70 protein-coding genes and 3 pseudogenes are annotated in these 81,010 nt (G+C 60.6%); 33 read left to right on the top strand and 40 right to left on the bottom strand.

The window, feature by feature from the left end:
- Positions 1-271: 271 nt before the first annotated feature.
- On the bottom strand, positions 272-871 hold the full coding sequence (gene pmtA, locus AC1DYF_RS28550) for a phospholipid N-methyltransferase PmtA (protein WP_477880749.1): 600 nt from the start codon (positions 869-871) through the stop codon (positions 272-274).
- 472 nt (positions 872-1,343) lie between these two features.
- Here pmtA and AC1DYF_RS28545 point away from each other — a divergent pair, with 472 nt between their 5' ends.
- A complete protein-coding gene (locus AC1DYF_RS28545; RefSeq protein WP_477880737.1) occupies positions 1,344-4,319 on the top strand; it encodes a hypothetical protein in 2,976 nt (991 codons plus the stop codon).
- Between the two features lie 228 nt (positions 4,320-4,547).
- Here the strand turns inward: AC1DYF_RS28545 and AC1DYF_RS28540 are convergent, their stop codons facing one another.
- Entirely contained in the window at positions 4,548-5,279 is a 732-nt protein-coding gene (locus tag AC1DYF_RS28540; RefSeq protein WP_477880735.1) for a FadR/GntR family transcriptional regulator, read from the bottom strand.
- 48 nt (positions 5,280-5,327) lie between these two features.
- Positions 5,328-8,378: a D-2-hydroxyglutarate dehydrogenase YdiJ gene (ydiJ, locus tag AC1DYF_RS28535; RefSeq protein ID WP_477880733.1), complete on the bottom strand. Its 3,051-nt coding sequence runs from the start codon at positions 8,376-8,378 to the stop codon at positions 5,328-5,330.
- Positions 8,379-8,474: 96 nt separating this feature from the next.
- On the opposite strand from ydiJ, the gene AC1DYF_RS28530 reads away from it, so the two are divergent.
- Together AC1DYF_RS28530 and AC1DYF_RS28525 are read left to right on the top strand one after the other, a co-directional pair.
- The gene (locus tag AC1DYF_RS28530) at positions 8,475-9,224 is read left to right on the top strand and encodes an SDR family NAD(P)-dependent oxidoreductase (RefSeq protein ID WP_477880731.1); all 750 of its coding nucleotides are present in this window, start codon (positions 8,475-8,477) and stop codon (positions 9,222-9,224) included.
- Positions 9,217-9,963 (top strand): SDR family oxidoreductase, encoded by a 747-nt coding sequence (locus AC1DYF_RS28525; RefSeq protein ID WP_477880729.1) that lies wholly within the window; start codon positions 9,217-9,219, stop codon positions 9,961-9,963. Before AC1DYF_RS28530 ends, AC1DYF_RS28525 begins: the two co-directional genes overlap by 8 nt.
- A 162-nt stretch (positions 9,964-10,125) precedes the next feature.
- Here AC1DYF_RS28525 and AC1DYF_RS28520 read toward each other — a convergent pair whose 3' ends face one another.
- The 5 genes from AC1DYF_RS28520 to AC1DYF_RS28500 form a co-directional block, all read right to left on the bottom strand.
- Positions 10,126-10,860: an ABC transporter ATP-binding protein gene (locus AC1DYF_RS28520; protein WP_477880727.1), complete on the bottom strand. Its 735-nt coding sequence runs from the start codon at positions 10,858-10,860 to the stop codon at positions 10,126-10,128.
- Complete coding sequence (locus AC1DYF_RS28515; RefSeq protein ID WP_477880725.1) at positions 10,857-11,675, bottom strand: ABC transporter ATP-binding protein; 819 nt, start codon at positions 11,673-11,675, stop codon at positions 10,857-10,859. The genes AC1DYF_RS28520 and AC1DYF_RS28515 overlap by 4 nt, the downstream gene beginning before the upstream one ends.
- A complete protein-coding gene (livM, locus tag AC1DYF_RS28510) occupies positions 11,672-12,976 on the bottom strand; it encodes a high-affinity branched-chain amino acid ABC transporter permease LivM (protein WP_477880723.1) in 1,305 nt (434 codons plus the stop codon). Before livM ends, AC1DYF_RS28515 begins: the two co-directional genes overlap by 4 nt.
- A 13-nt stretch (positions 12,977-12,989) precedes the next feature.
- Positions 12,990-13,901, bottom strand: coding sequence for an ABC transporter permease subunit (locus tag AC1DYF_RS28505; RefSeq protein ID WP_477880747.1), 912 nt, complete (start codon positions 13,899-13,901; stop codon positions 12,990-12,992).
- Between the two features lie 82 nt (positions 13,902-13,983).
- The gene (locus AC1DYF_RS28500; RefSeq protein WP_477880721.1) at positions 13,984-15,099 is read right to left on the bottom strand and encodes a branched-chain amino acid ABC transporter substrate-binding protein; all 1,116 of its coding nucleotides are present in this window, start codon (positions 15,097-15,099) and stop codon (positions 13,984-13,986) included.
- Positions 15,100-15,411: 312 nt separating this feature from the next.
- On the opposite strand from AC1DYF_RS28500, the gene AC1DYF_RS28495 reads away from it, so the two are divergent.
- The 6 genes from AC1DYF_RS28495 to AC1DYF_RS28470 are packed head-to-tail and all read left to right on the top strand — an operon-like array spanning position 15,412 to position 24,114.
- Entirely contained in the window at positions 15,412-17,496 is a 2,085-nt protein-coding gene (locus AC1DYF_RS28495; RefSeq protein WP_477880719.1) for a hydantoinase/oxoprolinase family protein, read from the top strand.
- Positions 17,497-17,519: 23 nt separating this feature from the next.
- Complete coding sequence (locus AC1DYF_RS28490) at positions 17,520-19,175, top strand: hydantoinase B/oxoprolinase family protein (protein WP_477880745.1); 1,656 nt, start codon at positions 17,520-17,522, stop codon at positions 19,173-19,175.
- Positions 19,172-20,383, top strand: coding sequence for a pyridoxal phosphate-dependent aminotransferase (locus tag AC1DYF_RS28485; protein WP_477880717.1), 1,212 nt, complete (start codon positions 19,172-19,174; stop codon positions 20,381-20,383). The genes AC1DYF_RS28490 and AC1DYF_RS28485 overlap by 4 nt, the downstream gene beginning before the upstream one ends.
- 11 nt (positions 20,384-20,394) lie before the next feature.
- Positions 20,395-21,207, top strand: coding sequence for an NAD-dependent epimerase/dehydratase family protein (locus AC1DYF_RS28480; RefSeq protein ID WP_477880715.1), 813 nt, complete (start codon positions 20,395-20,397; stop codon positions 21,205-21,207).
- A 9-nt stretch (positions 21,208-21,216) separates the two neighbouring features.
- Complete coding sequence (locus AC1DYF_RS28475) at positions 21,217-22,410, top strand: NAD(P)/FAD-dependent oxidoreductase (protein WP_477880713.1); 1,194 nt, start codon at positions 21,217-21,219, stop codon at positions 22,408-22,410.
- Positions 22,411-22,428: 18 nt separating this feature from the next.
- Positions 22,429-24,114: a thiamine pyrophosphate-binding protein gene (locus AC1DYF_RS28470; protein WP_477880711.1), complete on the top strand. Its 1,686-nt coding sequence runs from the start codon at positions 22,429-22,431 to the stop codon at positions 24,112-24,114.
- Between the two features lie 263 nt (positions 24,115-24,377).
- Here the strand turns inward: AC1DYF_RS28470 and AC1DYF_RS28465 are convergent.
- The 8 genes and pseudogenes from AC1DYF_RS28465 to AC1DYF_RS28430 all read right to left on the bottom strand — a co-directional run.
- Positions 24,378-24,542: pseudogene (locus AC1DYF_RS28465) on the bottom strand (M24 family metallopeptidase); the annotation flags it as partial.
- A gap of 33 nt (positions 24,543-24,575) precedes the next feature.
- Positions 24,576-24,983, bottom strand: coding sequence for a cupin domain-containing protein (locus tag AC1DYF_RS28460; protein ID WP_477880709.1), 408 nt, complete (start codon positions 24,981-24,983; stop codon positions 24,576-24,578).
- A 23-nt stretch (positions 24,984-25,006) separates the two neighbouring features.
- Positions 25,007-25,242, bottom strand: a pseudogene (locus tag AC1DYF_RS28455) (phosphoenolpyruvate hydrolase family protein); the annotation flags it as partial.
- Between the two features lie 55 nt (positions 25,243-25,297).
- Positions 25,298-26,275, bottom strand: a complete 978-nt coding sequence (locus tag AC1DYF_RS28450; RefSeq protein ID WP_477880743.1) for an ABC transporter permease — start codon at positions 26,273-26,275, stop codon at positions 25,298-25,300.
- Positions 26,275-27,822, bottom strand: coding sequence for a sugar ABC transporter ATP-binding protein (locus tag AC1DYF_RS28445; RefSeq protein ID WP_477880707.1), 1,548 nt, complete (start codon positions 27,820-27,822; stop codon positions 26,275-26,277). The genes AC1DYF_RS28450 and AC1DYF_RS28445 overlap by 1 nt, the downstream gene beginning before the upstream one ends.
- A gap of 91 nt (positions 27,823-27,913) precedes the next feature.
- Complete coding sequence (locus AC1DYF_RS28440; protein ID WP_477880741.1) at positions 27,914-28,861, bottom strand: sugar-binding protein; 948 nt, start codon at positions 28,859-28,861, stop codon at positions 27,914-27,916.
- A gap of 140 nt (positions 28,862-29,001) precedes the next feature.
- Positions 29,002-29,994, bottom strand: coding sequence for a substrate-binding domain-containing protein (locus AC1DYF_RS28435; RefSeq protein ID WP_477880705.1), 993 nt, complete (start codon positions 29,992-29,994; stop codon positions 29,002-29,004).
- A gap of 58 nt (positions 29,995-30,052) precedes the next feature.
- Positions 30,053-31,033, bottom strand: a complete 981-nt coding sequence (locus AC1DYF_RS28430) for an NAD-dependent epimerase/dehydratase family protein (protein ID WP_477880703.1) — start codon at positions 31,031-31,033, stop codon at positions 30,053-30,055.
- Between the two features lie 138 nt (positions 31,034-31,171).
- Between AC1DYF_RS28430 and AC1DYF_RS28425 the strand changes: the two genes are divergently transcribed.
- The 12 genes from AC1DYF_RS28425 to AC1DYF_RS28370 all read left to right on the top strand — a co-directional run bounded on the left by AC1DYF_RS28425 (position 31,172) and on the right by AC1DYF_RS28370 (position 42,539).
- Positions 31,172-31,912 carry an ATP-binding cassette domain-containing protein gene (locus AC1DYF_RS28425; protein WP_477880701.1) on the top strand — a complete coding sequence of 247 codons (741 nt, stop codon included), beginning with the start codon at positions 31,172-31,174 and terminating at the stop codon, positions 31,910-31,912.
- A 12-nt stretch (positions 31,913-31,924) separates the two neighbouring features.
- Positions 31,925-32,923, top strand: a complete 999-nt coding sequence (locus tag AC1DYF_RS28420; RefSeq protein WP_477880699.1) for an ABC transporter permease — start codon at positions 31,925-31,927, stop codon at positions 32,921-32,923.
- A 19-nt stretch (positions 32,924-32,942) separates the two neighbouring features.
- Complete coding sequence (locus AC1DYF_RS28415; RefSeq protein WP_477880697.1) at positions 32,943-33,731, top strand: FadR/GntR family transcriptional regulator; 789 nt, start codon at positions 32,943-32,945, stop codon at positions 33,729-33,731.
- Positions 33,732-34,043: 312 nt separating this feature from the next.
- On the top strand, positions 34,044-35,252 hold the full coding sequence (locus AC1DYF_RS28410; RefSeq protein ID WP_477880695.1) for an urea ABC transporter substrate-binding protein: 1,209 nt from the start codon (positions 34,044-34,046) through the stop codon (positions 35,250-35,252).
- Positions 35,253-35,296: 44 nt separating this feature from the next.
- A complete protein-coding gene (locus AC1DYF_RS28405; RefSeq protein ID WP_477880693.1) occupies positions 35,297-36,163 on the top strand; it encodes an ABC transporter permease subunit in 867 nt (288 codons plus the stop codon).
- Between the two features lie 11 nt (positions 36,164-36,174).
- On the top strand, positions 36,175-37,992 hold the full coding sequence (locus tag AC1DYF_RS28400; RefSeq protein WP_477880691.1) for an ABC transporter permease subunit: 1,818 nt from the start codon (positions 36,175-36,177) through the stop codon (positions 37,990-37,992).
- Positions 37,985-38,683, top strand: coding sequence for an ABC transporter ATP-binding protein (locus AC1DYF_RS28395; protein WP_477880689.1), 699 nt, complete (start codon positions 37,985-37,987; stop codon positions 38,681-38,683). Before AC1DYF_RS28400 ends, AC1DYF_RS28395 begins: the two co-directional genes overlap by 8 nt.
- Position 38,684: 1 nt before the next feature.
- Positions 38,685-38,825, top strand: a complete 141-nt coding sequence (locus tag AC1DYF_RS28390; protein ID WP_477880687.1) for a hypothetical protein — start codon at positions 38,685-38,687, stop codon at positions 38,823-38,825.
- Entirely contained in the window at positions 38,822-40,183 is a 1,362-nt protein-coding gene (locus AC1DYF_RS28385) for an amidase (RefSeq protein WP_477880685.1), read from the top strand. Before AC1DYF_RS28390 ends, AC1DYF_RS28385 begins: the two co-directional genes overlap by 4 nt.
- The gene (locus AC1DYF_RS28380) at positions 40,150-41,322 is read left to right on the top strand and encodes a transporter substrate-binding domain-containing protein (RefSeq protein ID WP_477880739.1); all 1,173 of its coding nucleotides are present in this window, start codon (positions 40,150-40,152) and stop codon (positions 41,320-41,322) included. The genes AC1DYF_RS28385 and AC1DYF_RS28380 overlap by 34 nt, the downstream gene beginning before the upstream one ends.
- A 14-nt stretch (positions 41,323-41,336) precedes the next feature.
- Positions 41,337-41,918 carry an ANTAR domain-containing response regulator gene (locus AC1DYF_RS28375; RefSeq protein ID WP_477880683.1) on the top strand — a complete coding sequence of 194 codons (582 nt, stop codon included), beginning with the start codon at positions 41,337-41,339 and terminating at the stop codon, positions 41,916-41,918.
- A 144-nt stretch (positions 41,919-42,062) separates the two neighbouring features.
- Positions 42,063-42,539 (top strand): hypothetical protein, encoded by a 477-nt coding sequence (locus tag AC1DYF_RS28370; protein WP_477880681.1) that lies wholly within the window; start codon positions 42,063-42,065, stop codon positions 42,537-42,539.
- On the opposite strand, the pseudogene AC1DYF_RS28365 reads toward AC1DYF_RS28370, so the two are convergent.
- From AC1DYF_RS28365 to AC1DYF_RS28355, 3 genes and pseudogenes are all read right to left on the bottom strand, one after another.
- Positions 42,481-43,065, bottom strand: a pseudogene (locus tag AC1DYF_RS28365) (thiamine pyrophosphate-dependent enzyme); the annotation flags it as partial. The gene AC1DYF_RS28370 and the pseudogene AC1DYF_RS28365 overlap by 59 nt on opposite strands.
- A gap of 208 nt (positions 43,066-43,273) precedes the next feature.
- Positions 43,274-45,349 carry a carboxy terminal-processing peptidase gene (locus AC1DYF_RS28360; protein ID WP_477880679.1) on the bottom strand — a complete coding sequence of 692 codons (2,076 nt, stop codon included), beginning with the start codon at positions 45,347-45,349 and terminating at the stop codon, positions 43,274-43,276.
- A 16-nt stretch (positions 45,350-45,365) separates the two neighbouring features.
- Entirely contained in the window at positions 45,366-45,782 is a 417-nt protein-coding gene (locus AC1DYF_RS28355) for a hypothetical protein (RefSeq protein ID WP_477880677.1), read from the bottom strand.
- 138 nt (positions 45,783-45,920) lie between these two features.
- On the opposite strand from AC1DYF_RS28355, the gene AC1DYF_RS28350 reads away from it, so the two are divergent.
- A complete protein-coding gene (locus AC1DYF_RS28350) occupies positions 45,921-47,858 on the top strand; it encodes a methyl-accepting chemotaxis protein (RefSeq protein WP_477880675.1) in 1,938 nt (645 codons plus the stop codon).
- A 51-nt stretch (positions 47,859-47,909) separates the two neighbouring features.
- On the opposite strand, the gene AC1DYF_RS28345 is transcribed toward AC1DYF_RS28350, so the two are convergent.
- Together AC1DYF_RS28345 and AC1DYF_RS28340 are read right to left on the bottom strand one after the other, a co-directional pair.
- On the bottom strand, positions 47,910-49,808 hold the full coding sequence (locus tag AC1DYF_RS28345) for an ABC transporter ATP-binding protein (RefSeq protein ID WP_477880673.1): 1,899 nt from the start codon (positions 49,806-49,808) through the stop codon (positions 47,910-47,912).
- Between the two features lie 21 nt (positions 49,809-49,829).
- Positions 49,830-51,683, bottom strand: coding sequence for an ABC transporter ATP-binding protein (locus AC1DYF_RS28340; protein ID WP_477880671.1), 1,854 nt, complete (start codon positions 51,681-51,683; stop codon positions 49,830-49,832).
- Positions 51,684-52,057: 374 nt separating this feature from the next.
- Here AC1DYF_RS28340 and AC1DYF_RS28335 point away from each other — a divergent pair, with 374 nt between their 5' ends.
- From AC1DYF_RS28335 to AC1DYF_RS28325, 3 genes are all read left to right on the top strand, one after another.
- On the top strand, positions 52,058-52,192 hold the full coding sequence (locus AC1DYF_RS28335) for a hypothetical protein (RefSeq protein WP_477880669.1): 135 nt from the start codon (positions 52,058-52,060) through the stop codon (positions 52,190-52,192).
- Complete coding sequence (locus AC1DYF_RS28330) at positions 52,179-53,012, top strand: hypothetical protein (RefSeq protein ID WP_477880667.1); 834 nt, start codon at positions 52,179-52,181, stop codon at positions 53,010-53,012. The genes AC1DYF_RS28335 and AC1DYF_RS28330 overlap by 14 nt, the downstream gene beginning before the upstream one ends.
- 325 nt (positions 53,013-53,337) lie before the next feature.
- Entirely contained in the window at positions 53,338-54,222 is an 885-nt protein-coding gene (locus AC1DYF_RS28325) for an MBL fold metallo-hydrolase (RefSeq protein ID WP_477880665.1), read from the top strand.
- A gap of 101 nt (positions 54,223-54,323) precedes the next feature.
- On the opposite strand, the gene AC1DYF_RS28320 is transcribed toward AC1DYF_RS28325, so the two are convergent.
- The 14 genes from AC1DYF_RS28320 to AC1DYF_RS28255 all read right to left on the bottom strand — a co-directional run bounded on the left by AC1DYF_RS28320 (position 54,324) and on the right by AC1DYF_RS28255 (position 68,290).
- Positions 54,324-54,635, bottom strand: coding sequence for an addiction module antidote protein (locus AC1DYF_RS28320; protein ID WP_477880663.1), 312 nt, complete (start codon positions 54,633-54,635; stop codon positions 54,324-54,326).
- A complete protein-coding gene (locus AC1DYF_RS28315) occupies positions 54,632-54,970 on the bottom strand; it encodes a type II toxin-antitoxin system RelE/ParE family toxin (protein ID WP_477880661.1) in 339 nt (112 codons plus the stop codon). The genes AC1DYF_RS28320 and AC1DYF_RS28315 overlap by 4 nt, the downstream gene beginning before the upstream one ends.
- Positions 54,971-55,101: 131 nt before the next feature.
- Entirely contained in the window at positions 55,102-55,872 is a 771-nt protein-coding gene (locus tag AC1DYF_RS28310; RefSeq protein ID WP_477880659.1) for an enoyl-CoA hydratase/isomerase family protein, read from the bottom strand.
- 11 nt (positions 55,873-55,883) lie between these two features.
- On the bottom strand, positions 55,884-57,020 hold the full coding sequence (locus AC1DYF_RS28305) for an ABC transporter substrate-binding protein (RefSeq protein WP_477880657.1): 1,137 nt from the start codon (positions 57,018-57,020) through the stop codon (positions 55,884-55,886).
- A 2-nt stretch (positions 57,021-57,022) separates the two neighbouring features.
- On the bottom strand, positions 57,023-58,216 hold the full coding sequence (locus tag AC1DYF_RS28300) for a CaiB/BaiF CoA transferase family protein (RefSeq protein WP_477880655.1): 1,194 nt from the start codon (positions 58,214-58,216) through the stop codon (positions 57,023-57,025).
- 24 nt (positions 58,217-58,240) lie between these two features.
- Complete coding sequence (locus AC1DYF_RS28295; protein ID WP_477880653.1) at positions 58,241-58,996, bottom strand: SDR family NAD(P)-dependent oxidoreductase; 756 nt, start codon at positions 58,994-58,996, stop codon at positions 58,241-58,243.
- Entirely contained in the window at positions 58,993-60,174 is a 1,182-nt protein-coding gene (locus AC1DYF_RS28290) for an aldose 1-epimerase family protein (protein ID WP_477880651.1), read from the bottom strand. Before AC1DYF_RS28290 ends, AC1DYF_RS28295 begins: the two co-directional genes overlap by 4 nt.
- 301 nt (positions 60,175-60,475) lie before the next feature.
- Positions 60,476-61,390: a sugar phosphate isomerase/epimerase family protein gene (locus AC1DYF_RS28285; RefSeq protein WP_477880649.1), complete on the bottom strand. Its 915-nt coding sequence runs from the start codon at positions 61,388-61,390 to the stop codon at positions 60,476-60,478.
- A gap of 26 nt (positions 61,391-61,416) precedes the next feature.
- A complete protein-coding gene (locus AC1DYF_RS28280) occupies positions 61,417-62,505 on the bottom strand; it encodes a Gfo/Idh/MocA family protein (RefSeq protein ID WP_477880647.1) in 1,089 nt (362 codons plus the stop codon).
- Positions 62,506-62,518: 13 nt separating this feature from the next.
- Positions 62,519-63,577, bottom strand: a complete 1,059-nt coding sequence (locus AC1DYF_RS28275; RefSeq protein WP_477880645.1) for an ABC transporter ATP-binding protein — start codon at positions 63,575-63,577, stop codon at positions 62,519-62,521.
- A gap of 2 nt (positions 63,578-63,579) precedes the next feature.
- Positions 63,580-64,668: an ABC transporter ATP-binding protein gene (locus AC1DYF_RS28270; protein ID WP_477880643.1), complete on the bottom strand. Its 1,089-nt coding sequence runs from the start codon at positions 64,666-64,668 to the stop codon at positions 63,580-63,582.
- Positions 64,665-65,606, bottom strand: a complete 942-nt coding sequence (locus AC1DYF_RS28265) for a carbohydrate ABC transporter permease (RefSeq protein WP_477880642.1) — start codon at positions 65,604-65,606, stop codon at positions 64,665-64,667. The genes AC1DYF_RS28270 and AC1DYF_RS28265 overlap by 4 nt, the downstream gene beginning before the upstream one ends.
- Positions 65,603-66,463 carry a carbohydrate ABC transporter permease gene (locus AC1DYF_RS28260; protein ID WP_477880640.1) on the bottom strand — a complete coding sequence of 287 codons (861 nt, stop codon included), beginning with the start codon at positions 66,461-66,463 and terminating at the stop codon, positions 65,603-65,605. Before AC1DYF_RS28260 ends, AC1DYF_RS28265 begins: the two co-directional genes overlap by 4 nt.
- A gap of 216 nt (positions 66,464-66,679) precedes the next feature.
- The gene (locus AC1DYF_RS28255; protein ID WP_477880638.1) at positions 66,680-68,290 is read right to left on the bottom strand and encodes an extracellular solute-binding protein; all 1,611 of its coding nucleotides are present in this window, start codon (positions 68,288-68,290) and stop codon (positions 66,680-66,682) included.
- 476 nt (positions 68,291-68,766) lie between these two features.
- Between AC1DYF_RS28255 and AC1DYF_RS28250 the strand changes: the two genes are divergently transcribed.
- Positions 68,767-69,774: a LacI family DNA-binding transcriptional regulator gene (locus AC1DYF_RS28250; RefSeq protein ID WP_477880636.1), complete on the top strand. Its 1,008-nt coding sequence runs from the start codon at positions 68,767-68,769 to the stop codon at positions 69,772-69,774.
- 52 nt (positions 69,775-69,826) lie between these two features.
- On the opposite strand, the gene AC1DYF_RS28245 is transcribed toward AC1DYF_RS28250, so the two are convergent.
- Together AC1DYF_RS28245 and AC1DYF_RS28240 are read right to left on the bottom strand one after the other, a co-directional pair.
- A complete protein-coding gene (locus AC1DYF_RS28245; protein ID WP_477880634.1) occupies positions 69,827-70,879 on the bottom strand; it encodes an ankyrin repeat domain-containing protein in 1,053 nt (350 codons plus the stop codon).
- Positions 70,880-70,972: 93 nt separating this feature from the next.
- A complete protein-coding gene (locus AC1DYF_RS28240) occupies positions 70,973-71,665 on the bottom strand; it encodes a GntR family transcriptional regulator (RefSeq protein WP_477880632.1) in 693 nt (230 codons plus the stop codon).
- 82 nt (positions 71,666-71,747) lie between these two features.
- Between AC1DYF_RS28240 and AC1DYF_RS28235 the strand changes: the two genes are divergently transcribed.
- The 6 genes from AC1DYF_RS28235 (at position 71,748) to AC1DYF_RS28210 (ending at position 77,626) form a co-directional block, all read left to right on the top strand.
- Positions 71,748-72,887: a mandelate racemase/muconate lactonizing enzyme family protein gene (locus AC1DYF_RS28235; protein WP_477880630.1), complete on the top strand. Its 1,140-nt coding sequence runs from the start codon at positions 71,748-71,750 to the stop codon at positions 72,885-72,887.
- Positions 72,888-72,941: 54 nt separating this feature from the next.
- A complete protein-coding gene (locus AC1DYF_RS28230) occupies positions 72,942-74,198 on the top strand; it encodes an ABC transporter substrate-binding protein (RefSeq protein ID WP_477880628.1) in 1,257 nt (418 codons plus the stop codon).
- A 303-nt stretch (positions 74,199-74,501) separates the two neighbouring features.
- Positions 74,502-75,377, top strand: coding sequence for a carbohydrate ABC transporter permease (locus tag AC1DYF_RS28225; protein WP_477880626.1), 876 nt, complete (start codon positions 74,502-74,504; stop codon positions 75,375-75,377).
- Between the two features lie 7 nt (positions 75,378-75,384).
- Positions 75,385-76,218 (top strand): carbohydrate ABC transporter permease, encoded by an 834-nt coding sequence (locus AC1DYF_RS28220; protein ID WP_477880624.1) that lies wholly within the window; start codon positions 75,385-75,387, stop codon positions 76,216-76,218.
- Between the two features lie 5 nt (positions 76,219-76,223).
- Entirely contained in the window at positions 76,224-77,285 is a 1,062-nt protein-coding gene (locus tag AC1DYF_RS28215) for an ABC transporter ATP-binding protein (RefSeq protein WP_477880622.1), read from the top strand.
- 95 nt (positions 77,286-77,380) lie between these two features.
- Entirely contained in the window at positions 77,381-77,626 is a 246-nt protein-coding gene (locus AC1DYF_RS28210; RefSeq protein WP_477880620.1) for a WGR domain-containing protein, read from the top strand.
- 16 nt (positions 77,627-77,642) lie between these two features.
- On the opposite strand, the gene AC1DYF_RS28205 is transcribed toward AC1DYF_RS28210, so the two are convergent.
- On the bottom strand, positions 77,643-78,221 hold the full coding sequence (locus AC1DYF_RS28205; protein WP_477880618.1) for a histidine phosphatase family protein: 579 nt from the start codon (positions 78,219-78,221) through the stop codon (positions 77,643-77,645).
- A gap of 48 nt (positions 78,222-78,269) precedes the next feature.
- Positions 78,270-79,295, bottom strand: a complete 1,026-nt coding sequence (locus tag AC1DYF_RS28200) for a class I fructose-bisphosphate aldolase (RefSeq protein WP_477880616.1) — start codon at positions 79,293-79,295, stop codon at positions 78,270-78,272.
- A 175-nt stretch (positions 79,296-79,470) separates the two neighbouring features.
- Here AC1DYF_RS28200 and zwf point away from each other — a divergent pair, with 175 nt between their 5' ends.
- Positions 79,471-80,847 (top strand): glucose-6-phosphate dehydrogenase, encoded by a 1,377-nt coding sequence (zwf, locus tag AC1DYF_RS28195; RefSeq protein WP_477880614.1) that lies wholly within the window; start codon positions 79,471-79,473, stop codon positions 80,845-80,847.
- On the opposite strand, the gene AC1DYF_RS28190 is transcribed toward zwf, so the two are convergent.
- Positions 80,831-81,010, bottom strand: a 180-nt coding sequence (locus AC1DYF_RS28190; protein WP_477880612.1) for a hypothetical protein, incomplete at its 5' end; no start/stop codon positions are given. The two genes, zwf and AC1DYF_RS28190, sit on opposite strands and share 17 nt — an antisense overlap.

Genomic DNA, 81,010 nt, shown 5'->3' with positions numbered 1-81,010 from the left:
TTTGTCTTAAGGCACGGGAGAGTAGGTCGCTGCCAGGTCTGCAAAACGCAACGTCAATCGATACCTCAAACACACAAAACCGCCAACAAGCGGATACGATGAAAGGTCGCACAAAGCGGCCTATTCGTGTTACGGCAATTCTGCCATATAAAGCCTGACCCCGACGCCTGCGTTGCGGCAGGAACAGCCATCAGACACAGCGTGGCCGGCGCGGGCAGACAATTATTTCAACTTTCGCGCGAATCCGAACCCTGTTCAGGCAACACTTCCCTTATACCACGGCTCGCCGATACGTCCAAAGCTGAGCCGGCGGGATGTTGCGGACGACGAAATCGTAATGCGAGACCACATAGCGGTCGGGCATCTTGACGACCGGCGAAAGCGGCCCATAGGTGATCTGAATGACGGGTCGTCCGGGTGGCACCCGGGCAAGCAGGTCCTCCAGCAGGGCAACGCGCCGTTCCATTGGAAAACTTAACATCGGAACCGCACTGACGACGCAGTCGAATTGCTCGGCGCTACGGTCGTCAAGAACTTCATCCAGTTGGAATGCATTGCCCAACCGGAAGTCCACGCCGGCAAAGCGTCGCGTGAGGGCGTCGTAGAAATCACTGGAATACTCGACCGAAACCAACTGGCTCGGTTCAATGCCTCTCTCGAGGATTGCTTTGGTGATGACGCCCATGCCCGCACCGAGTTCCAGAACCGGCATTCCTGATCGTGGATTGATCACGCTTGCCATACGACGCGCGGCATGGATCGAAGTCGGGATGAGGGCGCCAACGCCTTTCTTGTCTTTTTGCCAGCCTTTGAAGAATTGCAGTTCTTCTTCAAACCTCTTGCCGAGTCGCTCCTTCAGTCGGAAAACCATTTCCACTCCCTGCTTCCGTTGTATTAGCAAAGTGCGTTTTGTCTAACTGTTGCGACATCTACAAGCCCATTAACGACCGATAAGTTCCCGTCGAGTCAGCCATTTCGGGGACAGGCGGCGAGGAAGCCGGTGAGTTCATGATCTGGCGCTGACCTAAAATCGATCATCGATAAAATTTGAATCATTCCCATAATCGGTTTTTGCTTCCTTTCATGTAAGATTTTCATCAGTTTAATCGATGCGGTCATCTTATATGTCTAGCAATAATTCGTCGGCGTCCGCTTTTCTTTCTTCGCTTGGTGTCAATACACACGGCGGCGACTATCTCGACGCTTACGACAATTCCAGCCTCATTATCGAATCGTTAAAATATATCGGTGTCTCCAAGGTAAGAGATGCATATTCAACTTACGGCCAGGCTTCACCGGTCCTTAATGCTTTGGCAGCAGCAGGAATCACATTCGATTTTCGTGTGAGGTCTGGGATTGCCGTGGGCGGCAAGGCGGCGCTTACGCAGTATATAACAGACCTCAAGGCCTTCGTGGCTGAGCATCCGGGCTCGATCGTGTCCATCGAGGGACTCAACGAGGTCAATGTCGATGCAAGCCTCACCTATAAAGGCCTGACCGGAACTGCCGCCGGGGCGGCGTTTCAGAAGGATCTCTATCAGGCGATCAAGGCCGATCCGGTGTTGGGACACATTGGCGTCATCAATCTGTCGATCGCCAACAACAGCGCATCGGCCTACGCGACGGTCGGGAATCTCGGCGCTTACTCAGACTATGCCAATGCCCATGCCTATACGACAACGACGGGTTCGACAGATTCGCAAATCGAGACGACGCTCGGCCTGGCGCAGAAGGCATCGTCAGGCGATCCTCTGGTCATCACGGAAACCGGCATTACCACGGACAAAACAGCGAGCTATGTCGGCGCCAGCGAGACCGCACAGGCAAAGATTGTCCTCAACGACCTTTTCGAGGCGTATGAAGACGGCTCGGTGTCGACCTATCTCTACGAGCTGATCGACACACCCTCCGCGGCCGCCGCGCGCGGCGAGAAGGAAGCACATTTCGGCCTCTTCAATGCCGACGGCTCTCCCAAACTCGCCGCAATCGCGCTTCACAATCTGACCACGATCCTGTCCTCCGGGGACAGCGGTGCGACCACAACGAACACCTTCAACTATACGCTGACCGGCGCTCCGTCGCAGACGCATTCAATGGTGCTGGCAAAGTCGGGCGGAGTCGAAGACCTGGTTGTCTGGGCCGACAAGGAGGTCTGGAACGACACCACGGACACCGACATAACCAATCCGGCCGTCAACGTCACCGTGACGCTCGACCATGTCGAACCTCTTGTCTACGTCTACGATCCACTGTCCGGTCTGACGCCGATCGCCGTCTACAAAAATGTCAGCTCCTTCAAGATCCCGGTAAGCGACCATCCGCTCGTCGTGGAATTCGGCGCCAGGCTCCCGGTGCAGCCACAAACCGAGACGGTTTCGTCGAACCTGACGATGACATCGGAGCATTTCGTTGCGCAGATGGCCGACCTGAAGGCCGCATCCGGGCTGCAGTCGGTCACGCTTTCCGACACCCATACACTGGCCGTTTCCTCGGTGGAGACGATGAACTACCTGATCGCGCACTACGGTACGCTTCTCGGCAAGATTTCCGGTGGCAATAATTTTTCCGTCACCTACGGTCAGGCCACATGGACGAAGGTGCAGAATTTCGATGCTGCGGGCAATCTGACCCTTCACACTGATTATGGCCTGACAAACGGCGTGATCATGAGCAAGGTCGTTTTTCATACCGACGGCTCGACCGATTATTACAACTACAACATCACCGGCCAGACCTATACGTCGAGGCACCAGGCAAATGATGCCAACGGCAATATCACGCTGATCGAGCGTTTCCACGCCGACGGCACCTACGACTGTCGCGAGACACACGGCTCCGATGGCAGCAGAGATATTGCGAACTATAACAGCGTCGGCAAGATGGTGACCGATGTCAAGATCGCCAGCGACGGCACCAATACCGCCATCTATTACGACACCACAACCGGTTTCGCGACGCGCCAGGCGGTCAAGGAAACCGATGGCGACGCGCTGACCACGGTCTATACCAATGGCATCAAGTCGAGCTATGTCCAGGCCAGCCATCTCGGCTGGACCGAGACCAGCACCTACGACACCTCGACCGGCAAGATGCTGACCGACTACACCGCTTACAGCAATGGCAGCGCGGTGATGAAGAAGTATAGTGCCGGCGTCCTTGTCGGCCAGAATTCGCGCAACGCCGATGGGTCGACCGACGCCTACGCCTATAACATTACCGGCCAGACCTATACATCGATCCACCAGGCCAATGATGCCAAGGGCAATGTCCGGCTGGTCGAACGCTTTCACGCCAATGGCACCTATGATTACCGTGATGTGCGCGGCACCGATGGCAGCCGGGATACAGCCCTCTACAGTTCCGCGGGCAAGATGACGAACGACGTCAAGGTTGCGGTTGACGGCACCAATACCACGATCGCCTACGATCCTTCGACCGGCAATGCTCTGTGGCAGAAGATCATCCAGACCAGCGGCGATGTGCTGACCACGGTTTATGCCAGCGGCATCAAGTCGAGCTATGWCCAGGCGAACCATCTCGGCTGGACCGAGACAACGACCTACGACACCGCGACCGGCAAGGCCTTGACCGACTATACCGCCTATGCCGATGGCAGCGCGGTGATGAAGAAGTATGCCGGCAGCGCTCTTATCGGTCAGAACGTTGTCAACGCCGACCATTCGACCGACAACTATGTCTACAACGTCACCGGCCAGACCTATACCTCGATCCACCAGGCCAACGACGCCAGCGGCAATGTCAGGCTGATCGAGCGGTTCCACACCGACGGCACTTACGACTACCGTGAAACGCGCGCCACGGATGGCAGCAAGGTCATCGACAACTATACGAGCAGCGGATCGATCCTCAATCACACGGCGATCGCCGCCAACGGCGCGCGCACTGTCGATTACTATCTTCAGGACGGCACCGGGACCATGCGTGAGGACAGGCTCAGCAGCAGCAGCGTCGTGCTGACGAGCGACACGCGCCTGGCCGCCGGCACCCACACCATCACTGACTATGCGGATGCGCAAACCCTGAGCGGCGGCACGCTGAACGATACGTTCTATTTCCGCAACATGACGAATGCGACTCTCGACTATCAGGGCGGCAACGACACGGTCTACAATCTCGACCTGACGACATCGACACACGGCCACATTGACATCCACCCTGCATTTGCGACGCAGTTCTCCGGCCTGCATATGGCGCAGGTCGGGTCGGACGTGGTCATCACCTTCGACAGCCACGACAGCATCACGCTCAAGGCCACGCAGCTCGCCAGCGTCACGGCGGACGACTTCATCTTCGGGTGATCGGCGCCGATGACATGGCAATCTTGGCCAATATTGCCTTCGTTGCATTTGAAAATGGAACCTGTACTTCTACATTCAAATGATGATATGTCAAAGCTGATTAGAACTGCGGTGCGACCAGCCCGTTAGAAACGCGACACTGGCTCGTCGGATCAGCCCCCGGTCCGGCCGGCTGGGCCAGGTTGAAAGGGAAGAGCAGGGGCGGGGCTTCTGTTCAAGACTCCCGTGTCAGTCAGCCGTCTCCATGATCTGCGGTTCGTCGAGCATCGTGCGATATCGGCTGAGACTCTCCTCAAGATGCGCGGCAAGGGCGTTCTTCGCAGCTTTCGGATCGCCTTGAGTGATGGCGGCGAAGATGGCGGCGTGCTCCTTGTTGATCTTCTTGAGATAGCTCTGATAGGTGCGCGCCGACTGGCGGTGCTTCATGACGAGGTCGAAACTGATCTCACTGAAAACGGCCTGCAGGAACTGTGGGAAATGCGGATTGCGCGTCGCCCTCGCGATCGCGAGATGAAACTCGAAATCGGCCCTGGCCTCAACTTCGGCGTCGTCGCTTTCGAGATTGTCCACGTAATCGAAGGCCCGGGCGATGTCCGCGAGGGCGTCCGGCGTCCGTCTGGTGGCCGCGAGCGCCACCGACTGCATTTCCACGCCCAGGCGGAGCTCCAGGATTTCCATGGCCGAACGGATGTCTTCGATCCGGCTGATTTCGAAATTCAGCGTCTTGGAATCCCGCTCGGTGACGTAGACGCCGTCGCCTTGCCGCGACGTCACCCGACCCGCGACTCTCAGCGACGTAAGGGCTTCGCGGATCACGGTGCGGCTCACACCGAACTCCTCGCATAACTGGGCGCTCGATGGTATCTTCTCTCCCGGCGGGTAGGTGCCGGCATCGATGCGGCTGGTGAGCTGGGCGACGACGATTTCGGCCAGATTGCCGCGCTGAGTGATTACCGCCACCGAGTTCTCCTATGCCTGACCAACATGTCATTCATCACATATCACATATCATGCTGCATTGTCACCGGTTGCAGACCCGCAGTCGACTAGGAGGTCATTGAGAAACTCGATCGGGTGGCGAAGGCGGCGGCCCTCGATCTTCTGCACTTGGGACTGGCACGAAAATCCCGTGGCCAGTGGCTCTATGTCATTGTCACGACTCGTCTGCGCCCTCCAACTCATATCGTAAATTCGCTCGGACAGCTCACGGTTTCTGACCTCGTGTCCGAATGTTCCCGCCATTCCACAGCATCCCAGCGCGGGGATCGTCAGATTCACGCCAAAGTCCTTGAACACCTCGGTCCATTCCTGTGCCGAAGACACTGCGTTCGTTCGCTCCGTGCAGTGCAGAAGGAGCCGCGCCTGACGGGTCGCTGGCGGTGGCGTGCCGGGCGACCCGACCCCAAGCGACTTCAGCCATTCCTGCGGGAGAAGCACCGTCGGTACCATCGTCGCGACCTCCTTGTATTCCGAACGGAAGGCGAGCGTCATCGAAGGATCGAGGCCGACGAGTGTGGTTCCGGTCGCGGCCAGGGCGGCTAGCTCTGCAGCAGTCGATCTGGCCGTGCTCTCGAACCTCCCGAGATAGCCATGCACATGCAGGGCCTTCCCGTTGGAGACCGACGCCCGGACGAAAGGATGGAGGCCTCGTTTTTGGGCGAGGGAGGCGGCGGCGAGGACGAGGTCCGGATTGTAGTAGGCGGTGAACGCGTCGACGACAAAGACCACGGAATCTTTTGCCTGGTGCGCGGGCAGGCGTTTCAGTGTACTAGGTGTGGCGGGTTGGACTCCCCGGGTCCTCAGTTCGCGCCAGAGATTGACGCCCGGCATCTCGGGAAGCGCCGTCAGACCAAGCAATCGTGTCGCGGTCTGTCCGAGCCGCGACCGCACAGCCACATTGTAGATCGGACGAACTCGGGCGATCCAGGGCAGGGCCTGCTCGATCATCGCGACGATGGGGTCCTTGAGAGGCCTCAGATAACGCGAATGGTAGAGTTCCAGGAATTTGGAGCGGAAATCCGGCACGTTGACCTTGACCGGACATTCGCCCGCGCAGGCCTTGCAGGCGAGGCAGTTGTCGACCGCCTGCCGGACCTCGTGCGAGAAATCCCGTCGGTTGGACGGGTCGAGCGAGCGCCACACCCGGCTCGGCAAGGCAAGCAGGCCGTTGCCCGATCTGATCCGCCGCCGCGCATCCAGAGGATTGATGCCTGCCGTGCCGAGAAGCCGGAGCCATTCCTTGAACAGCATGGCCCGGCCCTTCGGGGAAAAGCGGCGGTCACGGGTCCCCTTGTAAGACGGGCACATCGGGCTATCGGCGTCGAAGTCGAAACAAGCGCCGTTGCCGTTGCAGAACGAGGCGTTGCCATAGGATGCCCGCGCGTCCGCGGGAATCGACCGATCCAGCTGCCCGCGAAGCGCGGGATCGTCGATACGTGTCAGCGGCTTATCCCCGGCGCTCGCGATCTTGCCCGGGTTCAGTTGATCATGGGGATCGAACGCGCGCTTGATGTCGCGGAGGCTTTCATACAACGCGCCGAAATATTCCGGGACATATTCTGATCGGACGCCCTTACCATGTTCACCCCAGAGCACTCCGCCATACTTCCGGGTCAGGGCGACGACGCCATCGCTCACGCGCCGGACCAAGGCCTCGTGTTCCGGCCTGGTCAGGTCAAGGGCGGGCCTCACGTGAAGCACGCCCGCATCCACATGGCCGAACATTCCGTAGGTCAGTCCCTCGGCGTCCAGGAGGGCACGGAATTCCCTGATGTAGGGGGCGAGGTTTTGCGGTGGGACGGCGGTGTCCTCCACGAACGCCACCGGCCGCACAGGCCCGTCGACATTGCCGAGCAACCCGACCGCACGCTTGCGCATCGTCCAGATGGCCTCGACATCCCCGCTATTGTCGGCGATTGTATGACCGCGCCTTCCGGAGCCACTCGCCACTTCGAGCGACGCTGTGATCACCGCCAGCTTCGACGCCAGTTCATCAGGGTCATCGGCGAGGACTTCGACGATGTTGATGCCGTTCGTGTGGCCATCGTCGGGGAAGAAGCGATCGATAGAGGCCCAGACGATGTCGTTCTTGGCGAGGTACAGGACCTTTTCGTCTATCGTCTCCACCGACGCCACTCCGAGCGCGGCGAGAACCCGGGCGTCCTCCAGGGCGGCGTTGAAGTCGTCATATCGGATGTTGATCACCGCCGCTTCCGCCGGGATCGGAAGCAGATTGAGTTCGGCTTCGGCAATGAAGGCGAGCGTCCCCTCGCACCCGCAGATGATCGAGGTCAGATCGAATTGTCCGTCATCACGAATGATATGGGCGAGGTCGTAGCCCGTCATGTAGCGGTTCAGCTTAGGGAAGGTTCTTTCGATCAGGTCCTTCTTGTCGCGCTGGATGTTCCGAACGACGCGGTGGATGTCGCCGATCCTGTCAGTCCTGGCTGCGACGCGTGACAGTTCCTCGCCGTCCATGGGTCGCGCCCACCAGTCAGTGCCGTCAGCAAGCGCGATGCGCAGGCTGAGCACGTGGTTGCTCGTCTTGCCGTAGACGCACGACCCCTGGCCACAGGCGTCGGTGCTGACCATGCCGCCGATCGTCGCCCGATTTGAGGTCGACAGCTCCGGCGCGAAGAACAGCCCGTGCTTCCGAATTTCTTTGTTCAATTGATCCTTGACGACGCCCGCCTCAACCCTTGCGGTCCTCTTTTCCGGATCGATCGACAGGATGCGTGTCATATGCCGGGAGCAGTCGACGACGAAACCGCGGGTGAGGGATTGGCCGTTCGTCCCAGTGCCGCCGCCGCGCGCGGTGGCTACGACATGTTCGAAGCCCGGTTCGCCCAGGATTGCCGCGAGAAGGCGAAGGTCGTCGCCGTCTTTGGGGAAGATCACGCCGGCGGGCTCTATCTCGTAGATAGAGTTGTCTGTGGAGGCGACGAGCCCACTTCCGTGTTCGGTTTCGATGTCTCCGCGGAAGCCGCGCTCGACCAGACGCTCGAGGAAGCCAGGCTGGGGCGATTCGACAGCCCTGTCGAGCTTCAGGCGCGGGATCATGCTTCTCTCCAAAAAACGCTTGTCGCTTCGAAAATATAGCATATAAGTGATAACATACAAATAAGACGAAGCAACTGAAATGCGCGAGGTGGAATCATGCAGCAGCAGACCGTGATTATCGTCGGGGGAGCGTCGGGACTCGGCCTCACCACCGCCAAACTGATGGTGGAGCGTGGCGCGGCGAAGATTGGCCTCGTCGACCGGAACGCCGAGCTCCTGTCAAGCGCGTCGGAAACCTTGCTGTCCATGGGCGCGGAGGTGGCGACAGCCGTCGCCGACATAGCACGGGCGGAGACAGCGCATCGCGGGTTCGCCGAAATCGCGGACAAGCTGGGCCGGATCAACACGCTGGTGAACAGCGCCGCCATCTATCCGCGTCGTCCGATCCTTGAGATCACCGATGAGGAGTGGGACATCGAGAACGCCATAAACGTCAAAGGCACATACCACATGATGGTGGCCGCGGTCCGGCACATGCGTGGCTTCGTCAACCGCCCAGAGGTCACCGGCCGTATCGTCAACGTTACGTCTGTGGACGCCTTCAAGGCGCATCCGCAGAACGCCCATTACGCCGCCACCAAGGCCGCCGTCGTCAGCTTGACCAAGTCGTTCGCCCAGGAATGCGCGGCTGACGGCATTCTCGTCAATTCCGTCGCCCCGGCAGGCTTCGCCACCGACAGGGCCAAAGAACTGGGCTTCCTGCCCGAGCTGGCGAAGGCGAGCGCTTTGGGCCGCGCCGCCGAACCAGTAGAGATGGCCGAGTGGATCGTCATGATGGCGAGCAGCCGCAACACCTACGCCACTGGCGAGAACGTGGTCGTCAGCGGAGGCTACATCTATGTCTGAGCGGTCGGTCTACAAGACCGCGATAGTCACGGGTGCGACCAGCGGCATAGGCCGCGCGACCGTCCTGAAGCTGCGGGAAATGGGTCTCGAAGTCTACGCGGTCGGCAGGAACGCCGCTGCCCTCGAAGACTTGGCTTCTTCGTCGGGCGCGAAGTCCGTGCAGGCGGATGTCCGCGACACCGCGGCTTTCGCTGCACGGTTCGCGGATGTCGAAGTCGACATCCTGGTCAACAATGCCGGAATTCTGTCGACACGGGCGCTCTTCCACGAGATCGATCCCAACGAGATCGACGCGATGATCGACGTCAACCTCAAAGCCCCGATGCACCTCACACGCGCCGTGCTTCCGGGGATGGTCGCGCGCAAGCGGGGACATCTGATCTTCATCGGATCGAGCGGCGGCCAGGCGCCATATCCGTCGATGAGCGCCTACGGGGCTTCGAAGGCGGGTCTCAGCCTGTTCTGCGACAACTTGCGATGCGATCTGCTCGGTACCTCGGTGCGGGTGACGGAGGTGGTGCCGGGACGTGTGCAGACAGACCTCTATCGAACGGCGATCGCCGACAACCAGGCGCAGGCCGTGCTTTACGACGGCTACAGGCCGATCCAACCCGAGCACATCGCGGCCGTCATCGGAAGCGCAATCGAATTGCCGGCCTTCGTCGACGTCGCCCGCGTCGAGGTCTTCCCGACCGACCAGGCCACAGGCGGCGGCACCATGGTCAAGTTCCAGCAATAGGCAGCGAGGCTGCGGTTATGCAAACGTCGTCCATCTATTCGGGTCCCGTATTCGAAATGGCCGGACGCCGGTGGCGATAGGCCTTGAATCGATTGCCGATCGCGAAACCTTCAACACGTTCCTGAACCGAAGGGTGGCCGCGCGCCATCTGTTTCATCCACCTCAATGCAGGCCGAGATAGGCCTTGCGGACGTCTTCGTTGTCACGGAGTTCGGCGCTGTCGCCGGAGAGGTGTATCCTGCCGTTGACCATGACGTAGGCCCGATGTGACAATTTGAGAGCGTGGTTGGCGTTCTGCTCGACGAGGAAGATCGTCTTGCCCAGGTCTGCGATCTCCTTGAGGACTTCGAACACCCGTTTCACGACGAGAGGCGCGAGACCAAGGGAGGGTTCATCGAACAGGATCAGTTCCGGCCTCGCCATCATCGCGCGCGCGATCGCGAGCATTTGCTGCTCGCCGCCCGACATGGTTCCGGCGGTCTGGTTCCGACGCTCCTTCAACCGTGGAAATAGCTCGAACATTGCCGTGCGATCCTCGTCGAAATAGGACATCCCTATGGGCGTCGTGCCCATCATCATGTTCTCCTCGACCGACATGTCCTGGTAGATTTGACGTCCTTCCGGCACCAGCGCGATGCCGCGTCGGGATATCCTGTTCGTCTGCAGTCTGGATATGTCCTCGCCGCGATGCAGGATTCGTCCCGCCGAGGTCCTGGGCGCGCCGAAAATAGTCGATAGCAGCGTGGTTTTGCCCGCCCCGTTCGCGCCGATGAGGCTGACGATCTCACCCTTGCGAATGATGACGTCGACGGATTTCAGCGCTTCGACGGGGCCGTAGTGGGCGTGGACGCCCGAAAACTCAAGAAGCGGGGTGTCACTGTTCAATTCCATGCTCATGCCGCAACCTCTTCCTCACTGACGCCAAGATACGCTGCGATAACCGCAGGGTCATTGCCCACCGCCTCCGGAGTGCCGCTGGCGATGACCTCACCGTGGTCGAGAACGACGATGTGGTTCGAAATCCGCATGACAAGCCCCATATCGTGCTCGATCACCAGCACTGTGAGGTCGTGATCGGCGCAGAGCCGCTTGATGACGTCGGAGAGCTCGCGGGTCTCGGATGGATTGAGGCCCGCAGCCGGTTCATCGAGACAGATCAACTTGGGTGAGGTGCACATTGCCCGCGCTATCTCGAGACGGCGCTGGCGGCCATACGGCAACTCCCCAGCCAATCGGTTGGCGTCCTCAGAGAGACCCATCTGCCGAAGCCAGTAATAGGCGCGGTCGACCGCCTCGCGCTCCGACTTCCTGAACGCGGGCGTCTGGAACACGCCGCTGATGAGATTATTCCGGGTGGCAAGATGCTGCGCCACCAACAGGTTCTCGACGACAGACATCTCCTTGAACAGGCGTATGTTCTGGAATGTCCGGGCGATCCCGGCGCGTGTCACGAGATGCGAGCCTCCCGTCATCGGCTTGGACACCAATCCACCGATCTCGCGCGGGCCTTCATCTGCGTTGAGTACGATGCGCCCCTCGCTGACGCGGTAGAATCCGGTAATGCAGTTGAATATCGTCGTCCTCCCGGCCCCGTTCGGGCCGATGAGAGCCGTGACTTCCGCCTTTTTCACCGTGAAGCTGACATCGCGGTTGGCGACAATCCCGCCAAAACGCATGGTGACGTTTTGAACTTCCAGCAGAGCATCGTTCATCGTCCGGCCTCCGGTTGTGCCTGGAGTGCTGCGACTTCCGTCGTGGTGGCGTCGGACGGGTAGAAGGCGGGGCGCGTTACGCGGACCAGACCCCGCGGCTTCCAGATCATCATCAGCACCATCAGGATGCCGAAGACGAGGACCCGATATTCTGCGAAGTCTCGCAAGACCTCGGGAAGGATGGTCAGGACAAGCGCCGCGAGAATCACACCCAATGTCGATCCAAGGCCGCCCAACACGACGATGGCGAGGATCAGGGCGGATTCGAAGAACGTGAAGGACGTCGGATTGACGAAGCCCTGCTGGGCGGCGAAGAACACGCCGGCCAGCCCGCCTGTGGAGGCACCCAGCATGAAGGCCGAAAGTTTCGTGAAGACGTGGTTCACCCCCAGAGAGCGGCAGGCGATTTCATCCTCCCGCAGCGCTTCCCACATCCTGCCGATCGGCATCACGCGCAGGCGCTCCACAGTGTAGATCACGCCGCAGACGACGAGGAAAAGGACGATGTAGAGAAACCAGAATTTGTAGTCGGCATTGTATTCCACGCCGAAATACTTGTGGAGCGGTATTCCGCCTTGCTTGGCAGTGCGTGTGAACTCCAGCCCGAAGATGGTGGGCGCGGGAACCGGAGCGCCGTTGGGGCCACCTGTCACGTCAAGCCAGTTGTTGAGAATAAGACGGATGATTTCCCCGAAGCCCAAAGTCACGATGGCAAGATAATCGCCGTGCATCTTGAGGACCGGGAATGCCAGCACCATACCGAAAAATCCGGCAAGGATCGGCGCAATCACCAGTGCGCTCCAGAAGCCGAGGCCGAGATACTGGGAACCGAGCGCCAACAGATAGGCTCCGACCGCGTAGAATGCCACGTAGCCGAGATCGAGCAGACCCGCCAGGCCGACCACGATGTTCAGCCCGAGGCCGAGGAGACAATAGATCAGGGCGAGGATTGCGACGCCGAGGAAATACTTGTCCAACATGAACGGCAGAACCAGCCCCGCCAGGAACAGCAAGATCAAAAGAGGGGTGCGCGAACCCCGCGTTGCGGTGTTGACGGTCACGCCGCCGCCGCTCCGGAAAACCCGATGAACGAACACACGGCCCATCGCGGTCATGCCGACCGCTGAAAGTGCTATCCGGCCTGCAGTCACGGCCGCGGCAAGAAGGACGGCGCGCCCGAGTTCGTTATGGAAGCTGAATCCGTCCAGGACGAGGCCAGAGACGGGTCCGAACAAGACCAGGGAAACGGCGAAGGTGAGCAGCGCTTCCTTGGCGAGGGTGAAGATTTTGGTCGTTTGCATCGTGTGTTCCCCCTCAGACTTTTTGCACTTCGGGTTTGCCGAGAAGGCCGTAAGGGCGGAAGAACAGAAGGGTGATAAGCAGGGCGAAGGCGAAGACGTCCTTATAGTCCGTGCTCACATAGCCGGCGAAAAGCGCTTCGGTGAGGCCGAGAAGGACGCCGCCGAGAACCGCGCCGGGCAGGGAGCCGATGCCTCCCAGAACCGCAGCTGTGAAGGCCTTTATGCCCATCACGAAGCCGATGAAGAAGTTGAACGAGCCGTAATTGAAGGTCACGAGGGTGCCGCCGACGGCCGCGGTGGACGCGCCGATGACGAAAACCGTCGAGATGATCCTGTCGGTGTTGACACCGAGCACGGCGGAAATCCTGAGGTTCTGCTGTGTCGCGCGGCATTCGCGGCCGATGCGGGTGTAGTTGATGACATATGTCAGAAGTGCCATTGCCGCGAACGCGGCGATGAGGATGACCGTCTGCATATAAGTGATCTGCGCGAAGTGCTGCGCGTCGCCGAACCGGAACGCTCCCTGGATGAGGGTGGGGACGCCCTGGTCGCGTGCGCCCTGGGCGATCTGCACATAGCTTTGGAGCATCAGGGAGATGCCGATGGCGGAGATGAGGGGGGCTAGCTTTGTCGACCCGCGAAGCGGCCGGTATGCGACCCGTTCGATCGCCCAGCCGTAGAACCCCGTGATGACGCAGGTGATGACGAGAACCGAGATCAGGGCGAACGGCACCGACTGTACGCCAAAGAAACCGAGCACGGCGAGTGTGATCGCGGCGACGTAGGCCGAAACCATGTAGACGTCGCCATGGGCGAAATTGATCATCCGGATGACACCGTAGACCATCGTGTATCCGACGGCGATCAAGCCGTAGATCGTGCCGAGCGTGATGCCATTGAATAGCTGTTGGACGAGTATGTACATGTCCATGGCGAACCCCTTTTTTTGTTTTTTTGGGCAGTGAAGCAACGGCCGGACATATTTGTCCGGCCGTTGCGTTGGTGCCTTAGTTCGTCAGGACAGGGGTGCCCTTGTCGTCGAACTTGTAGAAGACGAACTTGAAGTCTTTGATGTCGCCCTTGGCATCCCAGGTGATCTTGCCGATTGCGGAGTCGACCGTGTTGCTGCGGAGCCAATTGGTCTGTGCCTTGAGATCGTCTCCGGCCTTCAGCGCGGCGATGACCGCCTGGGCGTTGGCGTAGCCGTAGAGGACATAGTTCGCCGGCGTGATGTTGTCCTTCTTCAGCACGTCCTGGACGTCCTTGGTCGTCGGATCAAGAAGCGGATCGGGCGTCGCCGAGTAGTAGACGTTCTTGAGGTTTGCGGGACCGCCCGCCGCGGCGACGATTTCAGCCTGCGCGAACGCGTCGCCCGTGACGAACGCCACGTCGAGACCCTGTTCCTTGAGCTGACGCACAAGCGGACCGCCCTCGGGGATGAGGCCGCCGAAGTAAACGACATTTGCCCCGGAGCTCTTGATCTTGGTGACGATGGCGTTGAAGTCGCGTTCGCCGCGGGTCAGGCCCTCGTAGAGTACGGGGTTGACGCCCCGCGCCTCGATGGTCTTTTTCAGAGCGTCTACGAGGCCCTGTCCATAGGTGTCCTTGTCGTGGATCAGCGCGATCTTGTCACGCTTCAGCGTGTCGAGGATGAACGCGCCGGCGACGACGGCCTGCTGGTCGTCTCGGCCGCAGCCGCGGAAAAGGTTGTCGAAACCACGGTCGGTCACCGTCGGATTGGTGGATGACGGCGTCATCTCGAGTATGCCCGCGTCATTGTAGACTTCAGATGCTGGGATTGTGTTTGAAGAGCAGAAGTGCCCGATGACCGCCTGGACTTTGTCCTGGTCGACGAAATGATTGGCAACCGCCACGGCCTGCTTGGGTTCGCAGGCGTCGTCGCCCTTGACCAGCTCGATCTGCTTGCCGTTGATGCCGCCGGCGGCGTTGACCTGTTTCACGTAGGCGGAGACGCCACTGAAAATCTGTTCGCCGAACGTGGCGTTCGCGCCCGTGAACGGCCCCGCGACGCCGATCTTGATCGTGTCGGCGGCGAAAGCCGGGGCGAGAAGAACCGACGACGCGACCACGCTGGCCGCGAGAAGCTTGAGAATCTGTTTCACTGAGAATTTCCCTCTGGTTTGAAGTCAATCTGGATTGGCTGCCGCGGTTCGATCCGCGTTCATGTTGTTGCGTCCGCCGGACGTGGTGCTCGATCGACGCCCCTCCTTTGCTCGCCCGAAGTTTCGAAAAATCCCTGCCCGTTTTCAGTTGACACATGTATGATAAGTGACATATACCAAGCTCGTCAAGCGGAATTATTGTTTCAGGCTTCCCGGGCCGATTGGCGAGGGAACTCGCAGGCTTGCGCCCGCGCGCTGGAAATCCGCTTCAAGGAATGTGAAGCTGCCGACGGACCAAGAGTGGGGAATCAAATGGCAAACAGGGCATCACGGAATTGCCGCGCCGGGGTCGACATCGGAGGGACCTTTACGGATGTCGCCCTCGAGTTGGACGGCGTGCTCCATTCGACCAAGGTGCTGACGGACTACGCGGCTCCGGAGCGGGCGATTCTTAGGGGTGTGCAGGCGGTCGCCGACCTCGCCGGGATCGGGCTTGGCGAAATCCAGCAATTGATCCACGGCACGACGCTCGCGACGAACGCCCTCATCGAGCGGCGAGGGGCCAAGACCGCGTTGGTCACCACCGAAGGCTTCCGAGACGTCCTCGAAATGCGGACCGAAAACCGCTTTGAACAGTACGACCTCAACATCTCGCTGCCCCCGGCGCTCATCGAACGCGCGGATCGCTTTGTCGTCCGCGAGCGCGTCGACGCGTCGGGCAAAGTGTTGCTCCCGCTCGACGAGGCATCCGTCGGCGCGGTTGTCGACGCGATCCGGAAGGGCGGTTACGAGAGCGTCGCAATCGGGTTCATCCATGCCTACGCCAATGGCCGCCACGAGGCGTCGGTCCGCGACGCGTTGCTGGCCCGCATGCCCGGCCTCTCGGTGTCGATCTCCTCGGAAGTCTCGCCGCAGATGCGCGAGTTCGAACGCTTCAACACCGTCTGCGCCAATGCCTATGTCAAGCCGGCCATCAAGTCGTATCTCGACCGCCTGGTGGTTTCGCTCAAGGACATCGGCGTCGTCTGCCCGGTCTTCATGATCCATTCCGGCGGCGGCATCGTCTCGGTGGAGAGCGCTTCCGAATTCCCGGTGCGCCTTGTCGAGTCCGGTCCGGCGGGTGGCGCGATCTTCGCGGCCGACGTGGCGCGTCATCACGGACTCGACTCGGTGGTTTCATTCGACATGGGCGGCACCACGGCGAAAATCTGCCTCATCGAGAACCATGTCCCGAAGACGGCGAAGACCTTCGAAGTCGCCCGCACCTACCGTTTCCGCAAGGGAAGCGGCATGCCGATCTCAATTCCCGTTGTCGAAATGGTGGAGATCGGTGCTGGCGGTGGTTCGATTGCCGGCGTCGACTCAATGAGACAGATCAGGGTTGGGCCACACAGCGCGGCCTCGGAACCAGGCCCGGCCTGTTATCAGCGCGGCGGCACCAAGCCGACGGTCACCGACGCTGATCTCATCCTCGGCAAGCTCGATCCCGATAATTTCGCCGGCGGCGCGATCAAGCTCTCGGTCGAGGCCAGCCGTAAGGCGATGGTCGATGAGATCGGGTCGGAGATCGGTCTTGACGATATCGGCGCAGCCTATGGCACCTGCGAACTCGTCGACGAGAACATGGCCAATGCCGGACGCGTTCACACCGTTGAGAACGGCAAGAACATTGCCGACTTCACCATGATCACCTTCGGTGGGGCGGGTCCGCTGCACGCCGCGCGCCTCTGCGAGAAGATGGGCATCTCCACCTTTCTCGTGCCGCCGGGCGCCGGCGTCGGTTCCGCCATCGGCTTTCTCAAGGCACCGTTCGGCTACGAGGCTGTCCGCAGTTCGGTATTCAATCTTTCGCGTTTCGATTGGGCTGCCGCCAACCGCCTGCTGGAAGACATGACGACGGAGGCGCTCGGCTTCGTCGAAGGCGGCCTCGATGACAAGGAACCCGTTCTCGAGCGCACGCTGTTCATGCGCTATGCCGGACAGGGTTGGGACATTCCGGTCGCGCTGTCGTTCGCCAAATTCGACGGCGGCGGCGCGGCATCGTTGACCGAGACTTTCGAGCAGGCCTATGGCCGCTTCTTCGGCCGGGCGATCGAGGGCCTCGAAATCGAGATCGTCAGCTGGTCGGTGAAGGCAAGCTCGCCGCTCCCTCCGGTCGAACGTGTCGGCTCGGTCGATGCGGGAAGCCATGTTATGCCGAGCTCCCGCAGGCAATTGTTCGATGCGGCTTCGGGCGCGTTCCTGGATGCGGGTATCCACAGGCGCGACGATCTGGCGGTGGGGGATGTCGTCCGCGGCCCGGCGGTCATCGTCGAGCGCGAGACGTCCACCGTCATCACCGCGGCATTCAAGGCGATCGTCCAGCGCGACGACTGCCTTCTCGTAACCCGTCTCTGAGGATTGATCCCGTGAACCAGTCAATGATCGACATCCATATGCAGGTTATGTGGAACCGGCTCGTTTCCGTGGTCGAGGAGCAGGCCCAGACGCTGATCCGCACGGCGTTCTCGACGAGCGTCCGCGAGGCGGGAGACCTCTCCGCAGGCATCTTCGACCTTGAGGGCAGAATGCTGGCACAGGCGGTGACGGGCACGCCGGGCCATGTGAATGCAATGGCGGAATCCGTCGCCCACTTCATCAACGACATCGGCCGCGACAACATCTTCGAAGGCGATGTCTACATCACGAACGACCCCTGGAAGGGGACGGGGCACCTCCACGACATCACGATCGTCACCCCATCATTCCATCACGGCAAGCATGTCGGATATTTCGCCTCGACCGCACATGTCGTCGACGTCGGCGGCCGCGGTTTTGGCCCGGATGCCCGCGAAGTCTATGAAGAGGGCCTCTTCATTCCGATCATGAAGTTCTTCGAACGGGGCGAGGTCAACAAGACCCTCATTCAGTTCGTGAGGAATAACGTCCGTGAGAACGACAAGGTCGTGGGCGACCTCTATGCGCTCGCGGCGTGTAACGAGACAGGGCACCGGCGTCTGGTCGACATGCTGACCGAGTTCAATCTCGCCGATCTCGACATGATCGGCGGCTTCATCCTCAAGCACAGCCGCGAGGCCACGCTCGAACGCCTGCGCAACTTGCCGCACGGCAGCTGGACCTACTCGCTGGACCTCGACGGCTACGATGAGCCTGTCCACCTTGCCGCCAAGCTGACCATCGGCCCGGAGGGCGTTCTCGTCGATTTCGACGGCACTTCGGGGATGAGCAAGTTCGGCATCAACGTGCCGCTCGTCTACGCCAAGGCGTACGCCTGTTACGGCATCAAATGCGTCGTCGCCCCGGAAATCCCCAACAACGCGGCGTCGCTGGCACCTTTCGAGGTGGCTGCGCCGGAAGGCTGCATCCTGAACGCCAAACGCCCGGCGCCTGTTGCAGTCCGCCATGTGCTCGGCCATTTCGTGCCGGACCTCGTGCTCGGTGCGCTTCACCAGGCATTGCCCGGCAAAGTGCCCGCGGAAGGCGCGAGCGCGCTGTGGAACTTGCATATGAGCGTCCGTCCGGTGGCCGACCAGATCGGCGGCAAGGGCGCGGAAATCCTGATGTTCAACTCGGGCGGCAGCGGCGCGCGTCCGGCTCTGGACGGTTTGAACGCCACCGCGTTTCCGAGTGGCGTCCACACCATGCCGATCGAAGCCGCCGAAAACGTCGGCCCGGTCATCGTCTGGCGCAAGGAGCTGCGCGAGGGCTCCGGTGGCGCGGGCGAACTGCGCGGCGGCCTCGGGCAGACGATCGAGATTTCGGCGGCCGAGGGATACACTTTCCGTTTCTCCGCCATGTTCGATCGCCTTGAGCATCCGGCACGGGGCAGGGATGGCGGGCAAGACGGCGCGGCCGGCTCGGTTTCGCTCGACGACGGAACGAAACTTCGCGGCAAAGGCCTGCAGTTCGTGCCCGAAGGGCGCAAGCTGGTTCTGCAATTGCCTGGCGGGGGTGGCTTCGGCGATCCCCAACGTCGTCCGGCGGCACGGGTCGAGAACGACCGTCGCCATGGATACATCACCGATGAACAATACGCCGCATATGGCAAGGCAGGAGCCAGGGGAGACTCCCAATGAACATGATGGTTTTTGAAAGCTCGAGAGCGGCGACGATCAAGTCTTCGCCGTCCATGGCCGTCTCCATGGCTGCCAAGGCGATGCGCGCCAAGGGCGAGCATGTCGTCGACCTGTCCCTGGGCGAACCGGATTTCGACACGCCTGACCACATCGTGGATGCGGCCGTCGATGCGATGCGGCGCGGGATTACCCGCTACACCGCTCCGGATGGGATGCCCGAACTGCGCGAGGCAATCGTTCGCAAGTTCAAGCGCGAGAACGGGCTTGACTATGCCATGGACGAGATTTCCATCGGCAACGGCGCGAAGCAGATTCTGTTCAACGCGTTTCTCGGCACGCTCGAATCCGGTGACGAGGTGGTCGTGCCGGCACCCTACTGGGTATCGTACACCGACATCGTCATCCTCCACGGCGGCATTCCCAAGATCGTGCCGTGCGGCGTCGAACAAGACTTCAAGATCACACCGGAGCAGCTTGAGGCGGCGATTACGCCGAAGACGCGGTGGTTCCTGTTCAACTCGCYGTCCAACCCGACGGGCGCGATCTACACAGCAACGGAACTGAAGGCATTGGGCGAGGTGCTGTCCCGCCATCCCCGCGTCGCGGTCATGTCCGACGAAATCTATGAACATATCGTCTGCGGCGACGTCCCCTTCACATCGGTGGGCGTGGCCTGCCCAGAGCTTCGGGACCGCACGCTCATCATCAACGGCGTCTCCAAGGCCTATGCCATGACCGGATGGCGGCTTGGTTACGCAGCTGGTCCGAAGGCACTGACCAAGGTCCTGAACAAGCTCCAGTCCCAGAGCACGACGTGCGCCTCGTCAATCACGCAATACGCCGCGGCGGCCGCGCTGGACGGTCCGCAGGACTTCGTGACCAACGCGGTCGCCGAGTACAAAGCTCGAGGCGAACTCGTCGCCAAAGGTTTCGGGGCGATCCCGGGTCTCGAGGTGAGGGCACCGGAAGGGGCGTTCTACCTTTTCCCGAAATGCGCCCCCTATATCGGCCGCACCGCGCCCGATGGCACTCCAATCAGGAACGACACCGATCTGGCGTCCTATCTGCTCAAGACGGGTAAGGTGGCGACCGTTCCGGGCGCGGCTTTCGGCGTGGAGCCTTACATCCGGCTCTCCTTCGCCACCTCTCGGGAAAATCTGCAGATCGCGATCGACCGCATCGCCGACGCATTGAGCCAGCTTCGCTGAGGGATATCGACATGAGTGACTACAATCGAGTTCTTCTGACCGGTGCTGCAGGCGCGTTGGGCACGCAGTTGCGCAAGTCCGGAACCCGCCTCGGCAAGATCGTCCGCCTGTCGGCGCGAAACGCTTGCCAAGACCTCGCTCCACATGAGGAGGACATGTCCGCCGACCTCACCGATTTCGACGCCGTCTCCGCGGCGGTCAAAGGGTGCGACGCCATTGTGCACATGGGCGGCCAAGGCCTGGAAGCCGCGTGGAAGACCATTCTCGACGCCAATATCGCTGGCAGCTACAACATCTACGAAGCCGCGCGCCAGCATGGCGTCAAGCGCATCGTCTATGCCAGCTCCGTTCACGCGATCGGTTTCTACGAGCGTACGGAAACCATCGATGGAAACGCGCCGACGCGCCCTGATAGCCTCTATGGCGTGTCAAAGACCTTCGTGGAGAACCTTGCGCGCTACTACTTCGACAAATTCGGCATCGAAACCGTGTCGCTTCGCATCGGCTCGTCTTTCCCCGAGCCGACCGACCGCAGGCATCTCATCACCTGGCTTTCGTATCGCGATTGCCGCCAGCTCGTTGAGAAGAGCCTGTCGGCGGAGCGCGTCGGCTTCATGGTGGCCTATGGCATGTCGAACAACAGCCAGGCGTTCTGGGACAATCGCACTGCGGCCTCCCTCGGCTACAAGCCTGAAGACAGTGCCGACGACTTCGCCGAAAAGATCTTCGCCGACACGAAGCAGGGCGATCCCAACGATCCCGCCGTTCGCTACCAGGGGGGCAGCTTCGCCGCGGCCGGCCACTTCGAAGACGAGAAGAAGTGAGGCTCGGCGATGCAGGCTTCGAAATCCTCCTATGATGTCGTGATTGTCGGCGGCGCCGTCGTCGGCAGCTCGACCGCCTATTTCCTTGCGACCAACCCGGACTTCAAGGGTTCGGTTCTGGTGATCGAAAAGGACTGGACGTACCAGCGGTCTGCGACGGCGCTGTCGTCGAGTTCGATCCGGCACCAGTTCTCCAACGCCATCAATGTCAAGGTTTCGCAGTTCGGGACCGAGTTCATTCGTAACTTCAAGGAAAGTGTCGCTGTCGATGACGACACGGCTGAGATCGGGTTCCACGAGGCGGGTTACCTCTTTCTTGCCGCCGACGAACGCGGCGAGCAGGTCTTGCGACGCAACCATGAAACTCAGGTCGCCTGCGGAGCAGACGTGACGCTGCTCGATCCCGATGGGCTCGGCCGTCGCTTCCCCTGGCTCAATCTCGACGGTCTCGTCCTCGGCAGCACGGGCGAGCGCGGGGAGGGCTGGTTCGACAGCGTCGRCCTTCTGCAGGGCTTCCGAAAGAAGGCACGCTCCCTCGGCGTCGAGTATATCGAGGACGAGGTCGTTGCCGTGAGCCGCGAGGGCAACCGTATCGTGTCCGTGACCACGAAGAGTGGCCAGACGATCGGCTGCGGCACAATGGTGAACACGTCCGGCACCAACGGCAAGACGGTCGCCCGAATGGCCGGAGTTGACGTTCCCGTTGAACCGCGGCGGCGATCTCTGTTTGTGGTCGACTGCCGGACGCCGCTTGAAGGGAAGGTGGGTTTGACTATCGATCCGACCGGAGTCTTCTTCCGGCCCGAAGGCAAATTTTACCTGATGGGGACCTATCCCAAGCACGATCCCGAGGTCGACCCGAATGACTTCGACGTCATGCATGCCGAATTCGATGAGGAAATCTGGCCGACGATGGCAGAACGGGTTCCGGCCTTCGAAGCGATCAAGGTCGTCAATTCCTGGGCAGGGCACTATGACTACTGCGTTCTCGATCACAATGTCGTGCTCGGACCGCATACCGAGGTCGGGAATTTCCTGTTCGCGAACGGCTTCAGCGGCCACGGGCTCCAGCAATCCCCGGCCATGGGCCGTGGGCTGAGCGAACTCATCACATACGGGTCCTTCAAGACCCTGGATTTGTCGCCGTTTGGCTATGAGCGGGTGGTCGCCAACCGTCCGTTCCTGGAAGACGCCGTCATCTAACTCAATCGGGGGAACCCAATGGAAATGACCAAGACCACCCGCACCGGCGGGCAGGTGCTCATTGATGCACTCCGGATTCACGGTGTCGAACGCGCGTTCTGCGTCCCGGGTGAGAGTTATCTTGCGGCACTCGACGCCCTTCATGATGCAGGCGACGATATCGAACTGATCGTCTGCAGACAGGAAGGCGGCGCTGCCTATATGGCCGAAGCCTATGGCAAGATGACGGGCAAGCCGGGCATCTGCTTCGTGACCCGAGGTCCTGGCGCAACGAACGCCTCCATTGGCGTCCATACCGCCTTCCAGGATTCGACCCCCATGATCCTGTTTATCGGGCAGGTCGCGCGGGATCAGATGGAGCGCGAGGCGTTCCAGGAAATCGATTATCGCCGGATGTTCGGCCAGATGTCCAAGTGGGTGGTCGAGATCGAAGACGCCGCGCGCATCCCCGAACTGATCAGCCAGGCCTTCCACCGCGCTGTCAATGGACGCCCGGGTCCTGTCGTGGTCGCGCTTCCCGAGGACATGCTGACGGACCGGGTCGATGTCGCCGATGTTCCCCACTACAAGAAGGTCGAGACCTATCCCGGCGATGAGGAACTCGCCGAGCTGCGCCGTCTTCTCGAAACAGTGAAGCGCCCAATGGTCGTCGCCGGCGGCGGCGGCTGGACGGGCAAGGCAGTCGAACAGCTGCGTCAATTCTCCGAAGCATTCTCGCTTCCCGTCGCTGCCTCGTTCCGATGCCAGGACCTGTTCGACAACACCCATCCCAACTACGCGGGCGACCTCGGCCTGGCGGCGGGACCCAAACTGATCCAGCATATGAAGGACTGCGATCTGCTGATTTCGGTCGGCGCACGGCTCGGAGAGATGACGACCGGGGCCTACACTCTGATCGATATCCCCGTTCCGAAGCAGACATTGGTGCACATCCATTCCGGCGCTGAAGAGCTCGGTCGTGTCTACCATGCGACCTTGCCGATCAATGCGACGCCCGTCGGGTTTCTTTCGAAGGCGCCCAAGCTCGCGCCTCTGGAGAAACCGTCATGGGCGGAATGGACCGCAAAAGCCCACGGAGACTATCTTGAGAACCTGAAGCATCCTATTGTCCCCGGCCCGGTGCAAATGGGCGATGTGATGGAATGGCTCCGGTCGCATCTTCCGGCCGACGCGATCCTGACGACGGGTGCGGGCAACTACTCCGCCTGGGCGCATCGGTTCTATCAATACCGGACCTTCCGCACCCAGCTGGGACCGACCAACGGTTCGATGGGCTACGGTGTTCCGGCCGCCATCGCCGCCAAACTGACCAATCGCGACCGCACCGTGGTGGCGTTCGCAGGGGACGGCTGCTTCCTGATGAACGGCCAGGAAATTGCGACGGCGATGCAGTACGACGCCCGCGTGATCTTCCTCGTTATCAATAATGGCATGTATGGCACGATCCGGATGCATCAGGAGCGAAGCTATCCCGGTCGCGTCTCCGGCACGATGTTGACAAACCCTGATTTCGCGTCGATGGCGAGATCCTATGGTCTTCACGGCGAGACCGTGGAGTCGACCGAGGTGTTTGCGGCCGCGTTCGAGCGGAGCGAAGCGTCAGGTAAGCCCGCGCTGATCGAGATCAGGATTGACCCGGAGGCGCTGACGCCAAAGATGAGCTTGTCGCAGATTCGTGAGCACGCGAAAGCACAAGGAAAATAATGGCGACAGGCTCGTTCCCGGCCCGCCTCGAAGCCATATCGGGCGGCGGCCAGACCGTCGAGAGGCGAGACTGTCGCATTACTAAATAGCCGCTACAATGATGATGTCGCATAAGGTTTGTTATGGAACTGAAATCAACTTGACTTTTGAGTATGCTTCTACCGGCCTTTACACCAGCCTGCGACCAGCAACCAGAGAGCCATGTATATTGAATTCATCAGCGACACGCTCAAATCACGCCTAGGCCGGACGCAAATCACCCGACCAGCTCTATTCCGCTCACGCCCACGGCCATCAGACATTTCATAGCTGGTGGCCGTGATCGCCAGCGTGTCTTCCCGCCTGATGAAGCCTCGCTTGGGATGCGGCATTGTGGTCTTAACTGAAATCACCATGCCAGCCTCTAGCGGATGACCGTCATCGATGCCCGCCTCGTCCATCAGCCGGTCGAGCCTGGCCGGTCAGCTGCCGGCCGGAATGATGCGGAAGTCCGGCAGATCTCGCAACATGCGCTCCGGCCCGGCGGGCGAATAAACCACGAAGAGCTGCATCGGGCCTGGCCCGCTGTTCAAGGTCGAGTGGAAACGGCTCTCCGGAACGAAAATTGTACAGCCGGGCCCAACCTGCTGGACAACCGGATGGCCCTTCTCATCTTCCACCATCTGCTCACCGGTGCCGGAAATCACGTAGATGATCTCCTCGGAGCCCGGATGGTTATGGCGTGTGTGGCCTCGGCCGCTCGGCAGGTCCACGACGCCGCCGGAAAAGGTCTTGGCGCCGTTCACCTCCGGTCCAACGGTGAGCGACAGCCGGCCCCAATCGAAGCCGAACGCGTCGACCTCCTTCGGGTAGACGAAAAATTCCTTCATATTCTTTCCTCCCAATTTCCTTGTCAGACGGTGCGGATGGCCAGCGATTTGAAATCCTCGGTCTGCTTGCGAATAGCGACTTCTGCCGGCAGGCGCTCCATCGAACTTGCGCYATAGAAGCCGTGGACGCCCTTGCAAGGCTCAAGAATATCGCGCGCATCGAGATCTGTCCGCCATGGCAGAGCACGACGATCTCGGCGCCGGCCTTGGTCATCGCGATCGCCTCGGCCTCGTTGAAGACGTAAGGCATAGTTATAAGTATCACCGCTGTGCAACAGTTCGATCGCAGATTGTTCTGGTGGCGGTGAGACCGATCAGGCCGCCRGAGATCTAGCCCTGCTCTTCGCACCGCTCCGCCTCCCTCTCGATATCTGCTGGTCGGCCAGTACGCCGATCAGGATAACCGAGCCCATCACCGCGAAGTTGAGCGAGCTCGGTATCCCCAGCAGATTGACCAGGTTTTGCAGGATCTGAAGCAAAACCGTGCCGAGAACGACGCCGATGATCGACCCTTCGCCGCCGCGCAGCGAGCAACCGCCGAGCACCGCGGCGGCAATGGCGTAGAGTTCGTAGAAATTTCCGTGTGATGAGGGCGAAATCGAGCGTGTGTACATGGCAATGAAGATCGCCGCGACGGCGGTCAGCCCGCAGCAGATCATATAGGAGACGATAACGACGCTGGAGGTTGCGATGCCGCTATAGCGGGCAGCTTCCTCATTCTTGCCGACGGCGAAGAGATATCGCCCGAGCACCGAACGATGCAGCACGACGCCCATCACCAGCGTGACGATGGCAAAGGCGATCAGGCTGTTCGGGACGCCCAGCACACGGCCGGTGGTCAGCCATTCGAGCGTGGGGAAGCTGGCGCCGAATGGAAAACCCGCAGTGGAATCGTCGGTATAGTAGCGCGCCACGCCGCGATAGATCAGCAATCCGCAGAGCGTGACGACGAATGGCTGCAGGTGCATCCTGGCGACCAGGAAGCCGTGGACCAGCCCGATCAGACAGCCGAGACCGATGACCAGGACCACTGCTATGCTCCAGTTCAGCGTGCCGAGCGCCACGAGATCGATGAAGATCACGCCGAGCAAGGCTATGATCGAGCCCACCGACAGTTCGATGCCGCCGGCGATGATCACGAATGCCTGCGCCACGGCGAAGATGCCGAACAGGCCGATCAGATTGGCGGTGTTGGCGAGATTGATCGGCGAGAGGAAGCGCGGATTGATGATCGCCACGACCGCGCCGACGACGATGATCAGGATCAGCAGCCAGAGATCTTTCCGGTTGATCATTGCACCAGTTCTCCTTCCATCGCCGTCCGTTCTGCTTCCTCGGCACCGGCTCGTCCGACGGCCAGCGCCATGATCGCAGCTTCGCCGACCTCCTGCCGGCCAAGCTCGCCGGCGATGCGGCCCTCATGCATGACCACGACCCGGTCGCTGACGCCGATCACCTCTTCCATGTCGCTGGAGATCATCAGGATACCGACGCCGGCATCCGAGAGATCGCGCATCAGCCGGTAGATCTCGCTCTTGGCCCCCACATCGACGCCGCGTGTCGGCTCGTCGAAGATGAGGACTTTTGGCGCCATCGACAGCCATTTGGCCAGCACCACCTTTTGCTGATTGCCGCCCGAAAGCGAACGAACCTCGACCTTGACGTCGGGGCAGCGGATATCGAGCGCCTGCCGCTGCTGCTCGGCCTGCAACCGCTCGGCACGCCTTTGCATCAGGCCAAAGCGGCTGAAACCAGATGCATTCGCCAGCGTGACATTCTCCGTGACCGGAAATTCGAGCACGAGACCGGAGTGCTTCCTGTCTTCAGGCACGAGATAAATGCCGTGGTGAATGGCGTCGCCCGGCGATGATATGGACACAAGCGCACCGTCGACAAGGATTTGCCCCGCCACCGGACGGTCAAGTCCGAACAGAGTGCGGGCAAACTCGGTCCGGCCGGCGCCAACCAGGCCGGCGAGGCCAACAATCTCGCCTTTGCGGACGGACAGGTCGACCTCTTCAGCCGGCCAATGTCCGGTTCTGAGTGCCCGCGCCTCCAGAATGGGATCTCGGGGTGCATTCTTGGGTGGAAGGTAAAGCGTCTTGAGGTCGCGGCCGATCATATGCCGGATCATCTCTCGTGGTTTGATGTCCCCGCCAGTCAACTCCGAGACCTGCTTGCCGTCCCGCAGCACGACCACGCGGTCGGCGACGTTCTGAACCTCGATCAATCGATGCGAAATGAAGATGACGCTCACGCCATCGGCTTTCAATCGTCGGATGGTCGCCAAGAGCCTCTCGGTCTCGGCTGCCGTGAGGCTCGACGTGGGCTCATCCATGATGATCAGCCTGGCCTTGAGCGATAAGGCCTTGGCGATTTCGACCAGCTGCATTTCCGCCAGCGAAAGCTCGGCCAATGCCGTCTGCGGCGCGAAATCCGCGCCCAGCTGGCTGAGCAGCGGACGTGCCATCGCCGTCATCTTCTCTTCGTCGACCAACCAGCGCCAAGCGCGCCGGCGTGGCTCCCTGCCGATGAAGATATTGGCCGCGACGGTCAGATTGTCGAACAGGTTGAGTTCCTGATGCACGAAAGCGATGCCGGCCGCCATCGACCGGGCGACAGTCAGCCGCTCCAGCCGGTCGCCCGCGACCACCAGATGGCCGCGGGTCGGTGCGACCACCCCGCCCAATATCTTCATCAGCGTCGACTTGCCGGCGCCATTTTCACCGACAAGGCCGAGAACTTCGCCCGCTGCCACCGACAGGCTGACCCGATCGAGCGCAACCACGCCTGGATAGTCTTTTCCAATTTCAATGATGTCGATGAAAGGCTGCGTCATTCGTCGATATGAATCCACCCCCAACCATAGCTGCAACATACACGAGATACAGGCCGACGGGAGGTGTTGCCGGCCTGTATCCTCCGAGGTCTCAGCCGCCGTTGACGCGCGACTTCAGTTCGGCCTCGAATGCGTCGACATTGGCCTTGTCGATGATCTGTGTGGGCACGATCACCAGCTTGCTGTCCGGAACCACCGACTTGTCGCCTTCGAGATATTTGGCCATCAATTTCATGCCCTGATATCCCCATTCGAACGGTTGCTGCACGACCGTGCCGGCGATCGTCCCCTCGCGAACGCCACCCAGGGTGATCGGGTCCTCGTCGAAGGCGATCACGGTGATCTGGCCGAGCTTGCCTGCTTCCTTGAGCACTTCGTAGATGCGCGGCGGATTATAGGAATAGAAGCCGACCATGCAGTTGATGTCGGGATTGGCGGCAAGCGTGTCCTCGACATTGCGTTTGGCTCTCGTCTGGTCGATATCGTCGCCGCGAACGTCGATCAACTCGACCTTCGAACCGGCGATGACCGACTTCATGCCCTCGATACGCTCGCGGGCATTGTCGGCGCCCGGCAGCCCGACGAAGCCCATGCATTTGCCGCCGTTCGGGAGTGCCTTGAGGGCGATTTGCCCCGCCTGCTTGCCGGCATCGGTATTGGACGAGCCGATATAGGCGATGCGGTTGGTGGCGGGCGCATCGGAGTCGGTGGTGAACAGCGGCACCTGCTTGCCGATCTCGTTGAGTGCCTCGGTCGACGATTTCGGATCGACGGCGCTGACCATGATCGCCGAGACGCCGGCTGCGACCAGGTCGTTCATCAGGCGTTGCTGGACGGCAGCGGCAGCCTGCTCAGGATATTTGAACTCCAGTTCGTAATTCGGCAGTTCCTTCTGCGCCTTGCGCACGCCCGCCTCGGCAAGCTTCCAAAAATCGGATGCGCCGTTGACGACAAAAACCAGTTGCTTCTTGTCTTCGGCATGCGCGCCGGTGACCGCAAATGCTGCGGTGAGCAACAACGCCGGAAGTGTCAGTTTCATCTTCATCTGTTCCTCCATCCACTTGATTGTCGTTGAACATGGTCAAAGCGCCGCCGTGCCCCCACTTCGCGGGTGGGCCAGCATTGCTGAATGCCTGAAGAGATGGAGCCGGCTCTGTGTTGGCAGAGCCGGCCTGCCTGTCAGCCGCCGATGCAGTTGCCGGCATTGTCCTGCGTGCATTCGTCCAGGCCGGTATAGATGATCGGCTCGACGGCCTTGCCGTTGATCAGGTCGAGCATCACGCTCGGCGCGCGGTAGCCCATTTCAAACGGCCGCTGTCCCACCTGTACGTCGCTTCGGCCAGCCTTGAGCGCGTCCATTTGCGGTGGCAGCGTGTCGCCGGCGACGATGACGAGCTGCTTGGACTTCAGCTTGTCCATCACCTGATCGGTCACCTGCGCATAGGCCTGCGGCGCGAACTGCGCCCAGCCGCCGATCAGCATGAAGGCGGTGAGATCAGGATGCGCCGTGAATGTGTCGGCCATCTGCTGGTTGGCGAGATCGATCTGGTCATTGGTGAAGACGGGGCATCCGTCGATCTCGGTCCATCCGCCCTCGCCTTTCAGGCGCTCGACGCCCTTCGTACCGGAGAGCGTATCGCGCGTGCCGGCGGCTCGGGCGTTGATATTGGCGGCAGCGACATTGCCGAGCTGCAGGCAGACGGTGCCGCCTTCCGGCTTCAGCTTCTTGAGATGTTCGGCGAACTTGACGCCCATCAGATAGTTGTCCGTGCCGAGATAGGTCTTGCGCAGCCCGGCATCGCCGGCCGCGAGATCCGCGTCGATGGTCATGACGGGGATCTTGGGATTGACCTTCTTGAGAAGGTTGGCCATCAGCGGCGCGTTCGACGGCGAAATGGCGATCGCCGCTATGTCAGGCTTGTTGAGCAGATCTTCGACGATCTGGACTTCGCCGGCTTCATCGGCGCTCGATGCAGGACCGGTATAGAGGCATTTATAGCCGGAACTTGCATTCTCCTTGTTCCATTTCTGGCAGCCGAGATTGATCTGTTCGAAGAACGGGTTGTCCAGACCCTTGACGACGATCGCCAAAGTCTTGTCGGCAGCGAGCGCCGTGGACGAAAGCAATGTGAGCGCGGCAATTGCAAGCGTGGCAGTCAGTAACTTCCTCATGAATTCCTCCCAAAATTCGAGTGACGTTGATGCACTTCCCCCCGGAAAGGTCCGGGCTTCAACCTGGATACCAGACGCGCCTGGCATCGCCGGGCGGGCGCTGGTAAGTCCAGGAAGCTTCGATCAGCCGCGCGGTGTCGTAGACGGGTCGCCAGCCGAGCTCGGCCTTGGCCCGCGTATTGTCCAACCAGTTGCTGACATAGTTGCTGCCGATATCGATCGAGGGCAGGCCGCGGCTGCGGGCAAGATAATCCGCGACCACAGCATAATTCACCGGCTCGTCCATCGCGATATTATAGAGCCGCTGGCGGGCCTCGCGCGCTTCGAGCGCCTTCAGGACGGCAGCGACGAGATCGTCGACATGGACGAAATTGCGGTTGATCGGCGCTCCGGACGCATCCCGGAGCAACGGCACCGTACCGTTCGCCCGACAGGTCTCGGCCTGCTCCGGAGACACCATCGATGACCAATCCGGGCCGCCGAACCTGTCGGGACCAAAGGACAGGCTTGCCTTGAAATCGTCCTTCTCCATGATCCAGGGCGCCCTCAGGCAGCACCAGTCGACGCCGTATTGGATGCCGAACTGCTGGACCATCACCTCTTCGAGAACCTTGGAGAGTGCATAGCAGCCGGGATAGGCCATATAGGGCGCATCTTCGGTGATCGGCGCCGGATGCCGGTGAAAGAAGTGACCGAGGGCCGCGTCCCCGCCGATCAGCACGAAACGGCGGGCCGAGGCACTCGACCGAAACTCTTCAAGCAGCCAGAACAGACCTTTGACCGTGACGTCCATGACCGTTTCCGGAATTTCCTTGCAGGTCGCCAGATGCACGACATGAGTCACGCCCTGAACAGCCTGCCGGCATATCTCGCGATCGGCGATCGAGCCGTGGATCACCGACAGCCGGCTTGCCGCCGGCAAGCTGCGATTGTGGCAGAGAGCCCGGATCTCGGTTTCGGCATGCGCTGGGTCCGACAGGACAGCCGAAATCAACGCCTGCCCGACCTTGCCGGTCGCGCCGGTTACCAGCACGCGCATTCGTCCTCCCCCAAACAGCTCAATAAGCTGTCTAATCATATAATATTATTTGTCTGATAAATCATTTTATATGTCTTGTCCAGCTATTGACGAGCCGGGATATTTGCGTCCAAACTTGCATGCGAAGGGGAGGAATTGATGCCGGTACTGAGATTGGAGGGGATTTCCAAGCATTTTGGCGCCATCCAGGCGCTCAGCAATTTTTCCATGTCGATCGAAAAGGGCGAAGTCGTGGGCCTCATGGGCGACAATGGCGCCGGCAAGTCCACACTCGTAAAGGTCGTCGCCGGCAACTTCCGCCCCTCGCACGGCCGCATCTACATCAGGGATCGGGAGGTGCAGTTCCACCGCCCGATCGAGGCGCGCGAGAACGGCGTCGAGATCGTCTACCAGGATCTCGCGCTCTGCGACAACCTGACGGCTGCCGTGAATGTCTTTCTCGGCCGGGAAATGACCCGCCGCTTCGGCCCATTCAGGATCATGGACTACCGTGGCATGAACGCTGTGGCCGCTCGGCTATTCAAGGAACTCAAATCCGAAACACGCCCGAAAGACCTGGTCAAGGACATGTCCGGCGGCCAGCGCCAGGCGGTGGCGATTGCCCGGACACGGCTTTCATCCGCCGATATCGTGTTGATGGACGAACCGACAGCGGCAATATCGGTGCGGCAGGTGGCGGAAGTCCTGAACCTTATTTCCGAATTGAAGCGGCAGGGCGTGGCCGTTGTCCTGATCAGCCACCGCATGCCGGACGTCTTTTCGGTCGCCGACCGGATCGTCGTCCTGCGGCGCGGCAACAAAGTCGCGGACAAGCGCACGGGTGAGACATCGCCCGAGGAAATCACCGGCCTGATCACCGGTGCGATAGAGCAGGCCTGAGGGAGCGCGCTAATGGCAATCGAAATCGAAAAGGCCATAGACAGGCAGACGCATACACCGCTTTCGCTCTTGCTCTCCAAACCGGAATTCTGGGTCTTCGTCGCCGCTCTCCTGGCCTGCATCATGCTGAGCCTGCTGACCGACACGTTCGCGACCTCGCACAACCTTTTCAATGTGACCCGTAACTTCGCCTTTGTCGGCATTATCGCGCTTGGCATGACAGTGGTGATCATTTCAGCGGGTATCGACCTTTCGGTCGGCTCGGTGCTCTGCCTGTCGGCAATGATCCTGGCACTCTCGTTGAATGCGGGCTATTCCCTGTGGCTGTCGATCATCGCCGCTCTCGCCGCCGCACTCTTCGTCGGCGCCGTCAACGGCATGCTGATCGCCTATGTCCGCATTCCACCCTTTGTCGTCACGCTCGGCATGCTGTCGGTCGCCCGCAGCGCCGCCATGGTCTTGTCGCAAAACAAGATGATCTATCAGTTCGGTCCGGACCAAGACGAATTCTTCTGGCTCGGCGGCGGTTCCACCTTCGGGATCGCCAATCCGGTTTTAGCGCTGGTCATTCTCGCGGTGCTGACCGGGCTGGCGCTCAAATGGACGCGCTGGGGCGCGCATATCTTTGCCATCGGCAGCAACGAGAAGGCGGCGGTGCTGACCGGCATCGCGGTCCGGCGGACGAAGATCAGCGTCTATATGTTTTCGGCCCTGTTTGCCGGGATTGCCGGTGTTCTGGAGGCCGGCTGGCTTGGCGGGGTCACCACAAATCTCGGTCAATCGATGGAACTCAGCGTGATTGCGGCGGCTGTCATCGGCGGCGCAAATCTGATGGGTGGCGCGGGAACGGTGTTCGGCTCCGTCGTCGGCGCCGCGCTCATCGAGATCATCCGTAACAGCTTGACTCTTTTGGGAATAAGTACATTTTGGCAGGGAGCATTTGTCGGGAGCTTCATTGTCATGGCAGTTGCCTTCGATCGAATTCGCGCCAATCGCGAATCTGACTCCTAACCTTTCGTCTGGAAATAGAATGCGTAATGTGAAGCCCACAGCGCCTGCGGGAAGGCGGGGCGAAATGCCTGGCGGTGAATCGGTCATATCAAGCAGGTCTCTATCCGGAAAATTCCTGATCAGTTCGAGCGTCCACACGTCGGTTGCCAATGAGATCGGTTCGCGGATCGTGCGCGGCGATTTTCCTCCAGCAACCTATCTGCCGAACGAAACGCAATGGGCTGACTATTTCGGGGTGAGCCGGACAGCGGTTCGCGAAGCGATCAAGATGCTGATGGCCAAGGGGCTGCTAAGCTCACGGCCCAAGCTAGGCACGTGGGTCACGGCCCGCGAGAGCTGGAATCTGCTCGACCGCGACGTCCTGAGTTGGTACGCGGCCTCGCCCGACTCGGCCTCTTTCCTGCGCGAGGTGCAGGAATTTCGCTACATCATCGAGCCGGAAGCCGCAGCACTTGCAGCCGAACGTCGCTCGGCCGAGCAGATGCAGGAAATCAGCGAAGCCGCACGCGACATGGGCATTGCACCGACACTCTCGGAGCGGACGCGGGCCGATACGCGCTTTCACCTGGCTATCCTCAAAGCGAGCGGCAACGAGTTGCTGATCCCACTCGGAACGCTCATCGAGTCCGCATTGAACACCTTGTTCGTATTTGTGACGCGGGAAGCCAATAGCCTGAGGCATGCACAGGGCCTGCACGAGGCCATCGAAGAAAAGATCAGACTGCGTCAGCCGGACGAGGCGCGTAAAGCTGTCCGCAACCTGCTTGCGAATACGGATGAAATGATCGGCCGCAAGCGACCTTCGTGACGGACAGGAGTCTCGCGCATAAAAGAATCCGCGCCGTAGCCTCGATGATCCTGCTTGATCGCCCTGAAAGGAACGGAACTCACGACCCTTTGCTGTGCCACGACTGAGTCCAAGGAAATCAGCACCTTCGCGATCGAGCTGATGTCCACGATAAGTTTGCTCTTGACATTGGTCAGCAATTGAACATGATCACATCTGCGCGATGTGGCGCAAGAAAACCTAGGCGACGTAGTCGGAACACCTGTTCGGATGACGGCGCTTTTTTTATGTCTGTTGGTGTTCTGCCTATTCGCTCAAGCGAAGGGGAACACTATGAAAAAACGACTGCTCTCACTGTCCTTTGCGGGATTGTCGGCGTTTTTCGCGGGCACAGCATTCGCCGAAACCAAGATCGGCGCCATTTTCGACCTCACCGGCGGCCTCAACATCTACGGCATTCAGCAGATGAACGCGCTGAAGCTTGCCGTCGAAGATATCAACGCCAAGGGCGGCCTGCTCGGCGCGCCGATCTCCGTCGCGTCCTATGACGCCCAGTCGGAGCAGAGCAAATATATCCAGTATGCCAACACCGCCCTGATGAGCGACAAGGTCGACGCGCTGTTTGCGGGCCTGACAAGCTCGTCGCGCGAAGCCATTCGGCCGATCGTGCGCAGAGCCAATATTCCCTATTTCTACGCCTCGCTCTATGAAGGCGGCGCCTGCGACAAGCAGACTTTCGTCACCGGTCCGTCCGCATCGCAGCAACTTTCCGTGCTGATCGACTGGGCCGTCAAGAAATATGGCAAGAAGATCTATATCATGGCGCCGGACTATAATTTCGGCACCATTTCCGCCCACTGGGTGCAGGAATATGCGGCGTCGATGGGCGCCGAAGTCGTCGGCGAGGATTTTCTCGCACTGACGGTCACCGACTACGCTCCGACGATCCAGAAAATCCAGGCCGCCAAGCCCAATTTCGTCGTCGCGCTGCCGGTCGGCGCCAATCAGACGGGCTTCCTCGAGCAGTTCGCGGCCGCCGGCCTGAAAGACAGCATCGGCGTCGTATCGACGAATTACGGTTCGGGCAATCAGCAGGTCGTCGTCTCGCCCGAAGCCGGCAAGGGGCTGATCGCGAGCCAGGGTTATTTCATGGTGGTCGACAACCCCGTCAATGCGCAATTCGTCAAGCTCTGGACCGCCAAATACGGCTCCGATACGCCGATCGTGTCCGAAGCCGTGGATGTCTGGAACGCAGTCCATCTCTGGGCCGAGGCCGTGCAGAAGGCCGGCACTTCGAAATCTGTCGGCGTCATTGCCGCGCTTGAAAGCGGTTTGACCTTTGACGCACCGAACGGAAAGGTCACGCTGGAGCCCGGATCGCATCACCTGCGACAGAACATCTACATCGCCGAAGGCGACGACAAGCACAGTTTCAAGATCGTCGAGACCTTCGAGGATACGCCTCCGCTCTACGAGAACGACAAATGCGATCTCGTCGCGAATCCCACCCTCGCCAAGCATTTTTCGCCCGAAGCCGAATGACTTAAGCGCGCGCCCTGCCCGGGCGCGCCGTTCCGGAGGTTCTTATGCAAGTTGACTATCTGGCGACTGTGCTTCTTTCGTCGCTTTCCAGCGCATCGATCCTGCTGATTGCCACGATCGGGCTTGCCGTCGTTTTCGGGCTCATGGGCGTGATCAACCTCGCACATGGCGAATTCCTGATGATCGGCGCCTACGCGGCCCTGTCTGTGACGCAGATGGGCGCGCCCTATCTCCTGTCCATCCCCGTTGCCGTCGTCGTGACCATGGCGATCGGTGCGCTGGTCGAAGTGCTGATCATCAGTCGTCTCTACGGACGGATTTTCGATACCATGCTCGCGACCTGGGGCCTGAGCATGGTGTTCTATCAGCTCGCCGTCCTGATTTTCGGTACTGTGACGCCGGGCATCGGCATGCCGCCCTTGAGTCTTCGCATCGGCGACTATAGCCTTGCGGTGTACCCGCTGCTGATGATCGTCGTGGCGGCTGCCATGACCCTCTTTGTCTACCTCCTCATGACCAGGACGGCCTATGGCCGGAAAGCCCGCGCATCGATTCAGCAGCCCGACATGGCGCTGGCGATCGGCATCGAGGCGAAACGCGTCAACACGATCACCTTTGCGATCGGTTGCGGCCTCGCCGGCTTTGCCGGCGCCGTGCTCCTGCCCATCGTGCCCGCCACACCGTCCATGGGCTTCGCCTTCGTCATCAAGGCCTTCCTGACCGTGGTCGTGGCCGGACCGGTGACGCTCACGGGAAGCGTCATTGCAGCCATCGGGCTCGGGGGTGGTACGGCGATCACCGCAAGCTTCCTGACCTCGGTCGCCGGCGATGTGTTCTTCTTCCTCGTTACAGCCCTGATACTCTGGCTGTTTCCTCTCGGTATCTCCGCCAACTGGCGGCGCAAGATGTGAGGAGCGGACAGATGAACCTTTCTCAATCTTTCTTCAAACATGCCGGCATCATCTTCCCGCTTGCCGCGATCATCATGGGGCTCGGGTCGGCGGCAGTGATCGATCCCTATCTGGCCTATATCGCGACGTCCTGGGTGATCTTCGGATTGCTCGGCCTCAGCCTCGATATCGTATGGGGCCGCGGCGGCCTGCTCAGCCTCGGGCAAACGGCCTTTTATGGTCTCGGCGGCTATTTTGGCAGCGTCGTCGCGATCAATCTCCTTCCAGTCACGGGTGGGTCGGTGATATGGGCCATGCTCGCCGGCGCAATCTTCGGGGCCTTGGCCTCGGCGGTCCTGGGCGGTATCATTTTCTTCGCGAAAATGGGGCCGCTGCAGAGCACCATCCTGTCCTACACGCTGACCTTGCTGCTCTGGTCGCTCACGCAATCCCTGACGTTCAAGACCGGGGCAGCGGAAATCGGCGGCGACAACGGGCTTTCGAACATTCCCGGCTATGTGCTCGCCTTCCAGCCCGGCGCCGACGCGCTCGGACCGGCACAGGGACTCGTTCTTGTGATCGTGGTCTCGGCCCTCGTCTATTTCCTGAGCCGCTGGCTGATGAGGGGGACCTTCGGCAAGGTGATCGATTGCATCCGCATCGACGCGCAGAAGACCGAGCTTCTCGGCTACGATATCCGTAAATACCAGCTTGCGAACTTTGCTTATGCCGGCGCGGTTGCCGGCCTCGCCGGAGCACTGTTCGGTGCCTGGTCGAACTATCTCAGTCCCTCGATCTTTTCCGTTCAGGAGGCGCTCCTCGTGCCGATCTATGTGCTCGTCGGCGGCCTCGGCACGCTCGCCGGCGCCTTTGTCGGCGCGCTTGCGATCGGTGGCCTGTCCTACTGGCTCGGCGGTGGCGCGGTGAGTGGCCAGACCACGCTTATCCTCGGCGCTGTGCTGATCGTCCTGGTGCTCTTCCTGCAAAACGGTCTGGTCGGCACGATCGGCAATCTCTGGCGCCGCAGGCTTCCCGATCCCAACGACGCTGCACGGAATTGCAGGCCCGTCATTATCGACGAAAAGGTGCTGGATGGCATTCTCGAAGATGCCGCCCGCCGCGCAGGTCCTGCCAAGCGGCTCACGACCACCGATGTGCTCAAGCGCTTCGGCGGCATCGTTCCCGTCAATCGCGTCACAAGAAGCTTTGAGCCTGGCCGGCCCTATTCGCTGATCGGACCGAATGGTGCGGGCAAGAGCTCTTATCTCAAGACCTGCGTGGGCATCTATGGCCCCGATGCCGGCCGGATCGAGATGGGCGGCGGCGACGTCACCAGAAAGGCGATCTTCGCCCGCGTACGGGACGGCATGGGCGTGAAGAACCAGAAGCCGCAAGTCTTCGGCGCGCTGACGGTACATGAGAATCTTTGGATCGCCGCTTATGCGACGACGCGGGATTCGAAAGCCGCCGACCAAGTCAGCGGCAAAATCATGGAGATGCTCGGGCTTCCGGAACAGGCCGCTGTCCAGGCCTCGGCGCTGTCGCACGGCCAGCAGCAATGGCTCGACATCGGCATGGTCCTGTGCCTGGCGCCCCGCGTCGTCTTTCTGGACGAGCCGGCGGCGGGCATGACCAATGAGGAGACGCGGGAACTCTCTGTGCTCGTCCGTACGCTTGCCAGGCATATGACCGTGATCGTGGTCGAGCATGACATGGACTTCGTCCGAACTCTGGACGGCCATGTCACGGTGCTTCACCAAGGCGAGGTCTTTGCCGAAGGCGATATCGACACGCTGAGGGCAAACGAGCGCGTCCTCGATATCTATCTCGGGAGGCGTCAGCATGTTTAGCATCGTCAATGCAACCAGCGGCTACGGCAAGACGATCATTGTCCGCGATGTGTCGTTAACGGTGGGCGCCGGCGAGGTCGTCGGCCTGCTCGGCCGCAACGGCGTCGGCAAATCGACTCTGATGCGGCTTGCCACCGGGCTCCTGCCCGCCATGCAAGGCCGGGTCGAGATCGACGGGGCGGCAGCGCCGCTCTCGCCTGCCAGGCGGGCGCGGCTGGGCATCGGCTACGTCCCGCAGGGCCGCTACGTCTTCCCACGCATGACCGTCATTGAAAATATAGCCGTCGCCGCGGAGGCCAATGGCCACAACGGCAAGCGGGCAGTCGCGGAGGCGATGGAGGATTTCCCGATCCTCAAGAGGAAGGCAGACGATCTCGCCGGCGGCCTTTCCGGTGGGCAACAGCAGATCCTTGCGCTTGCCCGAGCGCTCGCGATCCAACCCCGGATTCTGCTTCTGGACGAACCCACCGAGGGTGTCCAGCCATCGATCATCGATGACATTGCCGGGATCCTCAAGCGCGTCAACAAGCAGCGCAAGATCGCCATCCTGGTTGCCGAACAGGATCTCGATTTCTGTCTTTCGATCGTGGAACGCCTCTACGTGATGGAAAAGGGTGCGATCCGCCTCGAGACGGATCGCGAGAGCTTCCGCACCAATCGCCAACTGCAGCAGGAATTGTTGGGAGTCTGACATGAACCGTCAAAACGAACTGACCGACGAGCAACTGAAAATGATCGAGGCGACGCTCAAGCGTATCCGCGGCGGGCTGAGGAAATTCACATTGCAATTGCCCGAGCCGGCACATGGCTTCGTGGCCGAGGATCGCTCATGATCACTGCGCCTCAATCCATGTCTTGCCAGATCGCAGCCTTGGCTGACGGCAGCCGGACTGCATCCTCCCTGGCCGAAGCTGCGCTTGGCCGTGCCAAGGCGTTTTCGGATCTGAACGCCTTCGTCGCCATAGACGAGCCAATTGTCATGCGACAGGCCAAGGCGGCGGACGAGCGACGGCGGCTGGGACGGCCGCTCTCCCTGATCGATGGTATTCCGATCGCGGTGAAGGACAATTATCTGACCATCGACTATCCAACCACCGCTTGCTCGAATGCCCTGCCATCCGAGCCGACGCGACAGGATGCGACCGTGGTTGCCAATCTCCGGCGCGCCGGCGCCGTGGTGTTGGGCAAGACCAATATGCACGAATGGGCCTATGGTGCGACCAACAGCACGTCGAGCTTCGGCCCGACCCGCAATCCCAACGACAAGGGCCGGATCACCGGTGGCAGCAGCGGCGGTTCGGGCGCTGCGGTGGCTGCGGGCATCGTTGCCGCAGCACTCGGAAGCGATACCGGCGGTTCCGTCCGCATTCCCTCGGCGGCCTGTGGGATCTATGGGTTCAAGCCGAGCTATGGCCGGGCGTCGCGCCATGGGATCCTGCCGCTGAGCTGGTCCCTGGATGCGCCCGGGCCGATGACGGCGATGCTCGCCGACATATCCCTGATCCTGCCGTATTTTTTCGGTCAGGATGCCCATGATCCGGCAACGCGCGGCGCGGCTCCCTTCGGAGAGGTGCCTCCCGCGGAGAGACCACGTTTGATCCATCTTGTCGGCTCCGGATTTGAGCGATCCGACGAGGTAGACGCCACGTTACGGTCGGCATTGGGTGCGTCAGATGCCTCGGTGCAAGAGCGCGCACTCGACCACATAGACAGTTATTTCGCGGCATGGGAAGCCATTCTGCATTGCGAAGCCTCGGCCTATCACATGCAGAGGAATGAGGCTGACCTAGGCGCCTATTCGACGGTCACGCGGGCACATTTGGCAGCGGGCAGCATGTTGACCGGTCTCGACCTGGTCAAGGCACAGCGCATCCGCCGTCATCTCGTGGAAACGCTGACGAAAACTCTCGGGGATTGGGATGCGCTTGTCCTGCCGACGCTGCCCGTGGTGGCTCCGCGGGAAGGAGAGGACTGGCAGGAATTCTCCGGCCGTCGGGTCACGACGCAGGACAGCATGACATGGTTCTGCTGGATCGGAAATCTCGCGGGCTTTCCCTGCATTTCGATTCCAATCCCGCGCGCGCGCGGTCTGATGCCCGTCGGCATGATGTTGATGGGCAGGCCTGGCAAGGACGAGGCCCTTCTCGCCGTCGCCGAATGGATCGACAAGAAACTCGAACGAAAGGCCTAGGGATCAAGACAATGGAGACAATCAAAGTCGGCGTCCTGTTTTCACAAAGTGGCCCGATGGCGGTCAGCGAAAACGCGCATCTGCAAGGCATTCTTCTTGCCTGCGAGGAGATCAATTCAGCCGGGGGAGCCGGCGGACGGATGATCGAGCCGATCATTCTCGATCCAGCCGGCAGCGATCAGCGCTATGCGCAACTCGCAACCGAACTCCTGCTGAAGCACCGCGTCGATGCGATCTTCGGATGTTGCCTCTCGACCAGCCGCAAAGCCGTCCTGCCGGTCGTCGAGCGCTTCAATGGCATCCTGTTCTATCCGTCCGTCTACGAAGGCTTCGAATATTCGCCCAATGTGATCTATGGCGGCGCGGTGCCGAACCAGGTCATCGTGCCCTTGCTCGAATATGTCTTCGCGAACTGCGGCGAGCACATCGCGCTCATCGGCTCCGACACGCTTTACGCCCGGGAAATCAATCGTATCGTGATGGAATTCGTCGCCGACAGCGGCGGCAGGATCATGGGGCCGAAATATTTTGAGTTCGGCACGCTGCCGGGAGAGTTCGCCCCATTCCTGCAATCGATCAAAGACCAAGGCGTCCACGCCATCATTTCAACGACGGTCGGGGACGAGAGCGTGCGGCTCTACGAGTGTCATGCACAGCTTGATGACGGAGGGATGCCGCCCATCGCATCGCTCACGACCACCGAATCCGAGCTCGCCAGGATGTCGGCCGCCGCCCGGAAAGGACACCTGTCGGTCCTGCCCTATTTCGGTACACTCGATCTGCCCGACAACAGGACGTTCCGGGACAGCTTCGCCCGGCGCTTCGGCGAGCGCTGCTGCCCGGGCGTATATTCGGAGGTCTGTTACACGCAATTGCATGTCTACGCCGAGGCCGTGGCCCGATTAGGCACGACAGACAGCCAGGCCGTACTTGCGGCCCTCCCCGAAATCGTGTTCAAAAGCCCGGGCGGCGAGGCGATGTTGGACGCGGACACGAACCATTTTCTGCTGCGGCCGCTGGTCGGCTTGTCGAACGAGGACGGCGCGTTCGAAGTGGTCTGGCGCGGTCCGCACCTGGTGAGAGCCGACCCCTATCTGGTTGCCTATGACCGATCGATTGGCCAGCGTGTTCCGGTATGAACGACAGTCTTCAAGTGGATAATGGAAGCCTGCTGCGGCAATTGCGCCGCGTGCGGATGCTCGTCATTCACCCTGAAGATTCCGAACGCGAGATCCTGCTCGCGCATCTCAAGCGCGTCGGCTGCACGGTCGAGTGTCGTTGGCCTCCGCCGGATAGCCTGCCCGACAATATTGACGTGGTTCTGTTTCTCCTCAACCGCAACCAGGGCGACCGATCGCTGTCGTGGATGTCGAGCGCACAGGCGATCGCCCGCATTGCCATCATCGCCTTCGAAACGCCGGAAATCCTGGGGGAATTGCAGCGCGTCAACGCGCATGGCGTGATCTCGAAACCCATTCGTATCTTCGGCATATTGGCAGCCCTGACGACAGCGATCGGCCTCGCCAACCACGAAAATCGGCTGAAGCAGCGTATCCGCAACCTGGATGAGACACTCAAGTCCCGTCGTATCGTCGAAAAGGCGGTCGCCATATTGTGCGAGACGCGCCAGATATCGGAAGACGAGGCCTATCGGCGGCTGCGGGACAAGGCGCAGAATTCGAACGTGACGATCGCATCCGTGGCAGCTGCGGTCATCGCGTCGAGTGGCGTCTGATCGTCAGGGACGTCGATTTTTGTCGCTTCTCCCCTCTCCTCTTCGAGGAAAAATCTGTGGTCGATTCAGGCTTCGTTTACCGGATGGCCTTAGCAGGCCACGCCCGGCATTGATGCCGGCAGAGAATCCGAACTCAAGAGTGCCATGAAACCCCAAACAACATCGTCTCTTCATTTCCAGCGCAAGATTTCCGACTTCTGCGATGTGCGCATCGCACCGATCGTGTCCAGGCGAGCGTTGGAGAATATCAGGCCGTACCTCACCAGCTTGGTCATCTATCGCAAGCACCCACCCATGCGAACGGGCCGCATCGATTGGCAATCCGTTTCCGATGCATGCGGCCTCGATGGCGAGTTGACAGCAGGACTCAAGATGAATCTGCAAGCCGGCCTCGAAGCAATCACGCGCTGGATCGACAGCGAGCGCTCCAAAGAGGTTGAGCGTTCGCCATCGGCCAGGAAAGCCAGATCGCCAGCCGGTGCATCTCACCTGCCCATCGCGAAGAAGAAAACGTCATCTCAAACGCGGGCGGCGGTGGCGTTTCTCCCAGCGCCTGCACATTTCATTTCCCCCGCGCTTTTGCCTGTTCGCGTATCTGCGACAGGCTCATCTTCGGCGTGAGAGCCTCGGGATCGATCCGGATCTCGATGAGAGCGGGCTTTCCCGAGGCCTGGGCGCGTTCGAAGGCGGGGGCGAATTGATCGGTTGCCTCCACGGTTTCGCCATGCAGTCCATAGGACCTGGCCAGCGATGCGAAATCGGGATTGGTGAGCATCGTGCCCGACACACGGCCCGGATAGTTCCGCTCCTGGTGCATCCGGATCGTGCCATACATGCCGTTGTTGATGACGAGGAAGATCACGCGGGCGTCGTATTGCATCGCTGTCGCGATTTCCTGCCCGTTCATGAGGAAGCAGCCGTCGCCGGCGAAGGCAACGACGGTACGGTCGCGGTCGGTGAGCTTGGCGGCGATCGCCGCGGGCACGCCATAGCCCATCGAGCCGTTCGTTGGTCCGAGCTGGGTGCGGAATGTGCGATACTGGTAGAAGCGATGCGCCCAGGCCGAATAGTTGCCGGCGCCGGTCGTCAGGATCGCGTCCGCCGGAAGGTGGGATCGCAGCCACGCCATGACGTCGCCCATCTGGACGCTGAAATGAACGCTATGAAACTTGGGGCTGACCACTGTGAGACGCAATACGCGCCCGGGACACAGAAGCGGCGGAACGAATCGCACATGAACATGCAATGCAGTTCAAGGGCCGATTTATTCAATTTCTCAACAGCAACGTGCGTGACGGCCTGCTGTCGACATGACATTTCCGCCGAGTTTTGCGCTTCTTATGCGACGGCCTCGGCTAGGGCTTTTGCAAACCCGCATCATCGACGAGAATCGCGGCGGCTTCGTTCAGCAAGACGTCCTTTATTTTGTGACGGGCGTTTTCGATGGCGAGATCAGCCTTGAGGCTGCGCTCATCTGATCGCATGCCGTCGTCGTCGCCAAGGTCCACGTCATCATTTGTCTGCTTGCCCGCCTGGAGACGATTTGCCTGGGCGGTCAACTCATTTCGACGTTCGGCCTCGTTAAGGGACACGACACCTTTTTCGCGTTGCGCCTTCAATTTGGCGATGTCTTCGACAATCTGTTGGAAATCCGGATCTTTCTGCGCGCGCGCGTCATGGCGGCTTTGCAGTTGCGGCAGCAATGCCGCTATATCACCGGTTGGCTTGTAGTTTGCGGGTTTGATCTGCGTCCACGGCAGCGCATTGTCATAGCTCGTCTCGCCAAAGCTCTTGGGGTCGAAATATCCTGGCAAGCTGATATCGGGCGTCACGCCGCGCAACTGTGTCGTACCACCGTTCACACGGAAGAACTGCGCAACCGTCAATTTCAGCTCGCCGAATTCCGGTTTGCTGTTATGGACCACCTGGTCGAGATCGACCACGGTCTGCACTGTGCCCTTGCCAAAACTGGGTTCGCCGATGATCAAGCCCCGGCCATAGTCCTGGATCGCTGCGGCAAAAATCTCGGAAGCCGAAGCAGAGCCGCGATTGATCAAGACTGCGACCGGACCTGTCCAGGCCGGCTTTGCAAGGTTGTCGCTTTCCACTTTTATCTTGCCGTCGGAATCGCGCTGCTGAACCACCGGGCCTTTGCCGACGAACAGGCCCGTCAGATTAATCGCCTCGGTCAGCGAACCACCGCCATTATTGCGCAAGTCGATCAGAACGCCGTCGACATTGTCCTGCTTCAGTTCACCCAGAAGCTTGGCGACGTCGCGGCTTGCGCTTCTATAATTCTTTTCGCCATTTCGCATGGCTTCGAAATCCTCATAGAAACCCGGCAGAGTGATCACACCGATTTTGCGCGTGGCATCTCCATCCTTCACGGACAGGATGTCCTTCTTGGCGGCCTGCTTTTCCAGGCTGATTTTGTCGCGCGTCAGGCTTATCAAATGATGACCGCCATCTGGCCCGACATCCGCCGGCAGGATGTCCAGGCGTACGATGGACTGCTTCGCGCCCCGTATCATCTGCACGATTTCATCGAGCCGCATGCCCACGACTTCCTTGATCGCACCGTCCTTGCCTTGACCGACGCCGACGATACGGTCTCCGACCGAAAGCTTGCCGGACAGCTGCGCCGGGCCACCGGGAACGAGCTCGCGGACCGTCGTGTAGTCATTGCGTTCCTGCAACACGGCTCCGATGCCGACCAGGGAAAGCTTCATGGAAATATCGAATTCTGCCGAAGCTCGCGCGCCGAAATAGTCCGTGTGCGGATCGACGGTCGTCGTGAAGGCCTCCATGAATAGCTCGAATACGTCCTCGCTTTTGGACTGGTAAGCGCGCTCGAGCGAGGTTTGATAGCGTTTGTCGAGGATATCGCGAATGACCGCGTCAGTCTTGCCGGCCAGTTTCAACCGCAGCCAGTCACCTTTGACGCGTTTGCGCCAGAGGTCATCGCTTTCGGCTTGCGTTTGCAGCCAGGGGCCTTTGTCGCGCAGAAGGGAGTAGTCTTCCTTCACATTGAAATCAAAGTTCTGCGTCAACAGGTTTCGCGCATAATTCATTCGGTCGACAGTGCGCCGGTCATAGGTGTTGAAAATTGAAAACGGGATCTGCAGGTCTTCTGCCTTGATGGCATCGTCAATCCTGGCGCTGTTGGCCATGAAACTATCGATGTCGGCCTGCAGAAATATCATTCGGTCCGGATCCAGGGACTTGATGAACCGGTCCATGATTTTAGCCGACAGGGCATCGTCCAGCGGAACGGGCCTGTAGCTGTATCGCGCAAGAAATTGTGCACTCAGGTCGGCGGCTTGCGCCTGCGCATGTAGCGGCACCAAGACAGGCGGCGATCCCGCGTCCAGAGCATATGCCGACGGTGCAATTGCCAGGAACACACCAAGCAAACCATAACGTGTACGCATTCAGCTTCGATCCTATTTACAATGTCGAGTCATCTGCAGGAAATTGGCGTGACAAATATGTTTTTTTAGTAACGGCAGACAAGTGCTGTGCCAACCCAGATCGTTCAAACTGGCGTTCAAATCGCTGCCACGCCTTGAGAATCGAGCTGCAGACCCTGCCAAAGCGTTGAAAATAGCTGGCGAAGCTCCTGCTATCGCGCCGCCCGGACCGATATCCTGGCGACTGCACGGCGGGAATCAGCTCCGCTTGTTCGACCAATTCGACTGTCGGAGAAGCGCTCAGCTTCACACCGACAGCGCGGTCATAGATTGCAATGCGTTCGGCTGCCGTCGGACTTGAAGAGTAAAGCAAGCCATCATCGGCGAAAGAATCATAGACTGCTTCGCTGGGCTTCCGGCTCTCGCGATGCGCCCCGGCGCACCGATCCAGCATGCGAATCCGTCGTTTGATCCATCCGGGACCTCGTCGATGGCCACGCGCCCGAAACGCGGATAGGCAAAATCATTAAATTGTTTTCGTTATAAACCTTCATACCAATCCGCGTGGTGTCGGATTCCAGGAGGTCCTTCAATGCGCCGTCCAAACATAAAGTCCAGTCTGCTGGTGATATTTTGTGGTGTAGCCGTTCTTTTCGGTCTCATCGCATATCTCGCAATCGATGGTCTCAGAAAAACAAACGGCTCTACCGAAGAGATCGCCAATCACTGGCTGCCGAGTGCGCAGGCTTCGCGCTTCATCAACTTCAGCATGGCGAATTTGCGCGTCGCCTACCGCGATCACATCATTGCACAATCGGAAGCGGACAAAAAAATCCGCGAAGAGGCCATCGTAAAGGCAGAGGATACACTGCGCAATGCGATAGATGCCTACGCCTCGCTCGCGTCGTCGGATCGGGAGCGTGAATTGATCAATGGGATCAAAGCAAGCGTCCAAGGTTATATCGGCTGTGCTCCGAAACTCCTGGCCCTGTCGCATGCCAACAAAACCGGAGAAGCCGGAAAATACCTCGGCGGGGAGATGCGCACGTTTTCAGACAAGCTGAAAGAGCTCACGATGGCCTTGGTGGACCTGAACGTCGAGGGCAGCAAAGAGGCTGATCAGCTCAGCAGGACGACCTACGCCTCCGTAGAGTTCGATCTGTTTGTCGCGATTGGCATTGCTGGCTTGGTCGTTCTCGGCGCAATTGCCTTCGTGCTGAAGAGCATTGCCAATCCCATCAGCCTGATTACCGCCGCCATGCGGCGACTTGCTGAAGGAGACAGCAGCTCTGATATTCCATTTGCCGGCCGCGCCGACGAAATCGGATCGATGGCGGCAGCGGTAGAGGTTTTTCGTCAAGCCGCAATCGCAAATAAGCGGATGGAAATGGAAGCGGAGAACAGCCGGAAGCAGGCAGACGCCGATCGCGCCGCCACCCAGCAACAGGCAGAGGCCGATGCGACCGAACGCCTGCGAATTGCCACTTCGGGCTTCGCCGGGGGGTTAAGGCAGCTGGCTGCCGGCGATCTCGCCTTTCAGCTCACTGAGGCCTTCGCTCCCGATTTCGAGGCGCTGCGCCACGACTTCAACCAATCCATCACGCAACTCGGCACGGCACTCGGGGCGATTTCCCAAAGCATCACCACGATGGATGATGGGACACGGGAAATTTCCTCGGGCGCGAGCGATCTGTCGAAGCGCACCGAACAACAGGCAGCATCGCTTGAAGAGACGGCTGCTGCCCTGGAAGAGATAACTGCGAATGTCTCGAACTCCAGCAAGCGAACCGAAGAAGCACGTATTGTCGCCACCGAGGCGAACCGGAGCGCCGTCAAATCCGCGGAAGTGGTTGCGCATGCCGAAGAGGCCATGGGTCGCATTGAGAGCTCGTCACAACAGATCTCCAATATTATCGGCGTGATCGATGAAATCGCATTCCAGACCAATTTGCTCGCCCTGAATGCCGGTGTGGAAGCGGCACGCGCCGGCGAGGCAGGCAAGGGTTTCGCCGTCGTCGCCCAGGAAGTCCGCGAGCTTGCTCAACGCTCCGCCACCGCGGCCAAGGAGATAAAGGGGCTGATCCAGAATTCCTCGAAGGAAGTGGAAAGCGGCGTCAAACTGGTGCGCGACACCGGCGAAGCCCTGAAGTCGATCGGCACATTCATTGCCCAGATCAACCAGCATATGGATTCGATTGCGACATCTGCGAAAGAGCAGTCCGTCGGGCTGGGCGAAGTCAATATTGCCATCAACCAGATGGACCAGACCACACAGCAGAACGCAGCCATGGTGGAACAGTCGACTGCGGCGGCCGCCTCGCTGGCGCAAGAGGCTCAAAAGCTTCGCGAGCTTGTCGGCCAGTTCAAGCTCGAGGTCTCGGCGTCCAAGCCGTCCGCAGCGCTTCGCACCATGGCGAGAACGATGGCCAGCAGCTCAGCCCGCCCGCCCTTGCAGTCGGCTGCGCCGCGCCGCGCACCAGCCGTGCAGGGAAATACAGCGATCGCCAAGGACAGTTGGGAAGAGTTTTAAACGCCAAACATCTATCTGACGCTGTTCTGACGGCGCGCGCTCGCAGCGCCGTCAGGTCGCCGACCCCCCAGCCGCCGTCCCTTCCAATATGTCGGCCGGGATATCGTCGAATGATGCGTAGTTCATGTTGTAGAGTTTGGCATAGAGCTTACGGTTCTTCATCAACTGCGCATGGTTGCCGCTTTCGATCAGCTCGCCGTTCTGCAGCACGATGATGCGGTCGGCTTCGCGGATCGTTGCGAGGCGATGGGCGATCACCAGGCCGGTGCGGCTTTCGAGCAGCTTGACCAGCGCCTTCTGGATCAGCATTTCCGTATAGCTGTCGATATTCGCCGTCGCCTCGTCGAGCACGAGGATCTTCGCGTCGGCGACCAGCGCGCGGGCGAAGCTCAGCAGTTGCCTCTGGCCGAGCGAAAGATTGCCGCCGCGCTCGCCAAGCATGCTGTCATAGCCCTCGGGCAGGCGCATGATGAAGTCGTGTGCGCCAACTGCCTTGGCCGCCTCGATCACCTGATCGCGCGTCGCATCCGCCTTGTGGTAACGGATGTTCTCGAACACTGTGCCGGTGAACAGGAACGGCTCCTGCAGCACCATGGCGATCTGCTCGCCGAGTGAATCCTGCGTGACATCGCGCACGTCATGTCCGCCGACCAGGACCTCGCCCTGCTGCACATCGTAGAAACGGTGGATCAGCGACATGCAGCTCGACTTGCCCGAGCCTGTCGGCCCGACAAGTGCCACAGTTTCTCCCGGATTCACCCGAAAACTGACATGCTTGAGGATCGGATGTGCGGGGTCGTAGCCGAAGACAACATCCTTGAACTCGACGGAGCCGTCCATGTCGCGCGACAGCGGCTTGGCATCCGGCGCATCCTTGACGCTGATCGGCACATCCAGCACTTCGGTCAGCCGATGGCCCGAGGCCATGGCGCGCTGCATCACCGAATATTGCAGCGTCAGCGACCGGATCGGGTCGAAGAAGCGCTGGATATAGAACAGGAAGGCGACCAGCACGCCGACGTCGAGAGCCTGTCCGAGGACGCGCGCGCCGCCGATGACGATCACCAGCGCCATGGCGACGCCAGTCAGCGTGTCGACGATCGGCACCATGACCTGCGCATAGCGCGCTGCCGTGAGATGGGCGCGGAGATTGGCATGCGCTTTGTCATCGTAAAGGGTGAAGTTGACCTCCTGCCGATGCATGCTCTGCACGGCGCGGACGCCATGGATGGCTTCCGCCAGTGCGCCATTGGCGACCGAATTGGTCTCGTGTGCTGCCATGAACGATTTGCGCGCCAGGGGTAGCCAGAACAGGCGGACGACGAACAGGACCGGCAGCACGGAGAGTGTCAAAAGCCCGAGCTTGAAGTCGAGCGACAGCATGACGAAGACGATGCCGATCAGCAGGGTGATGTCGCCGACCGAAAGCACCGAAGTTTCGAGGAATTCCTGCATCGAATTGACATCGCCTTGCAGCCGCGACATCAGCCGGCCGACCTCGGTCTTGTCCATGAAAGACAGCGAGACGCGCTGCAGATGGGCAAACATTGCCTTGCGGATGTCGAACAGTACCTCTTCGGCAACGCCGCCAACCAGCGTTTCCTGGGCATAGCTTGCGGCATAATTGATCAGGATCGCCACCCCAAAGGCTATCGCCGCATAGGTGAGCGTCCTGTGGTCGCCCCCCGGCCGCATGCCGTGGTCGATCGCATAGCGGATGATCAGCGGGATCAGGAGCTGCATCGCCGTGAAGGTGAGCACGGCGACCACCGACCAGGCCACCTGTCGCCTGTAGGGGCTGACGAAGGCCCAGATGCGCTTGACGATATTGCTGTCGAACGCGTTGCCGAATATCTCCTCTTCGATGCGGTGCGAGCCGACCACCGCGCGAGGCGGGCGGCGGCCGTCCTCGCGGACATCGCTGCGTTCGGTTTCCTGTTCCTCGGCCATGCTGGTCCCTTCCCCCTTGCCTTAAGCGCTCAAGGCGTCGTCGCCGGGCCGCACTTGCAGATCGTAAAGCGCCCGGTAGCGGCCGCCGGCGGCCAGCAATTCGTCATGCGTGCCGCGCTCGACAATGCGGCCATCCTCGACGAACAGGATCTGGTCGGCATGCATCAAGGAGCTCAGCCGATGGGCGACGATGATCGTCACGCGGTCGGCGGCATATTTGCGCATCGCGGCGCGGATGCGTTGTTCGGTGGCCGCGTCGATCGCCGCCGTCGAATCGTCGAACACCATCACCGCCGGTTTCAGCATCAGGGCGCGGGCGATCGACAGGCGCTGGCGCTGGCCGCCGGAGAGCGACACGCCGCGCTCGCCGACCACGGTGCCGTAACCGGTCGGAAGGCCAAGGACGTAATTGTGCAGCTGGGCACTTTCGCTGGCGCGCTCGATACGCGGCTCCTTCGCCCAGGGGTCGCCATAGGCGATGTTGTTTTCGATCGTGGTGGTGAACAGGAAGGAATCCTGCTGCACCACGGCGACCGACCGACGCAACGACTTCAGCGTCACGTCGCGGATATCCTGCCCGTCTATGGTGATCCGGCCACCGGTGGCGTCGTAGAAGCGTGGGATCAGATGCGCGATGGTCGACTTGYCGCTGCCGGGTGGGCCGACAATGCCGATCGTCTCGCCTCGCCGTGCCTCGAAGCTCAGGTCTTTCAACACTGGGCGCTGGTCGGCGCTCGGATAAGCAAAATCGACATGTTCGAAGCGCAAGGTCCCCTCGCCGACCTTCAGGTCGTTCGCATCAGGCGCGTCGCGGACGGCGATTTCCAGATCGAGCAGATTGAACAGACGCGTGCCGCAGGTTGACGCGCGGGCGAAGGCGTTGACCATCAGCCCGAGCTGCCGCACCGGCATTTGCAGGATGGTCATGAAGGTCAGGAACGATGCGAGCGTGCCGACGGTGATCTCGCCCGCCACGACCTTACCGCCGCCGACCCAGACCACCAGACCCATGGCTGCGAAGAAGGAGAAGGTCATGGCGCTGGTATTGGCAACGCGGATGCCGACGCGGTCATGCGCCAGCGATAGCGCGTGTTTCGACGCCGCCTCGAATTTCTCAAGTTCGTGAGCCTGTGCGGCAAAGGCGCGGACGACCCGGATGCCGCCGAGATTTTCTTCCATCACCCGGGTCAGCACCGAGAGCCGTTCCTGCAGGTCGAGCCAGGTGGCGCGCAGCCGGAGCTGGGTGATGGATGACCGCCAGGCGACGAAGGGCACGAAGCTCAGCGCCAGCAAGCCGAGCACCAGGTCGGTGGTCAACAGCATATAGGCGCCGATGCCGATCAGGATGGAGAGCAGGATCGTCCGGACCAGCGCGGTGGAGAAATACATCCGCACACCTTCGAGATCGAGCAGTCCCACCGTGATCAGGTCGCCGGAATGCACGGTGTCGTGAAAGCTGAAGGACAGCCGCTGGATCTTCTCATAACAGGCGAGCCTGAGCTCGTAGCCGATATGGTGGCCGACCGCCTCGCTGTAATAGTTCTGCACCATGGTGAACAGGCCGCGCAGCACGCTCGCGCCGAGCAGCAGCAGCGCCGTGGTCAGCAACGCGGCCTCAGCTGCCTGCCCCGCCGCGCCGCCGGCTATCACGCCCTGCGTCTGGTCGACGGCATGGCCGAGGAGCCGCGGGATCATCAGCTRGAAAGTTGAGGCGACCAGCGTGGCGCCGATGGCGAAACCCGACTGCCAGGGGTGGCGGAAGGCCATGACGGTGATTCTGACCAGCGTATAGAGGCCCCTGCCCCAGCCCGCTGCATGGACATGCGCACGCGAAGCCGAATGCCTCGCCGCGCGAACTGACGTATCGCTGCTCACGCTGTGATTCCAATGGTGTGTATGTTTGCAACATGATCCGGAAAGACGACGATTCCGTGTTCAACAGCGCCCAATTCGTATATTTGTCAATTTTATCCTGGCTAAATTCTTAGATTGTATTTGGATGAAAATACTATCCATGAGGGAAATGTCTGGCGAGTTGGCTTGGTTGATTGTTGGTGGGCTGTTGTGGTGAATGGGACGTGCAAAACGCGGTTCTAGCGAACGGAGGTGTTCTCACTATCGGCGGCAGGCCAATGGTCCCGGCGATAGTGAAATGGTGCGGTATCGATAGCAGCGATTTACGCGAAATGGGGTTCGGGGTCCACGTGCCTTTTGCAGACACATTCTGCAGTGACGGGCATGAGCATGAGATGCTGGACAGCGAGAAGATTGTTCTCAAAATGCTCCAATACCGCTACGACCGGCCGATTGAGGATGAACCGCCATCCGGATCGGCCGGAGCAACCGCAACGCCGTTGGAGACGTTCAGCCGTGAACTTGATTAGTACCAGCATCGTAGCCGACCGCATCTTAGACTGCCTGGCGCGATATCGCTTTCTCACCATGGCGCAGCTGCTCGATACCGTAGCCGGGGATCAACAGACCGTGCAGTTTCGCCTGGGCGAGCTGGTGACGGCCGGATATGTCATGCGGCAAGAATTCCGCCTCGGACCGACCGCGGACCGTCTGCCCGATATACACTGGCTTTCCAGGTCCGGCGCTCGCCTGATTGAGGACGCGACCGGGGAGCCGGTGACGGTTCCAGACAGCAGCAAGCTCTCGGTGGCGCATATCGCACACCACACGTTGACGGTTTCCACGCTGATAGCGGCCGACGCCTGGGCGCGGCAAACGGGGCAGGCCGTGCCAGAGTTCCGGACCGGCATGGAATCTTCCCGCACGCGCCTTCAGCTCCTCGACAGAACGCCGAACGCAGACGCCGTTCTCGACATGCGTGACCCCGCCGGAAACCGCCGTGTCTACATCGTCGAAGTGTTTTGCAGCCAAGACAGCGAGAGCGGCTCGATGCACCCGATTGAGCAGCTCGAATCTTATGTGTTGAATGCTATGGGCAACACATTGGATGAAGCGGTAGGCGTCGAACAAGGGGGGAAGCCAGCGCGGGTTCTTGTGGTTTGTGATACCTTTGCCCTGCGCAACAGGATTATCAGCACACTGCCGACGCGGCCGGGACTGCCCCCAGTCGAATTTCGCACTTGGGGCAAGTTTCTATTCAAAACGCCAGACGAGCTGAAGGAGTTCGGACGGGGGTGGTGGAAGGTGGACGGCAGTTTGGCAGATTTGCCAATCTTGGAGCGCATATGAAGCCCGTAAACGCGTTTTCACAGCTCTGATATTCAAACGGGCACCAACGAGCCTTGAAAAACAACTCCCTGCGCTGCTCTGTCGGTTCTTGCGCAGCTACGAACAACAACTGAACCGCCATTTGTCGAGAGTGCGCCTGTTTGACTCATAGCATGGAGACTATGAAGCTCATTGCCTCTGCCCTGACCGTCGCTGACGTCACAGGGATTTTCACAATCAAGTGAGTAGGATGGCGGGGCCGAACCCGCTGTGATATCTAGCTTTTCGTAGCTTCATAAGTTTATCGCAACACATCTGGCTCCCTCGATCGAAAGGACGAACCCGTATGTCCGCGTTCAAGCCCTCTCTCGCCCTTGCCGCAGCCCTTGGTTTTCTCGCTTTCCAGGGCATAGCCTACGCCCAGATGCCGGCGCAGCAGCCGGAAGCCAAGGCTTTCAAGGTCGGCTCGCTCGATCTCGTTTCCCTTCATGATGCGCAGTTCACCCCTGCCAATGACGGCAAGACGTTTGGTGTCGGGCAGAAGCCGGAGGCCGTGGCCGATCTGCTGAAAGCCGCCGGCGAGCCGACCAATGTGGTGACGCTCAGTGTCGATGCGCTGCTGGTCAAGTCCGACAAGCGGGTCGTGCTGATCGATACCGGTATCGGTGGCGCCCTGCAGCAGAGCCTCGCACTTTCCGGCACCAAGCCCGAAGCGGTGACGGATATCCTGATCACCCATTCGCATCCCGACCATGTCGGCGGCCTCGTCAAGGATGGTAAGCTCGCTTTCCCGAACGCCACGATCCGCATGTCGCGCGCCGAGTGGAAATATCTTCAGGGCCAGAGCAACATAGCCGATCTGGTCAAGGCGATTTCGGACAAGGTCAAGCCGTTCAAGGCCGGCGCGGAAGTGGTGCCCGGCATCACCTCTGTCGCCCTGCCCGGCCATACGCCGGGCCATGTCGGCTACCAGATCGTTTCGGGCAAGGAGAAGCTGATCGACATCGGCGACACCGTGCATAGCTCGGTTGTTTCGCTCGCCGAGCCGAAATGGGACGTTGCCTTCGATGGTGATCACGCGAAGGCGGAAAAGAGCCGGCTGAAGATCCTGAATCGACTGGCGAAAAGCCAGGAAATGGTGTTCACGCCGCACTTCCCTTTCCCAGGCGTCGGCCATGTCGAGGCTGACGGCGACCATTTCCGCTGGGCGCCGACGTTGACGGCGCAGTGAGCTGAAGGGCGGGTGGGTAAGCCGCTTCACTCAACGAACGCATGAATGCGATGAGGCCCGATCAAAATGGGTGTTATCGGTGCGCCGACAGCGCGCTGTGCTCAGGTTTCCTCGTGCGTCGGCGCAACTGTGAGTTTGAGGCCCAAAGCGGCCAGCATCTTGCTGACAGTAACCATTTGCGGGTTACCGCTTCTTGACAAGGCCTTATAGAGATTGGCCCTGCCGAGATCTGCCTGCTCGGCGACCGCGCGGACGCCGCCCTCCTGAGCCTTTGCCACATGACGCAGACCCTCCTGGAATAGCTTCATATCACCGCTTTCAAGGAACTCCGCCAGATAGAGAGCTGCGTTCTCAGGATCGCGCAGCAATTCGTCACGTGAGCTGAAATCAAACGGTCTACCAAGACGGGTCATGACTTTAGCCTCCTGTTTGCTTCCTCAAGATATTCCCGAGCCTTCGCGATGGCTCGATCCTGATCGTGCTTCGTCGAACCTGCCAGCAACAGCACGATTTTCCCATCCATCACTGAGTAATAAACGCGAAATCCCTGACCGTATGGAATGCGCATCTCGAATAAACCCTTGGCACCAATGATCGATTTCCAATCCCCAAAGTTGCCTTCGGCTGCTCGCCCAAGCCTGGCAAGAATGATGATCTTTGCCTTGTTGTCTTTGATGCCGTCATACCAATCCTGAAACGGGGATTTTCCGTCCGCCGTTTCAAAAGCGATGACCTCGTAATGGCTCATAATATAGTGTCTCTCATGAGAGACACTATATTACAAGTTTTTTCTAGAAACAGATAGGCAATGCTGCTAGGTGCCGGCAATTCCATGTGGGGTCGCCGGTCGCAAGTTGGCGTGAGGATGGATGACGAGCCTTACCGCCGCCGGAATACCGGCTGGCGCTTTTCCTTAAACGCCGCCCTGCCCTCGGCCGCGTCAGCGGTCGCAAAGCAGATTGTCTGTAGATCGCGCTCGTATTCGATCGCCTTTTCCAAAGGCATTGCGTGTGCGGCCTTGAGATTGGCCTTCGCCGTCTCGGCGGCGATGGGTGCGCGCGAGGCGATGGTCTTGGCGATCGAGCGGGCTTTGTCCATCAGTTCGGCGGAGGGCACGACATCGCTCACTAGGCCCCAGGCAAGTGCCTTGGATGCCGGGATCGGGTCGCCGGTCATGATCATCAGGGCGGCGTTCGACATGCCGATCGAATGCGCCAGCTGCGCCGCCATGCCGCCGCCGCCGATCCAGCCGAGCTTGATTTCGGGCGCGGCGAACTGGGCGTTTTCCGACGCGATGCGGATATCGCAGGAGAGCGAGGTCTCCAGGCCACCGCCGAAGGCATAGCCGTTGACGGCGCAGATGGTGGGTTTCAGCAGCGCGCGGATGGCGTCGCAATAGTCAGGCCGGTTGCGGAATTCCCAGGGCGTTTCGTAGGTGTCGAGCTCCTTGATGTCGGAACCGGCGCAGAACGCGCGCTCGCCGGCGCCGGTGACGATGACGCAGCGGATCGTGTCGCTGTCATTGCAGGTCTGAACTGCCTCGACGATGGCGTCGGCCATTTCCGGCGTTACGGCATTGAGCTTTTGCGGCCGGTTGAGCGTGATGACGGCGATGTCGTCTTCGATCTCGAAACGGATATCTTCGGTCATGCGACCACTCCTCAAATCTTCGGCAGGCTGGTGCGGTAGAGCGTATTGAGTGCCTGCACCGTCTCGCGCGCCGGCATATGGTTGTCGAGAGCGTCTCGCAGGAAGGCCGACGCCTTGATCTGGAAGGCAATATAGCCGTCGAAGCGTGGCCGGACATAGGCCGCTTCCAGCGTATCGGCGGTGTCGGCGTAGAAATTGCCCCAGCGTTCGTTGACCGCAGGATAATGCCAGGCCGAGCGCCGCGACGGCTGGCCGTCATGGCTGGGGATGAAATTCGCCTGCGCATCCTCGCCCATCAGCCAGAGCAGGTGCTGCTTGAGCTCCGGCGTGATCTCACAACGCTTGGAGATGCCGATGCCGGTGCCGCCGAGCGTCGAGCCCGGCCGGCCGGCGTGCGTGTCGCGCGGTGCATTGCGGAAGGCGACGCGATGGCCGTTTTCCGGGGCGGAATAATTCACATAGCCGTAGATCAGCGGGCAGAGCGCCACGTCATCATTTCTTGCCATGTGGCCGAGAATGCCGATCGGGTTGAGCGCCCTGACACCCATCGGGCTCTTGTTGGCGAGCCGCTGCATCAGTTCGAAGACGCGGATGCCGGTGTCCTCGGTAATCAGATTGACATTGCCCTCCGGCCCTGCGTCTTCCCCGAAGGCAGCGCAGATCGACAGGAAACTCAGGGCGGCATGCGGGCCGGCGAGCGACAGCGCCACTTTGCCGGTGGAGGCCGACAGGTCCTCGACCTCATCCCACGTTTCCGGCGCCTCGCCCTCGATCAGATCAGGTCGTGTCGCCATCACCTGTGTCGCAGCATCGAGTGGCAGCGCCCAGTGTGCGCCGGCATAGCGATAGCTTTTCAAGCAAGGGCCGATCGTGGCGCGGCCGATCTCTTCCAGCATGTCGATGCCGAACACTTCCTCCAGCGGCCGCAGGCAGGCCTGCGCCACCGCCTCGCCGACATGCGGGTGGTCGAGCACGACGAGATCATAGCGGGCGCAGAGGTCGGCGATCGGGTGGGATTCGAAGCCTTCGAGCGACTGCTTGTCCCAGGCGATGCCGACCAGCCCCTCGGCCCGCGCCTTATCCGAGGCGGCGGCAAGCGCGTTGTAACCACGTGGGTGGTCCCAGGTCAGAGCTTTGTATTGCCGCATGATTACGCCTTCAGCACGCCGACGGCGCCCGATGCCTGGAGTTTCTCGATCGCCGCTTTGTCATAGCCCGCCTCGTGCAGGATATCGACGGTGTGCTCGCCGGTCTGCGGCGCGCCGCGATCGACGGTCGAAGGCGTCTTGGAGAACTTGATCGGGAAGCCCGGCGTCTTCACATGGCCTTCGGTCGGATGGTCATATTCGACGAAAGTGCCGTTGTGGACGATCTGCGGGTCCTTGACCAGATCGGCATAACCGTAGACCGGACCGCACCAGATGTCAGCGGTCCGCAGCGCTGCGAGCCATTCAGCCGTGCTCTTGGTCTTGATCTTGTCACGGGTCTTGGCAAAAATCTCGTCGCGCTTGGTCCAGGTGTCGACCTCGTCACTCATGGTGAGGAAGCTGTCCTCGCCGATGACCTCGCCCAGCGTCTTGAGCTTGGGGAAGGCAATGATGATAAAGCCGTCGGTGGTAGCAAAGGCGCCATAGGGTGCGCGGATGAAGACATGCGCGTGCGGCTCGGCCGAGCGCTTCTGCTGTTTACCGCCGACCGTATGCACGGACAGTTCCTGCATCTGGATCGTGGTGATCGCATCGAGCATGTTGACCTGCACGAGCTGGCCTTCGCCCGTGCGCTCGCGATGCAGAAGTGCTGCCAGCACGCCCTCGAAGGCGGTGTAGGCGGTAATCGCGTCGACCAGATATTGCCCCGCGGCCGTTGGTGGCTCGCCTTCGCGACCGGCGGAGAGCATGGCGCCGGAAAGGCCCTGCAGCACGAGGTCCTGGCCCGGCCAGTTCATATAGGGGCCGGATTCGCCGTAGCCCGACATCGAGACATAGATGATCTTCGGGTTGATCTTGCTAAGCGATTCATAGTCTACGCCCAGCCGCTGGGCGACGCCCGGGCGGTAGTTCTGCAGGAAGACGTCTGCGGTCTTGACGAGGTCGAGCAGCACCTGCTTGCCCTCGGGGTTTTTGAGGTCGATGGCCAGCGAGCGCTTGTTGCGGTTGAGCGACAGGAAGGAGACGTTGACCTTGTTGCCGGTGGCGCCGCCGGCGGCGACATGCCGCTGCCACTCGCCGGTCACCGGCTCGACTTTGACCACATCGGCACCGAGATCGCCCAGCCGCTGCGCGGCAAACGGCCCGGCCATGGCGATCGAGCAATCCAGCACGCGATAGCCAGTCAGAATTCCCATAATCTTCGTCCTTGTTTCAAAAATTCAATGCATGATCCAGCCGCCGTCGACATTCAGCGTCTGGCCGGTAATGAAGCGGGCGTTGTCGGAGGCGAGGAACATCAGCGCATTGGCGATGTCGGCAGGGCTGCCGCGGAATTTGACGGCCTGATGGTCGAGCACATGTTTGGTGTAGCCTTCCGGGTCCGGATGGATCTTTTCGGCATCGGTCGGAAAGGCACCCGGCGAGACCGCATTGGCGGTGATGCCGAAGGGGCCGAATTCCCGCGCCCAGGCGCGCGCCAGACCCACAAGCGCACCTTTCGACTGGACGTAGGGTGCCAGCAGCGCCCAGCCACCGTAGAAGGTGACGCTGGCGATGTTGATGATCCGGCCCCAATTGTTCGTCTTCATATGCGGCAGCGCCGCCTGCACGCAGACAATGCCGGCATCGACATTGATGCGCTGCACCGCTTGGTGCTCCTCGACGGTGAATTCCTCGAAAGGCTTGGAGGGATAGATGGCAGCATTGTTGATCACCACGTCGAAGCCGCCGAACGAGGCCTGGATCTCGGCCAGCTTGATACGCAGGCCCGAAAGGTCGGAGAGATCGAAATCGACGATCAGCAGCTTTTCCGCGTGATGGGCCTTTGCGGCCTCGGCCAGCGCCTTCATTTTCGCCCGGTCGCGGTCGATGACGACGACACGGGCGCCGGCATCGAGGAAATGCATGGTGGTCTCGAGCCCCAGGCCACCAGCGCCGCCGGTGTAGAGGATCGTCTTGCCGGTCATGTCGATCATACCCTGCCTCCGATCGGCAGATGCTTGCCCGACGGCTCGGGATAGTCCTCGTCTGGCTGGGAGGAGAGTGCGCGGATGCGCTTCTCTTCCCGAACAATATCCTCCTTGCTGCCGAGGATGCGGAAGACGGTGTCGTAGTGGCGCTCGTCGCCATGTTCGAGCCAGATCAGCTCGCCATGCTCGTCGGCATATTTCTTGCCGAACACGTGATTGGTCGAGGGCTCGATGCCGAGCGCGTACTGTCCGGACTGCAGGTTCTGCCATTCATACATGCAGGGGAACTGGTCCTTGTGGGTGATGACCTCGAAGCCGATGCCCAGCGCGTCGTTGACCAGCATGACCGGCACTTCGCCATTGGCTTCGGTCGCCATTTCGTGCTGCCAGACCTGTTCATGGAAATTGAGCCGCGGCTTCGGCATGCTGCGATAGCCGACACCTTGCTTGCGATAATCGGCGCCCGCATGGGCAGCCCAGACCACGTCCTTGACCGGCGCGACATAGCGCGAGCCTTCGGCCAGCACCGGGTGGCCGACATTGATGTGGTAGCAGAACATGTGCGGCGTGCGGTAGAAGCCGCGATTGATGACGCGGTCGGAAATCCTGATGTCGTTGGTGCCGGCCTTGATCTCTATGCGGCGGATCATTTCCAGATGCTCGCCGAATACCGTGCCCTGCATGACAGAACCTTCGGCCCAGAGATACAATTCGTCGCCGTCCCAGCGCTCGCCATAGCCGTTGAGGGTCGCGGGGATCGTCGCGACGCGGCCATGCAGCGAATGGCTGACCGTCTTGCGCGGCCCATAGACGAAATGCCCGGCCGGCTCGTCATACATGAAGAGAATATGGTCTAGGCCGCAGGTGATCATCAGGCCGGAAAAGGCTCGCATCCAGGCCAGGCCGCCCTCGCCTTCATATTCGAGCAGGCCCGGATGCTTGAAACCGGACGGCGAATTCCAGCCGATCGCCATGCCGCGATAGTCGCATTCGGCAATGTCGAAGGCACGGTCGATCAGCACGGTGAATCTGAGCCCGGTGCCGCTCCTGAATTCCAGCATGCGGATGCCGCGCTCGACCCCGTCGCCGAGCGTCATCAGCCGCACGCCGGCAAATTGCGAAAACGATCCCGCATGGGCCGCAAGATCACGCCGCGATCTCTGGCCGCCGTATAACTCCACCATGTCTCAACTTCCTTGTGAACCTGTTGTCCAGGCGGGCGGTCAGATTTGTGTCCGGCCGCCCAGTATTTCATTCCATTTGACGGCATCACAAAGGCACCCCCCTCTGCCCTGCCGGGCATCTCCCCCTCAAGGGGGGAGATTGGATGGGGCACTGTCGCGCCTCAAACTACCGTCCAATTCTGCTCCAAACCTTGGCTCAGCATATGATTGTGGCACCAAGCATGCCACTGGCCAATCTCCCCCCTTGAGGGGGAGATGTCCGGCAGGACAGAGGGGGGTATCACAAACTCCCCCGCTACCCTTAGAGCCCGTTCGCCCGCAGCTTGCCATCCAAAAACTGCTTGGCGCGCGGCACATCAGACTCTTCCAGGTGCTCGATGATCACCGGAATGTTCGGGTGCTTCTTCGACAGCAGCTTCAGATAAAGATCATAGTTCAGCGAGCCCAACCCCGGAGCTGGCAGTTCGATTTCGCCGACGCCGCGGAACGTATGGCTTTCGGACGCGTCCGCATCACCGATATCGGCATGCTTCTCGGTCTTGTCTGTGCCGGAGCGCTTGACGTCCTTGGCATGGCCGATCTTGATCTTGTCCTGCAGCGTGTCGAACACCTGGTGCAGGATCTTGTCCATGTCGTCGATATTGTGGGTCTCGAAATAGTTGGTCGGGTCCATCAGCAGGCCGAGACCGGGATGATCAACTTGGGCGAACATCTTGACCGTCTCTTCGACCGAGCCGACGACATTGTTGACATAGGTTTCGAGCAGGAACATCGCGCCGTGGTCATAGGCGAACTGCGAGAGGTCGGCGATGACCTTGCGGCATTCCTCGAAACCCTCTTCCGTCTTGTTCTTCGGGTGGTGTACCCAGTCGGATTCGGTGTTGTAGGTGCCGGTTTCGGAGATCACATAGGGCGTGCCGAGATATTGGGCGTGCTTGATGATTTCCTTGAGGTAGCCGACGCGGCGGGCGCGCTCTTCCTTGTCCGGATGGATGATGTTGGTATAGCCGGAAATGCAGCAGATCGGCAGGTTGTGGTCGCGGAACGTGTCGCGGATCGTCTTGCACTTCTCCGGCGTGATCTGGCCGGCGCTGAGGTCGATATCCCTAAAGTGCATGTCGAGCTGGACGGTGTTGAAGTTCAGCCCGCGGATCTTTTCGGCGGTTTCCTTCAGCGTGTAGGGGAAATAGGCGGTGAAAATACCAGTCTGCATCATGGCGGTAATCCTCCCTTTATGATGTCTCAGATTGCGATTTCGGAAAGTTTGATGGCCCGGCCCTCGTCCATGGAGCGATAGCCCGCTTCGACGAGCGCCATGGTCTTGACGTTGTCGGCGACGTTGAGCACCGGTGTCGTGCCGCTTTTGACGGCATATTGCAGCTGCTCCATCACGCCGATGAAGGCATGCGGGAACCACATCGTCTCCCAGGTCGGCGTGACCCATTTGCCGCCCGTGGTTTTCTTCGAGGCATAGGTGAGCGTCGAAGCGGCGCCATTCGGCCAGCCGATCGAGCCATGCGCCACGCCATCGGTGCCCTCGACGCGCCAGTGGATATAGAACTCGCTATCGAAGCCTTCCTCGCGCGGGCCGGCCCAGACGTCTTCCATCGACACGGCCAGCACGTTGCCGGGAAACTTGATAGTCGAGACGGTGATGCCGTCCTTGTGCTTGAACTTTGTGCGCGGATCGGTGCGGGTGGCGCAGTAGATTTCTTCGGGATCGCCGAACAGGAAGCGCAGCACGTCGAGATGATGGACGCTCATGTTCGACAGCGTCAGCCGGTCGAATTCTTCGAGGAATGTCTGCCAGTGCGGGATCGCGCGCATGTCGATCGTTGCCATGACGATATCGCCGAGCTCGCCCTTGTCGAGGATCTGCTTCAGCACCTGCATCGACTGGTCGTAGCGCATGTTCTGGTTGACCGACAGGATCTTGCCGGCGGCCTTGGCTTCGTCGCGCAGCTTCCTGGCTTCGTCGAGCGACAGCGCCAGCGGCTTCTGCGCCAGGATAGCCTTGATGTGCGGCTCCTTCAGCGCAGCGCGGATCAAAGCCGGCTGCTGGTCCGGCGGGAAAGCCAGGTCGACGATGTCGACATTGGTGTCCTTGATCAGTTCTTCCGGCGTGTCGTGGACCTTCGGGATGCCCCAGCGCACGGCCACCTTGGCGGCATTGGCCCTGGTGCGCGAGGCGATCGCCACGACCGGGAAACCTGCTTCCTTATAGGCGGCGAGATGGCACTCGGCCATGATCATGCCGGCGCCGATCGCGCCGATCCTGTATTCCCTGACCCGGACGTCGACATCCGGCTTGAAACCCTTGGCGTCTGCCATGTTCTCCTCCTCCCTATGCTCCGGCTGTGGCGGGCGCGAGCACCTGTCCGTCCGGCTTGAAAAAATGCACGTGGCGCGGATCGCAGGTCAGGGCGACCTTGGAGTCCACGGCAATCTGCGGCTGGCCGCGCATCAGCGACCTGAGCTTTTTGTCACCGGCCGAAAGCGTGACGACGGTGAAGCCGCCGAGTGGTTCGACTTCATAGACCGTGGCTGGCGCACCGGTCCTGCCCTCGCCCCAGGGCTCGGCCTTCAGATCCTCCGGGCGGATGCCGATGCCGCTGGCGCCATCCGGCACGCTGCCCAGCTGGATTGTCCCCTCCCCCGCCGTCGTACCGACGAGGTCGAGCAGATTGATTGCTGGGGAGCCGAGGAGGCGCGCGACATATTGGCTGGCGGGATGGTCGTAGATTTCCGACGGCTGGCCGGTCTGGCGGATGCTGCCCTCTTCCAGGATCGCTATGCGGTCGGCGATCGACATCGCCTCTTCCTGGTCGTGGGTGACATAGACCATTGTATGGCCGAGCTCGCGCTGGATGCGCTTCAGCTCGACGCGGGTTTCCTCGCGCAGCCGGGCGTCCAAGGCCGAGATCGGATCGTCCATCAGATAGGCGGCGGGATCGCGCACGAGCGCACGGGCAATGGCGACGCGTTGCCGTTCGCCACCGGAGAGATGCGCCGGCAGCTTGTGCAGGAGATGGCCGATATGCAGCTTTTCCGACACTTCGGCGACGCGCGCCTTGATCTTGTCTTCCGGCACCTTCCGCTCGACGAGCGGAAAGCGGACATTGTCGAGCGCCTTCATATGCGGAAAGAGCGCCAGGTTCTGGAAGACCATGGCGACATTGCGCTCGGCCGGACCGATAGCGTTGACCGGCTTGCCGCCGAGCAGGATTTCGCCGCTGTCGGGCGTTTCCAGGCCGAGGATCATCTTCAGGATGGTCGATTTACCCGAGAGTGGCGGGCCGAACAGGCAGAAGAACTCGTTATCCCGGATGTCGAAGGAGACATTGTTGACGGCAACCGTGTCGCCGAAACGCTTGCTGACATTGCGGAACGTGATACCAGCCATGCTCAAGCCTCCCTGATCGCGCGGCCGGTTTCGGCATCGAAGAGCCTGACCGAGCCGGGATTGACCGTCAGCTTGGCCTTCATGCCGGCTTCGAGGCCGTTGTCATTGTCGAGCACGACCTTGATCGTCGCCTTGTTGCGGCCGAGATGCACGATGGTGCGGGCGCCGATGCGCTCGACGAAGAACACCGGCAGGCCGGTTTCGCTTGCGGCAAGCGATGCCTGCTCCGGCCGGAAGCCATAGAATACCGAGCGGTTCGCAGCCTTTTTCGCCGCCCGGGTCAACGCTGCGTCCAACGCTTCGGACGTCCCGAAATCACCGAGTTCGGCATGGATGCCGTCGGCCTTCTCGATCAGTTCCGCCTTGATCAGGTTCATGCCCGGCGAACCGAGAAAGCCGGCCACGAACGTGTTGTTCGGATTGTTGTAGACCTCGACCGGGGCGCCGGCCTGCAGCATCACGCCATGGTCCATCACGGCGATGCGGTCGGCCATGGTCATGGCTTCGAGTTGGTCATGCGTGACATAGACCATGGTCTGCTTGAACTGCCGCTGCAGATGCTTGAGCTCGGTGCGCATGACGGCGCGGAAGGCGGCGTCGACATTCGACAAGGGCTCGTCGAGCAGGAAGATCGCCGGTTCGACGATGGCCGAGCGGCCGATCGCCAGGCGCTGCAGGATGTTGACCGAGAGTTTCGCCGAGGGCTGCTTGAGCAGCGGCCCGAGCTGCAGGAAATCGGCAATCGCCTTCACCCGGCGGTCGATTTCCGCGGCCGGCAATTTGCGCACGCGTAGGCCATAGGCGAGATTGTCGTAAACATTCATATGCGTGAAGATCGCGTAGTTCTGGAAGACGAAGCCGACGCCACGCCTGCCCATGGCGACACCGTTCATGTCGCGGGCATCGAACAGGATGCGGCCGGAAGTCGGCTCTTCCATGCCGGCGATCATGTTCATGGTCGTTGACTTGCCGCAGCCGGAAGGGCCGAGCAGCGCCACGAACTCGCCGTCGGCAATCTTCAGGTCCATGGTCTTCAGCGCCTGAAAGGCACCGAAACTCTTGGTCAGGTTTTCGAGATGGATCGAGGTCATACAGCCAGCCTCGCTCTGTTCATGCGGTTGATGGCGATGTTGACCACGATGGACAGTACAATGAGGATGGCGAGCGCGATGGCTGCGACATAGCCCCATATCAGATCCTGCTGGGTGATCTTGTAGATGTAGACCGAGATCGTCTCCGTCGCGACACCCGGGCCGCCGCCGGTCATGATGTAGAGCGTATCGAAGATCTTGAAATTCTCGATCACCCGGATCGCCAGTGCGATGATGATGATGGTCTTCATCTTCGGCAGGATGATGGTGTGGAAGCGCTGCGGCCAGGAGGCGCCGAGCAGGGTGGCGGCCTTGAGCTGATCATCCGGCACGCCCGACAGGCCGGCAAGCAGGATGAGGAACATCAGCGGAGTCCACTGCCAGATATCGGCCAGCATCACCGCCACCAGCGCCCAGTCGGGGCTGGAAAGCCAGGCGAGGCTGAAGGTCGCGCCGGTCAGGTGCGAGATGATGTTGTTGACCGGCCCGCCGGACTGGAACAGCATGAAGAACATATAGCCGGCGACCGCGGGCACGACCATCATCGGCATCAGCAGGATGGAATAGAACACCCGCTTGCCGCGGAAATCGTCCATGAACAGCAGCGCCAGGGCGAAGCCGAGCAGGAATTCCGCGGGCACGCAGACCACCATGACCAGCGCCGTGCGGCCAAGCGCGTCCCAGAAGCGGTCATCCGCTGCGAGGTCGGTATAGTTGGCGAAGGTGTTCCAGGATTTGTAGGCATCCCACCAGCCGGTGCCGTCGAGCGGCGACCAGTCGGTCATCGAGATATAAAGCTGCATCAGCAGCGGAAAGACGGAAATGAACAGAACCAGGATCTGCGCCGGCAGCGTCAGGCGGAACCCAAGACGGCGGCTTTCCTTGTCGGCCTTGACAGGCTGCGCCGGAGCGACCGGAAGGGTGACGGCATCGGTCATTGCTTCAGCGCTCCGAAGGTCAGACCACGCACCAGATGTTTCTGGATGGCAATGCCCATGATGACGGGCGGGATCGCCGCGATCAGGCCGAGAGCCGCCTTGGCGCCATAGAGCTGGCCGGTCATCGAGGAGGAGAGCGAACTCATATAGACGGGGATCGTCACCCAGTCGCGATTGGTCAGCAACAGGCCGATCAGATAGTCCGACCAGTTGAGGATGAAGACGAACAGGGCCGAACTCGCCAGTGGTGCGCGCATCATCGGCAGGGTGATGCGAGTGAAGACGCGGAAACGCGAGCAGCCTTCGACACGCGCCGCATCTTCGATCTCGCGCGGCATATCGTCGAAAAAGGTCTTCATCAGCCAGAAGGCGAAGGGCAGCGTGACGATGCCATAAATCAGCGCCAGACCCCACCAGGTGTCCATCAGGCCGAGGAAGGCCCACATGATCATGACAGGGATCATCACCGCCATCGGCGGGAAGAGGCGCAGCTGGATCAGCGCCAGCGGCAGGTTCTGGCCGGAACCGAAGCGCGACAGGCCGTAAGCAGCGGCCGTGCCGGCGCTCATGGCGATCAGCGTGCCGAACACGGCCGAGAGCAGCGAGGACAGAATGGGCTTGGCGGCGGTCTTGTCGAGCGCGACGATCAGGTCATTGGTCGAATTGCCGAACAGGAAACGGAAATTGTCGAGCGTCGGATTCTTCGGCCACCAGGTGAGGTCGGAGCCGGCGGCGGACCATTCGGCGATCGGCTTGAAGGCCATGGAGGCCATCCAGGCGATCGGCACGAGCGTCACCGCGACAGCGAGCACGATCGCCACGTAGCGGAAGATTTCGAAGAGAGGTGAGCGGTTCATTTGTTCAGTCAGTGTCTCAAGGCGTCTAAGAAATTGCTGGTGGTCGGCGCTTGTTCCCTCTTCTCCCCTCGGGGCGAAGGTGGCCCGTAGGGCCGGATGAGGGGGCTTCCCGGGTGGGGTGGCCCCCTCATCGCCTCGCTTTGCTCGGCACTTCTCCCCGAGGGGGAGAAGTGGGAGCAAGCGGTTATCCGCTCACTCCCACCGGTTCTCTCCGGGTCAGGCGATCGGGTCAGTCACTGTCGGCCAAGCCGCCTTGTTGGCCTTGATCGCCTCGTTGAGCTTATCTTCGCCGATGCGGCGTGCGATGCGTTTCCACTGCTTTTCCGTGTCGGCCATGGCCTGTTCGGCCGTCTTCGACTTGGTCAGTGCGGCCATCAGGTTTTCATCGAGCGCGTTGTGGAAGGCGGTGGCGCCCGGATAGTTGATGGTCGGCACCGTGCGGGCGACGGAGTCGCGCACCACGTCCATGTGGTAGGCGTGATAGGTCTGGCGCACGAGCGGATCGGAAAAATCGTTGAGGCTGAAGGGGTCGAAATAGCCGCCCGGATTGGCCGTCATCCACGAATAGATACGGCTCGAACCCAGCCATTGCAGCAAGAGATAAGCGGCTTCCGGGTTCTTCGCCTGCGACGAGACCATGCCGGTGAGCGAGAACCAGAGCACGGTGCGGCGCACCAGCTTGCCGTTGATCTCGCGCCCGGGCGGCAGCATCGAACCGATCTTGCCGGTGACCTTGGAGCCGGTATTGCCGGCATTGTCGAGGAATTTTGGCAGGTTGGAGAAGGCGCAGGTCATCGCGGCGCCGCCAGCGGCGAAATTGCCATATTGTTCCGGCCAGCCCCAGGAGATGGCGTCCGGCGAATGATGCGACAGCGAGTCGACATATTCCTTGGTCGCGGCAAAACCGGCATCCGAATTGATCAGCGGCGAACCGTCGTCAGCGAACAGGAACTGGTTGGGATCGCCCATGGAGACATAGCGCTGGTACCAGTTGGTATAGCCCCAGCCCTGGTTCCGGAGATCGGTCGAGCCGTACATCTTCTGGTCCGGGCGCTGGAAGAAGGCAGCGATTTCGTCATGCTGCTTCCAGGTCTTCGGCGGAGCGAGATCATAGCCGTACTTGGCCTTGAAATTCTTCTTCTCGGTCTCGTCGTTAAAGAGGTCGGCGCGGTAGTTCCAGATCTGAAAGTCGCCGTCGAGCGACACGCCGTAGGTCTTGCCGCGATACTGGTTGAGCAGTGACACGCCGGCCTTGCCGTTGACATAGCCACGCTTGGGGTCATCCCATTCCGGCTTGTGGGCGGCGACGAAATCGTCGAGCGCCATGATGCCGCCGGTTTCGGCGAGGTCGCCCAGGCGGTTCCACTCGGTCGAGTAGATGTCGTAGGCGCCGCCCTTGGTGGAAATATCCTGCATCGTCTTGGTGAATTCCTGCCCGTTCGGCAGGCCGACGATCTCGATGGTGATGCCGGTTTCCTTCTCCCAAAGGTCCTTGATCGACGGCGCACCAGCCGGGAACGGCTTGGTCAGCTGGCCGATCGAGCCATCCGAAAGACCGAGCACGATCTTGTCGGCCTTGCCGGAGGCCTTGAGCTGTTTCGCCGCCTCGATGGCGCGGCCTTCCGGCGTGTCGGCGCCATACTGGTAACGCTCGGCGCCATCGAACCCGGTCGGGCCGCCGACCATGCCATCGGCCAGCTTGTCGGCCGCAAAGGCGCGGCCCGGACGAATGAACTGCGGGGCAATGCCGACGGCAGCGGTGACGCCGGCCAATTTTGTCGATGCGGACAGAAAGCCGCGCCGCGACATGCGGTCAAAACTGATCATCTTGGAAATCCTCCCTGAGGGCAATTTTATCCTCACCAGCCCTTCGTGCCGCATACTGATGTGTTTTGATTTGTTGTCAACGGATTTATTGATGTGTTTTGATTTCTGTACGTGTCATTTTTGATTGACAATCTGGTGTAGCTATGACGCAATAAAACGGGAACCGGGAGGATCTTTGGCTAAAAGTGTTGTTTTTCAGGCGCGTAGCGACGCAGAAAGATGTTTTCATGCTGATTTGCCGATCTTCTGCCGTTTTGCGCAGTACAAAGATGAGATGATTGGAGGAGTGCAAATATCAATCAAAATACATCATTTTGTGACTAGGCGGTAAGCCGGCCTTCGGCAATCGGAACACGGCGTGTAAAATCGCCAACAGCCCGTCAGCACGAGCTGGCAGGCTTGTTTCCTTTGTTGCCACGCAATATCAGCCGGTCTCTAATCCCTAAACATCAGTCGAACCGAATCAAGTCATACCAATGCGCTCAACCCTCATCGATGTAGCCCGGGAAGCAGGCGTCTCCAGCGCCACGGTGGATCGCGTGCTCAACAATCGCTCCGGCGTCAAGGAGCGGACGCGCAGCATCGTCATGGATACCGCCCGGCGACTGGGTTACATCAGCATGGAGCCGATCAACGATGGTCGAACCAAGCTCGATTTCGTCCTGCCAACCGGCACCAATTCCTTCATCGTCCATCTGCGGCGCCAGCTGGAGCGCCAGTGTTCCGCCAACGACCAGGTCGATTTCCATATCCATGACGTCGAAGGCTTCAATCCGCAGTCACTGGCACAGAAGCTGATCGAGTTGCAGGGCTCGACGCAAGGCGTGGCGCTGATCGCCCAGGACCATCCGGCAGTGCGCGATGCGATGAACCAGCTGATCGAACGCGGCGTCAAGATCGTCACGCTCGTCTCCGACATCCATCACGTCCTCCGCACCCGCTATGTCGGCGTCGACAACCGCGCCGCCGGCCGTCTCGGCGGCTACCTGCTTGGCCGGTTGCTGACCTCGCCCACGCCGCGCAAGATCGCACTCTTCGCCGGCTCGCTTTCCTATCGCGGCCACGAAGAGCGCGAAATGGGCTTCCGCCACATCATCTCGGAGGAATTCCCGCATCTCGAAGTCGTGCAACTGCGCGAAGTCCGCGACGACCGCCAGCGCGCCTATGACGAAACGCTGTCGCTGCTGAAAAGCCACCCGGACCTCGCCGGCATCTACAATATCGGCGCCGGTAATTCCGGCATCGGCCGGGCGCTGGTAGAAATGGGCCGCAAGGATTCCGTCATCTTCATCGGCCATGAGCTGACGGAAACGTCCAAGACGCTGCTCTTGTCGGGAACGATAGATGCGGTCATCGACCAAAATCCCCGGGTGGAGGCGCGCGAGACGATTGCGACGTTGCTGAGCGCGATCAATGATACGCCGCTGGAATACAGCGTGCCGCGCATTCAGGTGATTTTTCGGGAAAATATTCCGGAGATGTAGGCAAAGTTCGAAGGCGGGTTCAATTGACGGCCGCAGAACAAGGGGCACTCAGTTATCGGGTGTATGATGGCGGAGCGAGCATCAACGGCGTTTTATTCAGCGCCACCCACTCGACTGCCAATTCGCATAGCCGCCGGGGCTCTCCGCCCTTGCGTTTGACCTCGCTGACAAGTGCGGCAGCCTCTTTCAACTCCGGATCAGACAAAGGTTGGCCAGATCCTATATGCGCCAAAAACGCATCGGCCATTTTCTTGTAGTCAGCATCCCAATTCATGCCTCCGTTGCCGTCCAGCTCATTCGCGATACGCCCGGAAATGCGGATAACCTCTCCCTGTACTGTGACAGCGGCTCCGCCTGACGGCACCAGAAGATCCCAGAGTTCCTGGTGGCGGTCTTGCCATCTCGTCGACTTGGCGATGATGGGTGTTTTGCCGTCGTGCATGGCACGACGCGGAACGGGTGGAACATCGAACAGTGCGTAAAGCTGCTCCAGCGCCGCACTCGTTGCGCCCACAGATTCCCGGCTAAATCGATCTCTAAAAAATTCGAAGTCGGTTCCGATACGTGTAACGAATTCCTTCATTCGCGGCGTCTTCTGCGCTCCAGCGTCTAGCAGGATCGCAGCCACGACGGCTATACGTTCGATTACGGCATTGCTGCACCGCTGAAAAGCATATTCAAGTGGCGTAAGCCCGTCGTCATTCAGCGCGTCTACCTTTGCGCCATGCTGCAGCAGCAGTCGGACATTCTCGGCGATTCCGCGCTCGGCCGCCCTGTGCAGTGCTGTACCTCGCGCGCCTTCACCAGCATTCACATCAGCGCCAAGCTCCAGCAGGACATCAATCCGTCCTTGCCAACTGCCAGCGCGTGCATGAAGAGGGGTTTCCCCATAATTGTCTTCCGCCGAAATGGTTGCGCCTTGCTCGACAAGCCATCGTGCAACGTCATCGGGAAGCTCTTCAAAGGCCAAGGCCGTTTGCTTGGAATAGCCTCCTCGCGCATCGACATCGCAAATCTCAAAGACCGCTTTTATCGTATCGGAGTTGCCTTCCTTCAGCAGCGTCGCGAAATTTTCCGGCAGAAGTTTTTTCTTGGTCTTAGCCATACGACGCGGCTCCAACTAGGTTGTAACAAAAAGGTGATCACCAACAGATTGGCAGGAACCAATCGATTTGGGAATACGTCGCATCACTACAATCTAAATCAGCCCCAGGCTCCGCTGCAGTGCGGCTTGGAAATGCGCATCCAGCGCCGCCTCGGCTCTGTCCGCATTCCGCGCCTTGCATGCCTCGATGATCTCCACATGTTCCTTCAGCGTCCTCAGTACGATCGGCGCCGTCAGGCGGCGGTCGAGGCGCAGCAGGCGGAGGTAATTATGCATGCGGCGGTAGCTCGTCTCGATCAGCGGATTGCGCAGTGAACCGATCACCGCGTTATGCAGCAGGTTCTCCAGCGCCTCCATCTCCTGCAACTCCGTCTCGCCGAGCCCGTGCACTGCGATCCTCTCGATCAGCACCGCATGGCGGTGGCTGGTGTCCTTGATCTCAGTTTCATCCCCTTGCTCGGCATAGATCCGAACGGCCGCGCGCTCGAGGATCAAGCGGAATTGATAGGTTGACCGCGTTAATTCGAAGCCGGGGCGGACGAACTGGATGCCGGATCGTGGATGGATGGCGAGGATGCCTTCCGCCTCCAGGACACGCAGCGCATCGCGCAGCGGCGCCACCGGAACGTCAACGATTTCAGACAGTTCGCCCTGGGAGACGAAGGCTCCCGCCTGCACCTTCCTGTCGAACAAAGCTTCCAGGATACGGTCATAGGCGAGATCGCTCAGCCGCTGGGCCGGGATCGGTTCGTCGATCAGTTCGATGATTTTTGTCTTGCGCGCCACTTGCATAATTTCCATTGCTGCCATATTAGATACGACAACTGATCGATCAGTTCAAGATTTTAATCTATCAAGCGGCTAAACCATGCGCATCGAAGCCTTTCGCATCACTCGTTTCCAGTTCGCCCGGGATCGCATCATCGGCGATAGCCAGGTGCGCGCGGACGATGTGAATGTAGCAGCATTGGAACTGATCTCCGAGAGCGGCCAGGTCGGCCTGGGGTTTATCCAGACCCTTTTTACGCCGCTGCCGGCGCAGGCCGAGATCAGCCGCGTTTTCGCCAGTGAAGCCTTCCCCGGTTTGCAAGGCCAGCCGGCGATCGGGCTGGTGCATCGCGTCTCGCGGCCGCGCGGCGGCAACCAGCGGCCTTTCTCGCTGCCTTTCCATGAAGCGATCCAAGTCGCGCTCTGGGATCTCGCGGCTAAGGAGGCTGGCCTGCCGCTTTATCGGCTGCTGGGCGGCACACGCAACAAGGTGCGCGCCTATGCATCCGGCCTAGATTTCCACCTCAGCGACCAAGATTATTCTGCGCTCTTCGCCTATGCGGCGAGCGTGGGTTATACCGCCTTCAAGATCAAGGTCGGCCACAAGGATTTTGCCCGCGACCTGCATCGTGTCGAGCTGCTGAAGAAGGTCATTCCGGCAGGTTCAAAAGTCATGGTCGACGCCAACGAGGGCTGGTCGTCCAAGGAAGCCCTGATGAAAATGGAGGCGATCCGCGCCACCGGCGTCGATCTTCTCTGGGTCGAGGACCCAATCCTGCGCAACGACTTTGCAGGCCTTCGCCTGCTGCGCAATTCGGCGCCGTGGACGCAGATCAATTCCGGCGAATATCTCGATCTCTCCGGCAAGCGGGCGCTGCTCGAAGCCGAGGGCGCCGATATCATCAATGTGCATGCCCAGGTGGGTGACGTGATGAAGATCGGCTGGTTTGCTGCTGAAAAGGCCATTCCCGTCAGCCTGGGTAACACCTTTCTCGAAATGGGCGTGCACATGGCCTGCGCGCTGCCCGAGGTCGAATGGCTCGAATATTCGTTCCAGAATTTCGATCATCTCGTCGAACAGCCGATTGAGATCACCGATGGCTGGGCCTATGCGCCGGATCGGACGGGGCACGGCCTGGTGCTGAGCGAAACATCTCGCACCGAATGGGGGCGGCCCGAGTTGCTGGACCGCGCCGATCTTGGCCCGGCGCCGAAAAATCCGCGCCTGCCGATATTCTGACGGCCGCAAAAGCTGCCGCCGTCCATCTTTTCCAAGGGAGGAAAACCGATGCGCATGAGCTTGAAAATATTTCTGATGGCCGGCAGCGTGCTGGCCGCCGCACCTGCCTGGGCGCAGGAAATCACCGTCTGGGACTGGAAGTCCGGCGATCCGCTCGCCCAGCCCTATTACGATAAGGCCAAGACCGATTTCGAAGCGGCCCATCCCGGCGTGACCATCAACTATGTCATGCAGCCGCATGACCAGTACTACACGCTGCTCGGCACCGCGCTTTCGTCCAATGCCGGCCCCGACCTCTTCCTGATGAATGGCGGCGCCCAGGCCAAGGCCCGTTTCGGCGCGCTGCTGAAGCTCGACGACAAGATCGCCGACATCAAGAAGGACCTGGTCGGCTGGGAAGAGTTTTCGGACGCGAGCGGCAGCTATGCCATCCCGCTCTCCATCCAGGGCTTTGTCATCTATTACAACAAGAAGCTCTATTCCGACGCCGGCCTCGACCCGTCCAAGCCGCCGCACACTTGGGCAGAACTTTCCAAGGTCTGCGATGCGATCAAGGCCAAGGGCGCGGTGCCCTGCTTTGCCATGGGCAACAAGGAAGGCTTTGGCATCGAATTCTGGTTCTCCTCGATCGCCGCGACATCGTGGACGGCTGAGGAGCAGGCCGATTTTGCCGCTGGCAAGCTGAAATGGTCTGATGCACCGGTCAAGGCCATCCTGCAGAGCTGGGTCGACGCCAACAAGGCCGGCTGGTTCCCGCAGGGCGCCAATTCGACGGCCAAGTTCATGGACGAATATGAAGGCTTCATGCGCGGCGAAGCGGCCAACACGATCGGTCTGATCTCCGATGTCGCCCACTGGAAGCAGTTCGACGACATGCTCGGCGCCGACAATGACGGCGTGTTCATCATGCCCTCCCCGACCGTAGCCTCCGACAAGAAGGAAGGCGAGCCGAAATTCCCGCTCTCCGGCGGCATCGGCTATGGTGTCAACAAGTCCTCGCCGAATGCGGCGCTTGCGGTGGAATTCGCCAAGCTGTTGGCCTCGCCGCCACTGGAGCAGATTTTCTTCAACGATGCCGGGGCGATCGCGGCCAATTCCAAGGTCGACACCAAGGGCATCAAGAGCCCGGCGGCGATCGATATCCTGAAATGGATGGCAGTTTCGGGTGCTCCGACGGCGCATGCGAATGCGACGGCGAAGGAACTGGAAGAAATCCATCGGTTGAGCCAGCTGTTGCTGAATGGTGAGACGACGGTGGACGAGGCTGTGAAGCGCATGGATGATGTGCAGGCTGAGGCGCATAAGTCTTAGTCAGGAGTCGGTAGTTAGTAGTCGCAAGGGCTGTGGTTGCGGCGACCCCCCTCTGCCCTGCCGGGCATCTCCCCCTCAAGGGGGGAGATCGACTTGCGGCAGCCACTTGCCTAGATCTCAACGTCTCGGATGAGGCGGGGAGCCCGCCTCCAGCCAATCTCCCCCCTTGAGGGGGAGATGCCCGGCAGGGCAGAGGGGGGTATGCCGAAAACGACTGCCATCAATAGTGAATAAAGTCCGACAACAGAACCGGATGATCACCAGACTGGCCTGCAATGATAAGCCGGCTAACTTAACCAAGGAATGACCATTTTGGGTAGCGCGGCGGAAAAACGGATCGCCTTTCTTTTCATCGCTCCGGCAATCCTGCTGGTGGCGATATTCCGCATTTTTCCGCTCGGCTGGGGTTTCGTCCTGTCCTTCTTCGACAGCGACGGCATGACCAAGTTCAACTTCATCGGCTTCGGCAACTATGTCGCCATCACCCATGACTCTGCTTTCCGCGACAGCCTGGAAAACACGCTGATCCTTATCGCGACACTCCCCGTCTGGGTGGCGCTGCCGATGATCCTTGCCATCCTCATTCACCAGGGCGTGCCGGGCGGCAAATTCTTCCGCGCCGTCTATTTCTTCCCGGCCGTGCTCTCCTCTGTCATCATCGGCTCGATCTTCAACATGGTGCTGCGTTTCGACGGCAGCTTGAATGCCATGCTGAAAGCCATCGGCCTCATCCCCGTCGACTGGCTGGGCTCCGGCAAGACAGCGCTGTTCGTGCTGTTTTCCGTCCAGCTCTGGTCGACCTTCGGCATGAGCCTGCTGATCTTCCTCGCTGGTCTTTCGACCGTGCCGAAGGAACTCACCGAGGCTGCCCGCCTCGATGGCGCCAAGCCGCTGCAGATCTGGTGGCATGTGATCATCCCGGTGCTGCGGCCAATCATCGAATTCGTCGGCGTGGTCACCACGATCGGCGCGCTGACCTCGATGTTCGGCCTGATCTATGTACTGACCGCCGGCGGTCCCGGCACCTCGACGGCGCTGCCGGAATTTTTGATCTGGCTCGAACAGGGCAAGATGAACCAGCCGGGCTATGCGGCGGCGATTTCCATGCTGCTCTTCGCGGTCATGGCGGGCCTCGCCTACTTGCAGATCCGCATCATGTCCCGCAATACCAATCTCTGAGGCGACGATGGCAATCACCGGCAAACGCGAAAAGACGCTTCTGCGGATCGCCTCGATCCCGATGGCGCTGCTTGCGCTCTCCTGCCTCTATCCGATCTATTTCGCCATCAACAATGCGCTGAAGACGGACAAGAACTATATCCTCAACCGCTTCTCCGTGGTCACCGAGCCGACGTTCAACAATTTCGTCAATGCCTGGAGTCGCTCGCATCTTGGCGATTATTTCTGGAATTCGCTGATCTGCACCGCGGGCGCCGTGGCACTGCTGCTGACCGTCTCGTCGCTGGCCGGCTTTGCCTTCGCCATGCTGCGCTTTCCCTATCGCAAGCTGCTGTTCATGGTCATCCTGGCCTCGCTGATGATCCCGGTGCAGGTCGTGCTGGTGCCGTTCTACCGCACCATCATCGCGCTCGACCTGGTCAATACCCGCATCGGCCTGATCATCTCCTATACCGCCTTTTTCCTGCCCTTCTGCGTCTACCTGATGACCGCCTTCTATTCCGGCCTGCCGCGCGAGCTGGTGGAGGCGGCGCGCATGGATGGCGCCAAGCTGATCCAGATCTGGTGGCATGTGATGCTGCCGCTCGGCAAACCGGCACTGATCACGCTCGGCATTCTCAACACGCTCTATTGCTGGAACGACGTGCTGATCTCGCTGCTGGTCCTGCAGAAAAACCGCACATTGATGGTCGGCATCGCGGCGCTGAAGGGCGAATATACCACCAATATTCCGCTGCTGATGGCCGGCATCGTCATCGCCGCCGCCCCCATCGTCATCATCTACATCGTCTTCCAGCGGCGCATCGTCAACGGCATCGCCACCGGCGCCGTCAAGGGTTGAGCACCATGCATCAGATCGAATTGAAGAATGTTTCCAAGGCCTTCGGCGCGACCAAGGTGATTCACGGCGTGTCGATGGCGATCGAAAAGGGTGAGTTCACCGTCTTCGTCGGCCCATCTGGCTGCGGCAAGTCGACCTTGCTCCGGATGATCGCCGGCCTCGAGGAAATCACCGGCGGCGACCTGATGATCGGCGGCCAGCGGATGAACGATCGCGAACCATCCGAACGCGGCGTCGCCATGGTCTTCCAGTCCTACGCGCTCTATCCGCACATGACCGTGTTCGAGAATATGAGTTTTGGCTTGCGCATGGCCAAGGCCCCGAAGGCCGAGATCGATGCCAAGGTCAACCGCGCCGCCGAAATCCTGCAACTCTCCGCACTTCTCGACCGCAAGCCGGCCGCTCTTTCCGGCGGCCAGCGCCAGCGCGTTGCCATCGGCCGCGCCATCGTCCGCAACCCGGATGTCTTCCTGTTCGACGAGCCGCTTTCCAATCTCGACGCCGAACTGCGCGTCCAGACCCGGGTCGAGATCGCCAAGCTGCACCAGACGCTCGGCAATACCATCATCTACGTCACCCACGACCAGACCGAAGCGATGACTTTGGCCAACAAGATCGTCGTGCTGCGCGCCGGACAGGTCGAACAGATCGGCTCACCTGTCGATCTCTACGACGACCCGGACAATGAATTCGTCGCCGGCTTCATCGGCTCGCCGCGGATGAATTTCTTCAACGCCACGGTTTCTGCGGATGGCAACCAGCTCACCTTTGGCGGCATTTCCCTCCCCTCCCCTCGCCTCACCGACACATTGAAACCGGGCGATACTTTCCGCGTCGGCATCCGTCCCGAACATCTCGATGAGCAGGACGGTATCGGCTTGACGGCCTCGGCCGAGGTGATCGAGCATCTTGGCTCGACCGCCTATATCCATGCCACCCTCTCCTCGGGAGAGGTGGTGGTGGCGGAAAAACGCCGAACCCAGGCCAAGCCCGGCGAGACGGTCAGTCTGCGCTTCGACCCCGCCCAGGCGCGCTATTTCGACCGCAGCGGCAAGCGTCTACGCTGAGCGACGGCGATCCATGAACGCCGTGAATCGGTCGGCTCGGATCGATTCAAACTTGTCGTTGGACGAGAGTCAGCGCAATTGCGACTCTGCTCTTCATGACGACACGAGCACATTCCCCGATCTACATGGAACGCAGGGACCCCGCCCACAACATGGCACGGTTTTATGCACTGGAATTCGAAACCGATCTCTTCGGCGGCATCTGCGCCGTGCGCCGCTGGGGCCGGATCGGATCATTTGGCCGGCAACTTTCCTCCCTCTGCCCTACCCCGGAAGCAGCGCTCGCCGAGATCGAGCAGCGCGCGGCGGGAAAACGCCGGCGCGGCTATCGGGATTGCTGAAACCTGGATGCCGCAGCTACTTGCCATTCCAGCGGCGAATGACTGGTTCCGTCAAATCGTGCTCATAGCCCAGCACGCTAATGCTCGTCGTATCGAGGACGAAATGTGTCCCGCCCTCCGGCGGCAGGCCGAGCCAGCGGGCGCCGAACACTCTCAGGAAATGCGCGCTGGAAAAGATCAGCAGCGTCGCGTTGACGGCACGGACCCGGGCGATGACCGCATCCGCTCTCACCCCGACATCCGCCGCGGTCTCGCCATTGGGGCAGCCATCGCGGAAAAGCTGCCAACCCGGACGGGTGGCGTGGATTTCCTTGGTGGTCACGCCTTCGTAGTCGCCGTAATTCCACTCGGCGAGATCGGGATCGACCACACGCCTGTCACCGAAGCCGGCGAGTTCGCAGGTCCGCCGCGCCCGCTCGGACGGGCTTGTCCAGACCGTGGCGAAGGCGATCTGCGGCAGGCGTCCGGCCACCTGCCGGGCCGCCTCTTCACCGGCTTTGGTCAGGGGAATGTCGCTGCGGCCTGTATGTCTGCCAGCCACGGCCCATTCCGTCTCGCCATGGCGGACTAGGTAGATTTCCGGATATGCACTCATTCTGCCCCACCTTTGGCCGCATCGCTTTTGTCCCGTTGAAACGGTGGTTCAGGCCGCCTTCTCGAGGTCCTGATTCCATTCGCCCTTGGCGGCGAGGCTGTTCATTTTGGCGCGATGCGCGAAGGCGCGCTGGCCGGCGGCGACATTTTCCGCTTTGCCATTCCAGGCCTGCAATGCATCGTCCTGCAGTGCTCGGCCATAGGAGAAGGTCACGGCCCATGGCAGCTTGCGACCGGCGTTGATGGCCGAGAGATGTGCTGTGGCCTGCTGCGGCGTCTGGCCGCCGGAGAGGAAGGCAATGCCAGGTACGGCGGCGGGCACTGTTTCCTTCAGTACCTTGACGGTGCGTTCCGCCACTTCCTCGACCGAGGCCTTCAGCACCTTCTTGCCATCCGACACCATGCTCGGCTTGAGGATCATGCCTTCGAGATTGATCCGCTCTTCGTTCAGCGCCTCGAAAACGATCTGCAACACCCAGCGCGTCACCGTCTCACTGCGGTCGATGCTGTGCGTACCCGGTTCGCCGTCCATCAGTACTTCCGGCTCGACGATCGGCACGATCTGCGCCTCCTGGCAGAGCGCGGCATAACGGGCGAGCGCATGGGCGTTGGCGCGGATCGCACCGTAGCTCGGCAAGCTGTCGGAAATGGCGATCACGCCGCGCCATTTGGCGAAGCGGGCGCCGGCATCATAATATTTCTTCAGGCGTTCACGCAGACCATCAAGGCCCTCCGTCACCGTCTCGGCCGGAAAGCTGGCCATCGGCTTGGCGCCGGTATCGACCTTGATGCCGGGAACGGCATCGGCGGCGCGGATGATGTCGGCCAGCGGTGTGCCGTCGGCCGCTCTCTGGAACAGCGTCTCCTCATACAGGATGACGCCCGATATGTAATCCCGCATCGCCTCATTGCTGCGGAACAGCATTTCGCGATAGTCGCGCCGACTCTCTTCGGTCGAAGCGAGGCTGATCTTGTCGAAGCGCTTGGCGATCGTTGCCGTGGATTCGTCGGCTGCGAGCAGGCCCTTGCCGCTCGCCACCATCTTCTCAGCGATGTCTTCAAGGCGTTCGCTCATCGTCGTTCTCCTCGCTAGATCCTCCCGGCCGCGAAGGGCCATGATCGAGAACCTGATCGTCCGATTGAGCATTGTCAAGCGGCGCCATATCGGCAAGATTGGGTGCGAGGAGAGAGGCCGGATGGCGGTTATCCAAGCCGCCCGACGCCCTGAATCTGGAAGGAAGATGCCGCTCATGACGATTGAACGATCCGACACGATGGTGCTCTTCGGGGCCACCGGCGACCTCGCGCGCAAGAAGATTTTTCCTGCCCTCTATTCCATGGTGGCGCGCAACCATCTCAGCGAACCGGTCATCGGGGTGGCGCTCGAAGATTGGGACGTGTCGCAGCTGCAAGCCCGCGCCCGCGAAAGCATCACCCAGGCGCTCGGCACGATTGACGAGGCGGTTTTCGCCAAGCTGGCCGGATTGCTGCGCTATGTCGGCGGCGACTACCGCCTGCAATCGACCTTCGACAAATTGAAGGACGAGCTCGGTTCCGCCCGCCATCCGCTCTATTATCTCGCCGTGCCGCCTTCCATGTTCGAGCCGGTCGTCCAGGGTCTCGAACAATCCAATGCCGCCGCAGGCGCCAAGCTGATGGTGGAAAAGCCGTTCGGCCGCGACCTGCAATCGGCGCGCTGGCTCAATCGCGTCCTGCATATCGCCTTCGATGAACACTCGATCTACCGGATCGACCACTATCTCGGCAAGGAAGCGATCCAGAACCTCATCTATTTCCGCTTCGCCAATTCCTTTCTCGAGCCGATGTGGAATCGCAACTATATCGAGAGCGTGCAGATCACCATGGCCGAGGATTTCGGCGTCCAGGGCCGTGGGCGCTTCTATGACGAAGTCGGGGCGATCCGCGACGTCATCCAGAACCACCTGCTCAACATTCTGCTGCTGCTCGCCATGGAGCCGCCGGCCACGAGTTCGGCAGACGACCTGATCGACGAGAAGGTACAGGTGCTGAAATCCATCCGCACCCTCACCAAGGACGATGTCGTGCGCGGTCAGTTCAACGGTTACCTGCAAGAGGCCGGTGTCGCCCCGAGTTCGCCGGTGGAAACTTTTGCCGCCGTCCGCTTCTTCGTCGATACCTGGCGCTGGCAGGGCGTGCCCTTCTTCATCCGCGCCGGCAAGAACCTGCCGGTGCGCGCCACCGAGGTCGTGTTGCGGCTGAAACTGCCACCGCTCGGCATTTTCGAGGACTTGAAGCCCGAGCATGCGAACTATGTTCGCTTCGGCATCAGCCCCCAGGTGTCGATCGGCATTGGCGCCCGCCGCAAGGCCGCCGGCGACGCTATGATCGGCGAGCAGGTGGAATTGAGCGCCGTCGATGACGCGACGGGGGACATGGACCCTTATGAGCGGCTGATCGGCGATGCCATGAACGGCAATAGCCAGCTGTTCACCCGCCAGGATGCCAGCGAGATCGCCTGGCGGATCGTCGGCCCGGTGCTCGACGACAAGACGCCGCCGGCAATCTACGAGCCGGGAACCTGGGGACCTGCCGAGGCCATGGCCGGCTTTGGTCCGCCGAGCGGCTGGGTCAATCCGGTTGGTTGATCAATCGGGATAGGGGGGAGCCAATCAGCTCCGCCCCTCCCACACCACCCGGCATGCGGGTCCGCACCGGGCGGTTGGAGCGGTTGAAGTCGTCAGGCTTATAGTTCTCCCGGCCCGACGCTTGGGTTTGCTTATTCTGGTTCGGCGGGTTGTTCGGCGGGTT

Source organism: Rhizobium sp. P2_G9 (assembly GCF_056403475.1).
Note: the sequence above shows the minus strand (reverse complement) of the source record. Positions and strands in the feature narration are given on the sequence as shown.

Excerpts from the sequence above, each read along its gene's own strand:
- zwf (WP_477880614.1), top strand. The coding sequence starts at position 79,471 with ATGACGATTGAACGATCCGACACGATGGTGCTCTTCGGGGCCACCGGC.
- AC1DYF_RS28275 (WP_477880645.1), bottom strand. The coding sequence starts at position 63,577 with ATGGCTGGTATCACGTTCCGCAATGTCAGCAAGCGTTTCGGCGACACG.
- AC1DYF_RS28255 (WP_477880638.1), bottom strand. The coding sequence starts at position 68,290 with ATGATCAGTTTTGACCGCATGTCGCGGCGCGGCTTTCTGTCCGCATCG.
- AC1DYF_RS28260 (WP_477880640.1), bottom strand. The coding sequence starts at position 66,463 with ATGAACCGCTCACCTCTCTTCGAAATCTTCCGCTACGTGGCGATCGTG.
- ydiJ (WP_477880733.1), bottom strand. The coding sequence starts at position 8,378 with ATGATCCCGCGCCTGAAGCTCGACAGGGCTGTCGAATCGCCCCAGCCT.
- AC1DYF_RS28385 (WP_477880685.1), top strand. The coding sequence starts at position 38,822 with ATGATCACTGCGCCTCAATCCATGTCTTGCCAGATCGCAGCCTTGGCT.
- AC1DYF_RS28460 (WP_477880709.1), bottom strand. The coding sequence starts at position 24,983 with ATGAAGGAATTTTTCGTCTACCCGAAGGAGGTCGACGCGTTCGGCTTC.
- AC1DYF_RS28310 (WP_477880659.1), bottom strand. The coding sequence starts at position 55,872 with ATGACCGAAGATATCCGTTTCGAGATCGAAGACGACATCGCCGTCATC.
- AC1DYF_RS28440 (WP_477880741.1), bottom strand. The coding sequence starts at position 28,861 with ATGAAACTGACACTTCCGGCGTTGTTGCTCACCGCAGCATTTGCGGTC.
- AC1DYF_RS28335 (WP_477880669.1), top strand. The coding sequence starts at position 52,058 with ATGCTGGACAGCGAGAAGATTGTTCTCAAAATGCTCCAATACCGCTAC.
- AC1DYF_RS28360 (WP_477880679.1), bottom strand. The coding sequence starts at position 45,349 with ATGCGTACACGTTATGGTTTGCTTGGTGTGTTCCTGGCAATTGCACCG.
- AC1DYF_RS28390 (WP_477880687.1), top strand. The coding sequence starts at position 38,685 with ATGAACCGTCAAAACGAACTGACCGACGAGCAACTGAAAATGATCGAG.
- AC1DYF_RS28420 (WP_477880699.1), top strand. The coding sequence starts at position 31,925 with ATGGCAATCGAAATCGAAAAGGCCATAGACAGGCAGACGCATACACCG.
- AC1DYF_RS28220 (WP_477880624.1), top strand. The coding sequence starts at position 75,385 with ATGGCAATCACCGGCAAACGCGAAAAGACGCTTCTGCGGATCGCCTCG.
- AC1DYF_RS28435 (WP_477880705.1), bottom strand. The coding sequence starts at position 29,994 with ATGAGGAAGTTACTGACTGCCACGCTTGCAATTGCCGCGCTCACATTG.
- livM (WP_477880723.1), bottom strand. The coding sequence starts at position 12,976 with ATGCAAACGACCAAAATCTTCACCCTCGCCAAGGAAGCGCTGCTCACC.
- AC1DYF_RS28410 (WP_477880695.1), top strand. The coding sequence starts at position 34,044 with ATGAAAAAACGACTGCTCTCACTGTCCTTTGCGGGATTGTCGGCGTTT.
- AC1DYF_RS28530 (WP_477880731.1), top strand. The coding sequence starts at position 8,475 with ATGCAGCAGCAGACCGTGATTATCGTCGGGGGAGCGTCGGGACTCGGC.
- AC1DYF_RS28270 (WP_477880643.1), bottom strand. The coding sequence starts at position 64,668 with ATGACCTCGATCCATCTCGAAAACCTGACCAAGAGTTTCGGTGCCTTT.
- AC1DYF_RS28515 (WP_477880725.1), bottom strand. The coding sequence starts at position 11,675 with ATGAACGATGCTCTGCTGGAAGTTCAAAACGTCACCATGCGTTTTGGC.
- AC1DYF_RS28520 (WP_477880727.1), bottom strand. The coding sequence starts at position 10,860 with ATGAGCATGGAATTGAACAGTGACACCCCGCTTCTTGAGTTTTCGGGC.
- AC1DYF_RS28320 (WP_477880663.1), bottom strand. The coding sequence starts at position 54,635 with ATGACCCGTCTTGGTAGACCGTTTGATTTCAGCTCACGTGACGAATTG.
- AC1DYF_RS28200 (WP_477880616.1), bottom strand. The coding sequence starts at position 79,295 with ATGAGCGAACGCCTTGAAGACATCGCTGAGAAGATGGTGGCGAGCGGC.
- AC1DYF_RS28350 (WP_477880675.1), top strand. The coding sequence starts at position 45,921 with ATGCGCCGTCCAAACATAAAGTCCAGTCTGCTGGTGATATTTTGTGGT.
- AC1DYF_RS28445 (WP_477880707.1), bottom strand. The coding sequence starts at position 27,822 with ATGACGCAGCCTTTCATCGACATCATTGAAATTGGAAAAGACTATCCA.
- AC1DYF_RS28380 (WP_477880739.1), top strand. The coding sequence starts at position 40,150 with ATGGATCGACAAGAAACTCGAACGAAAGGCCTAGGGATCAAGACAATG.
- AC1DYF_RS28355 (WP_477880677.1), bottom strand. The coding sequence starts at position 45,782 with ATGCTGGATCGGTGCGCCGGGGCGCATCGCGAGAGCCGGAAGCCCAGC.
- AC1DYF_RS28300 (WP_477880655.1), bottom strand. The coding sequence starts at position 58,216 with ATGGGAATTCTGACTGGCTATCGCGTGCTGGATTGCTCGATCGCCATG.
- AC1DYF_RS28305 (WP_477880657.1), bottom strand. The coding sequence starts at position 57,020 with ATGCGGCAATACAAAGCTCTGACCTGGGACCACCCACGTGGTTACAAC.
- AC1DYF_RS28230 (WP_477880628.1), top strand. The coding sequence starts at position 72,942 with ATGAGCTTGAAAATATTTCTGATGGCCGGCAGCGTGCTGGCCGCCGCA.
- AC1DYF_RS28495 (WP_477880719.1), top strand. The coding sequence starts at position 15,412 with ATGGCAAACAGGGCATCACGGAATTGCCGCGCCGGGGTCGACATCGGA.
- AC1DYF_RS28425 (WP_477880701.1), top strand. The coding sequence starts at position 31,172 with ATGCCGGTACTGAGATTGGAGGGGATTTCCAAGCATTTTGGCGCCATC.
- AC1DYF_RS28345 (WP_477880673.1), bottom strand. The coding sequence starts at position 49,808 with ATGGCCGAGGAACAGGAAACCGAACGCAGCGATGTCCGCGAGGACGGC.
- AC1DYF_RS28285 (WP_477880649.1), bottom strand. The coding sequence starts at position 61,390 with ATGATGCAGACTGGTATTTTCACCGCCTATTTCCCCTACACGCTGAAG.
- AC1DYF_RS28525 (WP_477880729.1), top strand. The coding sequence starts at position 9,217 with ATGTCTGAGCGGTCGGTCTACAAGACCGCGATAGTCACGGGTGCGACC.
- AC1DYF_RS28245 (WP_477880634.1), bottom strand. The coding sequence starts at position 70,879 with ATGGCTAAGACCAAGAAAAAACTTCTGCCGGAAAATTTCGCGACGCTG.
- AC1DYF_RS28405 (WP_477880693.1), top strand. The coding sequence starts at position 35,297 with ATGCAAGTTGACTATCTGGCGACTGTGCTTCTTTCGTCGCTTTCCAGC.
- AC1DYF_RS28280 (WP_477880647.1), bottom strand. The coding sequence starts at position 62,505 with ATGGCAGACGCCAAGGGTTTCAAGCCGGATGTCGACGTCCGGGTCAGG.
- AC1DYF_RS28210 (WP_477880620.1), top strand. The coding sequence starts at position 77,381 with ATGACGACACGAGCACATTCCCCGATCTACATGGAACGCAGGGACCCC.
- AC1DYF_RS28415 (WP_477880697.1), top strand. The coding sequence starts at position 32,943 with ATGCGTAATGTGAAGCCCACAGCGCCTGCGGGAAGGCGGGGCGAAATG.
- AC1DYF_RS28430 (WP_477880703.1), bottom strand. The coding sequence starts at position 31,033 with ATGCGCGTGCTGGTAACCGGCGCGACCGGCAAGGTCGGGCAGGCGTTG.
- AC1DYF_RS28265 (WP_477880642.1), bottom strand. The coding sequence starts at position 65,606 with ATGACCGATGCCGTCACCCTTCCGGTCGCTCCGGCGCAGCCTGTCAAG.
- AC1DYF_RS28395 (WP_477880689.1), top strand. The coding sequence starts at position 37,985 with ATGTTTAGCATCGTCAATGCAACCAGCGGCTACGGCAAGACGATCATT.
- AC1DYF_RS28225 (WP_477880626.1), top strand. The coding sequence starts at position 74,502 with ATGACCATTTTGGGTAGCGCGGCGGAAAAACGGATCGCCTTTCTTTTC.
- AC1DYF_RS28290 (WP_477880651.1), bottom strand. The coding sequence starts at position 60,174 with ATGGTGGAGTTATACGGCGGCCAGAGATCGCGGCGTGATCTTGCGGCC.
- AC1DYF_RS28315 (WP_477880661.1), bottom strand. The coding sequence starts at position 54,970 with ATGAGCCATTACGAGGTCATCGCTTTTGAAACGGCGGACGGAAAATCC.
- AC1DYF_RS28205 (WP_477880618.1), bottom strand. The coding sequence starts at position 78,221 with ATGAGTGCATATCCGGAAATCTACCTAGTCCGCCATGGCGAGACGGAA.
- AC1DYF_RS28235 (WP_477880630.1), top strand. The coding sequence starts at position 71,748 with ATGCGCATCGAAGCCTTTCGCATCACTCGTTTCCAGTTCGCCCGGGAT.
- AC1DYF_RS28215 (WP_477880622.1), top strand. The coding sequence starts at position 76,224 with ATGCATCAGATCGAATTGAAGAATGTTTCCAAGGCCTTCGGCGCGACC.
- pmtA (WP_477880749.1), bottom strand. The coding sequence starts at position 871 with ATGGTTTTCCGACTGAAGGAGCGACTCGGCAAGAGGTTTGAAGAAGAA.
- AC1DYF_RS28400 (WP_477880691.1), top strand. The coding sequence starts at position 36,175 with ATGAACCTTTCTCAATCTTTCTTCAAACATGCCGGCATCATCTTCCCG.
- AC1DYF_RS28490 (WP_477880745.1), top strand. The coding sequence starts at position 17,520 with ATGATCGACATCCATATGCAGGTTATGTGGAACCGGCTCGTTTCCGTG.
- AC1DYF_RS28370 (WP_477880681.1), top strand. The coding sequence starts at position 42,063 with ATGAAACCCCAAACAACATCGTCTCTTCATTTCCAGCGCAAGATTTCC.
- AC1DYF_RS28250 (WP_477880636.1), top strand. The coding sequence starts at position 68,767 with ATGCGCTCAACCCTCATCGATGTAGCCCGGGAAGCAGGCGTCTCCAGC.
- AC1DYF_RS28505 (WP_477880747.1), bottom strand. The coding sequence starts at position 13,901 with ATGTACATACTCGTCCAACAGCTATTCAATGGCATCACGCTCGGCACG.
- AC1DYF_RS28325 (WP_477880665.1), top strand. The coding sequence starts at position 53,338 with ATGTCCGCGTTCAAGCCCTCTCTCGCCCTTGCCGCAGCCCTTGGTTTT.
- AC1DYF_RS28470 (WP_477880711.1), top strand. The coding sequence starts at position 22,429 with ATGGAAATGACCAAGACCACCCGCACCGGCGGGCAGGTGCTCATTGAT.
- AC1DYF_RS28480 (WP_477880715.1), top strand. The coding sequence starts at position 20,395 with ATGAGTGACTACAATCGAGTTCTTCTGACCGGTGCTGCAGGCGCGTTG.
- AC1DYF_RS28295 (WP_477880653.1), bottom strand. The coding sequence starts at position 58,996 with ATGATCGACATGACCGGCAAGACGATCCTCTACACCGGCGGCGCTGGT.